The organism is Streptomyces sp. NPDC101165 (genome assembly GCF_044768135.1).
In the GTDB taxonomy this organism is placed as follows: domain Bacteria; phylum Actinomycetota; class Actinomycetes; order Streptomycetales; family Streptomycetaceae; genus Streptomyces.
In genome coordinates this window covers 112,501-225,408 of the sequence record NZ_JBIWPG010000014.1, presented here as the reverse complement: position 1 = coordinate 225,408, position 112,908 = coordinate 112,501, and the positions used below count along the sequence as shown (strand labels likewise).

General features: G+C 71.6%; 103 protein-coding genes, 1 pseudogene and 1 riboswitch (2 of these 105 cut by a window edge). Of the genes and pseudogenes, 58 read left to right on the top strand and 46 right to left on the bottom strand.

Going from position 1 to position 112,908, the window contains the following annotated elements; genetic code table 11:
* Positions 1–529, top strand: the 3' portion of a protein-coding gene (locus ACIRVH_RS29330) for a glycoside hydrolase family 13 protein (protein WP_403959096.1). The gene continues 1,079 nt to the left of window position 1, outside the view; 529 of the gene's 1,608 nt are visible here — the last part of the coding sequence; the start codon falls outside the window, past its left edge; its stop codon occupies positions 527–529.
* Positions 530–584: 55 nt separating this feature from the next.
* A complete protein-coding gene (locus ACIRVH_RS29325; RefSeq protein ID WP_403959093.1) occupies positions 585–2,762 on the top strand; it encodes a discoidin domain-containing protein in 2,178 nt (725 codons plus the stop codon).
* 13 nt (positions 2,763–2,775) lie between these two features.
* Here the strand turns inward: ACIRVH_RS29325 and ACIRVH_RS29320 are convergent.
* Positions 2,776–2,907: pseudogene (locus tag ACIRVH_RS29320) on the bottom strand (oxidoreductase); the annotation flags it as partial.
* Between the two features lie 374 nt (positions 2,908–3,281).
* On the opposite strand from ACIRVH_RS29320, the gene ACIRVH_RS29315 reads away from it, so the two are divergent.
* Entirely contained in the window at positions 3,282–6,050 is a 2,769-nt protein-coding gene (locus ACIRVH_RS29315) for a lectin (protein WP_403959090.1), read from the top strand.
* A 9-nt stretch (positions 6,051–6,059) separates the two neighbouring features.
* Here ACIRVH_RS29315 and ACIRVH_RS29310 read toward each other — a convergent pair whose 3' ends face one another.
* The 5 genes from ACIRVH_RS29310 to ACIRVH_RS29290 form a co-directional block, all read right to left on the bottom strand.
* Positions 6,060–6,779 carry a hypothetical protein gene (locus tag ACIRVH_RS29310; protein WP_403959087.1) on the bottom strand — a complete coding sequence of 240 codons (720 nt, stop codon included), beginning with the start codon at positions 6,777–6,779 and terminating at the stop codon, positions 6,060–6,062.
* Positions 6,780–6,822: 43 nt separating this feature from the next.
* On the bottom strand, positions 6,823–9,024 hold the full coding sequence (locus ACIRVH_RS29305) for a M48 family metalloprotease (RefSeq protein WP_403959084.1): 2,202 nt from the start codon (positions 9,022–9,024) through the stop codon (positions 6,823–6,825).
* A complete protein-coding gene (locus ACIRVH_RS29300; RefSeq protein WP_403959081.1) occupies positions 9,021–9,710 on the bottom strand; it encodes a hypothetical protein in 690 nt (229 codons plus the stop codon). The genes ACIRVH_RS29305 and ACIRVH_RS29300 overlap by 4 nt, the downstream gene beginning before the upstream one ends.
* Before the next feature lie 77 nt (positions 9,711–9,787).
* Positions 9,788–10,603, bottom strand: coding sequence for a hypothetical protein (locus ACIRVH_RS29295; RefSeq protein WP_403959079.1), 816 nt, complete (start codon positions 10,601–10,603; stop codon positions 9,788–9,790).
* Between the two features lie 175 nt (positions 10,604–10,778).
* Complete coding sequence (locus ACIRVH_RS29290; RefSeq protein WP_403959077.1) at positions 10,779–11,507, bottom strand: hypothetical protein; 729 nt, start codon at positions 11,505–11,507, stop codon at positions 10,779–10,781.
* Positions 11,508–11,780: 273 nt separating this feature from the next.
* On the opposite strand from ACIRVH_RS29290, the gene ACIRVH_RS29285 reads away from it, so the two are divergent.
* Together ACIRVH_RS29285 and ACIRVH_RS29280 are read left to right on the top strand one after the other, a co-directional pair.
* Positions 11,781–13,829 carry a phosphocholine-specific phospholipase C gene (locus ACIRVH_RS29285; protein WP_403959075.1) on the top strand — a complete coding sequence of 683 codons (2,049 nt, stop codon included), beginning with the start codon at positions 11,781–11,783 and terminating at the stop codon, positions 13,827–13,829.
* A 75-nt stretch (positions 13,830–13,904) separates the two neighbouring features.
* Positions 13,905–14,759: a phospholipid scramblase-related protein gene (locus ACIRVH_RS29280; RefSeq protein WP_403959072.1), complete on the top strand. Its 855-nt coding sequence runs from the start codon at positions 13,905–13,907 to the stop codon at positions 14,757–14,759.
* Positions 14,760–14,873: 114 nt separating this feature from the next.
* On the opposite strand, the gene ACIRVH_RS29275 is transcribed toward ACIRVH_RS29280, so the two are convergent.
* The gene (locus tag ACIRVH_RS29275) at positions 14,874–15,827 is read right to left on the bottom strand and encodes a hypothetical protein (RefSeq protein ID WP_403959069.1); all 954 of its coding nucleotides are present in this window, start codon (positions 15,825–15,827) and stop codon (positions 14,874–14,876) included.
* A complete protein-coding gene (locus ACIRVH_RS29270) occupies positions 15,824–16,618 on the bottom strand; it encodes a phosphatase PAP2 family protein (RefSeq protein ID WP_403959066.1) in 795 nt (264 codons plus the stop codon). Before ACIRVH_RS29270 ends, ACIRVH_RS29275 begins: the two co-directional genes overlap by 4 nt.
* Before the next feature lie 259 nt (positions 16,619–16,877).
* Here ACIRVH_RS29270 and ACIRVH_RS29265 point away from each other — a divergent pair, with 259 nt between their 5' ends.
* Positions 16,878–17,522: a TetR/AcrR family transcriptional regulator gene (locus tag ACIRVH_RS29265; protein ID WP_403959063.1), complete on the top strand. Its 645-nt coding sequence runs from the start codon at positions 16,878–16,880 to the stop codon at positions 17,520–17,522.
* Positions 17,523–17,640: 118 nt separating this feature from the next.
* Here ACIRVH_RS29265 and ACIRVH_RS29260 read toward each other — a convergent pair whose 3' ends face one another.
* The 3 genes from ACIRVH_RS29260 to ACIRVH_RS29250 form a co-directional block, all read right to left on the bottom strand.
* Positions 17,641–18,627, bottom strand: a complete 987-nt coding sequence (locus ACIRVH_RS29260) for a DUF2510 domain-containing protein (RefSeq protein ID WP_403959061.1) — start codon at positions 18,625–18,627, stop codon at positions 17,641–17,643.
* A 187-nt stretch (positions 18,628–18,814) separates the two neighbouring features.
* Positions 18,815–19,966, bottom strand: coding sequence for an anhydro-N-acetylmuramic acid kinase (locus ACIRVH_RS29255; RefSeq protein ID WP_403959058.1), 1,152 nt, complete (start codon positions 19,964–19,966; stop codon positions 18,815–18,817).
* A gap of 3 nt (positions 19,967–19,969) precedes the next feature.
* Positions 19,970–21,199 carry an MFS transporter gene (locus tag ACIRVH_RS29250; protein WP_403959056.1) on the bottom strand — a complete coding sequence of 410 codons (1,230 nt, stop codon included), beginning with the start codon at positions 21,197–21,199 and terminating at the stop codon, positions 19,970–19,972.
* Between the two features lie 313 nt (positions 21,200–21,512).
* On the opposite strand from ACIRVH_RS29250, the gene ACIRVH_RS29245 reads away from it, so the two are divergent.
* Positions 21,513–24,197, top strand: a complete 2,685-nt coding sequence (locus tag ACIRVH_RS29245; protein WP_403959053.1) for an ATP-binding protein — start codon at positions 21,513–21,515, stop codon at positions 24,195–24,197.
* 51 nt (positions 24,198–24,248) lie between these two features.
* Here ACIRVH_RS29245 and ACIRVH_RS29240 read toward each other — a convergent pair whose 3' ends face one another.
* From ACIRVH_RS29240 to ACIRVH_RS29205, 8 genes are all read right to left on the bottom strand, one after another.
* On the bottom strand, positions 24,249–25,040 hold the full coding sequence (locus ACIRVH_RS29240; protein WP_403959050.1) for an SDR family NAD(P)-dependent oxidoreductase: 792 nt from the start codon (positions 25,038–25,040) through the stop codon (positions 24,249–24,251).
* Between the two features lie 64 nt (positions 25,041–25,104).
* Positions 25,105–26,253, bottom strand: coding sequence for a 3-oxoadipate enol-lactonase (gene pcaD, locus ACIRVH_RS29235; RefSeq protein WP_403959047.1), 1,149 nt, complete (start codon positions 26,251–26,253; stop codon positions 25,105–25,107).
* Positions 26,250–27,590: a 3-carboxy-cis,cis-muconate cycloisomerase gene (pcaB, locus tag ACIRVH_RS29230; protein WP_403959045.1), complete on the bottom strand. Its 1,341-nt coding sequence runs from the start codon at positions 27,588–27,590 to the stop codon at positions 26,250–26,252. The genes pcaD and pcaB overlap by 4 nt, the downstream gene beginning before the upstream one ends.
* Complete coding sequence (gene pcaG / locus ACIRVH_RS29225) at positions 27,587–28,189, bottom strand: protocatechuate 3,4-dioxygenase subunit alpha (protein ID WP_403959042.1); 603 nt, start codon at positions 28,187–28,189, stop codon at positions 27,587–27,589. Before pcaG ends, pcaB begins: the two co-directional genes overlap by 4 nt.
* Before the next feature lie 8 nt (positions 28,190–28,197).
* The gene (gene pcaH / locus ACIRVH_RS29220; protein ID WP_403959040.1) at positions 28,198–28,971 is read right to left on the bottom strand and encodes a protocatechuate 3,4-dioxygenase subunit beta; all 774 of its coding nucleotides are present in this window, start codon (positions 28,969–28,971) and stop codon (positions 28,198–28,200) included.
* A gap of 63 nt (positions 28,972–29,034) precedes the next feature.
* Positions 29,035–30,237: a thiolase family protein gene (locus ACIRVH_RS29215; protein WP_403959038.1), complete on the bottom strand. Its 1,203-nt coding sequence runs from the start codon at positions 30,235–30,237 to the stop codon at positions 29,035–29,037.
* Positions 30,234–30,878 carry a CoA transferase subunit B gene (locus ACIRVH_RS29210; RefSeq protein ID WP_403959035.1) on the bottom strand — a complete coding sequence of 215 codons (645 nt, stop codon included), beginning with the start codon at positions 30,876–30,878 and terminating at the stop codon, positions 30,234–30,236. Before ACIRVH_RS29210 ends, ACIRVH_RS29215 begins: the two co-directional genes overlap by 4 nt.
* Positions 30,878–31,633 carry a CoA transferase subunit A gene (locus ACIRVH_RS29205; protein WP_403959032.1) on the bottom strand — a complete coding sequence of 252 codons (756 nt, stop codon included), beginning with the start codon at positions 31,631–31,633 and terminating at the stop codon, positions 30,878–30,880. The genes ACIRVH_RS29210 and ACIRVH_RS29205 overlap by 1 nt, the downstream gene beginning before the upstream one ends.
* Positions 31,634–31,813: 180 nt before the next feature.
* On the opposite strand from ACIRVH_RS29205, the gene ACIRVH_RS29200 reads away from it, so the two are divergent.
* Positions 31,814–32,281 (top strand): MarR family winged helix-turn-helix transcriptional regulator, encoded by a 468-nt coding sequence (locus ACIRVH_RS29200; RefSeq protein ID WP_403959029.1) that lies wholly within the window; start codon positions 31,814–31,816, stop codon positions 32,279–32,281.
* Between the two features lie 13 nt (positions 32,282–32,294).
* Here ACIRVH_RS29200 and ACIRVH_RS29195 read toward each other — a convergent pair whose 3' ends face one another.
* Positions 32,295–33,275: a DUF3048 domain-containing protein gene (locus ACIRVH_RS29195; RefSeq protein ID WP_403959176.1), complete on the bottom strand. Its 981-nt coding sequence runs from the start codon at positions 33,273–33,275 to the stop codon at positions 32,295–32,297.
* 249 nt (positions 33,276–33,524) lie between these two features.
* On the opposite strand from ACIRVH_RS29195, the gene ACIRVH_RS29190 reads away from it, so the two are divergent.
* Positions 33,525–34,715, top strand: a complete 1,191-nt coding sequence (locus ACIRVH_RS29190) for a zinc-dependent alcohol dehydrogenase (RefSeq protein WP_403959028.1) — start codon at positions 33,525–33,527, stop codon at positions 34,713–34,715.
* Between the two features lie 94 nt (positions 34,716–34,809).
* Here the strand turns inward: ACIRVH_RS29190 and ACIRVH_RS29185 are convergent, their stop codons facing one another.
* Positions 34,810–35,889: an ATP-dependent DNA ligase gene (locus ACIRVH_RS29185; RefSeq protein ID WP_403959025.1), complete on the bottom strand. Its 1,080-nt coding sequence runs from the start codon at positions 35,887–35,889 to the stop codon at positions 34,810–34,812.
* A gap of 74 nt (positions 35,890–35,963) precedes the next feature.
* Between ACIRVH_RS29185 and ligD the strand changes: the two genes are divergently transcribed.
* The gene (ligD, locus tag ACIRVH_RS29180; RefSeq protein ID WP_403959022.1) at positions 35,964–36,983 is read left to right on the top strand and encodes a non-homologous end-joining DNA ligase; all 1,020 of its coding nucleotides are present in this window, start codon (positions 35,964–35,966) and stop codon (positions 36,981–36,983) included.
* Between the two features lie 12 nt (positions 36,984–36,995).
* On the opposite strand, the gene ACIRVH_RS29175 is transcribed toward ligD, so the two are convergent.
* Positions 36,996–39,122, bottom strand: coding sequence for a HEAT repeat domain-containing protein (locus tag ACIRVH_RS29175; protein WP_403959019.1), 2,127 nt, complete (start codon positions 39,120–39,122; stop codon positions 36,996–36,998).
* Between the two features lie 92 nt (positions 39,123–39,214).
* Positions 39,215–40,099 carry a hypothetical protein gene (locus ACIRVH_RS29170; RefSeq protein WP_403959017.1) on the bottom strand — a complete coding sequence of 295 codons (885 nt, stop codon included), beginning with the start codon at positions 40,097–40,099 and terminating at the stop codon, positions 39,215–39,217.
* A gap of 129 nt (positions 40,100–40,228) precedes the next feature.
* On the opposite strand from ACIRVH_RS29170, the gene ACIRVH_RS29165 reads away from it, so the two are divergent.
* On the top strand, positions 40,229–41,269 hold the full coding sequence (locus ACIRVH_RS29165; protein ID WP_403959014.1) for a LacI family DNA-binding transcriptional regulator: 1,041 nt from the start codon (positions 40,229–40,231) through the stop codon (positions 41,267–41,269).
* 41 nt (positions 41,270–41,310) lie between these two features.
* Here ACIRVH_RS29165 and ACIRVH_RS29160 read toward each other — a convergent pair whose 3' ends face one another.
* Positions 41,311–42,102 (bottom strand): VOC family protein, encoded by a 792-nt coding sequence (locus tag ACIRVH_RS29160; RefSeq protein WP_403959012.1) that lies wholly within the window; start codon positions 42,100–42,102, stop codon positions 41,311–41,313.
* Between the two features lie 338 nt (positions 42,103–42,440).
* On the opposite strand from ACIRVH_RS29160, the gene ACIRVH_RS29155 reads away from it, so the two are divergent.
* Complete coding sequence (locus ACIRVH_RS29155) at positions 42,441–42,686, top strand: WhiB family transcriptional regulator (RefSeq protein ID WP_403959009.1); 246 nt, start codon at positions 42,441–42,443, stop codon at positions 42,684–42,686.
* 73 nt (positions 42,687–42,759) lie between these two features.
* Here ACIRVH_RS29155 and ACIRVH_RS29150 read toward each other — a convergent pair whose 3' ends face one another.
* The 3 genes from ACIRVH_RS29150 to ACIRVH_RS29140 form a co-directional block, all read right to left on the bottom strand.
* Positions 42,760–43,734, bottom strand: coding sequence for an acyl-ACP desaturase (locus tag ACIRVH_RS29150; protein ID WP_403959006.1), 975 nt, complete (start codon positions 43,732–43,734; stop codon positions 42,760–42,762).
* A 228-nt stretch (positions 43,735–43,962) separates the two neighbouring features.
* Entirely contained in the window at positions 43,963–44,739 is a 777-nt protein-coding gene (gene ddaH, locus ACIRVH_RS29145) for a dimethylargininase (protein ID WP_403959004.1), read from the bottom strand.
* A gap of 137 nt (positions 44,740–44,876) precedes the next feature.
* Complete coding sequence (locus ACIRVH_RS29140; RefSeq protein ID WP_403959002.1) at positions 44,877–46,502, bottom strand: ABC-F family ATP-binding cassette domain-containing protein; 1,626 nt, start codon at positions 46,500–46,502, stop codon at positions 44,877–44,879.
* Between the two features lie 362 nt (positions 46,503–46,864).
* Between ACIRVH_RS29140 and ACIRVH_RS29135 the strand changes: the two genes are divergently transcribed.
* On the top strand, positions 46,865–47,698 hold the full coding sequence (locus ACIRVH_RS29135; RefSeq protein ID WP_403958999.1) for an isocitrate lyase/phosphoenolpyruvate mutase family protein: 834 nt from the start codon (positions 46,865–46,867) through the stop codon (positions 47,696–47,698).
* 15 nt (positions 47,699–47,713) lie between these two features.
* Here ACIRVH_RS29135 and ACIRVH_RS29130 read toward each other — a convergent pair whose 3' ends face one another.
* A complete protein-coding gene (locus ACIRVH_RS29130; RefSeq protein ID WP_403958997.1) occupies positions 47,714–48,130 on the bottom strand; it encodes an SsgA family sporulation/cell division regulator in 417 nt (138 codons plus the stop codon).
* Between the two features lie 187 nt (positions 48,131–48,317).
* Between ACIRVH_RS29130 and ACIRVH_RS29125 the strand changes: the two genes are divergently transcribed.
* Together ACIRVH_RS29125 and ACIRVH_RS29120 are read left to right on the top strand one after the other, a co-directional pair.
* Entirely contained in the window at positions 48,318–49,430 is a 1,113-nt protein-coding gene (locus ACIRVH_RS29125; protein WP_403958995.1) for a WD40/YVTN/BNR-like repeat-containing protein, read from the top strand.
* Between the two features lie 57 nt (positions 49,431–49,487).
* A complete protein-coding gene (locus tag ACIRVH_RS29120; protein WP_403958993.1) occupies positions 49,488–49,820 on the top strand; it encodes a plasmid stabilization protein in 333 nt (110 codons plus the stop codon).
* A 12-nt stretch (positions 49,821–49,832) separates the two neighbouring features.
* Here ACIRVH_RS29120 and ACIRVH_RS29115 read toward each other — a convergent pair whose 3' ends face one another.
* Positions 49,833–50,129 carry a YciI family protein gene (locus ACIRVH_RS29115; RefSeq protein ID WP_403958990.1) on the bottom strand — a complete coding sequence of 99 codons (297 nt, stop codon included), beginning with the start codon at positions 50,127–50,129 and terminating at the stop codon, positions 49,833–49,835.
* Between the two features lie 61 nt (positions 50,130–50,190).
* On the opposite strand from ACIRVH_RS29115, the gene ACIRVH_RS29110 reads away from it, so the two are divergent.
* Positions 50,191–50,898 carry an endonuclease V gene (locus ACIRVH_RS29110; protein WP_403958987.1) on the top strand — a complete coding sequence of 236 codons (708 nt, stop codon included), beginning with the start codon at positions 50,191–50,193 and terminating at the stop codon, positions 50,896–50,898.
* Here the strand turns inward: ACIRVH_RS29110 and ACIRVH_RS29105 are convergent.
* Positions 50,862–51,050, bottom strand: a complete 189-nt coding sequence (locus ACIRVH_RS29105) for a hypothetical protein (protein WP_393470180.1) — start codon at positions 51,048–51,050, stop codon at positions 50,862–50,864. The two genes, ACIRVH_RS29110 and ACIRVH_RS29105, sit on opposite strands and share 37 nt — an antisense overlap.
* A 204-nt stretch (positions 51,051–51,254) precedes the next feature.
* On the opposite strand from ACIRVH_RS29105, the gene mmpA reads away from it, so the two are divergent.
* A complete protein-coding gene (mmpA, locus tag ACIRVH_RS29100) occupies positions 51,255–51,401 on the top strand; it encodes a morphogenic membrane protein MmpA (protein ID WP_403958984.1) in 147 nt (48 codons plus the stop codon).
* Between the two features lie 10 nt (positions 51,402–51,411).
* Here mmpA and ACIRVH_RS29095 read toward each other — a convergent pair whose 3' ends face one another.
* On the bottom strand, positions 51,412–52,590 hold the full coding sequence (locus ACIRVH_RS29095; RefSeq protein WP_403958981.1) for a saccharopine dehydrogenase family protein: 1,179 nt from the start codon (positions 52,588–52,590) through the stop codon (positions 51,412–51,414).
* A 200-nt stretch (positions 52,591–52,790) separates the two neighbouring features.
* Between ACIRVH_RS29095 and ACIRVH_RS29090 the strand changes: the two genes are divergently transcribed.
* The 3 genes from ACIRVH_RS29090 to ACIRVH_RS29080 all read left to right on the top strand — a co-directional run bounded on the left by ACIRVH_RS29090 (position 52,791) and on the right by ACIRVH_RS29080 (position 57,464).
* Complete coding sequence (locus ACIRVH_RS29090) at positions 52,791–53,951, top strand: CaiB/BaiF CoA transferase family protein (protein WP_403958978.1); 1,161 nt, start codon at positions 52,791–52,793, stop codon at positions 53,949–53,951.
* A gap of 73 nt (positions 53,952–54,024) precedes the next feature.
* Positions 54,025–55,239, top strand: coding sequence for an acetyl-CoA C-acetyltransferase (locus tag ACIRVH_RS29085; protein ID WP_403958976.1), 1,215 nt, complete (start codon positions 54,025–54,027; stop codon positions 55,237–55,239).
* A 41-nt stretch (positions 55,240–55,280) separates the two neighbouring features.
* Positions 55,281–57,464, top strand: a complete 2,184-nt coding sequence (locus ACIRVH_RS29080) for a 3-hydroxyacyl-CoA dehydrogenase NAD-binding domain-containing protein (RefSeq protein WP_403958973.1) — start codon at positions 55,281–55,283, stop codon at positions 57,462–57,464.
* On the opposite strand, the gene ACIRVH_RS29075 is transcribed toward ACIRVH_RS29080, so the two are convergent.
* Positions 57,450–58,166 carry a MerR family transcriptional regulator gene (locus tag ACIRVH_RS29075; protein WP_403958970.1) on the bottom strand — a complete coding sequence of 239 codons (717 nt, stop codon included), beginning with the start codon at positions 58,164–58,166 and terminating at the stop codon, positions 57,450–57,452. The genes ACIRVH_RS29080 and ACIRVH_RS29075 overlap by 15 nt on opposite strands.
* A gap of 235 nt (positions 58,167–58,401) precedes the next feature.
* Here ACIRVH_RS29075 and ACIRVH_RS29070 point away from each other — a divergent pair, with 235 nt between their 5' ends.
* From ACIRVH_RS29070 to ACIRVH_RS29060, 3 genes are read left to right on the top strand one after another with little or no spacing between them, the layout of a single operon-like run.
* Positions 58,402–59,868, top strand: a complete 1,467-nt coding sequence (locus ACIRVH_RS29070; protein ID WP_403958967.1) for an amino acid permease — start codon at positions 58,402–58,404, stop codon at positions 59,866–59,868.
* A gap of 42 nt (positions 59,869–59,910) precedes the next feature.
* Entirely contained in the window at positions 59,911–60,399 is a 489-nt protein-coding gene (locus tag ACIRVH_RS29065) for a macro domain-containing protein (protein WP_403958964.1), read from the top strand.
* The gene (locus ACIRVH_RS29060) at positions 60,396–61,313 is read left to right on the top strand and encodes an adenosine kinase (RefSeq protein ID WP_403958962.1); all 918 of its coding nucleotides are present in this window, start codon (positions 60,396–60,398) and stop codon (positions 61,311–61,313) included. The genes ACIRVH_RS29065 and ACIRVH_RS29060 overlap by 4 nt, the downstream gene beginning before the upstream one ends.
* 12 nt (positions 61,314–61,325) lie before the next feature.
* Here the strand turns inward: ACIRVH_RS29060 and ACIRVH_RS29055 are convergent, their stop codons facing one another.
* Positions 61,326–62,819, bottom strand: coding sequence for a M1 family metallopeptidase (locus tag ACIRVH_RS29055; RefSeq protein WP_403958959.1), 1,494 nt, complete (start codon positions 62,817–62,819; stop codon positions 61,326–61,328).
* 172 nt (positions 62,820–62,991) lie between these two features.
* On the opposite strand from ACIRVH_RS29055, the gene ACIRVH_RS29050 reads away from it, so the two are divergent.
* Positions 62,992–64,953: a Xaa-Pro dipeptidyl-peptidase gene (locus tag ACIRVH_RS29050; protein ID WP_403958958.1), complete on the top strand. Its 1,962-nt coding sequence runs from the start codon at positions 62,992–62,994 to the stop codon at positions 64,951–64,953.
* A gap of 289 nt (positions 64,954–65,242) precedes the next feature.
* Here the strand turns inward: ACIRVH_RS29050 and ACIRVH_RS29045 are convergent, their stop codons facing one another.
* Complete coding sequence (locus tag ACIRVH_RS29045) at positions 65,243–66,157, bottom strand: FAD-dependent oxidoreductase (protein WP_403959174.1); 915 nt, start codon at positions 66,155–66,157, stop codon at positions 65,243–65,245.
* A 90-nt stretch (positions 66,158–66,247) separates the two neighbouring features.
* On the opposite strand from ACIRVH_RS29045, the gene ACIRVH_RS29040 reads away from it, so the two are divergent.
* From ACIRVH_RS29040 to ACIRVH_RS29030, 3 genes are all read left to right on the top strand, one after another.
* On the top strand, positions 66,248–67,276 hold the full coding sequence (locus tag ACIRVH_RS29040; protein ID WP_403958956.1) for an oxidoreductase: 1,029 nt from the start codon (positions 66,248–66,250) through the stop codon (positions 67,274–67,276).
* A gap of 66 nt (positions 67,277–67,342) precedes the next feature.
* A complete protein-coding gene (locus ACIRVH_RS29035; protein ID WP_403958953.1) occupies positions 67,343–68,983 on the top strand; it encodes an ABC-F family ATP-binding cassette domain-containing protein in 1,641 nt (546 codons plus the stop codon).
* 84 nt (positions 68,984–69,067) lie between these two features.
* Positions 69,068–69,556, top strand: a complete 489-nt coding sequence (locus tag ACIRVH_RS29030; protein WP_403958950.1) for a DUF1003 domain-containing protein — start codon at positions 69,068–69,070, stop codon at positions 69,554–69,556.
* A 42-nt stretch (positions 69,557–69,598) separates the two neighbouring features.
* Here the strand turns inward: ACIRVH_RS29030 and ACIRVH_RS29025 are convergent, their stop codons facing one another.
* Together ACIRVH_RS29025 and ACIRVH_RS29020 are read right to left on the bottom strand one after the other, a co-directional pair.
* A complete protein-coding gene (locus tag ACIRVH_RS29025) occupies positions 69,599–70,036 on the bottom strand; it encodes an SRPBCC domain-containing protein (RefSeq protein ID WP_403958947.1) in 438 nt (145 codons plus the stop codon).
* A complete protein-coding gene (locus tag ACIRVH_RS29020; protein ID WP_403958945.1) occupies positions 70,033–70,356 on the bottom strand; it encodes an ArsR/SmtB family transcription factor in 324 nt (107 codons plus the stop codon). The genes ACIRVH_RS29025 and ACIRVH_RS29020 overlap by 4 nt, the downstream gene beginning before the upstream one ends.
* 112 nt (positions 70,357–70,468) lie before the next feature.
* Here ACIRVH_RS29020 and ACIRVH_RS29015 point away from each other — a divergent pair, with 112 nt between their 5' ends.
* Genes ACIRVH_RS29015 through ACIRVH_RS29005 form a run of 3 tightly spaced genes read left to right on the top strand, consistent with a single transcriptional unit; the run spans position 70,469 to position 72,019 of the window.
* Positions 70,469–70,891 carry an SRPBCC domain-containing protein gene (locus tag ACIRVH_RS29015; protein ID WP_403958942.1) on the top strand — a complete coding sequence of 141 codons (423 nt, stop codon included), beginning with the start codon at positions 70,469–70,471 and terminating at the stop codon, positions 70,889–70,891.
* 56 nt (positions 70,892–70,947) lie between these two features.
* Complete coding sequence (locus ACIRVH_RS29010; RefSeq protein WP_403958939.1) at positions 70,948–71,520, top strand: TIGR03086 family metal-binding protein; 573 nt, start codon at positions 70,948–70,950, stop codon at positions 71,518–71,520.
* 43 nt (positions 71,521–71,563) lie between these two features.
* A complete protein-coding gene (locus tag ACIRVH_RS29005; protein WP_403958937.1) occupies positions 71,564–72,019 on the top strand; it encodes an SRPBCC family protein in 456 nt (151 codons plus the stop codon).
* Between the two features lie 13 nt (positions 72,020–72,032).
* On the opposite strand, the gene ACIRVH_RS29000 is transcribed toward ACIRVH_RS29005, so the two are convergent.
* From ACIRVH_RS29000 to ACIRVH_RS28990, 3 genes are all read right to left on the bottom strand, one after another.
* Positions 72,033–72,770 carry a DUF4232 domain-containing protein gene (locus ACIRVH_RS29000; protein ID WP_403958935.1) on the bottom strand — a complete coding sequence of 246 codons (738 nt, stop codon included), beginning with the start codon at positions 72,768–72,770 and terminating at the stop codon, positions 72,033–72,035.
* A gap of 75 nt (positions 72,771–72,845) precedes the next feature.
* Positions 72,846–73,424, bottom strand: coding sequence for a DinB family protein (locus tag ACIRVH_RS28995; protein WP_403958933.1), 579 nt, complete (start codon positions 73,422–73,424; stop codon positions 72,846–72,848).
* A 222-nt stretch (positions 73,425–73,646) separates the two neighbouring features.
* On the bottom strand, positions 73,647–76,052 hold the full coding sequence (locus ACIRVH_RS28990) for a Tex family protein (protein ID WP_403958932.1): 2,406 nt from the start codon (positions 76,050–76,052) through the stop codon (positions 73,647–73,649).
* A gap of 185 nt (positions 76,053–76,237) precedes the next feature.
* On the opposite strand from ACIRVH_RS28990, the gene ACIRVH_RS28985 reads away from it, so the two are divergent.
* On the top strand, positions 76,238–77,197 hold the full coding sequence (locus ACIRVH_RS28985; protein WP_403958930.1) for a GlxA family transcriptional regulator: 960 nt from the start codon (positions 76,238–76,240) through the stop codon (positions 77,195–77,197).
* Between the two features lie 50 nt (positions 77,198–77,247).
* Entirely contained in the window at positions 77,248–77,883 is a 636-nt protein-coding gene (locus ACIRVH_RS28980) for a DJ-1/PfpI family protein (protein ID WP_403958928.1), read from the top strand.
* Here the strand turns inward: ACIRVH_RS28980 and ACIRVH_RS28975 are convergent.
* Positions 77,870–78,625: an enoyl-CoA hydratase/isomerase family protein gene (locus tag ACIRVH_RS28975; protein ID WP_403958926.1), complete on the bottom strand. Its 756-nt coding sequence runs from the start codon at positions 78,623–78,625 to the stop codon at positions 77,870–77,872. The genes ACIRVH_RS28980 and ACIRVH_RS28975 overlap by 14 nt on opposite strands.
* 236 nt (positions 78,626–78,861) lie before the next feature.
* Between ACIRVH_RS28975 and ACIRVH_RS28970 the strand changes: the two genes are divergently transcribed.
* Positions 78,862–79,356 (top strand): ATP-binding protein, encoded by a 495-nt coding sequence (locus ACIRVH_RS28970; protein WP_403959172.1) that lies wholly within the window; start codon positions 78,862–78,864, stop codon positions 79,354–79,356.
* Positions 79,357–79,363: 7 nt separating this feature from the next.
* Here the strand turns inward: ACIRVH_RS28970 and idi are convergent, their stop codons facing one another.
* The 3 genes from idi to galE all read right to left on the bottom strand — a co-directional run bounded on the left by idi (position 79,364) and on the right by galE (position 82,191).
* Positions 79,364–79,957 carry an isopentenyl-diphosphate Delta-isomerase gene (gene idi, locus ACIRVH_RS28965; RefSeq protein ID WP_403958923.1) on the bottom strand — a complete coding sequence of 198 codons (594 nt, stop codon included), beginning with the start codon at positions 79,955–79,957 and terminating at the stop codon, positions 79,364–79,366.
* A gap of 184 nt (positions 79,958–80,141) precedes the next feature.
* Positions 80,142–81,083, bottom strand: a complete 942-nt coding sequence (locus ACIRVH_RS28960; protein ID WP_403958920.1) for a cation diffusion facilitator family transporter — start codon at positions 81,081–81,083, stop codon at positions 80,142–80,144.
* Between the two features lie 136 nt (positions 81,084–81,219).
* A complete protein-coding gene (galE, locus tag ACIRVH_RS28955) occupies positions 81,220–82,191 on the bottom strand; it encodes a UDP-glucose 4-epimerase GalE (protein WP_403958917.1) in 972 nt (323 codons plus the stop codon).
* 267 nt (positions 82,192–82,458) lie between these two features.
* On the opposite strand from galE, the gene ACIRVH_RS28950 reads away from it, so the two are divergent.
* From ACIRVH_RS28950 to ACIRVH_RS28855, 20 genes are all read left to right on the top strand, one after another.
* The gene (locus tag ACIRVH_RS28950; protein ID WP_403958914.1) at positions 82,459–84,312 is read left to right on the top strand and encodes a DUF5941 domain-containing protein; all 1,854 of its coding nucleotides are present in this window, start codon (positions 82,459–82,461) and stop codon (positions 84,310–84,312) included.
* Complete coding sequence (locus ACIRVH_RS28945; protein WP_403958911.1) at positions 84,309–85,061, top strand: sugar phosphate nucleotidyltransferase; 753 nt, start codon at positions 84,309–84,311, stop codon at positions 85,059–85,061. Before ACIRVH_RS28950 ends, ACIRVH_RS28945 begins: the two co-directional genes overlap by 4 nt.
* Positions 85,049–86,110 carry an iron-containing alcohol dehydrogenase family protein gene (locus tag ACIRVH_RS28940; protein ID WP_403958909.1) on the top strand — a complete coding sequence of 354 codons (1,062 nt, stop codon included), beginning with the start codon at positions 85,049–85,051 and terminating at the stop codon, positions 86,108–86,110. Before ACIRVH_RS28945 ends, ACIRVH_RS28940 begins: the two co-directional genes overlap by 13 nt.
* Complete coding sequence (locus ACIRVH_RS28935; RefSeq protein WP_403958906.1) at positions 86,088–86,867, top strand: CDP-alcohol phosphatidyltransferase family protein; 780 nt, start codon at positions 86,088–86,090, stop codon at positions 86,865–86,867. The genes ACIRVH_RS28940 and ACIRVH_RS28935 overlap by 23 nt, the downstream gene beginning before the upstream one ends.
* A 5-nt stretch (positions 86,868–86,872) precedes the next feature.
* Positions 86,873–87,745 carry a glycosyltransferase family 2 protein gene (locus ACIRVH_RS28930; protein ID WP_403958904.1) on the top strand — a complete coding sequence of 291 codons (873 nt, stop codon included), beginning with the start codon at positions 86,873–86,875 and terminating at the stop codon, positions 87,743–87,745.
* A 141-nt stretch (positions 87,746–87,886) separates the two neighbouring features.
* Positions 87,887–88,816: an ABC transporter permease gene (locus tag ACIRVH_RS28925; RefSeq protein ID WP_403958902.1), complete on the top strand. Its 930-nt coding sequence runs from the start codon at positions 87,887–87,889 to the stop codon at positions 88,814–88,816.
* Complete coding sequence (locus tag ACIRVH_RS28920) at positions 88,809–89,597, top strand: ABC transporter ATP-binding protein (RefSeq protein ID WP_403958899.1); 789 nt, start codon at positions 88,809–88,811, stop codon at positions 89,595–89,597. The genes ACIRVH_RS28925 and ACIRVH_RS28920 overlap by 8 nt, the downstream gene beginning before the upstream one ends.
* Positions 89,598–89,964: 367 nt before the next feature.
* Complete coding sequence (gene hpnC / locus ACIRVH_RS28915) at positions 89,965–90,861, top strand: squalene synthase HpnC (RefSeq protein WP_403958897.1); 897 nt, start codon at positions 89,965–89,967, stop codon at positions 90,859–90,861.
* Positions 90,858–91,808: a presqualene diphosphate synthase HpnD gene (hpnD, locus tag ACIRVH_RS28910; RefSeq protein WP_403958896.1), complete on the top strand. Its 951-nt coding sequence runs from the start codon at positions 90,858–90,860 to the stop codon at positions 91,806–91,808. Before hpnC ends, hpnD begins: the two co-directional genes overlap by 4 nt.
* On the top strand, positions 91,808–91,960 hold the full coding sequence (locus tag ACIRVH_RS28905; RefSeq protein WP_403958893.1) for a DUF6380 family protein: 153 nt from the start codon (positions 91,808–91,810) through the stop codon (positions 91,958–91,960). Before hpnD ends, ACIRVH_RS28905 begins: the two co-directional genes overlap by 1 nt.
* Positions 91,957–93,384, top strand: coding sequence for a hydroxysqualene dehydroxylase HpnE (gene hpnE / locus ACIRVH_RS28900; protein WP_403958890.1), 1,428 nt, complete (start codon positions 91,957–91,959; stop codon positions 93,382–93,384). The genes ACIRVH_RS28905 and hpnE overlap by 4 nt, the downstream gene beginning before the upstream one ends.
* A 68-nt stretch (positions 93,385–93,452) precedes the next feature.
* On the top strand, positions 93,453–94,517 hold the full coding sequence (locus ACIRVH_RS28895) for a polyprenyl synthetase family protein (protein WP_403959169.1): 1,065 nt from the start codon (positions 93,453–93,455) through the stop codon (positions 94,515–94,517).
* Positions 94,518–94,633: 116 nt separating this feature from the next.
* Complete coding sequence (gene shc / locus ACIRVH_RS28890) at positions 94,634–96,685, top strand: squalene--hopene cyclase (protein WP_403958888.1); 2,052 nt, start codon at positions 94,634–94,636, stop codon at positions 96,683–96,685.
* On the top strand, positions 96,686–97,327 hold the full coding sequence (locus ACIRVH_RS28885) for a 1-hydroxy-2-methyl-2-butenyl 4-diphosphate reductase (RefSeq protein WP_403958885.1): 642 nt from the start codon (positions 96,686–96,688) through the stop codon (positions 97,325–97,327). It abuts the gene before it with no gap.
* Positions 97,328–97,332: 5 nt separating this feature from the next.
* Positions 97,333–98,355, top strand: a complete 1,023-nt coding sequence (hpnH, locus tag ACIRVH_RS28880; RefSeq protein WP_403958882.1) for an adenosyl-hopene transferase HpnH — start codon at positions 97,333–97,335, stop codon at positions 98,353–98,355.
* Positions 98,356–98,359: 4 nt separating this feature from the next.
* Positions 98,360–99,475 (top strand): flavodoxin-dependent (E)-4-hydroxy-3-methylbut-2-enyl-diphosphate synthase, encoded by a 1,116-nt coding sequence (gene ispG, locus ACIRVH_RS28875; RefSeq protein ID WP_403958879.1) that lies wholly within the window; start codon positions 98,360–98,362, stop codon positions 99,473–99,475.
* 41 nt (positions 99,476–99,516) lie between these two features.
* Positions 99,517–101,460, top strand: coding sequence for a 1-deoxy-D-xylulose-5-phosphate synthase (dxs, locus tag ACIRVH_RS28870; RefSeq protein WP_403958877.1), 1,944 nt, complete (start codon positions 99,517–99,519; stop codon positions 101,458–101,460).
* On the top strand, positions 101,457–102,842 hold the full coding sequence (locus ACIRVH_RS28865; protein WP_403958874.1) for an aspartate aminotransferase family protein: 1,386 nt from the start codon (positions 101,457–101,459) through the stop codon (positions 102,840–102,842). The genes dxs and ACIRVH_RS28865 overlap by 4 nt, the downstream gene beginning before the upstream one ends.
* 112 nt (positions 102,843–102,954) lie before the next feature.
* Positions 102,955–103,566 (top strand): helix-turn-helix domain-containing protein, encoded by a 612-nt coding sequence (locus ACIRVH_RS28860; RefSeq protein WP_403958872.1) that lies wholly within the window; start codon positions 102,955–102,957, stop codon positions 103,564–103,566.
* The gene (locus tag ACIRVH_RS28855) at positions 103,563–103,685 is read left to right on the top strand and encodes a DUF6126 family protein (RefSeq protein WP_403958869.1); all 123 of its coding nucleotides are present in this window, start codon (positions 103,563–103,565) and stop codon (positions 103,683–103,685) included. Before ACIRVH_RS28860 ends, ACIRVH_RS28855 begins: the two co-directional genes overlap by 4 nt.
* A 6-nt stretch (positions 103,686–103,691) precedes the next feature.
* Here ACIRVH_RS28855 and ACIRVH_RS28850 read toward each other — a convergent pair whose 3' ends face one another.
* Complete coding sequence (locus ACIRVH_RS28850; protein ID WP_403958866.1) at positions 103,692–104,489, bottom strand: tyrosine-protein phosphatase; 798 nt, start codon at positions 104,487–104,489, stop codon at positions 103,692–103,694.
* A 171-nt stretch (positions 104,490–104,660) separates the two neighbouring features.
* On the opposite strand from ACIRVH_RS28850, the gene ACIRVH_RS28845 reads away from it, so the two are divergent.
* From ACIRVH_RS28845 to ACIRVH_RS28835, 3 genes are all read left to right on the top strand, one after another.
* Entirely contained in the window at positions 104,661–106,745 is a 2,085-nt protein-coding gene (locus ACIRVH_RS28845; RefSeq protein ID WP_403959166.1) for an alpha-galactosidase, read from the top strand.
* A gap of 303 nt (positions 106,746–107,048) precedes the next feature.
* Positions 107,049–107,211, top strand: a riboswitch (cyclic di-AMP (ydaO/yuaA leader).
* 4 nt (positions 107,212–107,215) lie between these two features.
* Entirely contained in the window at positions 107,216–108,181 is a 966-nt protein-coding gene (locus tag ACIRVH_RS28840; protein ID WP_403958864.1) for a LysM peptidoglycan-binding domain-containing M23 family metallopeptidase, read from the top strand.
* 262 nt (positions 108,182–108,443) lie between these two features.
* On the top strand, positions 108,444–109,229 hold the full coding sequence (locus tag ACIRVH_RS28835; protein ID WP_403958861.1) for an SGNH/GDSL hydrolase family protein: 786 nt from the start codon (positions 108,444–108,446) through the stop codon (positions 109,227–109,229).
* Between the two features lie 73 nt (positions 109,230–109,302).
* Here the strand turns inward: ACIRVH_RS28835 and ACIRVH_RS28830 are convergent, their stop codons facing one another.
* Together ACIRVH_RS28830 and ACIRVH_RS28825 are read right to left on the bottom strand one after the other, a co-directional pair.
* Positions 109,303–109,923, bottom strand: coding sequence for a TetR/AcrR family transcriptional regulator (locus ACIRVH_RS28830; protein WP_403958858.1), 621 nt, complete (start codon positions 109,921–109,923; stop codon positions 109,303–109,305).
* Between the two features lie 94 nt (positions 109,924–110,017).
* Complete coding sequence (locus ACIRVH_RS28825; RefSeq protein ID WP_403958856.1) at positions 110,018–111,196, bottom strand: Glu/Leu/Phe/Val dehydrogenase dimerization domain-containing protein; 1,179 nt, start codon at positions 111,194–111,196, stop codon at positions 110,018–110,020.
* A 181-nt stretch (positions 111,197–111,377) separates the two neighbouring features.
* Between ACIRVH_RS28825 and ACIRVH_RS28820 the strand changes: the two genes are divergently transcribed.
* Both ACIRVH_RS28820 and ACIRVH_RS28815 read left to right on the top strand, forming a co-directional pair.
* Positions 111,378–112,559 (top strand): MBL fold metallo-hydrolase, encoded by a 1,182-nt coding sequence (locus tag ACIRVH_RS28820; protein WP_403958853.1) that lies wholly within the window; start codon positions 111,378–111,380, stop codon positions 112,557–112,559.
* Between the two features lie 126 nt (positions 112,560–112,685).
* Positions 112,686–112,908, top strand: partial view of a TetR/AcrR family transcriptional regulator gene (locus ACIRVH_RS28815; protein ID WP_403958851.1) — the 5' portion only. The gene runs 470 nt beyond the window's last position; only the first 223 of its 693 coding nucleotides appear in the window; its start codon is at positions 112,686–112,688; its stop codon lies beyond the right edge, outside the window.

The following is a 112,908-nucleotide window of genomic DNA, read 5'->3' as shown; positions in this document are numbered from 1 at the left end:
CCGGGCGGCGGCACTGCTGTCACTGGCGCTGCCCGGGGCGGTGTACCTCTACCAGGGGGAGGAGCTGGGCCTGCCGGAGGCCGAGATCCCGGTCGACCGCGTCCAGGATCCGATGTACTTCCGGTCGCACGGCGCCGCCCCGGGCCGCGACGGCTGCCGGGTGCCGCTGCCCTGGACGGCCGACGCGCCGTACGCGGGATTCGGTTCACGCGAGGAGCCATGGCTGCCGCAGCCGGTCGACTGGCCGTCGTACGCGGTCGACCGCCAGCAGCGCAGCGCGTCCTCCATGCTGACCCTCTACCGCGAGGCCATCGCCATCCGCCCGGTCTTCGGCGACGGACCCCTGACCTGGCTGCCCGCCCCCGAGGACGTACTTGCCTTCTCCCGCGCGGAGGGCGTGACGTGCGTGGTGAACCTCGCCGCCGCTCCCGCCGAGCTGCCCGCGCACTCCGAACTCCTGCTCAGCAGCGGCCCGCTGGACGACCGGGGCCGGCTCCCGCAGGACACGGCGGCCTGGCTGCGCGCCTGAGCCGCCCCCGCACTCCCTGCTATCCCACGCACCCCCACCACGAAGGGATCAGCACATGCACAGCAGCACCGCCGAACATGTCAGGCGCATGCCAGCCATCGGGGCGGTCGTCGCCCTGGCCGCCGGCATGCTCGTCGCCGTGGCCCCCACCGCTCACGCGGCTTCGGGTGCCACACTCCCCTTCACCTCCGTCGAGGCCGAGTCGGCGAGCACCACCGGCACGAAGATCGGCCCCGACCACACACAGGGCACCCTCGCCTCCGAGGCCTCCGGACGGCAGGCCGTACGGCTGACCTCCGGGCAGCGGGTGGAGTTCACCGTGCCGCGTGCGTCCAACGCCGTGAACGTCGCCTACAGCGTCCCGGACGGGCAGTCCGGTTCCCTCAACGTGTACGTCAACGGCACCAGGCTCGCCAGGACGCTCCCGGTGACGTCCAAGTACTCCTACATCGACACCGGCTGGATCCCGGGCGCGAAGACCCACCACTTCTTCGACAACGCCCGGCTGCTGCTGGGGCAGAACGTCCAGGCGGGCGACAGGATCGCCTTCGAGTCGACCGGCACCCAGGTCACGGTGGACGTCGCCGACTTCGAGCAGGTCGCGGCGGCCGCCGCCCAGCCCGCCGGTTCGGTGTCCGTCGTGTCCAAGGGCGCCGATCCCAGCGGCAACGGCGACTCCACCCAGGCCTTCCGGGACGCCATCGCGGCGGCCCAGGGCGGAGTGGTGTGGATCCCGCCGGGCGACTACCGGATCACCTCCTCCCTCAACGGGGTCCAGAACGTGACCCTGCAGGGCGCGGGCAGCTGGTACTCGGTCGTGCACACCTCCCGGTTCATCGACCAGTCCAGCTCCTCCGGAGGCGTGCACATCAAGGACTTCGCGGTGATCGGCGAGGTCACCGAGCGCGTCGACTCCAGCTCGGACAACTTCGTCAACGGCTCCCTGGGACCCGGCAGTTCGGTCTCCGGCATGTGGATCCAGCACATGAAGGTCGGCCTCTGGCTGATGGGCAACAACGACAACCTGGTGGTGGAGAACAACCGCATCCTCGACACCACCGCCGACGGCCTCAACCTCAACGGTACCGCCAAGGGCGTCCGCGTCAGCAACAACTTCCTGCGCAACCAGGGCGACGACGCGCTCGCCATGTGGTCGCTGTACTCCCCGGACACGAACTCCAGCTTCGAGAACAACACGATCTCGCAGCCCAACCTCGCCAACGGCATCGCCATCTACGGCGGCACCGACATCGCCGTCAAGAACAACCTGATCTCCGACACCAACGCCCTCGGCAGCGGCATCGCGATCTCCAACCAGAAGTTCCTCGACCCCTTCCACCCCTTGTCCGGCACCATCACGGTCGACGGCAACACCCTCGTCCGCGCCGGCGCGATGAACCCCAACTGGAACCATCCGATGGGCGCCCTGCGCGTCGACTCCTACGACAGCGCGATCAACGCCACGGTCAACATCACCGACACGACGATCACCGACAGCCCCTACAGCGCCTTCGAGTTCGTCTCCGGCGGCGGGCAGGGCTACCCGGTCAGGAACATCAACGTGACCGGGGCGACGGTGCGGAACACGGGCACGGTCGTCGTCCAGGCCGAGGCACAGGGCGCGGCCACCTTCCGCAACGTCACCGCCACCCAGGTCGGCGCCGCCGGCATCTACAACTGCCCCTACCCGGCGAACTCCGGCTCCTTCGCACTCACCGACGGCGGCGGCAACTCCGGCTGGTCCAGCACCTGGTCGGACTGCTCCACCTGGCCCCAGCCCGGCCAGGGCAACCCGGACCCGGACCCGAACCGCAACCTCGCCAAGGGCCGCCCGGCCACCGCGACCGGCTCCCAGGACGTCTACACCCCCGGCAAGGCGATCGACGGAGACGCCAACAGCTACTGGGAGTCCGCCAACAACGCGTTCCCGCAGTCCTGGACGGTCGACCTCGGCTCCTCCGACGCGGTCCGCCGACTCGTGCTGAAGCTGCCCCCGTCCTCGGCCTGGGGCGCCCGCACCCAGACCATCACGGTGCTCGGCAGCACCGACGGCTCGACCTACTCGACCGTGGTCGGCTCCCAGGGCTACCGCTTCGACCCGGCCACCGGCAACACGGCCACCGTCGCCCTGCCCGGCAGCACCGACCTGCGCTACCTCCGCCTGAGCGTCAGCGCCAACACGGGCTGGCCGGCCGGGCAGTTCAGCGAGGTGGAGGCCTACCTCACCCCCTGACCCGGCCCGAGCGTCACGGATCCAGCACCAGGCGAGCGCCCCGGCACCGGGACACGCGGACCGTCATCGTGTCGTCGGCCGCCCGCTCCTCCTCCGTGAGGACCGAGTCCCGGTGATCCGGGGCGCCGTCCAGAACGTCCGACTCGCTCCAACTGGTCGCGGGCGAAAGCGGATCCGCCCCGCCCCGCATGCTCCCGCAGCACCGAGATCCGCCACGCGGACCGGTCCGCCGGGTCCCCGCACAGCGAGTGGCTTGCCCGCTCGAGTCGTTGACATGTTCCTGCCTTATGGCTAGCTTCGCGAGGAGTTCCCCTGCGCCCCCGGGCGTTCGCGGCCCCAGGGTCCCATCGAAGCGCTCGAATTCCAGGCACCTCATCTTCACGGCTGGACAACGTTGTCAGTCTCTCGGTGATCCGGATCCAGGCATCTCGGCAAGCTCGCTCATCACCCCGGATTGCTTTCTCGGCGCAGAGACAACGTTGTCGGCCCTCGCTTCCGAGTAGAGGAGAAAACCCCGTGATGACACCACTGTCGAGACCAGGAACCGCGGCGATCGGTCTCCTCGCCGCTGCGACGCTGGCCGCGGCCGGGCTGTGCACCCCTGCGTGGGCGGCCGGGAAGTCTGCGCTCGTCACCGCGCCGGCGACTCTGGTCAACCCGTTCATCGGCACGTCGAACCAGGCCGACGACTTTCCGGGGGCCGACGTCCCGTTCGGCATGGTGCAGTGGAGCCCGGACACCCCGTCGCGTCCCGACGGCGGGGGCTACGAGTACAACGACTCGTCGATCACCGGTTTCAGTCTGACCCACATCGCCGGACCCGGTTGTGGCGCGGCCGGTGACATACCGGTGCTGCCCACGGTGGGGGCCGTGAACACCGGCGCGACGGACGCGTTCTCGCATGCCGACGAGTCGGCTTCCGCCGGGTCGTACAAGGTCGCGCTGAACAACCAGGTGACCACCGAGCTGACCACCACGACGCGCAGCGGTATGGCGCGCTTCACCTTTCCCTCGACCAGCCAGGCCAATCTGATCTTCAAGTTGACGGGCAGTCAGAACGGCGCCACGTCGACGCAGTTCACCAAGGTGTCGAGCACCGAGGTGAGCGGACAGGTGACCAGCGGCCGCTTCTGCGGCGCCGCGAACACGTACACCGTCTACTTCGACATGGTCTTCGACCGGCCGTTCGCCTCGCAGGGCAGCTCGGTCGCCAAGGCTTCCGCGCCGTCCACGGCGCCGGCCGAGGCGTCGAAGAACGCCGCCGAGAAGCCGAACAAGCCGGTGCTGCACGGCAAGATCCCCAGCGCTTCGGACTCGAAGTCCACGAAGGACGGCGCCGCCCCGGATGCCGCCGCCTCGAACGGCTACGTCACCTTCAACACCACTGCCAACCCGGTCGTGCAGGCCAAGGTCGGCATCTCCTACGTGTCGGTGGCGGGCGCGGTCGCCAACCGGACCGCGGAGAACACCGGTTGGAACTTCGACGCGACCCGCACCGCGGCGCAGAACGCGTGGAACAGCACGCTCGGCAAGGTACAGATCGCCGGCGGGACGGCCGCACAGCAGCAGACCTTCTACACCGCGCTCTACCACTCGCTGCTGCACCCGAACGTGATCAGCGACACCAACGGCCAGTACTACGGCTTCGACGGGAAGACGCACACCGTGGACGCCGGCCACAGCGCCGTGTATGCGAACTACTCCGGCTGGGACATCTACCGTTCGCAGGCCCAGCTCGAAGCCCTGGTCGCTCCTCAGGTCGCCTCCGACACCGCGCAGTCGATGGTCGACGACTATACGCAGACCGGGATCTTCCCCAAGTGGTCCGAGAACAACGGCGAGTCGTACGTCATGGTCGGTGACCCGGCGGACGCCATCCTCGCCGACTACTACGCCTTCGGCGCCCGGGACTTCGATGCCAAGACCGCCCTGGCCGACATGGTCAAGCAGGCGAGCACGGCCAACAACGACCGGCCCGGCCTCACCTACTTGAACTCACCGGGATACATGCCCCACGACGGCAGCTACGGCTGCTGCAACTTCTACGGCCCGGTCGCCACCACCCTGGAGTACGACACCGCCGACTTCGCGCTCTCCGCGATGGCCGGGGCACTCGGCGACACCGCGCACCAGAAGACGTACGCCAACCGCGCACAGGACTGGCGCAACGTGCTCAACCCCGCCTCCGGTTTCGTCGAACCCCGTAACGCCGGCGGCTCGTGGACCGGTGGCTTCGACCCCACCAGCGGCACGGACATGGTCGAGGCCGACTCGTGGATCTACACCGGAATGGTTCCTTTCAACATCGGCGGCCTGGCACACGCCAAGGGCGGCAACACCGCGATGAACCACTACCTGGACACCGTGCTCCGCAGCTACAGCGGCGCCAACGGCTACGCCTGGGTCGGCAACGAACCGAGCATCGAACTGCCGTGGGAGTACGACTACACGGGGCAGCCCTACAAGACACAGGGCACGGTGCGGGCGATCCAGGACCAGATCTGGTCGAACACCCCGGGCGGCCTGGCCGACGGCAACGACGATCTCGGCGCGATGAGTGCCTGGTACGTCTGGTCGGCGCTCGGCATGTTCCCCGAGACGCCCGGAACCTCCGATCTCGCCCTGGGATCACCGCTGTTCACGCAAGCCGTCATCACCCTCCCCTCGGGCAGGACGCTGACCGTCAACGGCAACGGAGCCGCCGACAACGCCCCCTACGTCCAGTCCGCCGCGTGGAACGGCACGGCGTGGAACAACGCCTACGTTCCCACCACGGCGATCACGGCCGGCGGCACGCTGGACTTCACGCTGGGCACGAGCGCCAACACGTCGTGGGCGACCGCTGCCACCGCGGCCCCGCCCTCGTACGCGGGCGACGCCACGGCGCCGACCTCGCCGCGGATCGGTCCGATCACCTCCGCGGTGGCCTCCAACCTGTGCGCGGACGACGCGTCTTCGGGCACCTCCGACGGCACCCACGTCCAGATCTGGGGCTGCAACAACACGTACGCCCAGGACTGGATCGTCGCCGGCGACGGAACGGTCCGGACTCTCGGCAAATGCCTGGACGCCGATCACAGCGGAACCACCAACGGCACGTTGATCCAGCTGTGGACCTGCAACGGCACCGGCGCTCAGCAGTGGACCGCCGGAGCCAACGGGTCCCTGGTCAACCCCGCGTCGCACCTGTGCCTGGACGACCCCAACTCTTCGACCACGAACGGCACCCAGCTTCAGCTGTACACCTGCAACGGTACGGCGGCCCAGAACTGGAAACTGCCGAGTTGAGGCGACTGGTCAGGGATATCGAGGGAGCCTGGACACGGCGGTGCGGGCCAGAGCCAGTGTCCGGGAGCGTTCGGGTGCCGTGGGGCTGCCCGCGTCGCTGAGCACGAGCAGGGTCCTGCCCACGGCCACCAGGACCAGGGTCTCCTGGACGGTGAACGTCCCGGTGGTCGCGGTGACCGTGGCGTGCCATGACGCGTCGCCGATCCCCGCCGAGCCGCGCGGCACCACTTGCTCCGTACCCGTGGATCCGTCGCTCCAGCCGATGGAGAACTCGGGGCACCCGGACAGGGTACGCGCGGCCGGCGTCAGCTCCTGTCGTGCTCCGGTTCCCGGCAGCCGGCGCAGCACCTGCTGGAGGAACGGTCCGCTCTGGCTCGTGGCGAAGTTGACCCTGGCCTCGACCGCGTCAGGGTGAGAACTGTGAGCCGATTCCAGGGAGTTGAGTGCGGTGAGGCATTCGGGACGGTCGGAGCGTGTCGGGGGATCGTCTCGCAGGACGGTCTTCACATAGCCGGCCGGCAACTGGGCCGTGGTGAGCAGGGCCGCGGACAGGTCCTCGGTGCCGGTGGAGGTGGGGGACGTGGGTGCCTGCGTCGGGGTCACGGTGTCCGGATCGCCTTCGCTGCCGCAGCCGGTGAGGGTCGTACCCGCCAGCAGCGCCGCCACGACCGGCAGGGTGGCGAGTATTCGTCGCCCGGTGGCGGACGTCGCGGCGGAGCTCGGGCTCACGGGTGCCTCCTCGGACGGCGGGCGGATCGTCTGACGCGGCCGGTCAGCGGCCGTAGCGGAAGTACAGGTCGCAGCGCAGGACGGAGGCGACCAGCGCGTGGCTGTCCACAGGGCCCGCCGGGTCGCGCCGGAGGACGGCGGAGGCCGCCCGCAGCACGGTGTCGTCGAGGCCACCGAGCAACTCGGTCATGTCGGCGCGGCGTCGGGCGTCGGTCCAGATGGCGGTGCCGCCCAGGGACAGTGCACGGCAGACGAGGGCGGTGTCCGTCCGCATGGCATCCGTCCGCTCCTCCTTGGGCGGCAGCACGGGGAGCTGGTCCAGGGGGACGGTTCGGTCAGCGCTGCCGGAGGCCGGTGAGGCAGTCGGGTCCGGCGAGTTCACCGAGTCCGTCGGGGCTGCGGACACCCCGGAGTCGCCGGAGGCGTGCGTGGCCGGTGCCTGCTTCGGCTCGCTGCCGAAAGCCGCCCAACCGGCCCCGGCCGTGACCAGGACCGTGGCGGCGGCCAGCAGGGCCAGGGGTCGGGGCTGCCTGGCGCCGCGCGGCCCCGCGCGCCTCGATCCGCGGGCGGCGGCCGCCGGTACCAGCGCGCCGACGACGGTCGTCAGCACCCCCGCCACCCACCAGGGTGTGTCGATCACGGCCCACCGGATGTCGGGAGCGGCGCGGGCCGCCGTCAGCCGGGCGAACAGGAACCAACTGCCCAGTGGCACGGCCAGCAGGAGCCCGGACAGTCCCACGGCCGCCGCGCAGACGGGTGCGGAACGGGGACCGTCCACCGTGGCCCCCAGGGTTCTGGCGAGGGAGGTGCTCCAGAGGGCGAACAGTGCCCCGCCGATCACGAGCACCGCCCCCAGGGCCAGCGCCTGCACGTGCGGCACCTGGGTCAGGGAGAGCGCGGTCGCCAGTCCGTCCGCCGTGCCGGTGTCCCGTACCCAGTCACCGGCCGCCCGCCCGGCGAGCTGGCTGCCGAGGAGCACGCCGAGTCCGAGCGCGGCCCCGGCCGGCGCCGCGCGCCGGCCGGACGCGTCCCGGTGTCCCACGGCGACGGCCCGCCACCACGCCACGGTCACCACCCCGGCCACGACCCAGCCCGTCAACAACCCGCCCACCATGTAGGCGAGTTGGGTGTGCTCGGGCATCAGGGCGGCCACCAGCAGGGTGAGGTCGGTGAACACCAGGCCGGCGGCGAGCCCAGTGGTGAGGCACTCCAGGGACGACAGCCCCCAGGACCGCGCCGGATCGGCCAGCACGGCCAGGCGGACCGCGGGTGCGGGATGCGTGGCCAGGCCCAGGGACCGTACGAGGCGCTCGGTGCGGCGCGGCGCGAGGGCCGAGCCGATGTGGGCGGCGGTGGCGTCCCGTGGTGCGCGTGGATCCGCCGCCGCGGCGAGGTCGGCGTCGTGCTCCCGCACGCGCAGCACGGCGCACAGGGTGAGCAGCACGACGACCAGGACGATCGCCATCCGGACCAGCAGGCCGGTGCCCAGCAGTCCGGGGTCGCGGGCCAGTGCCACCACGATCGGCAGGGTGACGCAGAGGAGCAGGAGCCACCCGGCCGCCATGGCCAGCCGTACCCGGCCCACGTCCCGCAGCCGCAGATGGGCCAGTTCATGCCGGAAGAGCGCGTCCACGCTCCGGTCGGACAGGCTGAGGACGTAGGAGTCGGCCACGATCCGGGGCCGGCGGACGGTACCCGAGGCACGCGCCCGGATCCCGACGCCCCGGCCGCGCACCCACAGCACCGGCCGGGGTCCTTCTGCTTCGGGCGCGACGGCGGCCAGGCGCCGGGCGAGCGCTGAGGAGTGGTCCGGCGTGGCCTGCCACCGCCACAGGCTCAGCCGGCGTCCGGCGGCTCGGCAGAGCACGGCGAGGGCCAGCAGGGCCAGTGGCCCGCACAGCACCACCGCCGACTGCGCCAGCCGTACGTCGTTCACGCACCCGGTGAAGCGGGCCAGCACCTCGTCGGGCGGGGCGTCGGCGCCGGGCAGGCAGGCGAGTTGGGCCCCCGGCCAGTTGTCCCGGCCCAGGACCAGCCACCACCAGGTGGCGAACGAGGCACCGGCGCCCGCGACGAGGACCAGCAGGGCCAGCCGGGTGGTGGTCGGCAGCGGCAGGGGGCTGGACACGAGTGCGCGGGCTACGTCCGACCGCTCGGCGGTGGAAGTGGAGGTGGCGGTGATGGGGGCGGTGTTGGGGGAGTGGGAGGGGTAGGGCGGGCCTTGGGGGCCCGGCACGGCGGTCACGACGACGACGGGTTCGTGGCTGCCGCTGCGTCACCAGCGCCCGCTGCGTCACCAGCGTCCGGCGTGCGACCGTTCTCCGGTGCGCCACCGGTCTCCGGCGGGAGTCCCGCCCCCGTGTCGTCGCCCGCCCCGGCGGCCGCAGCCATCGGGCCCGGAGTGAGGTGGCGATCAGGCTCCGGATCCGCCCGGTGCCCGGGGTCCACCGGCGCAACCGGTGTGACCGACGAGTTCCCGCGCACCACGGCCACGACGATGACCTCCGCGCAGGTCTCGCCCTCGGGTGCGGACAGACCGGCGGAACGGCCCACGGCCATGGCCCAGTCCGCGAGTTCCTGCCGGGTCACCCCGGAGAGTTCCGGGACGGCCGAGGTCAGCGCGGCCCGTCTGCCCTCGGTGTCGGCCTCGCGCCGCCGACGCCACCAGCGCCTGAGCCGGGTGCTGCCCGCCTGGATGCGCCCGGAGGCGAGGTCGGCGAGGACCTGGGAGACCACCGACACCAGCACCGGCAGCAGCACCGCCGACTCGAAGCCGATGCCCAGCGGGTCCCCGGCCGGCCGGTGCAGGCGCTGCGGGGGATGGGGCCGGGCCAGATACGCCCGGCAGGTCTCGTCCAGCTTCTCCAGTTCGGCCGGAGCGACGCGGCCGACCACGTCGCGCAGGACGTCCCGGCCCGTGCGGTGGTGCATGACTTCCTCCTGTGAGGACGGGCGGGCGGGCGGTGCACCCGTGCGGACGGCGGTGGCCTGCCTCGACCGCGGCGGGTTCAGTGCCCACTGCGGCGACGCCGCAGGGTCACGCCGACGGTGATGACGGCGGCGAACACGAGGCCTGCCACGCCGACGGCCACGATCGACGCGGAGGTTCCGCCGTCCGTGTGCCCGTCCCCTCCGGTGCCGTCGGACAGCGCCGACGGGGCGGAGGTGGTGGCGGACGGGGGAGCCGAGGAGGGCGCGGGCGACGGGCTGTCGGTCGGTGTCGTCGCCTCGCTCACCGGACTCTCCTGTGCGAGGCCCGCCGAGGCCGTGTCCGGCGTCGGTGCCGGGGACGTCGCCTGTTCGACCACGGAGTACGACGCCTTGCCGTCCATCAGGGGCGCCGGGTCGACCGAGGTCGTGGGCTGGGTCAGGCCCTGCGTGACGAACTGGAGCGTGGCCGGCGCCGGCACTCCGGAGGCCAGGGAGACGCGCAGGGGGATGCGCGCCGAGTCGCCCGCCGGGAGCGACCCCACGGAGGGCAGTCCGGCGTCCGTGCTGAGGTAGCCGCTCAGCGCGGTGTCCCCGGGAGTCAACTCCACCGGCCGCCACACGGACGGGCCGGCGTCGAACCATTCCACGGTGACCTGATCGGGTGTCAGCCGGTCGGCGGGCGGCGCGAGCCGGAGGCCGACGGCGACGATGAAGCTGTCCGTGATGTCGGTGTCCAGCGTGTTGTGGAACGTGGCGTCCACGGTCAGCGGATCGCCGCCGGGCACCATCTCCCCCGAATCCGGGGTCAGTTCGGCGTAGGGCGCGGTCGGGTCCGCGGCGTGCGCCGGCGCCGCGGACAGATACAGCGGTAGAAGTAACGCGACACAGCTCAAGAGGCTTGTGCACAAGGATCTGCGGCGCACGACAACCAGCTCCCCCCGACGCGCCCCCCAGCGCGCTTTCTGGCGTGATGCCGGAAAGTTTAAGGGATAATGTGCGCTAAAGAGCCGTCAATTCACATTCGGTCAATAAAGAACAGAAGTGAATTCCTGTGCCCCGTGTGGTTTCTCAGGACCCGTCCGCGTCGACGACGACGTCGTACGAAGGCGTGGACAGGGAGTGCAGCGGGGAGTCGAGTTTCTCCGTGCGGAGGATGTACGTGCCCGGAGCCAGGTCCGAGATCTCCTGGTAGCGGCCGGTGAAGTCGGGCTCCGTTCCGGTCCAGTACCCGGAGCCGAGGCTGTGCTTGAGGACCCATCCGTTCGGCTGGACGATCGCCGGGTACACCGGGCCGAGCGCGTCCTGGGTGAGGGTGAAGGACGCCCCGGCGTGGGCGTTCGTGCCCGGTGTCCCGGACAGGGTGAACGAGAAGTAGCGGACGTTGAACGGTGAGCCCGAGGTCAGCGGGGCACAGTCGCGGGCCGTCACGAGCCCGTCCACGACGCCGAGTTGCAGCGGGTCGGTGAAGGTGCCGCTGCCCGCGAGACTGCCACAGTCCTGGCTGCCGTCTCCGGCCGGCTGGTCGTCGTCGGTCGCGTCGCCGACGCTCCCGCTGTCCGGAGCGTCGGAGGTCGCGCTCTCCTCGGTGGGAGTCTCCTCGACGGCTTCCTGTGTGGTGGAGGCGGGATCCGAGGAGGAACTGCCGACGGTCGGCGTCCTCGAGGCCGTGTCGGAGGCCGATGCGGAGACGTCCGCCGACGGGGACTCCTCCGCACTCGACCGGTCGTGCGACGAGCCGCCGCCGCAGCCGCTCGCGAGCAGTAATGCCCCGAGTGTCAGCGCGCATTTTCTGATCATGGTTTTCCGCCCCCTCCCGCACCGCCGAGAACGGCTCGGCGGACGTCATGTGCGCGGGATATTACATCTCTTCACCCTTTCGATCCCCCCATATGAGGACTTCTCCGAACCGGGTGCAAAGGGCACAGTCGCCCCAACCCCCTCCGTACCGACGACTTTCACATCGCCGCCATCAGACCCTTCCCTGACGTTTGCTGCTCTTGGAACACTCGCTGCGCGCAGATTCCGTCATCTAGCGGCGTCACGTACGTCAGGACGAGAGGACCCTCACTCATGACCGAAGTCAATCGGCGGCGCTTCCTCCAACTCGCGGGCGCCACGACGGCGTTCACCGCGCTGTCCAGCAGCATCCAGCGTGCGGCCGCACTGCCCGCGCACCACCGCACGGGTTCGGTCGAGGACGTCGAGCACATCGTCGTCCTGATGCAGGAGAACCGTTCGTTCGACCACTACTTCGGCTCGCTCCGGGGTGTGCGGGGCTTCGGCGACCCGCGTCCGGTGACGCAGAACGGCAAGTCCGTCTGGAAGCAGTCCGACGGCACGAAGGACATCCTCCCGTTCCACCCGGACGCCGACGACCTGGGCCTGGCCTTCATCCAGGACCTCCCGCACGGCTGGAACGACGGACACGCGGCCTTCAACGGGGGTAAGTACGACAAGTGGGTGCCCGCCAAGTCGTCCACGACGATGGCGTACCTGACGCGTGAGGACATCCCCTTCCACTACGCGCTCGCCGACGCCTTCACCATCTGCGACGCCTACCACTGCTCCTTCATAGGCTCGACCGACCCCAACCGCTACTACATGTGGACGGGCTACACGGGCAACGACGGCAAGGGCGGGGGCCCGGTCCTCGGCAACGACGAGAAGGGCTACGGCTGGACGACGTACCCCGAGCGTCTGGAGCAGGCCGGCGTCTCCTGGAAGATCTACCAGGACGTCGGCGACGGCCTGGACGCGAACGGCTCCTGGGGCTGGATCAACGACGCCTACCGCGGCAACTACGGCGACAACTCCCTCCTCTACTTCAACCAGTACCGGAACGCCAAGCCCGGTGACCCGCTGTACGACAAGGCCCGCACCGGCACCGACGCGCGCACGGGCGAGGGCTTCTTCGACCGGCTCAAGGCGGACGTCAAGGCGGACAGGCTGCCCCAGGTCTCCTGGATCGTCGCCCCCGAGGCCTTCACCGAGCACCCCAACTGGCCCGCCAACTACGGCGCCTGGTACGTCGCCCAGGTCCTGGACGCGCTCACCTCCAACCCCGAGGTGTGGGGCAAGACCGCGCTGTTCATCACCTACGACGAGAACGACGGCTTCTTCGACCACGTGATCCCGCCCTTCCCGCCGGCCTCCGCCGCCCAGGGCCTGTCGACCGTGGACCCCTCGCTCGACCTGTACAAGGGCGACATCGGCCACCCCGCCGGCCCCTACGGGCTCGGCCAGCGGGTGCCGATGCTGGTCGTCTCGCCGTGGAGCAAGGGCGGTTACGTCTGCTCCGAGACCTTCGACCACACCTCGATCATCCGGTTCGTCGAGCGCCGCTTCGGTGTCCAGGAGCCGAACATCTCGCCCTGGCGCCGCGCGGTCTGCGGCGACCTGACCGCCGCCTTCGACTTCTCCCGCAAGGACACCAAGCCGGTCACGCTGCCGTCCACGGCCGGCTACCAGCCGCCGGACCACGACAGGCACCCCGACTACGTGCCCGTCCCGCCCGCCAACTCCGCCCTGCCCAAGCAGGAGCGCGGCTGCCGTCCCACCCGCCCGCTCAAGTACGCCCCCGTGGTGGACGGTTCCGCGGACACGGCGGCCGGTAAGTTCACGCTCTCCTTCGCCTCCGGCGCACACGCGGGCGCCGCGTTCCTGGTCACCTCGAACAACCGCACCGACGGTCCCTGGCCGTACACCACCGAGGCCGGCAAGACCCTCTCCGACACCTGGAACTCGGTCTACTCCGGCGGCTCGTACGACCTCACCGTGCACGGCCCGAACGGCTTCCTGCGCCTGTTCAAGGGCGCCAACAAGGTCGCCGGACCCGAGGTCACGGCCCGGTACGCCGGTGACGACGTCGAGCTGACCTTCACCAACAAGGGCTCCGGCACGGTGAAGCTGAAGCTCGTGAACCGCTACGGCGGCAGCCCGGTCGCCGTCACCGTGCGGCCCGGCGCTACGGTGAAGCACACCGTCGCCCTCACGGCGAGCAAGCGGTGGTACGACCTCACGGTCACCTCGGACAGCGACCCGGCCTTCCTGCGCGCCTTCGCCGGCCACGTGGAGAACGGGCACGCCGGCGTCAGCGACCCGGCCATCATCACGGCGTGAACGGGGTGAACGGGCGATGAACACCGCTCCGTGCGGACTGGTCAGGTACCGGTCACATCAGGGTAGTGTGCCCCGGTGACCACGCAATCGAACACTCCTGCAGGCTGGTACCCCGATCCGCACGGGGCTGCCCAGACGCTCCGTTACTGGGACGGCGCGCAGTGGACCGAGCACACGAACCCGGCCCAGCAGGCCGCCGGACAGGTTCCGCAGCAGCAGGCCGCGCCCCAGCAGCCCGCCGCCCACATCCCGCACCAGCAGGGCACCGACGCCAAGGTGCAGCGCCAGGTGCAGCAGCAGGCCGGGGTCGCGGCCGGCGGTCCCGGCGGCGGCACCCTCTTCACCGAGCCGGTCCTGGTGGTGAACCAGAAGGCCAAGCTGATCGAGCTCACCAACGAGTACAAGGTCATGGACCAGAACGGCCGCGAGATCGGCGCGGTCGTCCAGGTCGGCCAGAGCGCGCTGAAGAAGATCCTGCGCTTCGTCTCCAGCCTCGACCAGTTCATGACGCACAAGCTGGAGATCCGCGACGCCTACGGGCAGCCGCAGCTGGTGCTGACCCGGCCCGCGAAGTTCATCAAGTCCCGGGTCGTCGTGACCCGTCCGGACGGCTCGCCGGTCGGTGAGATCGTCCAGCAGAACATGATCGGGAAGATCAACTTCGCGATGAACGTGAACGGCCAGCAGGTCGGCGCGATCAAGGCGGAGAACTGGCGGGCGTGGAACTTCGCGATCGTCGACCACTCGGACAACGAGGTGGCCCGGATCACCAAGACCTGGGAAGGCCTCGCCAAGACGCTGTTCACGACGGCGGACAACTACGTCCTGCAGATCCACTACCAGCTGCCCGAGCCGCTGTTGAGCCTGGTCGTGGCGACGGCACTGACCGTCGACACCGCGCTCAAGCAGGACTCCCGGGGCTGGAACTGAGCAGGACCCGCACGGGGAGTACGGCAACGGCGGCCGGTGCACGCGGACTTCGCGCGCACCGGCCGCCGTCGTGTGTCCGGCCGGGCCGTGTGACCGGTCGGATCGGGTGTCCGCTCAGAGTGCGGTGAGATGCCCGGGCTGCTCCGGCTGCCGGGGCACCAGCACCGGTTCCGCCGTCGCCGTGCCCGGCTCCAGGGCCAGGACCGCGGCGACCGGGTGGTCGTCATGCTCGTCGGACCGGTCGGGTGCGGGCGCCGACCGGGTCAGCAGGACCACGCCCCAGGCCGCCAGCCCCGCCCCGGCCAGCCCCAGCAGCACACCGCCGGCTCCGCCGCGCAGGCCCTGCCCGAGCAGGGTCAGTCCGATGATCGCGGCGGCCATCGGGTTGGCCAGGGTGACGACTGCCAGCGGGCCGCCGAGACCGCCGCGGTAGGCCGTCTGCGACAGCAGCAGGCCGCCGGTGGCGAACGCGGCGACCAGGACGGCGACCACGATCACCTCGGCACTCAGCGCCGGGCCCGTGCGGTCCGTCGCCGCCACCGTCACCGTCTGGGTGAGGGCGGAGGCGACACCCGAGGCGAACCCGGAGGCGGTCGCGTGCCGCAGCCCCGGCCGGGCGCCGGGCCGGGAGAGCATGCCGATCAGGGCAGCGGTCGTACCGGCGACCGCCAGCGCCTGGGTCAGGCTCAGCACCCGCTCGGGCGCCGGACCCGACGCGGTGACCAGTAGCGCGGCCAGTCCCAGCAGCGTGAGCGCCGTACCGCGCCACTCCACCGCGCTGACCCGCCGCCCGGCCGCCCGCGCGCCGAGCGGCACGGCCGCGACGAGGGTGAGCGCGCCCAGCGGCTGGACGACGGTGAGCGGGCCGTACTTGAGGGCCACGACGTGCAGCAGCGCGGCGGCCGCGTTCAGCCCGACCGCGGACCACCAGGCGCCGGTGCCCAGCAGTCGCAGGAGGCCGGTCCCGGGGCTGCGGGAGGCGAGGCGTTCCTGGGCGACGGCGGCCGCGGCGTAGGCGACGGACGAGATCAGGGACACGCCGACGGCGAGGAGTGCGGCGAGGTTCATCGGCCCGCTCCCACCAGGACGGGCTCCTTCGGGGCGAGCCGCCGGGCACCGCGCCCCGCCGTACTGGAGGTCCGCTTCGGCGGGGGGACGACCGCGAGCGCGATGCCGAGCATGGCGGTCGCCACGATCGCGTCCAGCCAGTAGTGGTTCGCCGTGCCCACGATCACCAGCAGGGTGATCACCGGGTGCAGCAGCCAGAGCCGGCGCCATGGCGACCGGGTGGCCGCGATCAGGCCGATCGCCACCATCAGGGCCCAGCCGAAGTGCAGCGACGGCATCGCCGCGAACTGGTTGGAGAGGTGGTCGCTGGACGGCGGGCCGTAGACGGAGGGGCCGTAGATCCGGGCGGTGTCCACCAGGCCGGTGCCGGTCAGCATCCGCGGCGGGGCCAGCGGGAACGCGAACGGCAGCACCAGGGCCGCGGAGGTGACCACGGCCAGGACCCGGCGGGCCCACACGTAGTGCGCGGGCCGCCTGAGGTAGAGCCACACCAGGAAGGCCAGCGTGGCCGGGAAATGGACGGTCGCGTAGTAGGTGTTCGCCAGGTGCACGAAGCCGTCGCCGCGCAGCAGTGCGGACTGCACGGCGGTCTCGTGGGGAAGGTGCAGGGTCCGCTCGAGGTCCCACACCCGGTGGGCGTTGTGGAAGGCGTCCGCGGTATGGCCGGTGGCCAGCTGCCGCCCGAGCTTGTAGACGAGGAAGAGCCCTGCGACGAGCAGGAACTCACGGAGGAGCGGCGGCCGCGCTATCGCGTCCGGCTCCGCTTCTGCAGGCTCGGTTCGGGCATTCATCCCCCGGCCCCTTCGCTGACGGTCGTGCGTGTGGTGGTGCGGGCTGAGGCCCGGACCGGGGTCCGGAACTCATCGATACGCGTAGGTACCGATACTCCTCAGTACCGATACGAGAGTGTACCGATACGGAAGTGTACCGATACGCTTGAGTACCGGTACACTTGCGTATCGATTGATGTGCGACACACTGGAGACAGGGTCCGCAGCCGCCCTTGCGCGGATCTTCAACGGACCGGGTACGAGCGAGGGGAAGTCACGCATGACGTCGCAGGACGCGGACGGACCGGAGACGGTCGCCGCCTCGCGCCGCTCCAAGATCACGCCCGAGCGTGAGCGGGAGTTCTTCGACGCCGTGCTGGAGCAGATCCGCGAGTGCGGCTACGACTCCGTGACCATGGAGGGCGTCGCCGCCAGCACCCGGTGCAGCAAGTCCACGCTCTACCGGCAGTGGAAGACCAAGCCGCAGTTCGTCGCGGCCGCGCTGCGCGCCAACCGCAAGGTGCGCTTCGCCGGGATCGACACCGGCTCACTCGCCGAGGACCTGCGCCAGGCGGCACGCGCCGCGGGCGACTGGTCCAACAAGGACGCCCGGCTCATGCAGGCGCTCGGTCACGCGGTCACGGCCGACCACGAACTGGCGCAGGCGCTGCGCGACGCACTCGTCACGCCGGAGATCGCCGCACTGCAGGAGATGCTGAAGAGGGGTGTGCAACGGGGCGAGGTGCCCGCGGACCACCCCGCGCTGGAGTACGTCCCGGCCATGATGTTCGGCGTCCTGCGGGTGCGCCCGGTGCTGAGCGGCGAGTACGCCGACGCCGACTATCTCGACCGATTCGTGGAGTCCACCGTGCTGCCCGCACTCGGACTGACCCAGGACCCAGGCCGCCGTTCACGGGATGACTGAACGGTGACCTGCCGGCGCCGCACCGTGGGGACGGGGGCGGCGCGCACCCCCCGGCCGGGTGGGGTTCCTCTTGAGCGGAGGGGAACCCCACCCGGCCGACTTCTGTCTGCCGGTGTCCTCAGACGTTCTGGCCGCTCCCGCCGCCCGACGAGACCTTGATCCCCTTCAGGATGTCGTCGATGACGGACACCTTCTGGCCGACGTCCACGCCGAAGCGCACCACGACGATCTGCTTGGTGTCGTTGGGCGAGGGGAAGGCGACCGACTCGACGTAGCCGTCGGCGCCGTTGGCGGTGACCGCCTTCCAGCGCACCATGTAGCCCTTCTGCCCGGCCACCGTGACCGCCTTGGAGGCCAGCATCTGGTGCGAGGTGATGCTGCCGTAGGTGGTGCCGCCGTAGGACTCCTTTGCGTTGGCCGTGATGTCCGCCTTGGCGACCGCCTCGGCCGTGTCGCCTTCCGTGCCGAGCGCGACGGCCGGTGCCGAGTAGGCGCCGCCCGCGGTGCACGTCTGCTCCTTGTTGCCGGGGCACTTGTAGGAGTTGTCGGACGTGACCTGCGCGCCGACGCTGATCGTCTGGCCGGTCCAGCCCTTGGGCACCGGCATGCTGATCCCGTTCACCGGATCCGGCACCGTGCCGCCGCCCTGGATCTTGGGCGCCGCGGACTGCCCCGGGGAGGGCGACTCGCCCGAACCGCCGGACCCACCCTGCCCGCCGTTCTGCCCGCCCGGTCCCTGCTGGGAACCGGCGCGGTCGTCGCCCCCGCCGCTCCCGCCGTCCTTGCTGAGCGCGTACACACCGACCCCGATGCTCACCAGGACCGCGGCCGCCGCCGCGACGGCTATGCCCGTGCGCAGACCGCGCCGGGGCGCGGCCGGCTGGACCGGGTACGCCGGATATCCCGGGAAGGCGGCCCCGTACGCCGGGGGAGCCGGCTGCGGGCCGCCGGGAAGCTGCTGCGCCGGGGGACCCCACGTGGCGGCCGTCCCGGCGGGGCGGGTCTGGTCCGTCCAGGCCTTGCCGTCCCACCAGCGCTCGGTGGGCGGACCGTCATTCGTCTGCCCGGGGTCGGGGTACCACCCGGGAGGAGTCACCTGCGTCATGCCCCCACCGTATGAGGCATCGGTGAAAGCCGGATGAGAGGATCCGCCGCCAATTCCTCGGACCGGCACATTTCACCTCGGATTTCTCTGCCTTCACCCCGGATTTCCGTGCTTTCGCCGCGGACCCCCACGCTCCGGTCACCACGGTCGGGCCGGCGTGCGGCACGGCACGGCACGGTGGGCTTCCTCACACCGCCACCACCAGCCGCACCGGCCCCACCCGCGGGGCCGGCGGCAGACGCAGGCCCGCCCGCCCTGGTGTCAGCGAGCCCAGCACGCTCGGGTGCCGGGCGCCCGTGCTGCGCGGCTCGGTGCCGGGGAGGCCGTGGGCGGTGAGGAAGCCGAGGACCGCGAAGGCGTACGCCTCCTTCGCGGCGGCGGACAGGCCGAGCTGGTCCGAGGTGCGTACGGCGCTCTGCGGGAGCAGGTCCCGGAGGTGGGACATGAGCACCGGGTTGCGGGTGCCTCCGCCGGAGGCGATCACCTCCGTGGCGCCGACGGACCGTGCCGCGTCGGCGACCGTGCGAGCCGTCAGCAGGGTGAGCGTCGCCAGCACGTCCGGCGCGGGCAGGCCGTCCACCCCGGCCGCCCGCAGGTACCCGGCGTGGAACAGCTCCTTGCCGGTCGTCTTGGGCGGGACCAGCGCGTAGTACGGCTCGGCGAGCAGCCGGTCCAGCAGCGGCAGGTCCGGCCGGCCCCGCGCGGCCAGCGCCCCGTCGGCGTCGTAGGCCAGGCGCCCGCCGCTGAACTGCCTGGCCGCCGCGTCGAGCAGCGCGCAGCCCGGCCCGGTGTCGAAGGCGGTCCCGTCCGGCGCGGTCAGATTGGCGATGCCGCCGATGTTCAGCGCCACCGGCGTGCCGGGCCGGCCCCGCAGCCACAGCAGGTCGACCAGGCTCACCAGGGGCGCGCCCTGGCCGCCGGCGGTGACGTCCCGGGACCGGAAGTCGGCGACCACCGGCAGCCCGGTCGCCTCGGCGATCCACGCCGGCTGCCCCAGCTGGAGCGTGCCGTGCACCCGGCCCCCGTCCACCCAGTGGTAGACGGTCTGCCCGTGCGAGGCCACCAACTCGCCGCCTCCATCGCACAGTTCACGATCGGCCCGGACCGCCGCCGCGGCGAACGCCTGCCCGATCAGGGTGTCGAGGCGGCACACCTCGGCGAGCGGGACGGCGGCCGGCGGCAGCGCCGCGGCGAGCGCATCGCGCAGCCCACCGTCGTACGGCGTGCTCACCATCCCCAGCGGCTTCAGCACGAGCGTGTCCCCGTCCAGCCGCAGGTCGGCGGCCGCCGCGTCGACCGCGTCGTACGACGTCCCCGACATGAGCCCGATCACCCGCATCGCTCAACTCACCTTTCCCCTCTGCCGTTTCATCAGCGCCAGTGCGCTCACCGCGCATGCCGTCGCCGCGTAGTAGGCGGGTACGTCCACGTTTCCGGTCCGGTGCACGGCCTCCGTGATGATCAGCCCCGCGCATCCGGAGAACACCGCGTTCGACAGGGAGTAGGCCAGCCCGAGGCCCGTCCAGCGCACCCGTGCCGGGAACATCTCGGCGAGCAGCGCGGGTCCGGGCCCGGCCATCAGTCCCACCACGGCGCCCGCGGCACACGTGGCCACACCCCTGGTCACGGCCGAAGTCCCGTCGCTCTGCAACAGGTTGAACAACGGCACCGCGAGTCCGGCCACCAGCACCGCCCCGGTGAGCATCACCGGACGCCGCCCGACCCGGTCGCTGAGCAGCCCCGCCGGGAGGATCGTCGCGGCGAACCCGATGGTGGCCGGCACGGTGGCGAGCAGCGCCTCCCGGACGCCCGTGTGCAGCGAGGCCTGGAGATACGAGGGCAGGACGACGAGGAACGTGTATCCGGCCGCCGACCAGCCCATGACCCGCCCGACGCCCAGCAGCACCGTCGACGCGACCACCCCGGCGCCACCTGGGCCGACAGCCGTCCGCTCCCGCTCCCGGAACTCCGGCGTCTCCTCCAGCCCGACCCGCAGCCACAGTGCCACCAGACCCAGCGGCAACGCCAGAAGGAACGGCAACCGCCAGCCCCAGACGGCGAGTTGGTCCTCGCCTAGCACCGTGGCCGTCGCCGCCGCGACCCCGGCACCGCCCAGCAGGCCCAACGCCACCGTGAACGACTGCCACGCGCCGTACAGACCGCGCCGCCCCGGCGGGGCGAACTCGGTCATCAGCGCGACGGCACCACCGAACTCCCCGCCTGCCGACAACCCCTGAAGGACCCTCAGGAATGTCAGCAGCCACGGTGCCAGGGCGCCCGCGGTGGCGTACGTCGGCAGCACGCCGATCAGCGTCGTCGCGGCCGTCATCAGTACGATCACCGCGATCAGCACCGGACGCCGCCCGATCCGGTCGCCCAGCCTGCCGAACAGGGCCGCGCCGAGGGGCCGGAAGAAGAACGCCAGCGCGAAGGAGGCGTACGTGCGCACCAGGCCCTCGGTCGGGGTTCCGCCCGCCGAGGTGAAGAACCGTTCGGCGAGGACGGTGGCCAGATAGCCGTAGACGCCGAACTCGTACCACTCGACGAGATTGCCCACCGACCCCGCCGCCACCGCCCGCACCGTCGGTGTGCGGGCGGCTGTGTCGTCGCGGGATCCGCGATCGCCGCGGGATCCGTGATCGTCGCGGTCGTGTCGTTCCCCATGATCCCCGGGGTCTCCCGGGGGTTCGAAAATCAGCTTCATTCCAGGCCCTGTTGACGGTTCGTCGGCTCCACAGCGGCTGGTGGGACGGCGTGCACGTCGCCCACTCGCCACATCGTTCACCCGGCGGGGCAACACCTGCCCGGACCGGCCTCCACACATCCCATCGGACGGCTACGCTCGTGGTCTGTACGTCATTCGGGCGACCTGGGGAGGTAACGGGATGACGGAGGGACGGCCGTCGGCGGCCGCCGCTGCTTCCCTGTGGGAGCGGGACGCGGAGATCGCCACCGTCATGCGGACGCTCGACGCCCTGTGTGCCGATCAGTCATCCGCGGGCAGCCTGCTGGTCTTCCGGGGCGAGGCCGGACTCGGCAAGACCGCGCTGCTCACCGAGACCCGTCGTATCGCCGAGCGCCGCGGCTGCACGGTGTGGTACGCCCGCGGCGGCGAGACCCTGAAGTCCGTGCCGTTCAACGTGGTGCGGCAGCTGCTGCAGCCGGCGCTGGTCTCCCTGCTCCCGGAGGAGGCCCGCGAGTACCTCGGGGACTGGTACGACATCGCGGGCCCCGCCCTCGGGATAGTGGACCCCGGCGAGGGCAGCGTCGACCCGCAGTACGTCTGCGACGGGCTCGTCGCGGCCGTGCGCCGGCTCGCCCGGCGTGAGTGGCCGCTGGTGCTGATCATCGACGACGCCCACTGGGCCGACCAGGAGACCCTGCGCTGGCTCGCCGCGTTCGCCGAACGCCTGGACGACCTGTCGGTGCTGGTCCTGGTCGCCCGCCGCCCCGGCGATGTGAGGGGCGAGAGTGCCCGCCACCTCGAAGCGGTCGCCGCAGCGGCGGGCCGTCCCGTCAACAACCTCAGCGCCCTCACCCCGGAGGCCACCGCCGGGCTCACCCGTGCCACCGTCGGCCGGCACGCCGACGACCCGTTCTGCCGCGAGGTCTGGGCCGTCACCGGCGGCAATCCGTACGACACCGTCGAACTCCTCGCCAAGGTGCTGGACAGCGAGGTCCATCCGGTCGAGTCCCGGGCCGGCGAACTGCGCGACCTGAACCGCTCCGCCCGCGGCGGCGGCCTGGTCGACCGGCTCAAGGGACTCGGCATCGACGCCACCCAGTTCGCCTGGGCCGCCGCCATCCTGGGCACCGGCATCTCCGTCGACCTCGTCGCACGGCTCGCCTCCATGAACCCCGAGGTCGCCGAGGGCTGCGCCGACCTGCTCCGCACCGCCCGCATCCTCACCGAACCCGACCCGGCGGCCGGCGCCGAGACCGAGGAGGGCGAGCTGGAGTTCGTCCACCCGCTGATCGCCTCCGCCGTCTACAACTCCATCCCGCCGGGTGTGTGCACCGCCATGCACGGCGTCGCCGCGCAGATCCTCACCGAGACCGGGCACAGCGCCGCCGAGGCCTCCCGGCACCTGCTCAAGGTGCACCCGGACGACGACGAGGAACTCGTCGAGCAGCTGCGCGAGGCGGCCCGCGAGCACCTGGCCGTCGGCGCGCCCGACGCGGCCCGCCGCTGCCTGGAGCGCGCACTGGCAGAGCCGCCGCTCCCCGAGTCGCACGCACAGGTGCTCTTCGAACTGGGCCACGCCACCCTGCTCACCGCACCCGCGGTCACCGTCGAGCATCTGCAGTCCGCGCTCGCCATGCCCGGCCTGAGCGGAACCCAGCGGGTCGACGCCGTGGTCCGGCTCTCCCAAGCGCTGCTCCACAACGACCAGCTGGAGGAGGCCGTCCGCACGGTCGAGGCCGAGGCCGCCCGGCACGAGGCGGGCCCGGTCAAACTGCGGCTGCAGGCCGTGCAGTTCATGTGGGAGGGCATCCACGGCGAGACCGTCTCCCAGGAACGCTCGCGGCGTCTGGCCGAGCTGGCCGGCACCTGCACCGGCCGGGACAACTCCGAGCGCGCCCTGCTGATCCTGCGCGGCTTCGACGCGATGACCCACGGCGAGAACGCCGAGGAGGTCCTCCAGCTGTGCGACCGCGCCCTCGTCAACGGCCGCCTCGCACCCGGCCTCGGCTGGACCGACGGCGAGTGGGGCATCGAACTGCTGATGATGCTCGGCAGCGCGTACGCCTACGCCGACCGGCTCGACCGCGCCGAGAGCCTGTTCGCCGAGGCCCTGCGCGCCTACACCGGCGCCGGCTGGCGCGGTGGCCACCTCTCCCTGGCCAACGCCTTCCTCGGCCTCGCCTACCGCAGGCAGGGCCGGCTCCGCGACGCCGAGACCACGCTGCGCGAGGCGCTGAACCTCGCCGAGCGCGTCGGCCGCGGCCTGCCGCTGTACTGGTCGTCGACCTGCGGACTCGTCGACACCCTGCTGGCTCGCGGCCATGTCGAGGAGGCCTGGTCGATCGCCGAGCAGTACGGCTTCGGCCCGCCCTACCCGTCCACGATCGTGCTGCCCGACATCCGCTCCGTACGCGGTCGGCTGCTGCTCGCGACGGGCCGTACCGAGGAGGGCATCAACGAGCTGGAGGCCGCCGAGAAGACCGCCGCCTCGCGTGGCGGCCACAACCCCGTCCTCGCACCCTGGTCGATCGACCTCGCCAAGGCCCTCGCCACGCAGGACCCGGCCCGGGCCGCCCAGCTCGCCGCGGACGCCCGCCGGCAGGCCGAGCGGTTCGGCACGGACACCGCCATCGGTGAGGCCCTGCGCTGTGCCGCCGCTCTGGAGACCGGCCAGCGGGCGGTCCACCTGGCCGCCCAGGCCGTCGCCTATCTGGAGGCCTCGCCCTGCCAGTACGAGCACGCGGCGGCCCGGGTCGAGTACGGCATCGCGATCCGCTCGGTCGCGGAACTCAACCGGGGCCTGGCGCTGGCCCGTTCGATCGGGGCGGACGGACTGGTGGCGCAGGCGCGGGAGGTGCTGGAGACGGGGCGGGGACTGCGCTAGGTGCGGGCCAGGCGTCGCGGGGCAGAGGGTACTTCGACGACAGACCCCAGGTCAGACGGCCAGCAGCTGGTCGGTGACCGACGCCAGGTGCTTGCGCACCTCGGGGTCGTACGTCGCCTCGTGCGCCCGTGACGGACTCGTGCCGTCGAAATAGCGGCCCGTGCCCAGGTCCTGGGTGGCCAGGGCCAGGACGCCCGGCGCGCCGTCGGCGACCGTGTTCCACGGCGTCACGCCCGCGTCGCGCACCATCGTCGTGTCCATGTAGGTCGCCGGGTGCAGCACGTTGACGGACACCCCGGTGCCCGCCAGCTCCTCTGCGAGCGTGAACGTGTGGGCCGCCAGCGCGAACTTGCTGCGGCAGTACGCCGACACGCCGCTGTAGCCACGGGTCAGGCCCGGGTCGGCGAAGTCCAGCGGCTCCTGCCCGGCCGAGCCGACGTTCACGATCCGGGCCGGCGGGTCGGCGCGCAGGACCGGCAACAGGGCGCGGGTCAGGGCCACCGGCGCCAGGTAGTTCACCGCGAGCCGCAGCTCGTGGCAGTCGGCGCTCAGCTCGCGCCCGGAGCCGTGCGGACCGCCGCCGACGCCCGCGTTGTTGATCAGCACATCCAGCTCGGGATGGCCCCGGGCGACCCGGGCGCCCAGCTCGCGCACCTCGGCGAGCGAGGCCAGATCGGCGACGAACCCCTCCGCCCGGCCCTCGGTGCGCAGCTCCGCGACCAGCTGCTCGGTGCGTGCCCGGTCGCGGCCGTGGGCCAGCACGAGATGGCCGCCCCGGACCAGTTCGAAGGCGATGTACCGGCCGAGCCCGGAGGTGGCGCCCGTGATCAGAACAGTCGACATGCCCCCACCCCAGGCACGGCCCGCCCCCGGGAAGGAGGTGCTGCTGAAGCTACGACCAGCAGGGTCACCCTCGGTCGGGCGCCGCGTCCTCGTCCTTCCCGTCCTCCTCGGCGAGCACCCGCTGGGCCGTCGCGAACGCGGAGTTGGCCGCGGGCACCCCGCAGTACACCGCGGTCTGCAGCAGCACCGCGCCGATCTCCTCCGGTGTCAGCCCGCCCCGCCGCGCCGCCCGGACGTGCAGGGCCAGCTCGTCGTAGTGGCCGTGCGCGACCAGCGCGGTCAGTGTGATCATGCTGCGCTCGCGGCGCGAGAGGGTCGGGTCGGTCCAGATCTCCCCCCAGGCGTAGCGGGAGATGAAGTCCTGGAACCGCGCGGTGAACAGGGTCTGCCGGGCCTGCGCCCGGTCGACGTGCGCATCGCCCAGCACCTGCCGGCGCACCGCCATCCCGCTCGCCTGAGCCCCGGTCAGCTGGGTGCGCAGGGCGGTCAGGACGGCCTGCGGGCACTGCGCGGGGGCGAGGTGCGACGCCCTGGGCAGCTCCACGAGGGCGGCCGCGGGCACCGCGTCCGCGATCTCCCGCAGATGCGCGGGCGGCGTCGCCGGATCCTGTCGGCCCGCCACGAGCAGAGTCGGTACGGCGATGTCGGCGAGCCGGTCGCGCAGGTCGAACGCGGCCAGCGCGTCGCAGCAGGCGGCGTACGCCTCCGGGTCGGCCTCCCGGTGGTCCCGCACCAGCCGCGGCACGGTGAAGCCGGGCGTGAACCACCGCGCGTCGGCGCTCTCCACCAGCCACTCAAGCCCCTCCTGCCGCACCCGCTCGGCCCGCTCCCGCCAGGGCGCGCCGCCGCCGAAGTGCGCGGAGGAGCAGATGACGGCCAGCGAGGTCAGCCGCTCGGGGTGGTGCACGGCCAGATGCAGTCCGACCGCGCCGCCGAGCGACACGCCCGCATAGGCGAACCGCTCGATGCCGAGCGCGTCGGCGAGCGCCAGCACCAGCGTGGCGAGGTCGCCGACGGTGGCCCCCGGCCCGATCAGGTCGGGCGCCGAACCGCCGTGCCCCGGCAGGTCCCAGCGCACCACCCGGTGGGTGATCGACAGCTCGGGCGCGACCGCGTCCCACAGGGCGTACGAGGTGCCGAGCGACGGGCCGAGCAGCAGCGGGGGAGCGGAGGCCGGGCCTTCTTCCAGATGGTTGAGGAGTTTCACGGTCAACGTCGCTCCAGGGCACGGTCGGTGAGGGCACCGGCGAATCCGGTGTAGTGGGCGGGGTCCGTGAGGTCGTCCAGCTCGACGTCCCTCAACTCTGCTTCCTCGGCGAGGAGTTCACGCAGCGAGCGGCCCTCCTCGTGGACGCGGCAGGCCAGTTCGGTCAGCAGCTCCTTGGCCCGCGCCCGGCCGAGAACGGGTGCCAGCGCGGCGGACAGCCGTTCGGAGACGATCAGACCCCGGGTCGTGCCGAGGTTCCGGCGCATCGCGGCGGGATGCACACGCAGCCCTTCGGTCAGTGCGGCCGCGTGCGCGGCCGCACCGCCCACCAGCCGGAGCAGGTCGCGCAGCGGCTCCCACTCGGCGTGCCAGGCACCCGCCGGCCGCTCGTCCTCGGCGGCCAGGGAGCCGTACAGCGTGGCCGCGAGCTGCGGGGCGCGCCGGGCGGCGGCGGCGAGGAGCGTGGCGCGCACCGGGTTCGCCTTGTGCGGCATGGCGGAGGAGCCGCCACCACTGCCCTCGCTCACTTCGCCGACCTCGGTGCGCGACAGCGTCAGCACGTCCACAGCGAGCTTGCCCAGCGCCCCCGCGGTGAGGGCCAGGCAGCCGGCCAGGTCGGCGACGGGCGTGCGCAGCGTGTGCCAGGGCAACGCCGGTGCCGCGAGGCCGACTTCGCGGGCGTACGCCTGGGTCGGCGCATCCGCGTCCTGGGCGCCGTACGTCTGGAAGGCCGCCAAGGTCCCCGCCGCGCCGCCGAGTTGGGCGGGGAGCGAGTCCCGGACCCGGGTGACGCGGTCGCGTGCGTCCAGGATCAGCGAGCGCCAGCCGGCCGCCTTCAACCCGAACGTCGTGGGTACGGCGTGCTGGGTGAGCGTCCGACCGGGCATCGGCGTGTCGCGGTGCTCCGCCGCGAGCCCGGCCAGCGCCCGCTCGGTGCGGCCGAGGTCGGCGAGGATCGGCCCCAGGGTGCGTACGGCGACCAGCATCGTGGCCGTGTCCATGATGTCCTGGCTGGTCGCGCCCCGGTGGACGTAGGGGCCGTACTTCTCGCCGACCGCCGCCGTCAGGTCGGCGACCAGCGGGATGACCGGGTTGCCGCCCGCCGGGGTGCGGGCCGCCAGGGAACGGATGCCGAAGTTCGCCGGGACGGCCGCCTCGGTCACCGCCGCCGCGGCCTCGGCCGGGGCGAGCCCGAGCACGGCCTGCGCCCGGGTCAGCGCGGCCTCGGCGTCGAGCAGGGCTCGCAGATAGGCGTGGTCGCCGGTCTCGGAGGCGGCCTCGGACAGCCCCCACTCGGGGGCGAGCAGACCCGTGTCGGCGTACGGCGGGGACTCAGATGTCACTGGAACTCCAGGAAGACCGTCTCGCCTTCGCCCTGAAGGCGGATGTCGAAACGGTAGGTGCTGCCGCCCTCGTCGCCGGCGATCAGCGTGTCGCGCCGGTCGCCCACCCGGGTGAGCAGCGGGTCCGCGGCGAGCGCGGCCTCGTCGCCCGGCAGGTAGATCCGGGTGAACAGGTGCACGAGCAGGCCGCGCGCGAAGACGCACACGCTCAGGTACGGGGCGCTCCGCCCCCGCGCGCCGGGCCGCAGCGTCCGCGCGTACCAGTGGCCGTTCGCGTCGGTCTGGATGCGGCCCCAGCCGGTGAACTCCACACCGTTGCGGCCCAGATGGCCGCCGGTCGCCGGGTCCTGCCGCATGGAGCCGTCCACCTGCGGGACGGTGCCGTCCGGGCGCGGCCCCCACAGCTCGACGAGGGCGTCCGGGAGCGGATCGCCTTCGCCGTCGAGGACGTATCCGTGCACCGTGACCGTGTCGGGGTGCTCCAGGGGGGCGATGTCCTCGCCGCCGCGGAACGGCAGCGCGTACCCGTAGAAGGGGCCGACCGTGTGGGAGGGGGTGGGCAGCACGCTCTGCGGGCCGCGCGTGTCGATCTTCGTCATCGCTTCCGTCAGCGTCCTTCCTCGATCCAGGTGGCGGCCGGGCCGTCCAGCACGATGTCCCAGTGGTAGCCGAGGGAGAACTCCGGCACCGACAGGCCGTGGTCGTAGGTGGCGACCAGCCGTTGCCGGGCCGCGTCGTCCGTCACGGACTGCAGGATCGGGTCGTACGGGAACAGCGGGTCGTTCGGGAAGTACATCTGCGTCACCAGCCGCTGGGAGAACGCCGTGCCGAAGACCGAGAAGTGGATGTGCGCCGGGCGCCAGGCGCCCACGTGGTTGCGCCAGGGGTAGGGGCCGGGCTGGACGGTGGTGAAGTGGTAGCGGCCCTCGGCGTCCGTCAGGGTGCGGCCGGCACCGGTGAAGTTGGGGTCCAGCGGGGCGTCGTGCTGCTCACGCCGGTGGGCGTAGCGGCCGGCCGAGTTGGCCTGCCAGATCTCGACGAGCTGGCCGCGGACCGGGCGTCCGGCACGGTCCAGGAGCCGTCCGGACACGGTGATCCGCTCACCGACCGGCTGGCCGGTGTGCTGCCGGGTGAGGTCGTTGTCGATGTCGGTGAGGTCGCGCTCCCCGAAGGCGGGGGAGTGCAGTTCCACCAGTTCGGGGTCCCGGCGGGTGTCGATGGCGACCAGGGGCTGCTTGGGGTGGCGGAGCACGGAGGAGCGATAGGGCGCGTAGTCACGGCGCGGGTGGTGTTCGACGGGCGCTCCGTCGGCGACCCGCTTCTCGTACGCGGCGTGCTCGGCCGCGATCTCCTGGTCGATGTCCTGCTGGGTGAGGGGCATTGGGGGATACCTGACGCTTCCTTGGCGTTCGAGGAGGAGTCCTTGATGTGGGAAGGCGAGTCCTCAGCGATCGAGGACGAGGGCCAGGCCCTGGCCCACGCCGATGCAGAGGGTGGCCACGCCGGTGCCGGAGCCACGACGGGCGAGCTGGTGGGCCACGGTGCCGGCGAGCCGGGCGCCGGAGGCGCCGAGCGGGTGGCCGAGGGCGATGGCTCCGCCCTGGGGGTTGAGGATCGCCGGGTCGAACTCGGGCCATTCGGCGGCACAGCCGAGGACCTGGGCGGCGAACGCCTCGTTGAGTTCCAGCACGGACAGGTCGTCGAAATCCTTGCCCGCCTTGGCGAGGGCGCGGTTGACGGCCTCGACGGGAGCGAGCCCGAAGTACTGCGGGTCGATTCCCGACACCCCGGTCGCGGTGACCCGGGCGAGGGGTTCGCGGCCGGTGGCCTTCAGACCCTCCTCGTCGGTGAGGAGCAGGGCGGCGGCGCCGTCGTTGAGCGGGGAGGCGTTGCCCGCGGTGACGGTGCCTCCCCTGCCGCGGAACGAGGGCTTGAGCTTCGCCATGGCGGCCAGGGAGGCGTCGGGCCGTACGCACTCGTCGGCGGCGAAGTCGACCGGGTCGCTCTTGCGCTGCGGGACCGGAACGGGCGCCGACTCGGCGTCGAACAGACCCTGTTGCTGGGCCGCGGCCGCCTTCCGATGGCTGTGCAGCGCGTACTCGTCCTGCTGCTCGCGGCTGATCTTGTGCTTGTCGGCGATCAGCTCGGCGCTCTCCCCGAGCGGGACGGTCCACTGCGGGTCCATCCCCGGGTTGACCATGCGCCAGCCGAGCGTGGTCGAGTACAGCTCGGCGTGTGCGGCGGGGAAGGGCTTGTCCGACTTGGGCAGGACGTACGGCGCGCGAGTCATCGACTCCACACCGCCCGCCACGGCGATCCGTGCGTCGCCGACCGCGATGGCGCGGGCGGCCTGGATCACCGCCTCGAGGCCGGAGGCGCACAGCCGGTTGACCGTCACGCCCGGTACCGAGGTCGGCAGGCCCGCGAGCAGGGCGGCCATACGGGCGACGTTGCGGTTCTCCTCTCCGGCGCCGTTGGCGTTGCCGAAGTAGACGTCGTCGATGCGGGAGGGGTCCAGGTCGGGCGTGCGGGCGAGGAGTTCGCGGAGGGCGTGGGCGGCGAGGTCGTCGGGTCGCACGGAGGACAGCCCGCCGTTGTAGCGGCCGATCGGGGTGCGGACGGCGTCGACGATGTAAACAGGATTCACAGCACGTTCTCCCCGATGGTCAGTTCAGCGTCGGTCCTGGTGACGACGTCTTCGACGCCCACGCCCGGTGCGGTCTCGACCAGGACGAGCCCCGCGTCCGTGACGTCCAGTACCGCCAGGTCCGTGATGACTCGGTTCACACACGCCTTGCCCGTGAGCGGAAGCGTGCACTGCTCCAGGATCTTCGGGGAGCCGTCCTTGGCCGTGTGCGTCATGACGACGACGACCGTACGGGCGCCGTGCACCAGGTCCATCGCCCCGCCGATCCCGGTGACCAGCTTCCCCGGGACCGCCCAGTTGGCCAGGTCGCCGCCCGCGGACACCTGCATCGCGCCCAGCACGGCCACGTCGATGTGCCCGCCCCGGATCATCGCGAAGCTGAGGGCCGAGTCGAAGTAGGAGGCGCCCGGCAGGACCGTCACGGTCTCCTTGCCGGCGTTGATCAGATCCGGGTCGACCTCGCCCTCGGCGGGGTACGGACCGGTGCCGAGGATGCCGTTCTCCGACTCCAGGACCACCTCGACGCCCGGCGGCAGATGGTTCGGGATCAGCGTCGGCAGGCCGATGCCGAGGTTGACGTACTGGCCGTCCTTCAGTTCGCGGGCCGCGCGGGCGGCCATCTCCTCGCGTGTCCAGGCCATCAGGACCTCACCGTCCGCTGCTCGATCTTCTTGTCCGTCGCCTGCTCGGGGGTCAGCGCCACCACGCGCTGCACGAAGACGCCGGGCAGGTGCACCGTGTCCGGGTCGATCTCGCCGGGTTCCACCAGCTCCTCCACCTCGGCGACGGTCACCCGGCCGGCCATCGCGGCAAGGGGGTTGAAGTTCCGGGAGGACTTGCCGAAGACGAGGTTGCCGTGCCGGTCGCCCCTGGCGGCGCGGACCAGCGCGAAGTCGGTGCGGATGCCCCGCTCCAGGACGTACGCCACGCCGTCGAACTCCCGGACCTCCTTCGGCGGCGAGGCGAGCGCGACCCCGCCCGCACCGTCGTACCGCCACGGCAGCCCGCCCTCGGCGACCTGTGTGCCCACACCGGCCGGGGTGTAGAAGGCGGGGATCCCGGCGCCGCCCGCGCGCAGCCGCTCGGCGAGCGTGCCCTGCGGGATCAGCTCGACCTCCAGTTCGCCGGACAGGTACTGGCGGGCGAACTCCTTGTTGCCGCCGATGTAGGAGCCGGTCACCCGGGAGATCCGGCCGGCGGCCAGCAGCACCGCGAGGCCGGACTCCATCGCACCGCAGTTGTTCGACACCACGCCCAGACCGGTCGTCCCGCGCTCGTACAGCGCCTGGATCAGTACGTTCGGCACACCGCTCAGCCCGAAGCCGCCGACCGAGAGGGACGCGCCGTCCGGCACATCGGCCACCGCCTCCAGGGCAGTGGCGACCACCTTGTCCATCCGTGAAGCCTCATCTCTGCAATTAATCAGCGCACTGAGTATTTCATCGAGGTGCTCCTCACGCTGCCATCGGATACGGAAACCGTCAATACCTCGTGGTACACGCGATTCTCCCTGCAGACACGTGCGCCACCGGCGAGTATCGTTCAGTACACCAACGAATCGATCAGGGGAGCGCTCATGGCCGCGGTGGACCTCGCCACCCATCCCGGGCACCTGGCCCGGCGGCTCCAGCAGGCGCACTACCTGCTGTGGAACACCATGGTCTCCGAGGAGATCACCTCACCGCAGTTCGCGGTGCTGAACACACTCGTCGCCGAGCCGGGTCTCGACCAGCGGACCGTGGGGGAGCGGGTGGGCCTGGACCGGTCGACCATCGCCGAGGTCATCAGCAGGCTCACCCGCCGCGAGCTGCTGCACAAGGTCCGCGACCCGCAGGACGGCCGCCGCTTCTTGCTGCGCCTCACCGATGAGGGCCTGCGCGTGCACCGCAAGCTGACCGTGCGCACCGCGCGGATGAACCAGGTCTTCCTCGCCCCGCTCTCCGCCGAGGAGCAGACCGTCTTCTTCGACCTGATCCGCCGGGTCGCGGACGCCGCCGAGGACCTGCGCAACCCGGCCGAGCCGCTGGTCGCCCGGCAGGGCTGAACGGCGGGGCCGGTCAGGAGGGGGCCTCGGCGAACACCACCCACACCTGGCCGGCGGCGAAGTTCATCGGGCTGCCGTCCGCCGCCGTGAACGCCGTGCCGTCCGTGGCGGACGGCCGGGACCAGGTGGCGTCGAAGGACCGGCCGTCCCGCAGCACCTCGGCCTTTCCGGAGCCGACCGTCTCGGTGTACGGGGTGCTGTTGCCGAGTGCGTCGTGGTACTGCGACGCACGGATCTTCACGTACTGCACGACGACCGTCGCCGGCGCCGGCCGCCCGCCGTCGGTCGTCACCGTCGGCGTGCCGTCCATCGCGACCAGCCAGCCGCCCCGCCCCGCTGACCAGGTGAAGGTGAAGCGCGCCGACGGAAAGCGCACCGTCCGCGCGTGTTCGGGAGTGCCACCGGAGGGCGCCGGACCGTAGCGGAACCCGGTGGTCAGCGCGGCCTTGCCCGGCGCGGAGGGCAGCAGCCGGGCGGGGTGCAGATACAGGTTGTGCGGTGCGGCCCTGCCGGTGCCCCGGTAGTAGGCGTCTCCGGCCTCGTCGGGCGACTCGGCCCGCACCGGGGCCTGGTGGATCAGCGGCAGCAGCTTGCGCTGGGCTCCGGAGAACGCCAGCGTCGGCTCGTCGAACTGGCGCAGCAGCTCCAGATCGGACTCGCGGGCGCTGCGCACCGGGCCGACCGCTTTGGGAAGGGTGGTGGCGTACACCGCCATCAGGCGGCTCAGGCCGCCCTCGACCTGCTCCGCGTACACGACGTCCGCCGCATCGAGTCCCGTCTGCGGGCGGGCCGCCGGCACGTTGTCGATCTTCACGGCGAGCGGTGAGCCGTCCGCGGGCGCGGCCGGGCCGGTCGGCGACGCGGTCCGGTGCGGGGCGTGGCCGTCGTCGGCCGGGCCGTGCCGTGTGCAGCCCGCCGTCAGGGAGACCGTCATCGTGACGGCGACCAGGGCCGCCGTCAGTGCCGTACGTCGTGTGCGCGCGCTGCGTCCTATGGCCACCGTTGCCCCCGTTCGTATAGGTCGATTGTGTGCTCATCGGTCATCGCGGGCCATCCCTGGTCGGTTCCGGTCATGCGCGTTCCGTGGATCGATGGATCGATCGGGTCGACGGCGTGGCCCGGGCGGTCCGATCCGCCGGGGCGGCGAGGTGTCGGTCGCGGCACGCGCGGGTACCCGGGCGCCACCGCAAACCGGACGCGCCAGGGCGAACCGGCGCGCACGCGAGCAAGGGAGCGCGACCTCATGAAGGCAGTCACCTGGCAGGGCAGGCGGGACGTGCGGGTGGAGGACGTGCCCGACCCGCGGATCGAACAGCCCACCGATGCCGTCATCCGCATCACGTCCAGCGGCCTGTGCGGCTCGGATCTGCATCTGTACGAGGTGCTCACCCCGTTCATGACCCCGGGTGACATCCTCGGCCACGAACCGATGGGCATCGTCCAGGAGGTCGGTGCCGGGGTGCCGGACCTCGCCGCGGGCGACCGGGTCGTGGTCCCGTTCCAGATCGCCTGCGGAGACTGCTGGATGTGCCTGACCGGGCTGCCCACCCAGTGCGAGACGACCCAGGTCACCGGCGAGGGTATGGGCGCCGCCCTGTTCGGCTACACCCGCCTGTACGGCGCCGTGCCGGGCGGCCAGGCCGAGTACCTGCGCGTCCCGCAGGCGCAGTACGGCCCGATCAAGGTGCCCGAGGGCCCGCCGGACGACCGGTTCGTCTACCTCTCGGACGTGCTGCCCACCGCCTGGCAGGCCGTCGAGTACGCGTCCGTCCCGCCCGGCGGCAGCCTCGCCGTCCTCGGCCTCGGCCCGATCGGCGACATGGCCTGCCGGGTCGCGATCGCCCGGGGAGCCGAGCGGGTGTTCGGCGTCGACCTGGTGCCCGAGCGGCTGGCCCGGGCGAGCCGGCGAGGTGTGCGGACGTACGACCTCAGGGCCTTCGACGACGAGAAGGAACTGGTCCACGTGATCCGCGATGCGACCGACGGCCGCGGCCCGGACGCCGTGATCGACGCCGTCGGCACCGAGGCCCACGGCAGCGCCGCGGCCCGGCTCGCCCAGCAGGCGTCCGCGATGCTGCCCCGCAAGCTGGGCGCGCCACTCGCGGAACGCTTCAGTGTCGACCGGCTCGGCGCCCTCCACCTGGCCATCGAGCTGGTCCGGCGGGGCGGCACGCTCTCCCTCGTCGGCGTCTACGGCGGCACGGCCGACCCGATCCCGATGCTCACCCTGTTCGACAAGCAGATCCAGATGCGGATGGGGCAGGCCAATGTCCGCCGGTGGACCGACGCGATCATGCCCTACCTCACGGACGAGGACCCACTCGGCGTCGATGACTTCGCCACGCACCGGCTGCCGCTCGACGAGGCCCCGACCGCGTACGAGATGTTCCAGCACAAGCAGGACGGCGCGATCAAGATCCTGATGCAGCCCTAGGCGGCATCTGGGCGTCCGACCTGCAGCGGACCGGCCCCACCGGCGTCACCGTGACCGTCGACGCCTGCGACCCGAAGGGCGTTGCGGGCCGGACCTAGGAGCCGTCCTCCTTGGCCCCGAGGATCTCCGCGAGGTCGTAGCGCACCGGCTCCTCCAGCTGTGCGTAGGTGCAGCTCTCCGGTGCCCGGTCCGGGCGCCACCGGCGGAAGCGGGCCGTGTGCCGGAAGCGGGCGCCGTTCTCCATGTGGTCGTAGGCCACCTCGGCGACCCGCTCCGGCCGGATCGGCACCCAGGACAGGTCCTTCTTGCCCGACCAGCGGCTCGGCGCCCCCGGCAGCCGAGCCGTCTCGTGCGCCGCCTCGTCGCCCCATGCCGCCCACGGGTGCCCGGTCACGTCGTCCATCCGCAGCGGCTCCAGCTCCTCGACCAGCTCGGCGCGCTTCTTCATGGCGAAGGCCGCCGACACGCCCACGTGCTGCAGGGCGCCCCGGTCGTCGTACAGGCCCAGCAGCAGCGAGCCCACCACCGGTCCGCTCTTGTGGAACCGGTAGCCCGCCACGACGACATCCGCCGTCCGCTCGTGCTTGATCTTGAACATGGCCCGCTCGTCCTGCAGATAGCGCAGATCGAGCGGCTTGGCGACGACCCCGTCCAGACCGGCGCCCTCGTACTGCTCGAACCACCGCTGCGCCACCTCCACGTCGGTCGTCGCCGGCGCCAGATGCACCGGTGCGCTCACCCCGGACAGCGCCCGCTCCAGCAGGGCCCGCCGGTCGGACAACGGCACGTCGAGCAGGGCATGGTCGTCCAGCGCCAGCAGGTCGAACGCCACGAAGGAGGCCGGGGTCTTCTCGGCCAGCATCCGCACCCGCGAGTCCGCCGGATGGATCCGCTCGGTCAGCGCGTCGAAGTCCAGCCGCCCGCCCCGCGCGATCACGATCTCCCCGTCCAGCACGCACCGCTCGGGCACCCGCTCCTGCAACGCCGCAACCAGCTCCGGAAAGTACCTGGTCAGCGGCTTTCCGGTACGGCTGCCCAACTCGACCTCGGCCCCGTCCCGGAACACGATCGCGCGGAACCCGTCCCACTTCGCCTCGTAGTGCATGCCCGGCGGGATCTTCGCCACCGACTTGGCGAGCATCGGCTTCACGGGCGGCATCACCGGCAGATCCATGCGTCCGATTCTGCTCGCATACGTCAGCTGCCGCCCGGTATGCGGGGTGTGCCGGGTACGCCTACCGTGGCCGCATGGGCGAAGCGGTGGAACTGGACGTGGCCGGCCGGACCGTACGGCTGTCCAGCCCCGACAAGGTCTTCTTCCCGGAGCGCGGATTCACCAAGCTGGACGTCGCCCAGTACTACGCGGCCGTCGGCCCCGGCATCCTGCGCGCCCTGCGCGACCGCCCCACCACCCTCCAGCGCTACCCGGACGGCGTCGACGGCGAGTGGTTCTACCAGAAGCGCGCACCCAAGGGCATGCCCGACTGGATCCCCACCGCCCACATCACCTTCCCCAGCGGCCGCAGCGCCGACGAGATGTGCCCGACCGAGGAGGCCGCCGTGGTGTGGGCCGCCCAGTACGGCACGCTCACCTTCCACCCCTGGCCGGTGCGCCGCACCCACGTCGACCATCCCGACGAACTCCGCATCGACCTCGACCCGCAGCCCGGCACCGACTACGACGACGCCGTCCGTGCCGCCCACGAACTGCGTGCCGTCCTCGACGAGTTCGGCGGACTGCGCGGCTGGCCCAAGACCTCGGGCGGCCGCGGCCTGCACGTCTTCGTGCCCGTCGAACCCCGCTGGACCTTCACCCAGGTGCGGCGCGCCGCGATCGCGGTGGGCCGGGAGCTGGAGCGCCGGATGCCCGACCAGGTCACGATCAAGTGGTGGAAGGAGGAGCGCGGCGAACGCATCTTCCTCGACTACAACCAGACCGCCCGCGACCGCACCATCGCCTCCGCCTACTCCGTCCGACCCCGCCCGAACGCCCCCGTCTCCGCGCCCCTGCGCTGGGACGAGGTCGGCGTGGCCCACCCCCGCGACTTCGACCTCGCCACCATGTCGGCCCGCTTCGCCGAACTCGGCGACGTGCACGCCGACATGGACGACCACGCCTACTCCCTCGACGCCCTCCTCGAACTGGCCCGCCGCGACGAACACGATCACGGCCTGGGCGACCTGCCGTACCCGCCGGAGTACCCGAAGATGCCGGGCGAGCCCAAGCGGGTGCAGCCGAGCCGGGCCCGCCGCGAGCAGGACTCCTGACCCGACCCGGCGCTAGCGCACCGGGGTTTCCATCCGCTGGCCGAACTCGGCCAGCACGCGCCGGCAGTCCTGCTGCAGGGCCACGTCGGTGGGAACGTCGTAGCGCATGTTGCCGGTGGAGTCGTCGTTGTTGTGACGGCGGGGCGAGGCCAGCTCCGCGCGTATCAGCGGCAGCGCCGGTGCGGCCGCAGGGCCCATGCCCGCCAGGCAGCCGGCCATGGCGGGGCGTTGGGCCGGCGTGGCCGACCACTCGGTCAGGAGCACGGGGAGCGCCTCGTCCGTCTCCCCGGTGACCTGCCACAGACCGACGGCCGCCCGGGCAGGCGTGTGGCCGTCCGCGATCATCTCGCGCAACGTGGGTGCGAGGGCGGCACCGGACCGGCCCAGGGATGCGGTCAGCTGCAGGGCCGCGTACCACGGGCTCCACGACCGCGACCGCAGACCCTCGCGGACGACGGCGAGCACCGCCTCCGCTTCGCCGGTCAGGGCCCACAGGGCGTGTGCCACATGGATGCGGTGCTCGTCCGCGAGGGTGTCGTCCTCCCACAGACGCCGTACCAGCGGAGCTGCTTCGGCCGCCTGGGGGCCGTAGGCGCAGAGGGCCTCCAGGACCTCCCGTGTCGTCCGGAAGTGCTCGGCATCGGCCAGGACGCGGGTCAGCAGGGGCACCGACTCGGCGTGCCGAAGTGTGCCCAGGGCCTCGACGAGGCCGTCCAGCTCCGCGGACGGTGCGCGGTGGTCCAGTCGGGCCAGCCGGTCGTGGAGCACGGGGCCGAGCGGAGCCGCCGCCTCGGGGCCGAGCGCCTCCAGCCACCGGGACAGCTTCTCGGGCAGCTCGACCACTTCGAGCACATGGGTGAGCGCCGGCACGATCCGGCCGTCGCCCTGCAGCGCCAGTACCTCGAACGCCATGCCGAGGGCCATGTCCCGGAAGACCGTGTCGGTCTCCAGCGGGCGGCCCTCCCAGCTCTCGACGTACGCCGCCACCCCCTCCGACACGCGGTGTGCCACCGGTGCGAGATGCCGCAGTTCCGACAGCACCTCCTTCTGCAGCCGCAGATCGTCGTCGGCCAGCAGCCGGGCCAGTGCCAGCACCGGTTCGTCGTCGGGAGCCCGCCACCCGGTCAGCAGCCGTCCCGCCATGCCGACGGCGTGCCTGCGCTGGCGCGGACTGGGGCTGCCCAACTGGCCGACGAGGAGCGGGAAGCGCAGGTCGACCCGATCGCGTAGCTCCGTGTGCAGCTCTTCGAGCAGGTCCGCCGCGTCGTCCAGGTCCAGGCTGCGGCGGTGCTCCGCGTGCAGCTCGCGCACATGGGAGATCAGGGTGTCCGTGCGCGGCCGCTCGGGCGCGGCGGGCGGTGGGCCCAGCTCGTCCGCCTCCCGGGCCAGCCGCATCACGTCCAGCGCGATCTGCACGGTGTCCGGCGGTAGTTCGTCGGGCGCACTGCGCGCCAGCCGGGCCAGCGCCGTCATGCGCAGCTGGGGGTCGGGGGTGCCGGAGACGAGATCCTTCAGCATCCGGACCGCTTCGGCGCCCAGCTCGGCGGGGTGCCGTCCGGCCAGCGTGCCCAGGGCACGCGCCAGGGACCGGGCGGCCTCCGGGTCGGTCTCCGCGGGCACCCGCTCGCGCAGGGCGTGAAACACCCGCACCGGGTCCGGGTGCAGCCGCGCCAGCGCACCCGGCACGGCGGCCCGCACCCCGGGATCCGGATCGCCGAGCAGCCCGAGGAAGTCCCCGGCCCGCTCGCGGACCAGGTCACGCGCCACGAAGAAGTGCCGCAGCCATTCCTCGTGTTCGTCCTCGTCGAACTCGTCGAAGGCCTCGGCCTCCTCCTCGTCCCACTCGTCCTCGTCCTCGTCCGAGACGTGGGCGATGCTGCACAGCAGGCCGATCACCGCACCCCGGTCGGCGATCGACGGGTTCGCGACCAGCTCGAACAGGAACGGGACGCAGGCGACCGTGCTGTCGTACACATCCCCCTGGTGGTGCACCGCGCCGTACATTCCGTCCAGCGCGATCTCCCGGCGCTCCGGGTCGTCCGACGCCAACCCCCACAGCAACTCCGGCACATCGGTCGCCGATTCCGTGTACGCATGCCCCATCGACGCCCAGTCGACGTCGTCGATCCCCCTGAACATCCCAGCCCTCCCCGTGGTTGATGGCGCGTGTTCCGCCACTGATCACAGGATGCCGCACGCCACTGACAACGCGTTCGGCCTGTGGACAACCCTCACGCGAGGTCGAACACGAACCATTCGGTGAACGGTTTGACCTGTACATGGATCCGGGAGCCACGGGAGACGATCCGGGGCCGACCGAGCCGGCCGCCGTCGGGGCGGACCAGGCGGCTCTCGGCCACCGGTTCCACGGAGGTCTCCGTCAGACGGCAGTCGACGAGCCGGTTGCGGTCGTCGCCGTATCCGCTGAAGAACACGGCCCGTTCGCCCAGCACGGCGAGCCCGCTCGCACCCCGCACCGGGTTCTGTCGTACCCGCACGACCTGGGCATCGTCCACCTCGATGAGCGGGAAGCGGGAGTACGGGCACATCCAGGCGGTGCGCCCGGTCACGTTCAAGGTGTAACAGTCGTCGATCCACCCCGCGTCGGGCACCGGGCTGTAGGACCAGAGGGGTTCGCCCGTGATGCTCCAGCGGCGCAGGCCGGGCGCGCTCAACGCGTCGTCGCCGTAGACACCCTCGTCGAAGTAGCCGACCCAGAGGTCTCCCGCCCGGTCGGCCAGGAGGTGTTGGAAGCCGTCCCCCACGCGGAACGTGCCGGTCGCCCGGCCCAGCGCGTCGAAGACCTGGACCTGCTGCCCGTCGTCCTTGTCCGCCCGGGGTGTCGCCAGCACGAACCCGCCGTCGGGCAGGGCCTCGATGTGGGGGCACCAGGGCAACACCGCATGCAGGTACGTCTCGTGGCACACGCGGTCCTCGACGGTCACCACCAGCGCGTCGTACGGATCGGAGCCCAGATCCTTGGGCGGGTGCTCGGTGAGCAGCCAGTGTCCCCGGCCGAACGCGTCGACCGAGCTGTGGACGATGTGCCGGTCGCGGTACTTGCGCGGCAGTCGTGCGTAGGGCACGAGCCGCGTCTCGGGGCGCTCAGCCGGCATGAGCCTTTCTCGTCTTCATCCGGTGATCTTCACCTGGCGAGATGCTGGAGAGCAACCCCTTTTCCCGCCCCGACGGCCCCGGCGCACCGCGGTTATCCTGATCGTCAGCCGCCGATGAGGAGTCCCGAAGTGACCGAGGCAGTGTCGCGTCCCACGCTGGAGGCCGTGGCCGCGCGGGCCGGGGTGTCCCGGGCCACCGTGTCACGGGTCGTCAACGGCGGCGACGGGGTCAGGGAGCCCCTGGTCGAACGGGTCCGGCAGGCGGTCGAGGAACTCGGGTACGTGCCCAACCAGGCCGCACGCAGCCTGGTCACCAAACGGCACGACGCCGTCGCCGTCGTCATCGCCGAACCCGAGGCCCGGGTCTTCGCCGACCCCTTCTTCGCGCTGCAACTGCGCGGCATCAGCAAGGAGCTGACGGCCCACGACAACCAGCTCGTGCTGCTGCTGACCGAGGGCCGAGCCGACCACGCCCGTGTGGCCCGCTATCTCGCCGGAGGGCATGTCGACGGCGCGCTCGTCTTCTCCCTCCACCTCGACGACCCGCTGCCCGGCCTGATCCGCAACGCGGGCGTGCCCACCGTGTTCGGCGGGCGCCCCGACTGGAGCGACGGCACTCCCGGTCCGGTGTACGTCGACAGCGACAACCGGGGCGGCGCCCGCGAGGCCGTACGCCACCTCGTGGACCTCGGCCGCAGCCGGATAGCGCACATCACCGGCGCGCTGGACCAGACCTCGGCGGTGGACCGGCTCGACGGCTACCGGGACGTGGTGGGCGACGCCGACCCCCGGCTCGTCGTGGAGAGCGACTTCACCCCCGGCGGTGGCGAGCGCGCCATGCGGGAACTGCTCGACCGCTGCCCGGACGTGGACGCCGTGTTCGCCGCCAACGACCTCACCGCGCTCGGCGCCCTGCGCGTGCTGCGCGAGCGGGGCCGGCGCGTGCCGGACGACGTGGCCGTGATCGGCTTCGACGATGTGCTGCCCATCGCCGAAGAGGCCGATCCGCCGCTCACGACGGTCCGTCAGGACATCGAGGAGATGGGCCGGCTGATGGCCCGTCTCCTGCTGCGCGGCCTGGCCGGCCGCACGCGCGACGCGACCCCGGCGGACGCGGCCGTCCCCAGTGTCGTCCTGCCGACGACCCTGATACGACGCGCGTCCGCCTAGGCACTCCGCGTCCGCCTGGGCGCAGGGTGCCCGCCGGCGCCTCAGCCCTGCGGCGGCTCGCTCTTGATCACCGCGAAGCGGACGCCGTACGGGTCGGCGAGCTTGGCCATCCGGCCGACACCCTCCATGGTCGTCGCCGGCATACGCACCGTGCCGCCCAGCTGCTGCGCCTTCTCGACCACGGCGTCGGTGTCCTCGACCTCGAAGTACGGCAGCCAGTACGCGCCCGCCTCGGTCTCCGTCGGGTCGTCGGCCAGCGGGACCATCCCGCCGAACATCGCGTCCTCACCGGCACCGCCCGGGTTCACACAGGTGTACGTGCCGCCCGGGAACGGCACGGCCGAGGTCTCCAGGCCCAGGACCCGCTGGTAGAACGCGGCGGCCGCCGCGATGTCCGGGGTGTACAGCTCGACCCAGCACAGCGCGCCCGGTTCGTTCGCCGCGTCCACGCCCTTGGTCTGCCCGGGCTGCCAGATCCCGAACGGCACGCCCGCCTGGTCGGCGAGGACCGCCATGTGTCCCTGGCCCATCACGTCCAGGGGCTGGAACAGCACGCTGCCGTGCGCCTGTTCGGCCGCCTTGGCCGTGGCCTGCGCGTCCTCGCTCTGGAAGTACACCGTCCAGGCCGGAGGCCCCTGCTCGGGTCCGGTCTGCATGCCGCCGGCGACGGTCCTGCCGCCCAGCTGGAAGAAGCCGTAGCCGCCGGCGTCCGGCCCCGCCGACTGGAACTGCCAGCCGAACAGCCCGCCGTAGAAGGCGAGGGCGCCGTCGAGGTCGGGGGTGCCGACGTCGATCCAGTTCGGAGCGCCGTCGACGAAACGGGTGGTGAGCATCTTCGCCCTCCTTGAAAGGGGGTCCGGAAACCCTTGAAGGGGGCGTCCGGAATCGGGTCCCGTCCTCTGCACTGCCGAGTCTGGCACCGCCCACTGACAACCGCTGCCGGAGCGCCGCCGCGCGCCGGACCGATGCCCCCGGTCACCCTGGGGGCCGCGCCCGGTTCTCCGGGTTTTCACACTGCTTCCGCGCGCCGCCGTGCGCGGGCGTCTGCGCGCGGAGCATCATCGGGGCGGCCCAGGGCTCCGGCGGAGCATCAACGGGCGGCCCGGGGCGCGGCCGCGCCGTTGACCCGGCGTTGATCGAACGTTTTTCGCCGCCCGGCAGGATCCTGGACATGCACATCGACACGATCACCCCGGCCGACACCGCCTGGCAGGCACAGGCTCTGTGCGCGCAGACCGGGGCGGACTTCTTCTTCCCCGAGCCCGGCAGCTCGGTGCGCGAGGCGAAGCGCATCTGCGCCATGTGCGAGATGCGCTCCGCCTGTCTCGACTACGCGCTCACCAACGACGAGCGTTTCGGCGTCTGGGGCGGCCTCTCCGAGAAGGAGCGCCTCGCCCTGCGCCGCACGTCGAACTGAACGGGACGCACGTCGCACCGACCGCGCCGCACGTCCCGCCTACATCCATCTCGGGCGACGGCCCGAGCGCCGCTCAGCCCGCGGCCCGCGCCGCCATCCGCGCCTTGCGGGCCGCCAGCTTCTCGTCGAACTTGGTGGCCTCCGTGTCCAGGCCGCCCATGAAGAGGCCGAGTTCCTCCTGCGCCTGGGCGCCCTCCGGGCCGAGGCCGTCGATCTCCATGATCTTCAGGAAGCGCAGCACGGGCTGGAGGACGTCGTCGTGGTGGATGCGCAGGTTGTAGACCTCGCCGATCGCCATCTGCGCGGCGGCCCGCTCGAAGCCGGGGATGCCGTGGCCGGGCATGCGGAAGTTGACCACGACGTCCCGGACCGCCTGCATGGTCAGGTCGGGAGCGAGTTCGAAGGCGGCCTTCAGCAGGTTGCGGTAGAAGACCATGTGCAGGTTCTCGTCGGTCGCGATGCGCGCCAGCATGCGGTCGCAGACCGGGTCGCCGGACTGGTGGCCGGTGTTGCGGTGCGAGATGCGGGTCGCCAGCTCCTGGAAGGCGACGTAGGCGATCGAGTGCAGCATCGAGTGCCGGTTGTCGGACTCGAAGCCCTCGCTCATGTGCGACATGCGGAACTGCTCCAGCTTGTCCGGGTCCACCGCGCGCGAGGTGAGCAGGTAGTCACGCATCACGATGCCGTGCCGGCCCTCCTCGGCCGTCCAGCGGTGCACCCAGGTGCCCCAGGCGCCGTCGCGGCCGAAGAGCGAGGCGATCTCGTGGTGGTAGCTGGGCAGGTTGTCCTCGGTCAGGAGGTTGACGACGAGGGCGATGCGGCCGATCTCCGTCACCTTGGAGTGTTCCTTGTCCCAGGCCTCGCCGTCCTCGAACAGGCCGGGGAAGTTACGGCCGTCGGTCCAGGGCACGTACTCGTGCGGCATCCAGTCCTTGGCGACCTGCAGATGCCGGTTCAGCTCCTTCTCGACCACTTCCTCCAGCGCGTACAGCAGCCGCGCGTCGGTCCACACGGACGGGCTGCCGAGGTGAGGGGAGGTGATCGTCACAGGAACTCCTGGGGGACGCCGTACGAAGGGGGAGAGACGGGGGACGGTCCGGCGAGCGGAGCCGGAAACCTACGAGATCGTAGGCTACGAATCCGTAGGTTACGAAGCCGTAGGTTAAGTTCGTTGTAAAGATCGCTGATCAGCGCCCACGGCCCGGCTTTTCGAGGGCATGCCAAACGGCCCCGGGACCCGCAGGTCCCGGGGCTGCCGGAGTGACGGATCACCCGATCAGGCGTACAGCTCCCGCATACGCACCGAGAGGCACGTCACACAGCCCTCGAGCTTCTCGAACTCGCTGATGTCCACCGTGACCACCTCGTGGCCGAGATCGGTGAGCAGTTCCGCCGTCTTCGGGGCGCTCGCCGCCATGAGCAGCTTGTGGCCGCCGAGCAGCACCACGTGCGCGCCGGACTCCTCCGGCACCGACAGGAAGCCCGGGAACAGCGACGGCCGGTCCACCATCGGGATGTGCCCGATGACCGTCCCGTCCGGCAGCGCGGTGACCGCCGACTTGAGGTGCAGCACCTTGCTCACCGGTACGGCGACCACGCGCGCGCCCAGCGGTTCGAAGGCGGCGCGCAACTGCTGCACGCCGGCCGCGTTGGTACGCCCGCCCCGGCCGACGTAGACCGTGTCACCGACCTTCAGGACGTCGCCGCCGTCCAGAGTGCCCGGCTCCCATATCCAGTTCACCGAGCAGCCGAGCCGGGCCACGGCCTCCTCGACGCCCGCGGTCTCCGCGCGCCGGGACTCGGCGCCGGGCCGGGTGATCAACGCCACGTTCTTGTACATGACGACGGTGTCCTCGACGAACACCGAGTCCGGGCAGTCGTCGGCCGGATCGACCTCGATCGTCTTCCAGCCGTGCTCGCCCAGCGCCTCGACGTACGCCTCCCACTGCTCGACGGCGAGGTCCACGTCGACCTTCTCCCGCTCGATGTGCGTCACCAGGCCTTCGACGAGGCGCGGGCTGGGGCGGCGGACGAGGGCCTTCTTGCTGGGCACGAGGGACCTTTCGTTATCGGCGGTGCGGCTCCGGCGCCCGTGATACGGCGCCGGTCCGCCATCATGCAGGGCACGGCGGCCCGGACAAAACCCCTCGTTGTCAGGCTGTGCCCCACCTGAGACCCCTGCCGGTCCGGCTAGGCCGGATCGCCGAGCGTCCCGGGTGTCGTCTCCTTCAATTCTCCGTCCTCCATCAGCAGCCACCGGGTGATGCCGATCGACTCCAGGAACGGCAGGTCGTGGCTGGCGACGAGCAGGGCACCCTCGTACGACTCCAGGGCCGTGGTCAGCTGCCGGACGCTCGCCATGTCGAGGTTGTTGGTGGGTTCGTCCAGCAGGAGCAGCTGGGGTGCGGGCTCGGCGAGCATCAGCGCGGCCAGGGCCGCCCGGAAGCGCTCGCCGCCGGACAGCGTCCCGGCCTTCTGGTCGGCCCGTGCGCCCCGGAACAGGAAGCGGGCCAGGCGCGCCCGGATCCGGTTGTTCGTGGCGCCCGGCGCGAACCGGGCCACGTTCTCGGCGACCGTCCGCATGTCGTCCAGCACGTCCAGCCGCTGCGGCAGGAACCGCAGCGGGACGTGCGCCCGCGCCTCGCCGGCCTCCGCCGCCAGCTCCCCGGCGACGGTCCGCAGCAGTGTCGTCTTGCCCGCACCGTTGCGGCCGACGAGGGCGATCCGCTCCGGGCCGCGCAGATCGAGGATCCCCTTGACACGCCCCCCGTAGGCCAGTTCCAGGTTCTCCAGGGTGAGCACCTGCCGGCCGGGCGGTACGGCCGTGTACGGCAGGTCGACGCGGATCTCGTCGTCGTCCCGTACGGCCTCCACCGCGTCGTCCAGCCGCTCCCTGGCCTCGGCGAGCCTCTCCTCGTGCATGATGCGGTGCTTGCCCGCGGACTCCTGGGCGGCGCGCTTGCGCGCGCCCATGACGATCTTCGGCTCGCGCTTCTGCTCGTACATCTTCTGCCCGTACCGCTTGCGGCGGGCCAGCTTGACCTGCGCGTCGGCGAGTTCGCGCTTCTGCTTGCGCACGTCCGCCTCGGCCACCCGCACCATCCGCTCGGCCGCCTCCTGTTCCGCGGCGAGGGCCTCCTCGTAGGCCGAGAAGTTGCCGCCGTACCAGGTGACCTCCCCGGAGTGCAGCTCGGCGATCTGGTCGACCAGCTGCAGGAGCTCACGGTCGTGACTGACGACCACCAGCACGCCCGGCCAGGAGGCGACCGCCGCGTACAGCCGACGGCGTGCGTACAGGTCGAGATTGTTGGTGGGTTCGTCGAGGAGCAGGACGTCCGGGCGGCGCAGCAGCAGTGCGGCCAGGCGCAGCAGCACCGACTCGCCGCCGGACACCTCGCCGACGGTGCGGTCCAGGCCGATGTGGCCGAGGCCGAGTTCGCCGAGCGTGACCAGGGCACGCTCCTCGACGTCCCAGTCGTCGCCGACGGTCTCGAAGTGTTCCTCGGACACGTCGCCCGCCTCGATGGCGTGCAGGGCGGCTCGCCGGCCGGCGATGCCGAGGGCCTCGTCGACGCGGAGCGTGGTGTCGAGCGTGACGTTCTGCGGCAGACAGCCGACCTCGCCGGTCACCTTGACGGTTCCGTCGGCCGGACAGAGTTCACCGGCCAGCAGCTTCAACAGGGTCGACTTCCCTGATCCGTTGACGCCGACCAGCCCGGTCCTGCCGGGACCGAAGGCGACGTCGAGGCCGTCGAAGACGGGGCTGCCGTCGGGCCAGGCGAAGGACAGGGACGTGCAGGTGAGGGAAGTAGACATACAGGCCTCGCGGTTGCTTGATGCGGTGTGGGCGGACGCATGTCGAGACACCGCGAGGCGGAAACCGAGGAACCTGGGGCACGGAGAGAAGGCCTGTGCCTGAGGACGGCTCGTACGCCGAGGTCGAACGCCACGCACACCTCACCGGTGTGAGCGCGGTGTCTCAGGACCTCAGACGAGCAACGTCCTTCTCCAATCGGCGGCAACAGGAACGCTGTACACCGTAGGAGGGCGCCGGAAAGGCCGCAACCGGATTAATGCGCGTGCTTCCGAGTGGCCGAATTCCCTACCCCTGGCCCGGCCCACGCTGGTGTCGGATTTCTGCCAGCGTCCACCCCGCCGGGGCTGTTTGACTTCCCCGCATGACGCTTCAGCACCCGCTTGCCGACTCCGCCCTCGCCTTCCGCGCACTGCACGTGCCCGGCCGCCCTCTGGTCCTGCCGAACGCCTGGGACCCGGTCAGCGCGGCCGTCGTCGTGGAGGCGGGCGCCGCCGCCGTCGCGACCACCAGCGCGGGGCTCGCCTGGGCGCTGGGCACCGCCGACGGCGACCGGCTCGACCGTGACCGCGCACTCGCGGCCGTCGCCCGCATCGTCGACGCCGTACCGGTCCCGGTCACCGCCGACATCGAGGGCGGTTACGCCGAGGACGCCGCCGGGGTCGCCGACACCGTCCGTGCGGTGATCGCCGCCGGCGCGGTCGGCGTCAACATCGAGGACGCCCGCCATGCGGCGGGCAGTGAGCCGCTGCGGCCGGTCGCCGAGCAGGCGGAACGCATCGCCGCGGCTCGTGCGGCGGCCGACACGGCGGGCCTGCCGCTGTTCGTCAACGCGCGGATCGACACCTTCCTGCAGGGCGCCGGGGGAGTCGACCTCACCCTGGAACGCGCGGCCGCCTTCCTGGCCGCGGGCGCCGACGGGATCTTCGTCCCCGGGGCCGTCGGACCGGAGACGGTCGAGGAGCTCGTCGCGGGCGTCGACGGGCCGCTCAACGTGTTGGTCGGCCCCGGCGCGCCGACGGTCGCCGAACTGGCCTCGCTCGGCGTTGCCCGGATCAGCGCCGGCTCGAGTCTCGCCGAGGCCGCCCACGCCCTGGTCCGCCGCGCCGCGCGGGAGCTGCTGCGGGAGGGGACGTACGGGGCGCTGGCCGACGGGTTCGACTACGGCGGGCTGAACGCGTTGCTCACGCGCGCGTAGCGCGTTTCGCGCAGGTCAGCAGGCGTCCCGGATCAGCTCGGCCAGGTCGTGGTCGAGGTCCAGCTGCAGGTGCTCCAGCCCGACCGGCACCAGGTCGCCGGTCGCCTGGAGGAACCGCCGTATCTCGCCGGAGCGCACGTGCACGATCGCCGTGCCCTCGGGGGCGTGGAACTCCAGTACCGTGCGGTCGTAGCCGTACGGCCGTACGCGCACGTCACCGAAGCCCTCCGGGCCGTGCAGCCCGGCCGCGAGCAATTCGCGGGAGAAGGTCCAGCAGACCTCGACACCCTCCAGGGTGGCCGGGGCGGGGAAGGTCATGCGGACGGCGAACGGGTCGCTCCGGTCGTAGCGCAGCTTGGCGGGAATGCTCGGCATGCGCGGTGCGGCGGCGACGAGGCGGGCCTCTACGGGCTGCTCGATGACGGTGGACAACGCCTTGCTCCCTTGTGACGGCTGGACGTACTTGCGGGCGGGTGAGGCCTGGTACTGGAAGAGACGATGGAATCGGCCATTGCGTGCACGTCGGGAACGAGTGACCTCGGTCACCGCATTCATGCACGGGAGTGTGGTCGTGAGGCGCTCTGGACGGCGGCTGGCCGGTGGGCTAGCTTCGCCCGCCATGAGGCGCTTGGGGAGCACGCGACGCAGGGGACGGACGGGCCGGCTGGTGGCGGCGGGGGTGGCGTGCGGAGCGGCGCTGGCCGCGCTGACGGTGCCGGCCGCCGAGGCGGGGCAGCTCGGTCAGGGAGGCCGGGGAACCGTGCACTGGGAGGCGAAGGACAGCGGCACCCCGCAGGTGCGCTTCCGCGGCCTGGCCGCCGTCGACCGTGACACCGCCTGGCTGGCCGGTACGGCAGGCACCGTGCTGCGCACCACCGACGGCGGGGCGAGCTGGCGGAACGTCTCTCCGCCGGGCGCGGCCGACCTGCAGTTCCGGGACGTCGAGGCGTTCGACGCGCGGCGCGCGGTGGTGCTGGCCATCGGTGAGGGAGAGGCCTCCCGCGTCTACCGCACCGACGACGGCGGTGCGACCTGGACGGAGTCCTTCCGTAACACCGACCCGAAGGCCTTCTACGACTGCCTCGCCTTCTTCGACCGCCGTCACGGCCTCGCCATGAGCGATCCCGTGGACGGCCGGTTCCGCATCCTGTCGACCAGCGACGGCGGCCGTTCCTGGCGGGTGCTGCCCGCCGAGGGCATGCCGGCCGCCCTGGACGGTGAGGCCGGCTTCGCCGCGAGCGGCCAGTGCCTGGTCACCTCAGGGCCGCGGGACGTCTGGCTGGCGACCGGCGGCGGCGCCCACGCGCGCGTGCTGCACTCGGCCGACCGCGGGCTGACCTGGACGGCCGCCGACACACCGGTTCCGGCGGGCGATCCGGCCAAGGGCGTCTTCGCGCTCGCCTTCCGCGACCGCACCCACGGACTCGCGGTCGGCGGCGACTACCGCCCCGACCAGACCTCGCCACAGGCGGCCGCGGTCACCGACGACGGCGGCCGTACCTGGCGCCCCGCCGCGACCCCGCCGCCCGCCTACCGCTCCGGCGCCGCCTGGCTCCCGCACAGCCGCCGGGCCGCCCTCGCCGTCGGCCCCACCGGCACCGACCTGACCACCGACGGCGGCCGCACCTGGCGGACCATCGACACCGGCTCGTACGACACCGTGTCCTGCACCCCCGACCTCGGCTGCTGGGCCGCCGGGGAGAAGGGGCGCGTGGCGCGGCTGGAGCGCTGATGCGGTTGGCCTGATCGCGGGTACCCGGTCACCGCGCACGAGAGGAAGTGAGCGGTCATGCCACGCGGTTCCAGCCCCAAGCGGGAACGTCAGTACGAACACATCAAGCAGAGCGCGCTGGACCGGGGCGAGAGCACACAGCGCGCCGAGGAGATCGCCGCGCGGACGGTGAACAAGGAACGCGCCCGGTCCGGCGAGTCGAGGACGGCCAGCCGCACCTCCATCCAGGACATGTCGTCCGGCGAGCGGGGCGGCCGGCGGTCCGGCAAGGGCTCGCAAGGGCCCACCTACGACCAGCTGTACAACGAGGCCAGGCAGCGGGGTGTCGAGGGCCGTTCGCACATGAACAAGGCGGAGCTGCAGCGCGCGCTGGACGCCAGGAAGGGCTGAGCCCCCGCGGGCTCAGCCCAGCGTCTGCCGGTGCTGGGCCAGTTCGGGGGCCGTCTTCGTGGCGACGAATTCCGTGATGCGGTACTCGCACACCCCGGCGGCGATGAACGGGTCGCCCGCGGCGACCTCCTCGATGCGGGCGCGGTTCTCCGCGACGGCCAGGATCACGCCCCCGTCGCGGGGGTTCTTGCGTCCGGAGGCGAGGAAGAAGCCCTTCTCGTACTGCTCGTCGAGCCAGGCCACATGCGCCGGGATGACGGCGTCGACGGCGTCGAGCGGGGCGGTGTAGGACAGCTCCAGTACGAACATGATCGCGAGCCTACCCCCGGACCCCGGACGGGTGTCGGCGGGCCGTACAGTCTTGGCCATCATGACGACCGTAGGCGTACCCGCGGGCTGGCCCGCGACCGAGGAAGAGGCTCGCGCCGTACAGGACGAGCTGCGCGGGCGGGTGGTGCTCGGCGAGCCGGGGCCGCCGCCCGGGAGGGGGCACGTCACGGGCGTGGACGTCGCCTACGACGACGACCGCGACCTCGTCGCCGCGGCGGCCGTCGTCCTGGACGCGGCCACCCTGGACGTCGTCGCGGAGACGACGGCCGTCGGCAGGATCTCCTTCCCGTACGTTCCCGGCCTGCTCGCCTTCCGTGAGATCCCGACCGTGCGTGCCGCCCTGGACGCGCTGCCCTGCGCGCCGGGCCTGGTGGTCTGCGACGGCTACGGCCTCGCCCACCCGCGCCGCTTCGGCCTCGCCAGCCACCTCGGCGTGCTCACCGGCCTGCCGACCATCGGCGTCGCCAAGAACCCGTTCACCTTCACGTACGACGAACCCGGTTCCGCGCGGGGGAGTTCCGCACCGCTCCTCGCGGGCACCGACGAGGTCGGCCGCGCCCTGCGCACGCGGGACGGCGTCAAGCCGGTGTTCGTCTCCGTCGGCCACCGCGTGAGCCTCGACAACGCCCTGGCGCACACCCTGGCCCTGACCCCGGAGTTCCGCCTGCCGGAGACCACGCGCAGGGCCGACGCGCTGTGCCGGCGGGCGCTTCAGGAGGCGTCGATGCGCCAGGCGCCCACCTCCTGATAGCGCGAGTCGTGGACGGCGGAGCCGTCGCCGGGTTCGAGGGCGTAGTGGTGGAGGTTCCCGCCCCAGTAGCGCAGGATCCGCCCCAGCTCTCCGGCCCGGTCCGCCGCCGACGCGCCCTCGTCCACGGTCACTTCGAGTACGAACTTCACTTCCGTTCCCCCTCCTTCGGCCTGGGCTTCCAGCGTCTCATTGAAGTACCCGGTGAGACTTCGAGCGCGTGGCCGCAGGTCGCCGGGCACTCCTGGCACGGAAAGTCTCAAATGCTGAAGAAGGGGTGGCCGGGGCCGGGTGAGTACGTCGCCTGAGTACGCGTACGGATGTGCCCGCACCGGCCCGACGGCAGGCTGACGCCCATGACGACGCACCGTTCCGCCAAGACCGTGACCCGTCCCGCCCAGCCTGTCGAGCGCGCCGTGACGGCCGCTCTGGTCCTCGCCGTGGTGGCGGGTCTCGCCTGGATCGGCGGGATGTTCTGGACCCTGCTGGGATGGCAGATGTAGCGCCGGCGGGCTACTGCCTGGCGGCCACCCGGAAGGTGATCCCCGCAGCGCGCAGCCGCTCGGTCAGCGCGTCACCCATCGCGGCGGCAGTGGTGACCTGACCGGCGGTCGGCGGCAGCTCGTCGAAGGCCAGGCACAGGGCCGACTCGGCGAACATCTTGGCCGTCTCGTCGTAGCCCGGGTCGCCGCCCGCGACCTCGGTGAAGACGCGCCGACCGCCGCCCACGCCGACGAAGCGCACCCGGAACCAGCTCTTCGCCCGCTTCTCCGGACTCGGCCCGTCCCCGGGCCGCAGCCGGTCCGACAACCAGCGCCGGGCGGGCGCCAGCTGGGCGGCGGCCGCGACCGCGCCCACGGCGGCGACGCCGCCGGCGGCGACCGGCAGGTGCCGGACCGCCGCATAGTGCCGGTAGCGGAAGTCGGGGCCGTACCGGTCCAGGGCCTTCGCCGAGCGGCGCACGATCTGCGGGTCGATGGTCGGCAGCGGCACCGCCCAGGCGCCGACCTCCCTGGCGAACCGCGGCGCGCCCGTCGGTGCCGCCACCCGGCGCCCCATCAGGCGCGGCTCGTGCCGGCCGCGTTCCCGGGCCGCGGCCACCATCTGCCGCCCGCGCGCGACCTGGTTCAACGCCGAGGACAGTGTGCCGCCGGAGAAGGCCGCGTCGGCGGTCACGAACCCGTCCACGGTCAGCGGCACCCCTTCCGGCAGCTGCCGGACCGTGAAGTACACGCCCAGGTCGTGCGGCACGGAATCGAAACCGCAGGCGTGCACGAGGCGGGCGCCGGTCTCACGCGCGCGTGCGTCGTGCCGGACGTACATCAGGTCCACGAACTCGGGCTCGCCGGTGAGGTCGAGGTAGTCGGCCCCGGTGTCCGCGCAGGCGGCGACGAGCTCCTCGCCGTAGGTGACGTACGGCCCGACGGTCGTGGCCACCACGCGCGCGTGGTCGGCGAGTGCGCGCAGGGTGGCCGGTTCGCTCACGTCGGCGCGCAGCACCCCGATGTCGGAGCCGCCGGGCAGTCGGTCGCGCAGCCGCTCCAGCCGGCCCTCGTCGCGGCCGGCGATCGCCCAGCGGAGGCCTTCGGGGGCATGCGCGGCGAGGTATTCCGCGGTGAGCGTGCCGACGAAGCCGGTGGCCCCGAAGAGCACGATGTCGTAGGGACGGTCCGTCCTTTTCAGCCTGCTCATGACACCCCTTGGTCGTGCAGCCGCGCCGCTGTCGGTGGCTGAGGCTAGCGTGAAGCGTACGGACTTCCGACACGGCCTCGGCGGGTCCGGCCGGGCACTTGTCTAAGCGCTTGCTCGTTCAGGTCTTGTGTCCGGTGGAACGTGTTCTTAGCATCACTGGTGTTACATCAGTTGTGTCACAAGGCTGGGGGCAGGACGGCATGACGACGGCAGGGACGCCGACGACATCGGGGCACGGCCCGCTCGCAGGCGTGCGCGTGGTGGAGCTGGCAGGCATCGGACCGGGTCCGTTCGCCGCCATGCTCCTCGCCGACCTGGGCGCCGACGTGGTCCGGGTCGACCGCCCGGGCGGTCCTGGCCTCGGGATCGACCCCGCGTACGACGTGACCAACCGCAACAAGCGCTCGGTGGTCGTCGACCTGAAGGCGCCGGACGGCCCCGCGCGCGTCCTGGACCTCGCCGCCCGGGCCGACATCCTCATCGAGGGCTACCGCCCCGGCGTGGCCGAACGGCTCGGCGTCGGCCCCGAGGACTGCCACGCCCGCAACCCCCGCCTGGTCTACGGCCGCATGACCGGCTGGGGACAGGACGGCCCGCTGGCCGACCGCGCGGGCCACGACGTGGCGTACATCGCCCTCACCGGCACCCTGGGCATGATCGGCCGCCCGGACGAGCCCCCGGCCGTCCCCGCCAACCTGCTCGGCGACTACGCGGGCGGCTCCCTCTACCTGGTCGTCGGCGTCCTCGCCGCCCTGCACCACGCCCGTGCGACCGGCACCGGCCAGGTCGTGGACGCGGCCATCGTCGACGGCACCGCGCACCTGTCCGCGATGATCCACGGCATGCTCGCCGCCGGCGGCTGGCAGGACCGGCGCGGCGCCAACCTCCTGGACGGCGGCTGCCCGTACTACGGCACCTACGAGACCGCCGACGGCGGCCACATGGCGGTCGGCGCCCTGGAGACGCAGTTCTACGAGGAGTTCCTGCACCTGCTCGGCCTCGACGAACTGGTCCCGGCCCGCAAGGACTGGACCCGCTGGGGCGAGCTGCGCGAACGCGTCGCCGCCCGCTTCAAGTCCCGCACGCGGGACGAGTGGACGGCCCTCTTCGAGGGCTCCGACGCCTGCGTGGCCCCCGTCCTCTCCCTCGGCGAGGCCCCGCACCACCCGCACCTGGCGGCCCGCGGCACCTTCACCGACCACGGCGGCATCACGCAGCCCGCTCCCGCCCCCCGGTTCTCCGCGACCCCCACCACGGTCCGTACCGGCCCGGCCCTGCCGGGCGCGGACACCGGGACGGTGGCGCACGACTGGGGCATACCTGACCTCGTGAACGACGACCTCGTCACCGAAGGCGACTGACCCCGCCCACCTGACGACCACCCGCCCTCGGCGACCGACTTCCGCTCGGCCCACCCTCCCGAAAGGCACATCAGTGAGCACCGAAGCGTACGTGTACGACGCGATCCGCACCCCGCGCGGCCGCGGCAAGGCGAACGGCGCCCTGCACGGCACGAAGCCCATCGACCTGGTCGTCGGCCTGATCCACGAGATCCGGGACCGCTTCCCGGGCCTCGACCCGGCCGCGATCGACGACATCGTGCTCGGCGTCGTCGGCCCGGTCGGCGACCAGGGCTCCGACATCGCCCGGATCGCCGCGATCGCCGCAGGGCTGCCGGACACGGTCGCGGGTGTCCAGGAGAACCGCTTCTGTGCCTCAGGCCTGGAGGCCGTCAACCTGGCCGCCATGAAGGTCCGCTCGGGCTGGGAGGACCTGGTGCTGGCCGGCGGCGTGGAGTCCATGTCGCGCGTGCCGATGGCCTCGGACGGCGGCGCCTGGTTCAACGACCCGATGACCAACCTGGCCGTCAACTTCGTGCCGCAGGGCATCGGCGCGGACCTGATCGCCACCATCGAGGGCTTCTCCCGCCGGGACGTGGACGAGTACGCGGCCCTGTCGCAGGAGCGCGCCGCCGAGGCGTGGAAGGACGGCCGTTTCGCGCGCTCGGTCGTCCCCGTCAAGGACCGCGCGGGCCTCACGGTCCTCGACCACGACGAGCACATGCGCCCGGGCACCACCGCGGACTCGCTCGCGAAGCTGAAGCCGTCCTTCGCGGACATCGGTGAGCTGGGCGGTTTCGACGCGGTGGCGCTGCAGAAGTACCACTGGGTGGAGAAGATCGACCACGTCCACCACGCGGGCAACTCCTCCGGCATCGTGGACGGCGCCTCGCTGGTCGCGATCGGCTCCAAGGAGGTCGGTGACCGTTACGGCCTCTCCCCGCGCGCGCGGATCGTCTCCGCGGCCGTCTCCGGCTCCGAGCCCACCATCATGCTCACCGGACCCGCGCCCGCCACCCGCAAGGCCCTCGCCAAGGCCGGCCTGACCATCGACGACATCGACCTGGTCGAGATCAACGAGGCGTTCGCGGCGGTCGTGCTGCGCTTCGTGAAGGACATGGGCCTGTCCCTGGACAAGGTCAACGTCAACGGCGGCGCGATCGCCCTCGGCCACCCGCTCGGCGCCACCGGCGCGATGATCCTCGGCTCGCTCATCGACGAACTGGAACGCCAGGACAAGCGCTACGGCCTCGCCACCCTCTGCGTCGGCGGCGGCATGGGCATCGCCACCATCGTCGAGCGCATCTGAACTCCCCGCGGAATCACGAGACTTCAACGGAGACGACTGTCATGACCGAGAGCACCACCATCCGCTGGGAACAGGACGACACCGGTGTCGTCACCCTCGTCCTCGACGACCCCAACCAGTCCGCGAACACCATGAACCAGGCGTTCCGCGACTCCCTCGCCGCGATCACCGACCGCCTGGAGGCCGAGCAGGACTCCATCCGCGGCATCATCTTCACCTCCGCGAAGAAGACCTTCTTCGCGGGCGGCGACCTGCGCGACCTGATCCGGGTCACGCCGGAGACCGCGCAGGACCTGTTCGACGGCGGCCTCGCCATCAAGCGCAACCTCCGCCGCATCGAGACCCTCGGCAAGCCGGTCGTCGCGGCGATCAACGGCGCCGCCCTGGGCGGCGGTTTCGAACTGGCCCTCGCCTGCCACCACCGGGTCGCCCTCGACACCTCCGGTACCAAGATCGGCTGCCCCGAGGTCACCCTCGGCCTGCTCCCCGGAGGCGGCGGAGTCGTCCGCACCGTACGGCTGCTGGGCATCGCGGACGCCCTCCTGAAGGTGCTCCTCCAGGGCCAGCAGTACAACGCCGGGCGCGCTCAGGAGAACGGTCTCGTCCACGAGGTCGCCGCCACGCCGGAGGAACTGCTCGCCAAGGCCCGCGCCTTCATCGACGCCAACCCCGAGTCCCAGCAGCCCTGGGACAAGCCGGGCTACAAGATCCCAGGCGGCACGCCGGCCAACCCCAAGTTCGCCGCCAACCTGCCCGCCTTCCCGGCCAGCCTGCGCAAGCAGACCAACGGCGCCCCCTACCCGGCCCCGCGCAACATCCTCGCCGCGGCCGTCGAGGGCTCCCAGGTCGACTTCGAGACCGCCCAGGTCATCGAGGCCCGCTACTTCGTCGAGCTGGCCGCCGGACAGACCTCGAAGAACATGATCCAGGCGTTCTTCTTCGACCTGCAGGCGGTCAACTCCGGTGCCAACCGCCCCCAGGGCATCGAGCGGCGCCAGGTCCGCAAGGTCGCCGTCCTCGGCGCGGGCATGATGGGCGCCGGCATCGCGTACTCGTGCGCCCGCGCGGGCATCGAGGTCGTCCTCAAGGACGTCTCCCTCGAAGCGGCCATCAAGGGCAAGGACTACTCCGAGAAGCTGTGCGCCAAGGCCGTCGCCAGGGGCCGCACCAGCCAGGAGAAGGCCGACGCCCTCCTCGCCCGCATCACCCCCACCGCCGACCCGCAGGTCCTGGCCGACTGTGACGCCGTCATCGAAGCCGTCTTCGAGGACACGACCCTCAAGCACAAGGTGTTCCAGGAGATCGAGTCCGTCGTCGCCCCCGACGCGCTGCTGTGCTCCAACACCTCCACCCTGCCCATCACCGCCCTCGCCGAGGGCGTGGAGCGCCAGGGCGACTTCATCGGACTGCACTTCTTCTCACCCGTCGACAAGATGCCCCTGGTCGAGATCATCAAGGGCGAACGGACCGGCGACGAAGCCCTGTCCCGCGCCTTCGACCTGGTCCGGCAGATCAACAAGACGCCGATCGTCGTCAACGACTCACGCGGCTTCTTCACCTCCCGGGTGATCGGCCACTTCATCAACGAGGGCGTCGCCATGGTCGGCGAAGGCGCCGAGCCCGCCTCCGTCGAGCAGGCCGCAGCCCAGGCCGGCTACCCGGCCAAGGTGCTCTCCCTCATGGACGAACTGACCCTCACCCTGCCGCGCAAGATCCGCAACGAGTCGAAGAAGGCCGTCGAGGAGACGGGAGGCACCTGGGCCGCGCACCCGGCGGAGGCGGTCATCGACCGCATGGTCGACGAGTTCGGCCGCCCCGGCCGCAGCGGCGGTGCCGGCTTCTACGACTACGGCGAGGACGGCAAGCGGGCCGGGCTGTGGCCCGGCCTGCGCGAGCACTTCACCAAACCCGGACACGAGATCCCGTTCCGCGACATGCAGGAGCGGATGCTCTTCTCCGAAGCCCTCGACACCGTACGGCTCCTCGAAGAGGGCGTCCTGACCTCGGTCGCCGACGCCAACATCGGCTCCATCTTCGGCATCGGCTTCCCAGGCTGGACCGGCGGTGTGCTCCAGTACATCAACGGCTACGAAGGCGGCCTGCCCGGATTCGTGGCCCGCGCGCGTGAACTCGCCGAGCGCTACGGCGAGCGCTTCACCCCGCCCGCGCTGCTGGTGGAGAAGGCGGAGAAGGGGGAGCGGTTCAGCGACTCAGCCGGTTCGTGATCCGCTGAGCCACTCGCTCAGCTCTTCCCGCAGAGACCGCTGGAACGTCGTCAGCAGCGCCTGCACCACCAGTGGGTGCATGTGCGCCGACAGGGACTTCACGTCCCGGGCGTCACGCTCCGCCACCTCGCCACGGAAGAGCTGAGCCAGCTCGTGGGCCGCGGCGCGCGAGTGCTCGATGAGCACCTTGCGCGCCGCGAGGATCGTGTCCTGCGACAGCGGTACGTCCAGGAGCTGGACGCCGAGCCGGAGCAGCCCGGAGTCGACCCGGAACGTCTCCCCGTCGTCCCCGTCCTCGGGCGCGACGACGCTCATCGCCGCCAGCCGCTCGATGTCCTCGGGGGCGAGCGGCCGTCCCGCGCGCCGCTCCAGTTCCCGCCGCGGCACCGTCTCCACCAGGTCCGGCGCCCACGACGCGACCACCGCGCGGTGGATGGCCAGATCGTGCGGGGTGAGGTCGGGCGGCAGCTGCCCCAGGTACCGCTCGATCGCCGCGAGCGTCATGCCCTGCTGCTGCAACTCCTCGATGAGGGCCAGCCGAGCCACGTGCCCGGGCCCGTAGTGACCCACCCGGCGCGGACCGATCACCGGTGGCGGGAGCAGCCCCTTGCTGCTGTAGAAGCGCACGGTGCGGACCGTGAGGCCCGCCCGGGCGGCCAGCTCGTCGATGGTGAGGGTCGGCTCCTCGGCCTCGCTTGTCATGCGCAGCAGTATCGCTGTCTCACCAATGCTGTGACACCCCGAATGAACACCACTGTGTGTACTCCGTGTGGATCAGGTGAGAAGTGACGCTCTGTGACGTAGGCCACCGCATACCTGTGATCTCTCTGGGAAGCTGCTGCCTTGGTCTGTACCGCGACACACCAGGGTGGTGCGGGCCGAACTGTACGGACACCCGGCCCACGAGGTTCGGGCGCACCAGGAAGTAGAACCACCCGTGAGCAACGAAGCCGTGGAATCGGCCCAGGCGGCTGCCCGTCCCGAGGCGGCCCAGACGCCCGCGGACGCGGGCGACGCCGGATACAGCAAGGACCTCAAGGCCCGCCACGTCAACATGATCGCCATCGGCGGCGCCATCGGCACCGGACTCCTCCTGGGCGCCGGCGGCCGCCTGCACAACGCGGGCCCGGCGCTCGCCGTGGCCTACCTGGTCTGCGGCGTCTTCGCCTTCTTCGTCGTCCGGGCGCTGGGCGAGCTGGTCCTGTACCGCCCGTCCTCGGGCTCCTTCGTGTCGTACGCGCGCGAGTTCCTCGGCGAGAAGGGCGCCTACGTCGCCGGCTGGATGTACTTCCTCAACTGGTCGACCACCGGTATCGCCGACATCACCGCGATCGCGCTCTACACGCACTACTGGAGCATGTTCACGAGCATTCCCCAGTGGGTGCTCGCCCTGATCGCCCTCGCGGTGGTCCTGGCCGTGAACCTGATCTCGGTGAAGATCTTCGGCGAGATGGAGTTCTGGTTCGCGATCGTCAAGGTCGCCACCATCGTCGGCTTCATGCTGATCGGCATCTTCCTGCTCGCCACCCAGCACAAGGTCGGCGGCCACACCCCCGGCCTGAGCATGATCACCGACCACGGCGGGATCTTCCCGCACGGTGTGATGCCGGTCGTCCTGGTCATGCAGGGCGTGATCTTCGCGTACGCCGCGCTGGAGCTGGTCGGCGTCGCCGCCGGCGAGACCGCCGAGCCGGAGAAGGTCGTCCCGCGCGCGGTGAACTCGATCATGTGGCGTGTGGGCCTGTTCTACGTCGGCTCGGTCGTGCTGCTCGCCCTGCTGCTGCCGGGCTCCGTGTACTCCGCCGACCAGAGCCCGTTCGTCACGGTCCTGTCGAAGATCGGCGTCCCGGCGGCCGGCGACGTGATGAACCTGGTCGTCCTGACCGCCGCCATGTCCTCGCTGAACTCCGGCCTGTACTCGACCGGCCGCATCCTGCGCTCGATGGCCATGGCGGGCTCCGCGCCCAAGTTCACCGCCCGGATGAACCGCAGTCAGGTCCCCTACGGCGGCATCCTGCTGACCTGTGCGGTCTGCGTGCTCGGCGTCGGCCTGAACTACCTGATGCCCAGCCAGGCCTTCGAGATCGTGCTGAACGTCGCCTCCCTCGGCATCATCAGCACCTGGGTGATCATCATGCTCTGCCACATGATCTTCGTCCGCCGTGCCCGCGCGGGCCTGGCGACCCGGCCGCACTTCCGTCTGAAGGGCAGCCCGGTCACGGAGATCGCCACGATCACCTTCCTGCTGGTCTGCCTCGGCATGATGTGGAACGACCCCGAGGTCGGCCGCAGGACCCTGCTGCTCATTCCGGTGATCGCCGTGTTGCTGGTCGCCGGCTGGTTCGGGGTGCGCCGCCGGGTGTCCAAGAACACCGACCAGGAGCTGTCGCAGCTGACGAAGTAGCAGCTCACCGCCACTGTCAGTGGCATCGCCTACGGTGGCGTCATGTCGGAGATCACGTATGTCCGGGGTGACGCCACCGTTCCGTCGGTCAAGGGCGTCAAGGTGATCGCCCATGTCTGCAACGACATCGGGGGCTGGGGGAAGGGCTTCGTCCTCGCGCTCTCGCGGCGCTGGCCTGAGCCCGAGGCGGCCTACCGGGCGTGGCACCGCGACCGCGCCAGGAACGACTTCGGGCTGGGCGCCGTCCAGCTCGTCAAGGTCGGCCCGCACGTGTGGGTGGCCAACATGGTCGGCCAGCGAGGCACCCGCACGGGCAGCAAGGGCGTCCCCGTCCGCTACGAGGCGATCGACACCGCCCTCGGCCGCCTCGCCGACGAAGTGATCGAACTCGGCGCGTCCGTGCACATGCCCCGCATAGGCTGCGGCCTGGCGGGCGGCAAGTGGTCCCGCATAGAACCGCTCGTCACCGAGCGGTTGGTGAGCCGCGGTATCGCGGTGACGGTCTACGACCACGGGGAGGGCGGGGGATGACCGCACAGGCAGGTGCCCACGACGTTCTGGTGCTGGGCGGAGCCGGCGTCGACACGATCGTGTACGTCCCGGAGCTGCCGCTCCCGTACGCCGACAGCTACATGATCGACTCCGGCATCCGGACGCGCGCCGGGCAGACCGGGGACTTCGTCGCCGTGGGCCTGGCCGCGCTGGGGCTGCGCACGCACCACCTCGACCTGCTCGGCGACGACCCCGAGGGCGACCTCGTCCGTACCCTGCACGAGGAGCGGGGCATCGGGCTCACCGCGCTCCCGCAACCCGCCGGGACCAAGCGCGCGGTGAACCTCGTCGGCCCGGACGGGCGCCGCCTGTCGCTGTACGACACCAGCCGCGCCCACCCCGACGACCGCTTCCCCGAGGAGATCCTGCGCAAGCTGGCCGCGGCGAGCCGGCACGTCCACGTGACCATCACCCAGCCCTGCGCCCACGCCCTGCCGGTACTGGCCGAGGCGGGCGTGCCCCTCTCCACCGACCTGCACGACTGGGACGGCGAGAACCCGTACCACGAGTCGTTCGCGCTCGCGGCGGACGTCGTCTTCCTCTCCGCGGCCGCACTGACCGACCCCGAGCGGACCATGCGGCGCATCGCCGAGCGCGGCCGGGCCGAGACCGTCGTCGCCACGGCGGGCGCCGAGGGCGCGTATCTGCTGGCCGACGGCGAGCTGACCCGGATACCGGTGGCGGACCCGCCCGCGCCGGTGGTCGACTCCAACGGCGCGGGCGACGCCTTCGCCGCCGCGTTCCTCTACGGCCGCCTCACCGGCGAGCCGCCCCTGCGGTGCGCCTGGTACGGGGCGGTCGCCGGTGCGTACGCCTGCACGGTCCCGGCCACCCGCGCGGGGGCGCTGGGCCGGGACGAACTGCTCGAGCAGGCGGCCGAGCCGAGACCCTGAGGCGGCCGGGCGTCAGTGCCCGTGCACGTAGTTCGTCGCCTCGATCCTCTTCCACGACTTCGGCTGGGTGACCGTCGTACCCGCCTTCGCGAGGGACGCCGTGCGTGCCGCGGGCGCGGCCGGCTTCGACGGCTGGAAGAGCCAGGTGTGGAACAGCGCGGCCAGCGACTTGCCGGACACCTGCTCGGCGTACCTCTGGAAGTCGGCCACGGACGCGTTGCCGTAGGCGTGCTCCTTCGGCCAGCCCTTCAGGACGGCGAAGAAGGCGTCGTCACCGATCTCGTTGCGCAGCGCCTGGATGGCGAGCGCACCCCGGTCGTACACGGCGATGTCGAACTGGTCGTCCGGGCCCGGGTCGCCGGGCTTGACCGTCCAGAACGCGTCGTCGGCCGGGTGGGAGGCGTACACGTAGTCGGCGAGCTCCTGGGTGGTGCCCTCGCCCTCGTGCTCGGACCACAGCCACTGCGCGTAGCGCGCGAAGCCCTCGTTGATCCAGATGTCCTTCCAGTCCTTCAGTGACACGTCGTCGCCGTACCACTGATGGGCCAGCTCGTGCACGACGACCGAGGTGTTGGAGCCGTTCGCGAACTGCTTGGGGCTGTAGTAGACGCGGGTCTGCGTCTCGAGCGCGTAGCCGGTGGTGGTGTTCGGCACGTACCCGCCGGCCGTGCTGAACGGATACGGCCCGAAGTAGCCGCTCAGCCAGTCCACCAGCTCCCCGGTGCGCTCCACGCTGGCCCGCGCGGCGCCGTCGTTGTCACCGAGGTCCTTGCTGTAGGCGTTGATGACGGGCACCCCGCCGTCGGAGGTGCTGGTGGTGACGTCGAACCTGCCGAGGGCGAGCGTGGCCAGATAGGTCGCCTGCGGCTTGTTCTGCCGCCAGTTGTAGCGGGTCCAGCCCAGCTTCGAACTGGTGGACTGGAGCGTGCCGTTGGAGAGGGCCTGTGTGCCGTCCGGGACGGCCACCGACACGTCGTAGGTCGCCTTGTCGCTCGGGTGGTCGTTGCTCGGGAACCACCACCAGGCGGCCTCGGGCTCGTCCGCGGCCACAGCGCCGTCCGGTGTGCGGTGCCAGGTGGTGAAACCGTAGGCGCTCTTCGCCGACGGCACGCCGCTGTAGCGGACGACGACGGTGACCGCCGTGCCCTTGGCCAGTGGTGTCTTCGGGGTGACGACCAGTTCGTGCTGGCCGGACGTCGCGAAGGACGCCTTGGCGCCGTTGACCCGCACCTCGCTCACGTTCAGCAGGAAGTCCAGGTCGAAGCTGGACAGGTCCTGCGTGGTCTTCGCCAGGATGGTCGCCGTGCCCTGCAGCTCGTCCGTCTTCGGCTGGTACTGCAGCCTCAGGTCGTAGTGCGAGACGTCGTAGCCGCCGTTGCCGTAGTCGGGGTAGTAGGGGTCGCCGATGCCCGGCGCGCCGGCGGAGTGGCTCGCGGCCGATGCCGGGATCGCCAGCAGGAGGGAGGCCGCCGCGAGTGCTCCCGGCGCGATGATTCTGCGGTGCACGTCAGCTCCAAGTCGTCGGGACAGGAAGTCTGTTCGGAGCCTATTCAGTAGCTGTGGCCCCTGACCTGTCCACAGCCCCCGCCGTCACACGATCGCCATTCAGCCGACACAGCCACGCGCGTCGCCGTAAAGCCCTCTTCTGTACGGGAGTTGTCCGGAGTACCGTCCGCGCATGCCGATTCGTTCGACCATGCGCACGCGCTTCACGATCTGGAGACCGCTCGCGACTGCGGCCGTCACAGCCCTGCTGGCCGCATTCCTCGCCCCCGCCGCCGCGCACGCGGCGCCCCGCGAGAGCCGCCCCGTCTACTCGTACGCACACGCCATCCGCGAGGCCGTCTGGGTGGACACCGGCCTCGACGAGGACGGCGACGGGAAGAAGGACCGCGTCGCCGCCGACATCGTCCGACCCGCCGAACCCGCCCGCCAGGGCCGCAAGGTGCCGGTCATCATGGACGCCAGCCCCTACTACTCCTGCTGCGGACGCGGCAACGAGAGCCAGAAGAAGACGTACGACACGCACGGCCATGTCGTCCGGATGCCGCTGTTCTACGACAACTACTTCGTGCCTCGCGGCTACGCCTTCGTCGGCGTGGACCTCGCCGGCACCAACCGCTCCGACGGCTGCGTCGACGTCGGTGGCCGCTCCGACATCCGGTCCGCCAAGGCCGTCATCGACTGGCTGAACGGACGCGCCAAGGCGTACACGACCCGGACCGGCACCCGAACCGTCAGGGCCGGCTGGACCAACGGCCGCACCGGCATGATCGGCAAGAGCTGGGACGGCACGATCGCCAACGGCGTCGCGGCCACCGGCGTCAAGGGCCTGAAGACGATCGTCCCGATCAGCGGGATCTCCTCCTGGTACGACTACTACTTCGCCCAGGGCGCCCCGCTGTACGACGGCGGCCCCGACGAGCTGGCCGGCTACGTCGAGAGCGCCGGCGCGACGGCCCACTGCACGGCGGTGCAGAAGAAGCTCGCCGACGGCAGCCCGCGCAGCGGGGACTGGACCCCGCTGTGGACCGAGCGGAACTACGTCAAGGACGCGGCCAAGGTCAGGGCCAGCGTGTTCCTCGTGCACGGCATGCAGGACCTCAACGTGCGCACCAAGCACTTCGGCCAGTGGTGGAACGCCCTGGCCGCGCAGGGTGTCGAGCGCAAGATCTGGCTCTCCCAGACCGGGCACGTGGACCCCTTCGACTACCGGCGCGGCGCCTGGGTCGACACCCTGCACCGCTGGTTCGACCACGAGCTCCTCGGCTACGACAACGGCATCGACCGCGAGCCGATGGCCGACATCGAACGCCACCCCGACCAGTGGGTCACCTCCAAGGTCTGGCCGCCGCACGGCACCCGGGCCACCACGCTCCACCCGGCCCACGGCACCCAGCCCGGCGTCGGCACCCTCGGCCTCGGCCCGGCCACCGGCACCGAGACGTTCACCGACGACCCGAAGCTGAGCGAGACCGACTGGGCCGCCCACCTCACCACGTCCACACCCGAGAAGGCCGGCTTCATCACGGCGCCGCTCACCCGCGACCTGCGCCTGTCCGGCTCCTCCAAGGTGACCGTGACCGCCACCCCGACCACCTCCTCGGCCCACCTCTCCGCCGTCCTGGTGGACCTCGGCCCGGACACCATCCGCGACTACGCCGACAGCGCCGAGGGCATCACCACGCTCACCAACCGCACCTGCTGGGGCCAGAGCACGGCCGGGGACAGCGCCTGCTTCAAGGCGACCGCGGCGAAGACGGCCAAGGTCGACTCCACGGTGTTCAGCCGCGGCTGGGCCGACCTCGGTCACTACGCCTCCCTCGACCAGGGCGTTCCGCTCACCCCGGGCAAGGCGTACACGATCACCCTGTCCCTTGCGGCGACCGACCACGTCATCCCGAAGGGGCACCGCCTGGCACTGATCGTCGCAGGCACCGACAAGGACCTCATCGACCCTCCGTCCACCAAGCCGACCCTCACCCTGGATCTGTCCCGTACGACGGCCCGGCTCCCGCTGGTCGGCGGCACGGCGGCGTTCGAACGGGCCACTTCCGGCAGTGTGACCGCCGCGCCCGCGGCGCGCACCCTGGACGGCGTCCGCGCCCCGCGCGCCTCCCGGCACGTCCCGGCGAGCTGATCACCCAGGCACTACTCGGTCCCCTCCGGGGGAATCAGCCGGTGCCGGGCGGCCGACCGTTCGCGCGGTCGCCCGCTCGGCACCGGCACGAGGAGGCCCGGCACGAGGAGGCCCGGCACGAGGAGGCCCGGCGGGCCCTCCGGTTCCGGTTCCGGCTCTCGCTCCCCGGTCCGGTTCCGGATCCCGCTCCCGCTCCGGCTCTGACTCTCGCTCCGGCTCCGGCTCTCGCCCGGGCTCAGGCGCCGGCTCCCGCTCTCGCTCCCGCTCAGGTTCTCGCTCTCGCCCCGGCTCAGGCTCCCGCTCCGGTCAGTCCGGCCGCCTCCCGGGCGCACCCCCAGGCCACCGTGATCCCGGCTCCGCCGTGCCCGTAGTTGTGCACCAGCACCCGCCCGTCCGGCAGCGCCTGCCGTTCCAGCCGTACGGAGTCCCGGGCGGGCCGGAGCCCCACACGGTGCGCCAGCACCCGTGCCCCGGCGATCTCCGGCCGGACGGTCGCGCACCGCGTGACGATCGCAGCGGCGGTCGCCGGGTCCGGCTCCAGCGACCAGGCGTCCTCCTCCGCCGTACCGCCCAGAAGCAGCCCGCCGGGCTGCGGGAAGAAGTAGGTCGAGGTGTCGGAGGAGTGGTCGACAGAGGTGAACCAGGTCGTGATCCCGGGGTTCTCCACCACGACCAGCTGTCCGCGCACCGGGCGCACCGCCGGATCGGGCACCAGCGATCGCGCCCCGAGCCCCGCGCAGTTGACCACCACCCCGGCGGGCACGGAGGCCAGATCGGTCACCTCCCGCTCCTCCACCAGGCCGCCCGCCTCGACGAACCGCTTCCGCAGCCACGCCAGATGGACCGGCATGTCGATCAACGGAAGCCGCGCCGCCAGCCCGTCGGCCACCGCCCGCAGCCCCGGCACCCGGCCCGCCCAGGCACCCAGCTCGTCCAGCCGGGTCCCCCGGTGTACACCCTCGACCAGGCGTACGCCCGTCTCCTCCGGCCGGTCGGCCAGCTCCTCGTACACGCCGAGGGAGTCCAGCGCCCACGCGCCGACGAGCGGCTCGGGCTCGATCCGGTACGGCCACCACAGCGCGCCGGCGACCGCCGAGGTCGTGCGCTCGGCGGGCTCCCGGGCCCACACCCGTACCCGGCGGCCGGACTCGGCCAGCGCCACGGCCGTCGTCAGCCCGGCGACCCCGCTGCCGACCACGATCACTTCGTCACTCGACTCGCGTTTCACGCCAGGACGCTAACGGAATATGTCATGCCGCGCTCACATCCGTCCCGGTGTGGGGATACTCACAGCATGTCTGCCGCATACGCGACCTTCGGCCTGGCACCGGCGATGCGCGCCGGCGGCGTCCTCGCCGACGGCGGCTACCAGGTCCACCGCGACTTCGTGGACTTCATCGTGGACGGGCGTCCGCTGCTGTTCCAGCTCTCCGACCTGGACGCGGTCTCCCCACTCGCCTCCGACATCCCGCCCGCCATCTTCACCGCGCAGGTGCGCAGCCTGCTGCTGGAGACCGAACCACCGCTCCCGGACGGTCGGTTCGTGATCTACGGCTGTCCCGAGTGCGCGGACCTTGCCTGTGGTGCCGTCACCGCCGTGATCGAGCGGGACGGCGACGACTTCATCTGGCGGGACTTCGCCTGGCAGACGGAGGAGCACGCCGACCTGAACCTCAACGGCTACCACGGCATAGGGCCGTTCCGCTTCGCCGGACCCGAGTACCGGGCCGCCCTCGCCGCCCTGATCGAGGACGCCGACGGCCCGCCCGCGCCCCGCCGCCGGGTGCTCCTGATCGGCGCCCGCGTGGCCGTCCTCGCCAAGCTCGCCGCCGCGCTGCGCACCATCGGCATAGGCGCGGACATCACCCAGGACGCCCGTGGCGTCCACGCCGAGGAGCTGCGCGGCTACGGCGCGGTCGCCTTCGGCCGTGCGGTCGGCGAGGCGGAACGGGCCGCCGTACGAGAGGCGTTCGAGCGTGCCGGGGTCGAGGTCGCCTACGTCAGCGGCCTGGCCCCGATCATCCCCCTGCTCGTCGCGCAGATCGAACACGCCCTGGACCGCAGCCCGCTCCCACAGCGCCGGCTGACCGGCCTGGTCGCCGCCGACGGCGAGGCGGCCGTCGACGTCACCTCGCCCTGCCGGGTCCGGGTCACGGTCTACCGCCTGGACCGCCTCTACCGCACCCACACCCAGGAGGTCTTCGACGGCGTCCTGGAGCCCGGCCGCCACCGCATTCCGCTGGACCCGAAGGCGGCGAAGGGGGAGGCGTTCGTGGTGGCCAGAACGTCCGGGAGCGTGCTGGTGGAGCCGATGCGGAAGTGACGGCCGGGCAGTCCACGGGAAACCCCGCGGATGGCCACGTGCCCGGGACACTAGGATCGCCTCCTGATGACTGCCACCCTCGTCGCCAAGAACCTCACCGCCGGGCACGGCGACCGCTCCCTCTTCTCCGGGCTCGACCTCGTCGTCGCGCCCGGCGACGTGATCGGGCTGGTCGGTGCCAACGGCGCGGGCAAGTCCACCCTGCTGCGGCTGCTCGCCGGGCTGACCGCGCCCGAGCAGGGCGAGCTGCGGCTGTCCCCGCCGGCCGCGACCGTCGGCCATCTGCCGCAGGAGCCGGAGCGCAGGCCGGGGGAGACCGTCCGGGAGTTCCTGGCCCGCCGCACCGGCGTCGCCGAGGCGCAGCGCGTGATGGACGAGGCCACGCAGGCGCTGGTCGACGGTGCGCCCGGCGCCGACGACGCGTACGCGACCAGCCTGGAGCGCTGGCTGGACCTCGGCGGCGCCGACCTGGAGGAGCGCGCCGAGGAGGTCACCGACTCCCTCGGTCTGGCCGTGGACCTGGACCAGCCGATGACCTCGCTCTCCGGCGGCCAGGCGGCCCGCGCAGGTCTCGCCTCCCTCCTCCTCTCCCGCTACGACGTCTTCCTGCTCGACGAGCCGACCAACGACCTCGACCTGGACGGCCTGGAGCGCCTCGAACGCTTCGTGACCGGCCTGCGCGCGGGCACGGTGGTCGTCAGCCACGACCGCGAGTTCCTCACCCGCACGGTCACCAAGGTCCTCGAACTCGACCTGGCCCAGGGACAGATCAACCTCTACGGCGGCGGCTACGAGGCCTACCTGGAGGAACGGGACGTCGCCCGTCGGCACGCCCGCGAGGACTACGAGGAGTTCGCCGACAAGAAGTCCGCCCTCCAGGACCGCGCGCAGATGCAGCGCTCCTGGATGGACAAGGGCGTCAAGAACGCCCGGCGCAAGTCGGGCAACGACAACGACAAGATCGGCCGCAAGTTCCGCAGCGAGGCCAGCGAGAAGCAGGCCGCCAAGGCCCGCCAGACCCAGCGCATGATCGAACGCCTGGAGGTCGTCGAGGAGCCGCGCAAGGAGTGGGAGCTGCGCATGGAGATCGCGGCCGCCCCGCGTTCCGGCGCGGTGGTGGCGACCCTGCGGGACGCCGAGGTCCGGCGCGGCGACTTCACCTTCGGCCCGGTGTCGCTGCAGATCGACTGGGCGGACCGGATCGCGGTCACCGGAGCCAACGGCGCGGGCAAGTCGACCCTGCTCGGGGCACTGCTGGGCCGGGTCCCGCTCGACTCCGGACATGCCGCCCTCGGCTCCGGCGTCCTGGTCGGCGAGGTCGACCAGGCCCGCAAGCTGTTCCACGGCCCGGAGGCGCTGCTGGAGGCCTTCTGCGCGGCCGTCCCGGACACCGAGCCGGTCGAGGTCCGCACCCTGCTCGCCAAGTTCGGCCTGAAGTCGGACCATGTGCTGCGCCCGGCGGCCACCCTCTCCCCGGGCGAGCGCACCCGTGCCGCCCTGGCGCTGCTCCAGGGCCGGGGCGTCAACCTGCTCGTCCTCGACGAGCCGACCAACCATCTCGACCTGCCCGCCATCGAGCAGCTGGAGTCGGCTCTGGACTCCTACGAGGGCACGCTGCTCCTGGTGACGCACGACCGGCGGATGCTGGACGCGGTCCGGGTGACCCGCCTGCTGGAGGTCGCGGCGGGCAAGGTCACGGAACGCTGACCGACCTAGTGCCGCACCGAGGATCGGGTCCGCCCGCCGCGTAGGCTCACGGCTGTTCCGGAGACGGTCGGTCGGGGAGTGGGCATGAGTGGTGCGGTGAGCGGTCCGGGTCGGCCGGGCGGTCCGGCTCTGCGGCTGCTGCGCGAGCAGGACGTGCTCGCGCGGATACGGGGCACCGAGGACAAGATCGCGGACGTGATCACCGCCTTCGCGGGGACCATGCTGTTCGTCTATCTGCACGCCCTGTGGTTCACGGTCTGGATCGTGTTCAACGAGGGCGCGTTCGGCCAGAAGGCGGTCTGGGATCCCTTCCCCTTCGGGCTTCTCACCATGATCGTCAGCCTGGAGGCGATCTTCCTGTCCACCTTCGTGATGGTGAGCCAGAACCGCCAGGCCGCCCGTGAGAACGTGCGCGCCGACCTGGACTTCGAGACCAACGTGCGCTCGGAGGTGTGGTCGATCCACATGGGCCGCGCCCTGGGCGTGGACCCCGAGGAGGTCGAGCGCAAGGTGCAGGAACTCCTCGCGGAGAACCGCGCCCGGATGAGCGGATCCGCCCACTCCTCTCAGTGATGCTCGCCGTGCCCGTGTGACGCCGACTCACATCCGGCCGGCTCACATCCAGGCGTCGGGACCGGGATCGCCGCCCGCCGCCACGACGGCGAGCCGGTCGGTGTAGTGCTTCCAGCCCTCCTCGTGCGCGGCACACGCCTCGGGGGAGGGCAGGTCCCGGTGGACCAGGCGCAGCAGGGTGCCTTCGGGCACCGGCTCCAGGGTGATCTCGACCGTGGACGAGCCGGGCGGCACGGGCATCTCGTCCTCGACCCAGCCCCAGGTGAACACGATCCGCCTCGGCGGGTCGATCTCGACGAAGCGGCCCTCGGCGATGTGCTCGCCGTTGACCCGCGTCCGGTAGGCGCCGCCGGGCTCGAAGCTGAACTCGCCGTCCTGACCCATCCAGGACAGCCACTTGTCCCGGTCGGTGAAGAAGGGGAACACCGTCTCGGGGCGCGCCGCGATGCGCCGTTCCACGGTGACCGCGTTGTCCCTCACGAGTCCGTCCCTTCGGGGCGCTCCGCCCGTTCCGCCGCCTCCGCCAGTTCGGCGAGCGTGTCCAGCTTGGTGGCCCACATGGACTGCAGATACGCGGCCAGCGGACCGAGAGCCTCGCGGTCGGCCTGGTAGAAGCGCTTCTTGCCGTCCTGGCGCAGCGTAACGAGGCCGGACTCCCTGAGCACCTTGAGGTGCTGGGAGACCGCCCCGAACGTGACGTCGAACCGCTCCGCGATCTCGCCCGCGGACAGCTCCGCGTCCCACACCAGCCGCAGGATCTCGCGCCGCCGGGGCTCGGCGACCGCTCGTACCGCATCCATGGAGGTCATTTTAGTCGCCACTTGAATTTGCCAGAACCCGTGAGTCATTTTAGTGTGGACTAAAACGAGGCGCAGGGGGCAGCGCTCAACACTCGAGGGAGGAGCACCCGACATGCCCGACATCGCGATGCAGCCGGCCGTCGAGGCCGATGCGGACACCGTGTACACGGCGATCTCCACGGCCGAGGGGATCCACGGCTGGTTCACCACGACGGCCACCGCGGGCGACGGCGTCGGCGGCCTGCACGAGCTGGCGTTCCCCGGCGTCCCGGAGCCGTGGCGGCTACGGGTCACCGAGGCGGAGCCGGGCAAGCGGCTCGTCCTCGCGGGCCTGAACGGACCGTGGACCGGCACGGAGCAGACCTACGAGATCCTGACCCGCCCCGAGGGCGGCGTCACCCTGCGCTTCACGCACAGCGGTTTCCCGGCCGTCGACGACGCCTACCGCGACTTCACGTACGGCTGGGCGACCAAGTTCGTCCAGCTCAAGAGCTACGCCGAGACCGGCGAGCCCGCGCCCTTCTTCACCGGCTGACCGCCACCGGGCCGCACGGACCTCACCGACCCGTTGATCCCCCAGGGAGAGAACCCATGAGCACCCAGCACAGCACGTTCCAGCCCGCCATCCGGGAGTGCGCCGACGCCGTCGCCGCGATCGCCTCCGGCATCCGGGACGAACAGCTTCAGGACCGCACTCCGTGCGAGAAGTTCACCGTCGCCGAACTCGTCGACCACCTCGGCTCGACCCTGCAGTCCGCGGCGCGGGCCGCCCGCAAGGAGGCACAGCCCGGTGCCGGCCCCGTCCCGGCCGTCTCTCCTCGGGCGCTGGCCGACTCCGCGGGGCTCGCCGCGGTGGCCTGGTCCGACCCCGCCGCCTACGAAGGGACGACGGAGTTCGGCCCGGGGGAGATGCCTGCCACCGTCGCCGTCTCCATCACGCTGCAGGAACTCGCCCTGCACGGCTGGGACCTGGCACGCGCCACCGGTCAGCCGTTCGGCGTCAGCGACGAGACCGGGCGGATCACGCTCGGTGTGGTCGAGCAGATCGCCGAGCAGGTCCGGGGCAACGGCGGATACGCCCAGGCCGTGCCGGTACCGGGGGACGCCCCGGCCTTCCAGCGGGCGCTCGGCGCCAGTGGACGCAATCCTGGGTGGAACGGCTGACCGCCGGGAGGGCGGAGTCCCGCGGGGAGGTCGAGAGAGCGGTATGACGATCGACGAGACGGCGGAACGTGTCATCGCGCTGCCGCCCGAGCGGGTGGCCGCGTACGCCATGGACTGGCGCCACGATCCGGAGTGGACCCAGGGAATCCGCACCGCGGAGCTGACCAGGGCGGCGGCCGCAGGCGGCTTCGGCGTCGGCGCCGAGGTCACCCGCACCGCCCACTTCCTCGGCCGGCGCATCGACTACGTCCTGCGGGTCGCCGCGCACGAGCCGCCCGGGCTGCTGGACATGGTGTCGGTCGCGGGGCCCCTGCCCATGCACGTCACCTACGCCTTCGACGAGCACCCGCGGGGCACCCTGGCCCGCATCCGGGTCCGCGGCGACGCGGGCTCCCTCTACCGCCTGGCCGCCCCGGTGATGGCCAGAAAGGTCCGCTCGTCCATCGGCAAGGACCTGCGGGACCTGGAACGGCGGCTGACGGAGCCCACACCGAGGTGACCGCCCGGACCGGTCAGCCGACCACTCCGAACGGGGTGACCTCGATGCGGCCCTCACAGGGGGAGAGCTGCGCAGCGGGAAGCAGGGTCAGCGCACCGGAGCCGCCCGGTATCCGAATGTCGACTCCGTAAGGTGCGTCCACCAGGGTGCCGCACAAGTAGGACCCCTGCCAGACCAGCGTGAACGAGGTCGAGTGCCCCGGGGCCAGCACGATGTCGGGAACGCCGTGAGTGGAAGACCGGGTGATCGCGAAGGGGCGGGTTCCCGACCTGCTCGCCGGCTTGCCGCAGGACGGTGACGGGTCGCCCTTGGCGCAGACACGTAGGGTCTGGTCACCGAAGAAGGTGAGACCGGGCCAGCCGCGCAGGCGGCACGCCGAGCCGGAGCGGTTGCGCAGCTGGATCGGGGTGCCGAACCAGCCGGATCCGCGGCCGGCCGGCAGGCCGGTGCGTCCCTCCGATGCCGTGAGGTCCCTCGCGGCACAGGCGGATACGCGGGGCGCAGCGGCCGCCGTCGCGCGGGCCGGTCCGTTCGCGGGAGCCGCTGTGCGGCCGGGCGTCGTACGGCTCGGCGTCGGTTTCCCGGCCGGGACGGGTGAACCGCCAGGGCGCCCGACGGGATCGCCCTCTGGGGAGGCCGACGTCGCCACGGCGGCGGGCGGTGGTGTCGCCGAGCCGACGCCACCGCCGCACGCCGTGGTCGCGGCCAACAGGACTCCGACCGCGAGAAGTTGTGTCCCCCGCACTCTCACGACGCGAACGGTATCCGCGTGTGCGGAGGCTGCGGAGACGCGGCGGCGAACGTACTTGATCCCGCCGTCCGCCGTTCACCTGTCCTGCTGCCCGGCCTCCTTCGCCGCCCGCTCGACCCGCTCGACGTGCTCGGGATCGAACGGCGCCGTGTTGAGGCCGTTCCGCCGCTGCCCCACGGACCCGTCGATCAACTCCCGCACGACGTCGGCGTGCCCGGCGTGCCGCTGGGACTCGGCGATCATGTGCGTGAGGATCCGGTGCAGCGTCAGCTCGGTGCCCGCATCCCCCGGCAGCCGGCCGACCGCGTCCAGCGGCAGCGAGACGATCGTCTCGTCGGAGTGCGCCCACGCCTTCCGGTACCGCCCGACGATCTCCTCGCGGCTCTCGTCCGGCCGCGCCCACAGATCGGCGTCCGGCTCGGCGTCCCCGGTGATCCACAGGGGTGCACCGGCGAAGGGCCGCCCGAAACAGGCCCCGAAGTACAGCGCCTCGGCGCCGGTGAGGTGCTTGACCAGGCCCAGCAGATTGGTCCCGGTCGGGGTCAGCGGACGCCGGACGTCGTACTCCGACAGGCCCTCCAGCTTCCACAGCAACACGTCACGGGCGTCCTGCAGATACACCTGGAGGTCGGCCTTGGGATCTGATCCAGTCATGGGATCAGTCTGGTGATCGGGTGATTCCGGTGCACGGAATTCTTCGTGCGGGGAGGGGAGGCCAACTCGCGGCGCGGAGCGACGAAGCTGCCCCGACGCGGACCCGGCGAGGACGCACGAACGCGTCCCCGCCGGGGTCCGGGGCGAAGCCCCGTGAGGGTGCTTCTCAGCCCACCCGGACGGGCGGGCGGCCGGCAGACGGGCCAGCGGCGGAGCCCCGGCTCAGCGGCGTCCGTCCTTCGGGTTCAGCAGTCCCGCCCGCCGCAGCGCGTCCGCCATGGCGCTGTTGGCCGGCGCCGGCGCCTGACGCCCGCCCCGGTCACCGCCGCGGCCCTGCCGCTGGCCCTGGCCCTGACCGCCCTGCCGCTGGCCCTGGCCGCCCTGCCGCTGCTGAGGCGGCCGGGAACCGCCGCCCCGCTGCTGCTTGCCGCCCTGCCCCTGCGGCGCGGCCTCGTCGTCCAGCCGCAGCGTCAGCGCGATCCGCTTGCGCGGGATGTCCACGTCGAGGACCTTCACCTTGACGATGTCACCGGGCTTGGCCACGTCCCGCGGGTCCTTCACGAACGTCTTCGACATCGCCGAGACGTGCACCAGACCGTCCTGGTGCACACCGATGTCCACGAACGCGCCGAAGGCCGCCACATTGGTGACCACGCCCTCCAGGACCATCCCGGCGGACAGGTCGGAGATCTTCTCCACGCCCTCCTTGAAGGTGGCCGTCTTGAAGGCGGGCCGCGGGTCGCGCCCCGGCTTCTCCAGCTCCTTGAGGATGTCGGAGACGGTCGGCAGACCGAAGGTGTCGTCCACGAAGTCCGCAGGGCGCAGCGAGCGCAGCACACCGGTGTTGCCGATGAGGGAGGCGACCTCCTGGCCCGAGGTCTTCACCATGCGCCGCACCACCGGGTACGCCTCCGGGTGCACGCTGGAGGCGTCCAGCGGGTCGGCGCCGTCGCGGATGCGCAGGAAGCCCGCGCACTGCTCGTACGCCTTCGGGCCGAGCCGCGCCACCTTCTTCAGCTCGGAGCGCGACGAGAACGGCCCGTTCGTGTCCCGGTGCGCGACGATGTTCTCGGCCAGGCCCGAGGAGATGCCGGACACCCGCGAGAGCAGCGGCACGGACGCGGTGTTGACGTCCACACCGACGCCGTTCACACAGTCCTCGACGACCGCGTCCAGCGAGCGGGACAGCTTCACCTCGGACAGGTCGTGCTGGTACTGGCCGACACCGATGGACTTCGGGTCGATCTTCACCAGCTCGGCCAGCGGGTCCTGCAGCCGGCGCGCGATGGAGACCGCGCCGCGCAGCGAGACGTCCATGTCGGGCAGTTCCTGCGAGGCGTACTGCGACGCCGAGTACACGGACGCGCCCGCCTCGGACACCATGACCTTGGTGAGCTTCAACTCCGGGTGCTTGGAGATCAGTTCACCGGCGAGTTTGTCGGTCTCCCGGGACGCCGTGCCGTTGCCGATGGCGACCAGGTCGACCGCGTGCTCCTTCGCCAGCCGGGCCAGCTTGGCGATCGCCTCGTCCCACTTGTTGGCCGGGACGTGCGGGTAGATCACGTCCGTGGCGACGACCTTGCCGGTGGCGTCGACCACGGCGACCTTCACGCCCGTACGGAAGCCGGGGTCCAGGCCGAGCGTCGAGCGCGTGCCGGCCGGGGCGGCCAGCAGCAGGTCGCGCAGGTTCGCCGCGAACACGTTCACCGCCTCGTCCTCGGCCGCCGTACGCAGCCTCAGGCGCAGGTCGATGCCGAGGTGCACCAGGATGCGGGTGCGCCAGGCCCAGCGGACCGTGTCCGTCAGCCACTTGTCGGCGGGGCGGCCCCGGTCGGCGATCCCGAATCGGTGGGCGATGATCCCCTCGTACGAGGACGGGCCCTCCGTGGCCTCCTCCGGCTCCAGGACGAGATCGAGGACGTCCTCCTTCTCGCCGCGCAGCAGCGCCAGGACGCGGTGCGAGGGCAGCTCGGTGAACGGCTCGGCGAAGTCGAAGTAGTCGGCGAACTTGGCGCCCGCCTCCTCCTTGCCGTCCCGCACCTTGGCGGCCAGCCGCCCGCGCACCCACATGCGCTCGCGCACCTCGCCGATCAGGTCGGCGTCCTCCGAGAACCGCTCGGTCAGGATCGCCCGCGCGCCCTCCAGTGCGGCCTGCGGATCGGCGACGCCCTTGTCGGCGTTCACGAACGCGGCAGCAGCGGCCAGCGGCTCGACCGCCGGGTCGCCCAGCAGTCCCTCGGCGAGCGGCTCCAGCCCCGCCTCCCGCGCGATCTGTGCCTTGGTGCGCCGCTTGGGCTTGTAGGGCAGGTAGATGTCCTCGAGCCGCGCCTTGGTCTCGGCGCCGCGGATCTGGGCCTCCAGCTCCTCGGTGAGCTTGCCCTGCTCGCGCACCGACTCCAGGATCGCGGTCCGCCGCTCCTCCAGCTCCCGCAGATAGCGCAGCCGCTCCTCGAGCGTGCGCAGCTGCGCGTCGTCGAGCATCTCGGTCGCTTCCTTGCGGTAGCGGGCGATGAAGGGCACCGTCGAGCCGCCGTCGAGCAGCTCCACCGCGGCCTTCACCTGCCGCTCCCGTACGCCGAGCTCCTCGGCGATCCTGCCTTCGATGGACCCTACGAGGGGTGTCGTCACGATCCCGTACCGCCTTCTCCACTGAGGTTGCGCGGCAATTGTGGCAGGTGACACCGACAACTGGGGATCAGGGCGGCACGTGGCGGGCCGCCGCACCCGGAAGCCGGGCCCGGTTCCTGCCGCGTGGCAGAAAAGGTGGGGAACCCGTCATTGCGGCCATGTGCCGGTTCTCGAAGAATCGAGACATGCCGCAGCGCACCCTCCTCTTCGTCCTGTTCGACGGCGTGCAGAGCCTCGACGTCACCGGCCCCGTCGAGGTGTTCGCCGGCGCCGAGCACCACACGCCGGGGACGTACCGCCTGCGCACGGCCTCCCTGGACGGCGGCCCGGTGCGCACCTCCAGCGGCCTCACCCTCGTACCGGACGAGGCGCTCACAGAGGTCTCCGCCCCGCACACCCTGCTGGTCCCCGGCGGTGCGGGCACCCGCAGCCCCGATCCGCGGCTGGTCGAGTGGCTGCGCACGCACGGCCCGCGCGCGCGGCGCCTCGTCTCCGTCTGCACCGGGTCGATCCTGCTCGCCGCCGCGGGCCTGCTCGACGGCCGCCGCGCGACGACCCACTGGGCCCACTGCGACAAGCTCGCCCGCGACCACCCGGCCGTGGTGGTGGAGCCCGAGCCGATCTACGTACGCGACGGACACGTCTCCACCTCGGCGGGCGTGACCTCCGGCATCGACCTCGCCCTGGCCCTCGTCGAGGAGGACCTGGACCGGGACGTCGCGCTCTTCGTCGCCCGGCACCTGGTGGTCTTCCTGCGCCGGCCCGGCAACCAGGCGCAGTTCAGCGCCCAGCTCGCCGCCCAGACCGCGCAGCGCGAACCCCTCCGGGAGGTCCAGCGATGGATCACCGAACACCCCGCCGACGACCTGACCGTCGAGTCCCTCGCCGCCCGCGCCCGGCTCTCGCCCCGCCACTTCGCCCGCGCCTTCCGCGAGGAGACCGGTACGACACCCGGCCGCTACGTCGACCGCGTCCGCCTCGAACACGCCCGCCGGCTCCTGGAGGACACGTCCGACGGCGTGGAGGAGATCTCCCGCGCCAGCGGCTACGGCACCCCCGAAGCCATGCGACGCGCCTTCGTCAGGTCCTTCGGCACCCCGCCCGCGGAGTACCGCAGACGCTTCCATCCGGCATCCGCCCACTGAAACCGCAGTACGCCACCGAGTCCGGAACGCGCCCAGTGAAGGGAATCCCCATGCACATCGCCCTGCTCGTCCACGACCGCTTCACCGCCCTGGACATCGTGGGACCCTACGAGGTCCTCAGTCATCTCCCGGACGCGCGGGTCGACTTCGTCGCCGAGCAGCCCGGCCCCGTACGCACCGACACCGGCTTTCTCGCCGTCACCGCGGACAAGGCCCTGCACGAGGTGCCCAACCCCGACATCGTGGTGGTCCCCGGCGGCCCCGGCACCTTCGACCAGCTGAAGAACCAGGCCCTGCTGGACTGGCTGCGCGCCGTCGACGCGACGAGCACCTGGACGACCTCGGTGTGCTCGGGCTCGCTGCTGCTCGGCGCCGCGGGCCTGCTGAGGGGCCGGCGCGCCACCAGTCACTGGCTCGCGCTGGACCTTCTGAAGGAGTTCGGCGCCGAACCGACGGGGGAGCGGGTCGTCACCGACGGCAAGTACGTCACCGCCGCCGGCGTCTCCTCGGGCATCGACATGGGCCTCACCCTGGTCGGCAGGATCGCCGGCGACGAACACGCCCAGGCCGTCCAGCTGCTGATCGAGTACGACCCGCAGCCGCCGTACGACGCCGGCTCCCCGGACAAGGCGCCCGCGCACCTCGTGGAGGAGTTCCGCACCCACAGCCGCTTCACTCTGGTGTAGACACGCTCCAGGTGAAGCGCGGCTGCCTGCGCTCCAGGAACGCGGCGACCCCCTCCGCGGTGTCGCCGCTGCCGCGTGCCTGCTCCGCCCAGTGGGCGTCCCGGTCGGTGCGGCCGTTCGCGAACTCCTTCGCGGCGGCCTGGGTGAGCTGGGAGCGCGACACCAGGATCCGGGCCAACTCGGCCACCCGCTTGTCCAGTTCGCCCTCGGGCAGCACCTCGTCCACGAGCCCGGTGCGCAGCGCCCGCTGGGTGTCGATCAATTCGGCCGAGAACAGCAGGTACTTGGCGGTGGCCGGTCCCACCAGCGAGACCAGCCGCCGGGTGGACGAGGCCGGGTACACGATCCCGAGCTTCGCCGGCGTCACCCCGAACAGTGCGCCCTCCTCGGCCAGCCGAAGATCGCAGGCCGCGGCGAGCTGGGCTCCGCCGCCCACGCAGTGGCCGCGGATCGCGGCGAGCGTCGGCTTGGGAAACGCGGCGAGGGCCTCCTCGGCCGCCACGGCCAGCCCCTGCGCCTCGGCGGGCGAGCCCTGGAGCGTGGAGATGTCCGCGCCCGCGCAGAAGGTCGCGCCCTCCCCGGTGAGCACCAGCGCCCGTACGTCCGGGTCTCCCGCCAGCCGGGCCAGCAGCGGCGGCATGGCTCGCCACATCGCGGCCGTCATGGCGTTGCGCTTGGCCGGGTGACGGATGACGACCGTGGCGACGGCGTCGACGACCTGGTGCGACAGCTGGGGATCCATGCGGTGGATGCTATCCGGACGGCTCCGCCGGGCTCTTTGGGAGTTTTCCCACAACACGAATAGTTCGTGAACCGGCGTCAGGGGGACAGGAGTGGTCCCACAACTGCCGTTGTCATACGCACGCGATCAGAACCGTTCGATAAGCGCTGACTTGTGTTCAGTCCTTCGGTGCGGAGCGGATCGTTACCAACACTCGACGTGTGGTGACAATCGAGCGCGAGGGTGGCGACCGGACGATGGACAACCACGGGCGCGGGGACGACCCGCGCCCAGCGGGGGGCGCCGAGCGGCCGCCTGATCCACTGCCGTACGAGGGAGTGTGGCGGTTCACTGCGGCCGCCGTGGACGCGTCGGTCCCGCAGGCGCGACACGCCGTACGGGACCTGCTGCTGCGCCAGGGCGTACCGGTCTCCGACGACCTGGTCCACGGGCTGCTGCTGATCGTCTCCGAACTGGTCACGAACGCGGTCCGGCATGCGGCGCTGCTGTCGCCGGTGCTCGCCGTTGAGGTGGCCGTCGGGGCCGAGTGGGTACGGGTCTCGGTGGAGGACAACCATCCCTACCGCCCCACCGCCCTGGAGGCCGACCATGGTCGGACCGGTGGCCGCGGGCTGCTCCTGGTCCGCGAGGTGGCCCGGGAGGCGGGCGGAGTGGTCGACGTGGAGCACACGGCGAGCGGCGGCAAGGTGATCTGGGCCGCCCTGCCGCTCAAGCCCGTGACCCTCGCCTGACGGGGGACTACCAGCCCGCGGACTCGCCCGTCAGCTCCCTGATCGCCGGACGGGCCGCGTCCAGCACGGTCATGAACCACGCCGAGAACGGGTCCTGGGCGTGCCGCTCCGCCAGCTCGGCCGCCGTCACGAAGGCGGTCTGACCGACCTCCTCCGAGTCCGGCGCGGGCGGTGTCTGCACCAGGCCGACGAACAGGTGGTTGAACTCCTGCTCGACCAGGCCCGAGGCCGGGTCCGGGTGGTTGTAGCGGACCGTGCCCGCCTCCGCCAGCAGCGACGGCGACACGCCCAGCTCCTCGTACGTCCGCCGGGCCGCGGCCGCGAAGGGCGCCTCGCCGGGGTAGGGGTGGCCGCAGCAGGTGTTGGACCACACACCGGGGGAGTGGTACTTGCCGAGCGCCCGCTGCTGGAGCAGCAGTCTGCCCTGCTCGTCGAAGAGGAACACCGAGAACGCCCGGTGCAGCTGTCCCGGTGGCTGATGGGCGGCGAGCTTCTCCGCGGTGCCGATCGTCACGCCCTTCTCGTCGACCAGTTCCAGCAAAATCGCCTCTGCGGTGCCGTTCGACGAGCTGTGCGTCTCGGTGGCAGGTGTGATCGGCATACCCATCCTTCGCCTCGGTCTTCGCGCCCCAAGTCTGCCGTACGAATCCGGCACTCCCGGCACTTCCCGGCACGTCCGCATGTCCCGCGCGGGGGGCGGCACCGAGGTGGGGCCCGGTAGGTCATCGTGCCCGGCGGGCCCAGCCGGGAACCGTTCCGGGAATATCGAACGAATGTGTGTGCGGTCAGTGGCACAGACGTGCTTCGTGCTCCGCGTGCCCGCCCGGCTCCAGCTGGAAGGTGCAGTGCTCCACGTCGAAGTGGCCGCCCAGGCAACCCTGCAGCTCGTGCAGCATCTTCTCGTTCCCGATGGCGTTCAGCACCTCCGAGCTGACCACCACGTGCGCGGACAGCACGGGCAGGCCCGAGGTGATCGTCCAGGCGTGCAGATCGTGCACGTCCTCCACCCCGTCCAGGGCCAGGATGTGCGCCCGCACCTCCGCCATGTCGACGTCCTTGGGGGCCGCCTCCAGCAGCACGTCCAGCGTCTCGCGCAGCAGCTTCAGCGTCCTCGGCACGATCATCAGTCCGATGACGAGCGAGGCGATCGGGTCGGCCGCCTGCCAGCCCGTGGTGAGGATCACGGTCGCGGAGATCAGCACCGCCAGCGAGCCCAGCGCGTCCGCGGCCACCTCCAGGAAGGCGCCACGCACGTTCAGGCTCTCCTTCTGCCCGCGCATCAGCAGGGTGAGCGACACGGTGTTCGCGATCAGGCCGATGAAGCCGAACACGATCATCAGGCCGCCCCGGGTCTCCGCGGGCGTGACGAACCGCTGGATCGCCTCGTACAGGACGTAGCCGCCGACGCAGAGCAGCAGCAGACAGTTGGCCAGGGCGGCGAGGATCTCGGCACGGGCGTAGCCGAAGGTGCGGTTGGTGCTCGGCGGGCGGTTCGCGAAGTGGATGGCGAGCAGCGCCATGCCCAGACCCACCGCGTCGGTCGCCATGTGGGCCGCGTCCGCGATCAGGGCGAGCGAGTCCGCGAGAAGACCGCCGGCGATCTCGACCACCATGACCATGAGCGTGATGCCCAACGCCACGCGCAGCCGGCCACGGTACGCGGCCGCGGCCGTACCTGTGGGCGGCACATGGCTGTGCGTATGCCCGTGGTCGTGCCCTGCCCCCATGAGATGTCCGCCCTTCCGTGTTGCTTCCGAGCTGACAGTGAACTACGGGCGGGGGGTATCGGGCAACGCGGCACTGAACACCGTTGTCATGTGCCCTGACCTGCGTAAACGAACCGCTGGTCAGGGCGTTGCCGACTCACTTGCCGTGGTGCAGCTGCCAGCCCTGCCAGGCCGACTCCACCATCTCGCGTACCCCGCGCCGGGCCCGCCACCCCAGTGTCTCGGCGGCCCGCTCGGCCGAGGCGACCGCGCGCGGCGCGTCCCCCGGGCGACGCGCCTCCACCAGCGGCGCCCGCCGGTCGCCGGTGACCTCACCGATGACCGTGATCAGCTCGCGCACCGAGACGCCCTCGCCGCGGCCGATGTTCAGCGTCAGATCGCCGGTCAGGTCGCCGTCGGAGAGCCGCCGGGCCGCCGCGAGATGCGCCTCGGCGAGGTCGGCCACGTGAATGTAGTCACGGATGCAGGTGCCGTCCGGCGTCGGATAGTCGGCACCGAAGATCCGCGGGGCGTCGTCGCGGGTGAGCCGGTCGAAGACCATCGGCACGATGTTGAACACACCCGTGTCCGACAGTTCCGGCGCGGCCGCGCCCGCCACGTTGAAGTAGCGCAGGCACACCGTGGAGATTCCGTGCGCGGCTCCCGCCGCCCGCACCAGCCACTCCCCGGTGAGCTTGGTCTCGCCGTACGGGTTCACCGGCGCGCACGGGGTGTCCTCGGTGATCAGGTCCACGTCCGGGTTGCCGTACACGGCCGCCGACGAGGAGAACAGCAGCCGGCCGACGCCGGCCTCGGCCGTCGCGTCCAGCAGAGTGGCCAGGCCGCCCACGTTCTCCCGGTAGTAGCGGGTGGGCTGGGCCACGGACTCGGCGACCTGCTTGCGCGCCGCGAGATGGACGACACCCGTCACGCCGTAGTCCGCGAAGACCCGCTTCAGCAGGTCGCCGTCCATCGTCGAACCCTCGACGAGCGGGACGTCCGCGGGGAGGCGCGAGGGCACGGCGGCCGACAGGTCGTCGAGCGCCACGACGCTCTCTCCGGCGCCCGTCATGGCACGTGCCACATGCGACCCGATGTATCCGGCTCCGCCGGTGATCAGCCACGTCATGGTCGCCCACCCTATGCCGCCCCGTCCGCATGTCCCTGATGCCCGGGTCTGGGGCCACGGTTTGTGGGGCGGGCCCCGGATCACCGATGATGATCGCGGCAAAGGCCTGGGCAGCCCCCGTGGGCCGGACCGTGAACGGCCGGTGAACAAGGGATCGAGTCCATCGGATACCCTTCGCCGACATGCCGCCCGGGAGCCGCAGGCAGGGGCGCCCCAACCACGCAGAAGACCGGCGCCGCCACGCCGGCACCCAGGGAGTGAGTTCGGTTGTCGACCGCCATCGTCACCGGTCAGCCGGTGCCCGGATCGTCGCTCGAGAACGATCTGCGGTCTCTCGGCTTCGACGTGCGCGCGGCCACCGACGCCTCCGAGGCGGAGAGTCTGCTCGCGGCCGTCCCGGCCGACCGGCGCGTGGCCCTGGTCGACGCCCGCTTCGTCGGCCACCTGCACGCCCTGCGCCTCGGCCTCACCGACCCGCGCTTCCCGCTCGCCGCCGTCCCCGGCGCCGTCACCGCACAGCCCGCCGCCCGGCAGGCGCTGACCCGGGCCCTGGCCCGCGAGACCTCCGCCGACGGCGGTACGGCCCATGGGGGCGCCCCCGCGCGAGCGAAGTCGAGCGTGGGGGGAGTCGACAGCGTCGCCGACCGCATGGTCACCGCCCTCGACGCCGACGGCAGCGCGGTCCACCGTCCCGAGCTGGGCAGCCTGGTGGCTGCCGTGCCGGAGGACCCGCAGGCCCGCAACGAGGTCCGGCAGGCCGTCGCCGCCGTCGACGACGAGGCCATACGCCTGAAGTCGGCCGTGAAGTCGCGCGACGGCTTCTTCACCACGTTCTTCATCAGCCCGTACTCGCGCTACATCGCCCGCTGGTGCGCCCGCCGGGGCCTGACCCCCAACCAGGTCACCACCGCCTCGCTGCTCACCGCGCTGATAGCGGCGGGCTGCGCGGCGACCGGCACCCGCGCCGGGTTCGTCGCGGCCGGCGTGCTGCTGATCGCCTCGTTCGTCCTTGACTGCACCGACGGCCAGCTCGCCCGCTACGCCCTGAAGTACTCCACGCTCGGCGCCTGGCTGGACGCCACCTTCGACCGGGCCAAGGAGTACGCCTACTACGCGGGACTCGCCCTCGGCGCGGCCCGCGGCGGCGACGACGTGTGGGCCCTCGCCCTCGGCGCGATGATCCTGCAGACCTGCCGGCACGTCGTGGACTTCTCCTTCAACGAGGCCAACCACGACGCCACCGCCAACACCAGCCCCACCGCCGCCCTCTCCGACAAGCTGGACAGCGTCGGCTGGACGGTCTGGCTGCGGCGGATGATCGTCCTGCCGATCGGCGAACGCTGGGCCATGATCGCCGTCCTCACCGCGTTCACCACCCCCCGCATCACCTTCTACGTGCTCCTCGCCGGGTGCGCCTTCGCCGCGACCTACACCACGGCCGGCCGCGTGCTGCGCTCGGTGACCCGCAGGGCGGTGGGGGTCCCCCCAGGCGTTAAGCACTGGGGGAGCACCGACCGGGCCGCGCAGGCGCTGGCGGACCTCGCCGACAACGGACCGCTCGCCTCGTACGTGTCGCGTGTCACGCGTGGCCTCCTCGGTGGCCCGCTGCTGGTGGCCCTGGGCGGCACGGCCGTCCTCGCCGTCTCTCTCTTCTCCGGGCTGACCTGGGCACCTGTCGCCGGTGCCGTGGTCTACGCCGTCGCCTCCGGCCGGGCGCTGTACAGCCCCCTCAAGGGCGCCCTGGACTGGCTGATCCCCCCGCTGTTCCGGGCCGCCGAGTACGGTACGGTGCTCGTCCTCGCAAGCAAAGCAGGGGTAAACGGAGCCCTTCCTGCGGCTTTCGGCCTGGTGGCCGCCGTCGCCTACCATCACTACGACACGGTGTACCGCATCCGCGGCAACGCCGGAGCGCCCCCGGCCTGGCTGGTACGTGCCATCGGGGGCCAGGAGGGGCGGACGGTGCTCGTCACCGTCCTCGCGGCGGTGCTCACCGCCTCGCAGTTCAAGGTCGCGCTCACGGTCCTCGCCGTGGTCGTCGCCCTGGTGGTGCTCATCGAGAGCATCCGCTTCTGGGTGTCCGCAGGGGCACCCGCCGTACACGATGAAGGAGAACCCGCATGATCGGCCTCGTGCTGGCGGCCGGCGCCGGACGGCGTCTGCGCCCCTACACCGACAGCCTTCCCAAGGCACTCGTGCCGGTGGGCCCCGCGGGCATAGAGGACTCGATCACGGTGCTCGACCTCACTCTCGGCAACTTCGCCGAGATCGGCCTGACCGAGGTGGCGATCATCGTCGGCTACCGCAAGGAGGCCGTGTACGAGCGCAAGGAGGCGCTGGAGGCGAAGTACGGCCTCAAGCTGACCCTCATCGACAACGACAAGGCCGAGGAGTGGAACAACGCCTACTCCCTGTGGTGCGGCCGTGACGCCCTCAAGGACGGTGTGATCCTCGCCAACGGCGACACGGTGCACCCGGTCTCCGTCGAGAAGACGCTGCTCGCCGCCCGCGGCGACGGCAAGAAGATCATCCTCGCGCTGGACACCGTGAAGTCCCTCGCCGACGAGGAGATGAAGGTCGTCGTCGACCCCGCCAAGGGCGTCCAGAAGATCACCAAGCTGATGGACCCGGCCGAGGCGACCGGCGAGTACATCGGTGTCACCCTGATCGAGGGCGACGCCGCTCCCGACCTGGCCGACGCGCTGAAGACGGTCTGGGAGACCGACCCGCAGCAGTTCTACGAGCACGGGTACCAGGAGCTGGTGAACCGCGGCTTCAAGATCGACGTCGCGCCGATCGGTGACGTCCAGTGGGTCGAGATCGACAACCACGACGACCTCGCCCGCGGACGGGAGATCGCGTGCCAGTACTGACGCGGCTCATTCCGTCGCCGGTCGTCGTGGACATCCGCCCGGGTGCCCTCGACGACCTGGCCGGAGTGCTCGCCGACGAGCGGATCTCGCAGTCGGGCCGGCTCGCCGTCGCCGTCAGCGGCGGCTCCGGCGCCAAGCTGCGCGAGCGCATCGCCCCCTCGCTGCCCGGCGCCACCTGGTACGAGGTCGGCGGCGGCACCCTCGACGACGCGATCCGGCTGGCCGGCGACATGAAGGCCGGCCACTTCGACGCCGTCGTGGGTCTCGGTGGCGGCAAGATCATCGACTGCGCCAAGTTCGCCGCGGCGCGTGTCGGCCTGCCCCTGGTCGCCGTGCCGACGAATCTCGCGCACGACGGCCTGTGCTCGCCGGTCGCCACGCTCGACAACGACGCCGGCCGCGGCTCCTACGGTGTGCCGAACCCGATCGCCGTCCTCATCGACCTGGACGTGATCCGCGAGGCACCGGCGCGCTTCGTGCGCTCCGGCATCGGCGACGCGATCTCCAACATCAACTCGGTCGCGGACTGGGAGCTGTCCAACCGCGTCAACGGCGAGAAGATCGACGGTCTGGCCGCGGCCATGGCCCGCCAGGCCGGCGAGGCGGTGCTCCGGCACCCCGGCGGCATCGGCGACAACGACTTCCTCCAGGTGCTCGCCGAGGCGCTGGTCCTCACCGGTATCTCCATGTCGATCTCGGGTGACTCCCGGCCCGCCTCGGGCTCCTGCCACGAGATCAACCACGCCTTCGACCTGCTCTTCCCCAAGCGCGCCGCGAGCCACGGCGAGCAGTGCGGGCTCGGTGCCGCCTTCGCGATGTACCTGCGCGGAGCGCACGAGGAGTCGGTGTACATGGCCGAGGTGCTGCGTCGGCACGGGCTTCCGGTGCTGCCGGAGGAGATCGGCTTCACGCTGGACGAGTTCGTCCGCGCCGTGGAGTTCGCTCCGGAGACCAGACCCGGCCGCTACACGATCCTCGAGCACCTCGACCTCAAGACGAACCAGATCAAGGACATCTACGCCGACTATGTCAAGGCCATCGGTAGCTGAACTCCGACCGGTCGTCCACCCCGCCGGGGTGAAGGACCGGCGCAGCGGTGAGCACTGGGCGGGACGCCTCTACATGCGCGAGGTGTCCCTGCGCGTCGACCGCTACCTGGTGAACACCAGGGTCACGCCCAACCAGCTCACGTACCTGATGACCGTCTGCGGTGTGCTCGCGGCCCCGGCCCTGCTGGTGCCGGGGATCGCGGGCGCCGTGCTCGGCGTGGTCGCCACCCAGCTGTACCTGCTGCTGGACTGCGTCGACGGCGAGATCGCCCGCTGGAAGAAGCAGTACTCGCTCGGCGGGGTCTACCTGGACCGCGTCGGTGCGTACCTGACCGACGCTGCCGTCCTGGTCGGCCTCGGCCTGCGCGCCGCCGACCTGTGGGGCACGGGCCGTATCGACTGGCTGTGGGCCTTCCTCGGCACCCTCGCCGCGCTCGGCGCGATCCTGATCAAGGCCGAGACCGACCTCGTCGGTGTCGCCCGGCACCAGGCCGGCATGGCGCCGGTCAAGGAGGCGGCGTCCGAGCCGCGCTCCTCCGGCATGGCGCTGGCCCGCCGGGCCGCCTCGGCGCTCAAGTTCCACCGGCTGATCCTCGGCATCGAGGCCTCGCTCCTGATCCTGGTCCTAGCGGTCCTGGACCAGATCCACGGCGACCTGTTCTTCACCCGGCTCGGCACCGCCGTGCTCGCCGGCATCGCCGTGCTGCAGACCGTGCTGCACCTGGTGTCCATCCTCGCCTCCAGCAGGCTGAGGTGAGCGGCATGAAGGTCGGCGCGGTCATCATCACCATGGGCAACCGGCCCGAGGAACTGCGTGCGCTGCTCGACTCGGTCGCCAAGCAGGACGGTGACCGGGTCGAGGTGGTCGTCGTCGGCAACGGCTCGCCCGTCCCGGACGTCCCCGAGGGCGTACGGACCATAGAGCTGCCCGAGAACCTGGGCATCCCCGGCGGCCGCAACGTCGGCATAGAGGCCTTCGGCCCGAGCGGCCGCGACGTCGACATACTCCTCTTCCTCGACGACGACGGCCTGCTCGCCCGCCACGACACCGCCGAGCTGTGCCGCCAGGCGTTCGACGCCGACCCGAAGCTCGGCATCGTCAGCTTCCGCATCGCCGACCCGGACACGGGCGAGACCCAGCGCCGGCACGTCCCGCGGCTGCGCGCCTCCGACCCGATGCGCTCCTCCCGGGTCACCACCTTCCTCGGCGGTGCCAACGCGGTCCGCACCCGGGTCTTCGCCGAGGCCGGCGTGCTCCCGGACGAGTTCTTCTACGCCCACGAGGAGACCGACCTCGCCTGGCGGGCCCTCGACGCGGGCTGGATGATCGACTACCGGTCCGACATGGTGCTGTACCACCCGACGACCGCGCCCTCGCGGCACGCGGTGTACCACCGCATGGTCGCCCGCAACCGGGTCTGGCTGGCCCGGCGCAACCTCCCGGCGCTCCTGGTCCCCGTCTACCTCGGGGTCTGGCTGCTGCTCACCCTGCTGCGCCGCCCCTCGGGACCGGCCCTGAAGGCCTGGTTCGGCGGCTTCAAGGAGGGCTGGACCTCCCCGTGCGGCCCCCGCCGCCCGATGCGGTGGCGCACGGTGTGGCGGCTCACACGACTGGGCCGGCCCCCCGTCATCTGACAAGCTCGACGGTGCGGGCCGCGCCCCGAGGGCGCGCCCGAAGCCGGATCCGACGCAGCCGGACGGCGCAGACACGACGAACCACGCCGACCACTACGTTCCCGACGAACCCGACGCACTAGAAGACGAAAGCTTCCACCTGTGAGTGAGACAACGCACGACGGCGGTGTCGCGGTGACCGCGGCCCCGTCGCCCGACGAGGGACTGACGGCGGCCCAGCTCGCCGCCAAGTACGGGCTCGCCGTGAGCGGTGCCCGGCCCTCGCTCACCGAGTACGTCCGGCAGCTGTGGGGGCGGCGCCACTTCATCCTCGCCTTCTCGCAGGCGAAGCTGACCGCGCAGTACAGCCAGGCCAAGCTCGGTCAGCTGTGGCAGGTGGCGACCCCGCTGCTGAACGCGGCGGTCTACTACTTCATCTTCGGCGTCATCCTGCACGCGAGCCGGGGCATGTCCAAGGACGTGTACATCCCGTTCCTGGTCACGGGCGTGTTCGTCTTCACCTTCACGCAGAGCTCGATCATGTCGGGCGTCCGCGCCATCTCCGGCAACCTGGGCCTGGTGCGCGCCCTGCACTTCCCGCGCGCCTCGCTGCCCGTCTCCTTCTCGCTGCAGCAGCTGCAGCAGCTGCTCTTCTCGATGATCGTGATGTTCATCGTGGCGATCGGCTTCGGCAGCTACCCGAGCCTGTCCTGGCTGCTGATCGTGCCGGTCCTGGTGCTGCAGTTCCTGTTCAACACCGGGCTGGCACTGATCGTGGCGCGTCTGGGCGCCAAGACGCCGGACCTCGCCCAGCTGATGCCGTTCATCCTGCGGACCTGGATGTACGCCTCCGGTGTCATGTTCTCCATCACCACGATGATGGAGGGCCGTTCCGAGTGGGTGGTCCGCCTGCTGCAGGTGAACCCGGCCGCCATCTACATGGACCTGATGCGCTTCGCGCTGATCGACGGGTACGGCGCCTCGAACCTGCCGCCGCACGTGTGGGGCATCGCCCTGTTCTGGGCCGTGGTCGCCATCGCCGGCGGGTTCGTGTACTTCTGGAAGGCGGAGGAGAGGTACGGCCGTGGCTGAGCAGAACCCCCAGGACAGTGCCGAGCGGCGCCCGACGGTCATCGCCGACGACCTGCACATCGTCTACCGCGTCAACGGCGCGAAGACGGGCAAGGGCAGTGCGACGGCCGCCCTGAGCCGCATACTCAAGCGTGGCGAGGAGCGGGGCGTGCGCAAGGTGCACGCCGTGCGCGGAGTCTCCTTCGTCGCCTACCGCGGTGAGGCCATCGGCCTGATCGGCTCCAACGGCTCGGGCAAGTCCACCCTGCTGCGAGCCATCGCCGGTCTGCTGCCCGCCGAGAAGGGCAAGGTCTACACCGACGGCCAGCCCTCGCTGCTCGGTGTGAACGCGGCCCTGATGAACGACCTCACCGGCGAGCGCAACGTGATCCTCGGCGGTCTCGCCATGGGAATGTCCCGCGAGCAGGTCAAGGAGCGCTACGAGGAGATCGTCGACTTCTCCGGCATCAATGAGAAGGGCGACTTCATCACCCTGCCGATGCGCACCTACTCCTCCGGCATGGCGGCCCGGCTGCGCTTCTCCATCGCCGCCGCCAAGGACCACGACGTCCTCATGATCGACGAGGCGCTGGCCACCGGTGACCGCAAGTTCCAGAAGCGCTCCGAGGAGCGCATCCGGGAACTGCGCAAGGAGGCCGGCACGGTGTTTCTGGTCAGTCACAACAACAAGTCCATTCGCGACACCTGCAACCGTGTCCTGTGGCTGGAGCGCGGCGAACTGCGCATGGACGGGCCGACCGAAGAGGTCCTCAAGGAGTACGAGAAGTTCACGGGCAAGTGACCCGTTGAGCCGTTTCGGCCAGGGCCCCGTCGGCAACCGTCCGGTGGGGCCCTGCGTCTGCAAAGGAAACGTCAACTCCCGGCGCCCTTAGGAATCTTGACGCCAATCGGTGTGTTGTTGTGATGTGCAGGACACCCCGACGGACCTTGCCGCGTTGTACAACGTAAGCTGTACGGGTGCCGGAAAGCGGCAAGTAGGGCCATAATGCGCGACACCCTCCCGGCGACAGCCCCCCGGAGGGCCGGGCGGCGTGTCCGAAATAGTGTGTATTGGATCGGCAGTGTAGAACGGGAGATGTGACGGCAATGGCTACGGAAACTCCCCAGCTCAACGCAGCATGTGCCGTCCCCGCCCCGGGCAGCGCGCGATGACGGGAACCGACACGGCGCCCGAACTGGAGCGCGCCACACTGGACAAGGCTGCGAGCGAGAACTTTCCCGTGGCCCCCTTTTTCCTGCCCCGGGCCTGGCGTGCCGACCTCATGGCGGTGTATGGCTTCGCCCGCCTGGTGGACGACATCGGCGACGGTGACCTGGCCCCCGGTGGAGCCGACGCGCGCGCCCTGGGTGTGACGGCCGCCGAGGCGGAGGACCGACTGGCCCTCCTCGACGCCTTCGAGGCCGACCTACGGCGTGTCTTCGACGGCACGCCCCGCCACCCCCTGCTCCGCCGCCTGCAGCCCACCGTCCGCCGCCGCGCCCTCACCCCCGAGCCCTTCCTCGGCCTGATCGCCGCCAACCGCCAGGACCAGCTGGTCGCCCGGTACGAGACCTACGACGACCTCCTCGCCTACTGCGAGCTGTCCGCCAACCCCGTCGGCCGCCTCGTCCTCGCCGTCACCGGTACCTCGACCCCCGAGCGGATCCACCTCTCCGACGCGATCTGCACCGCACTGCAGATCGTGGAACACCTCCAGGACGTCGCCGAGGACTTCGGCCATGACCGGATCTATCTGCCCGCCGAGGACATGAAGCGCTTCCACGTCCAGGAAACGGATCTCGCCACGAAAACCACGGGCGCATCGTTGCGCGCTCTGGTTGCATACGAAGCGCAACGCGCCCGCGATCTGCTGAATGAAGGCGCCCCCTTGGTGGGTAGCGTCCACGGCAGGTTGAAGCTGCTGCTCGCGGGGTTCGTGGCAGGGGGGAGGGCGGCGATCCGGGCGATCGCCGCCGCCGAATACGACGTACTTCCCGGCCCGCCCAGACCCGGCAAGGTCCAGTTGCTGCGTGAGGTGGGCTCGACCCTGCGAGGAGAGGGGTGATCCGGACCGTGGAGTCTGTGCCACACGTGTCCGCACCGGTACTCGCCGCCTACAGCTACTGCGAGGCCGTCACCGGGCAGCAGGCCCGCAACTTCGCGTACGGCATCCGCTTGCTGCCGACGCCCAAGCGCCGCGCCATGTCCGCGCTGTACGCCTTCTCCCGGCGTGTCGACGACATCGGCGACGGCGACCTGCCCGGCGACGTCAAGGTCGTGCGCCTCGAGGACACCCGGGCGCTGCTCGACCGCGTCCGCGCGGGCCGGGTCGAGGAGGACGACACCGACCCGGTGGCCGTCGCCCTCACCCATGCCGCCGACGCCTTCCCGATCCCGCTCGGCGGCCTGGACGAGCTGATCGACGGCGTCCAGATGGACTTGCGCGGGGAGAGCTACGAGACCTGGGACGACCTGAAGGTCTACTGCCGCTGTGTGGCCGGCGCCATCGGCCGCCTCTCGCTCGGTGTGTTCGGCACGGAACCGGGGGCGCGCGGCGCCGAGCGCGCGTCCGAGTACGCCGACACGCTCGGTCTCGCGCTGCAGCTCACCAACATCCTCAGAGACGTCCGCGAGGACGCCGAGGGCGGCCGTACCTATCTGCCCGCCGACGACCTCGCGAAATTCGGGTGCTCGGCCGGTTTCAACGGCCCGACCCCACCGGAGGGCTCCGACTTCGCGGGCCTCGTGCACTTCGAAGTACGACGGGCCCGCGCCCTTTTCGCCGAGGGCTACCGGCTCCTCCCCATGCTCGACCGGCGCAGCGGCGCCTGCGTCGCCGCCATGGCCGGCATCTACCGCCGTCTGCTCGACCGCATCGAGCGCGACCCGGAGGCCGTGCTGCGCGGCCGTGTCTCGCTGCCCGGACGCGAGAAGGCGTACGTCGCCGTACGCGGACTGTCGGGCCTCGACACCCGGCACGTGTCCCGGCGGACCGTCAGGAGGCGCGCCTGATGGACTCCGACGGCCCGATGCGGCGGGCAACCCTCCGCTGCGGCGTGGCGTCCCTGACTGCGACGGCCGAGCGTGCACCGTTCATCCAGCACGCCAAGCAGGCCGGCTCGTTCAGTGGAGCGCTTGGGCACGCACGGAAGGACGCACGATGAGCGACGGCGCACACGACTCGGCGGCGCACGCCGACACCCCGGCACCGGCGGGGCGCAGTGCCGTCGTGGTCGGCGGCGGTCTCGCCGGGATCACCGCTGCGCTCGCACTCGCCGACGCGGGCGTCCGGGTCACCCTGCTCGAAGGCAGGCCGAGACTGGGCGGCCTCGCCTTCTCCTTCCGGCGCGGCGACCTGACCGTCGACAACGGCCAGCACGTGTACCTGCGCTGCTGCACCGCCTACCGCTGGTTCCTCGACCGCATCGAGGGCGCGGCGCTGGCACCGCTGCAGGATCGTCTCGACGTGCCCGTACTCGACGTGAACCGGCCCGAGGGACGGCGGCTCGGCAGGCTGCGGCGCGACGCCCTGCCCGTACCCCTGCATCTGGGCCGGAGCCTGGCGACCTATCCGCACCTGTCGCTCGCCGAGCGTGCCGCGGTCGGGCGTGCCGCGCTCGCGCTCAAGGGGCTCGACCTCGCCGATCCGACCCTGGACACCCAGGACTTCGGCAGCTGGCTGGCCGCCCACGGCCAGTCGGCGCGTGCCGTCGAGGCCCTGTGGGACCTGGTCGGGGTCGCCACCCTCAACGCGGTCGCGGGCGACGCCTCGCTGGGGCTCGCCGCGATGGTGTTCAAGACCGGTCTGCTGTCCGACCCGGGCGCGGCCGACATCGGCTGGGCCCATGTCCCGCTGGGCGAACTGCACGACCGGCTGGCCCGCAAGGCGCTCGACTCCGCGGGCGTCCGTACCGAAGTCCGTACACGCGTCACCTCCGTCTCCATCAACGAAAACGGGACCTGGAGCGTTCAGGTTCCCGGCGAGACGCTCCGGACCGACGCGGTCGTCCTCGCCGTACCCCAGCGCGAGACGCACGACCTGCTGCCGCCCGGCGCCCTCGACGCCCCCGAACAGCTGCTGAGGATCGGCACCGCGCCGATCCTCAACGTGCATGTCGTCTACGACCGCAAGGTGCTCGCCCGGCCCTTCTTCGCCGCCCTCGGCACCCCGGTGCAGTGGGTCTTCGACCGGACGGACGCGTCCGGGCTCGCCGAGGGGCAGTACCTGGCACTGTCCCAGTCCGCCGCGCAGGACGAGATCGACGCACCGGTCGCCGAGCTCCGCGAGCGCTACCTGCCCGAGTTGGAGCGCCTCATCCCGGGCACGCGCGGCGCGGCCGTGCAGGACTTCTTCGTGACCCGGGAGCGCACGGCGACGTTCGCTCCCACCCCCGGCGTCGGGCGGCTGCGGCCCGGCGCCCGCACCAAGGCCCCCGGCCTGTACCTGGCCGGAGCGTGGACCGCCACCGGGTGGCCCGCGACCATGGAAAGTGCGGTCCGCAGTGGAGTGAGCGCGGCCGATGCCGCGCTGAGCGCCCTGGGCCGGCCCCGCCCCCGCCGCCTCTTCGAGTTCGAGGAGGCGGCGTGACGCTCGATCAGCACGCGGCAGGCCCCCGCACCCCCGGTACCGCAACAAGAGGAGAGACTGTGCCCACTGTGCCCCCGGCCTCGACGCCCGCTCGGAGGACCGCGGTGGACGTGACCGCGCTTCTGGAGCGCGGCCGGACCCTGGCCACACCGGTCCTGCGTGCGGCCGTCGACCGCCTGGCGCCTCCGATGGACACCGTCGCCGCCTACCACTTCGGCTGGATCGACGCGGCCGGCAACCCGGCCGACGGCGACGGCGGCAAGGCCGTGCGCCCCGCCCTGGCCGTTCTCTCCGCCGAGGTCACCGGCGCCGCACCCGAGGTGGGCATCCCCGGGGCCGTCGCCGTCGAACTCGTTCACAACTTCTCGCTGTTGCACGACGACCTGATGGACGGCGACGAGCAGCGCCGGCACCGCGACACGGTCTGGAAGGTGCACGGCCCCGCCCAGGCCATCCTGGTCGGCGACGCCCTGTTCGCTCTCGCCAACGAGATCCTGCTGGAGCTCGGCACGGTCGAGGCCGGCCGCGCCACCCGCCGCCTGACCGCCGCCAGCCGCGCCCTGATCGACGGTCAGGCGCAGGACATCTCCTACGAGCACCGCGACCGCGTCAGCGTCGAGGAGTGCCTGGAGATGGAGGGCAACAAGACCGGCGCCCTGCTCGCCGCCTCCAGCTCCATCGGCGCGGTGCTCGGCGGCGCCGACGACCGCACCGCCGACACCCTGGAGAAGTACGGCTACCACCTGGGCCTCGCCTTCCAGGCCGTCGACGACCTGCTCGGCATCTGGGGCGACCCGGAGTCCACCGGCAAGCAGACCTGGAGCGATCTGCGCCAGCGCAAGAAGTCCCTGCCGGTCGTGGCCGCGCTCGCCGCGGGCGGCTCCGCCTCCGAGCGGCTCGGCGAGATCCTCGCCGCCGACGCCAAGAGCAGCGACTTCGAGAACTTCTCCGAGGAGGAGTTCGCGGCCCGCGCCGCCCTGATCGATGAGGCCGGCGGCCGCGAGTGGACGGCCGAGGAAGCGCGCCGTCAGCACACCATCGCCATCGACGCCCTCGACACCGTCGACATGCCCGAACAGGTGCGGGACGCCTTCACGGCACTCGCCGACTTCGTCGTCGTACGAAAGAGATGATCGTTATCGGTCGAATAGCCCTCGCGTAGTCGCCGGCCGGTGTCGAGGGACGACGGACACCGGCCGACGGCGGACCCACAGCAGCACGACTCGCACGACTGCACTAAGGGGAAGCCATGACAGCGACGACCGACGGAAGCACCGGGGCGACCATCCCGCCCCGCGCTGCCGCGGCCAGCGAAACCGACATCACGACCCCCGCGGCGGCCGGGGTGCAAGAAGCCGCCGAACGCGCCGCACGGCGCGCCACCGACTTCCTGCTGGCACGGCAGGACGCCCAGGGCTGGTGGAAGGGCGACCTCGAGACGAACGTCACCATGGACGCCGAGGACCTGCTGCTCCGTCAGTTCATGGGGATTCGCGACGAGGCGACGACACAGGCCGCCGCCCTGTTCATCCGCGGCGAGCAGCGCGAGGACGGCACCTGGGCCACCTTCTACGGCGGGCCCGGCGAACTGTCCACCACCGTCGAGGCGTACGTAGCCCTCCGCCTGGCCGGCGACGCGCCCGACGCCCCGCACATGGCGAAGGCCTCCGCCTGGATCCGCGAGCGAGGCGGGATCGCCGCCGCCCGGGTGTTCACCCGGATCTGGCTGGCCCTGTTCGGCTGGTGGAAGTGGGAGGACCTGCCCGAACTCCCGCCGGAGCTGATCTACTTCCCCAGCTGGATGCCGCTCAACATCTACGACTTCGGCTGCTGGGCGCGGCAGACCATCGTGCCGCTGACCATCGTCTCGGCCAAGCGCCCGGTCCGCCCGGCACCCTTCCCGCTGGACGAGCTGCACACCGACCCGGCGGACCCCAACCCGGCCAAGCCACTTGCACCGGTGGCCAGTTGGGACGGAGCCTTCCAGCGCCTGGACAAGGCGCTGCACCAGCTGCGCAAGGTCGCCCCGCGCCGCCTGCGCAGGGCCGCCATGAACTCCGCCGCCCGCTGGATCATCGAGCGCCAGGAGAACGACGGCTGCTGGGGCGGCATCCAGCCACCGGCCGTGTACTCGGTCATCGCCCTGCACCTGCTCGGCTACGACCTCCAGCACCCGGTGATGCGCGAGGGCCTCGCCTCGCTGGACCGTTTCGCCGTATGGCGCGAGGACGGCGCCCGGATGATCGAGGCCTGCCAGTCCCCGGTGTGGGACACCTGCCTCGCCACCATCGCCCTGGCCGACGCCGGACTGCCCGTCGACCACCCCCAACTGGTCAAGGCCGCCGACTGGATGCTCGGTGAGGAGATCGTCCGGCCCGGCGACTGGGCCGTGAAGCGGCCCGGGCTGCCGCCCGGCGGCTGGGCGTTCGAGTTCCACAACGACAACTACCCGGACATCGACGACACCGCCGAGGTCGCCCTCGCGCTGCGCCGGGTCAGGCATCACGACCCCGACCGGGTGGACGGGGCGATCGGGCGCGCGGTGCGCTGGAACCTCGGGATGCAGTCGAAGAACGGCGCGTGGGGCGCCTTCGACGTCGACAACACCAGCCCGTTCCCGAACCGGCTGCCGTTCTGCGACTTCGGCGAGGTCATCGACCCGCCCTCCGCGGACGTCACCGCGCACGTGGTCGAGATGCTCGCCGCCGAGGGCCTCGCCCACGACCCGCGCACCCGGCGCGGCATCGAGTGGCTGCTCGCCGAACAGGAGCCGGACGGCTCGTGGTTCGGGCGCTGGGGCGTGAACTACGTCTACGGCACCGGCTCGGTGGTGCCCGCGCTGACCGCGGCCGGACTGCCCGGCTCCCACCCGGCGATCCGGCGGGCCGTGACCTGGCTGGAGAGCGTCCAGAACGACGACGGCGGCTGGGGCGAGGACCTGCGCTCCTACAAGCACGTCAAGGAGTGGAGCGGCCGCGGAGCCTCCACCGCCTCGCAGACCGCGTGGGCGCTGATGGCCCTGCTCGCGGCGGGGGAGCAGGACTCCAAGGCCGTCGAGCGCGGTGTCAGGTGGCTGGCCGAGACCCAGCGGGAGGACGGCTCCTGGGACGAGCCGTACTTCACCGGCACCGGCTTCCCCTGGGACTTCTCCATCAACTACCACCTCTACCGGCAGGTCTTCCCGCTCACCGCGCTCGGCCGGTACCTGCACGGCGACCCCTTCGAGCGGCAGCTGCTCGCCAGGGCCAGGAAGCCGCTCTCCGAGATCAAGAAGCCGCTCTCCGAGGTCAAGGGGGGCTGAATGAGCGCCCAGCCCGCCCCGGCCCCGCTGCTGATCGCCTGCGCGCTCGGCATCGAGCACCTCGCCCTGCGCACCGGCGACCGGGGCAGTGCCGGCGGGCCGTTCAGCATCGTCCGCACGGGCATGGGCCCCAAGGCGGCGGAACGCTCCTTCACCCGGCTCCTCGCGGACCCGGCGCTGGCCGACGCGGCCGTCCTGGCCACCGGTTTCTGCGCCGGGCTCGCGCCCGGGATGCACCCCGGCGACCTGGTCGTCGCCGAGGAGACCCGGGACCCGCACGGGACCGTCCCGTGCGTGGGCACCGACCTGCTCGTCAAGGAACTCGTGCGCATCCTGCCCGGGCGCACCGTCCACACCGGGCCCGTCACCGGTTCCGACCATGTCGTCCGCGGCCATGAGCGGTCCGACCTGCTCGCGACCGGCGCGATCGCGGTCGACATGGAGTCCGCGGCCACGCTCCTGAGCGCCGTCCGCGCGGGCGAGCGCCCGGTTGCGGCCGTACGGGTGGTCGTGGACGCTCCAGAACATGAACTCGTCCGAATCGGCACGGTGCGCGGTGGAATATCAGCCTTCCGCGTTCTTCGCACCGTCCTTCCTGCTTTTTTCGAATGGCACCGTTCTTTGTTGCTCCCCCGGAGGTGAGCCAGATGGCCATGCCGCTGCGTCAGTCCATCAAGGTCGCTACTTACCTGGCTGAACAGAAGATCCGCAGGCGGGACAAGTTTCCGCTCATCGTCGAGCTGGAACCGCTGTTCGCCTGCAACCTCAAGTGCGAGGGCTGCGGCAAGATCCAGCACCCGGCGGGTGTGCTCAAGCAGCGCATGCCGGTGGCCCAGGCCGTGGGCGCGGTGCTGGAGTCCGGTGCGCCGATGGTGTCCATCGCCGGTGGCGAGCCGCTGATGCATCCTCAGATCGACGAGATCGTGCGCCAGTTGGTGGCCAGGCGGAAATACGTCTTCCTGTGCACCAACGCCATGTTGCTGCGCAAGAAGATGGACAAGTTCACGCCCTCGCCCTACTTCGCCTTCGCGGTGCACATCGACGGGCTGCGCGAGCGGCACGACGAGTCCGTGGCGAAGGAGGGCGTGTTCGACGAGGCGGTGGAAGCCATCAAGGAGGCCAAGCGGCGCGGCTTCCGGGTGACCACCAACTCCACCTTCTTCAACACCGACACCCCGCAGACCATCATCGAGGTGCTCAACTTCCTCAATGACGACCTGCAGGTGGACGAGATGATGATCTCGCCCGCCTACGCCTACGAGAAGGCGCCCGATCAGGAGCACTTCCTCGGCGTCGAGCAGACCCGGGAGCTGTTCAAGAAGGCCTTCGCGGGCGGCAACCGCAGGCGTTGGCGGCTCAACCACTCCCCGCTCTTCCTGGACTTCCTGGAGGGCAGGGTCGACTTCCCGTGCACCGCGTGGGCGATCCCGAACTACTCGCTCTTCGGCTGGCAGCGCCCCTGCTACCTGATGAGCGACGGGTACGTGCCGACGTACCGCGAACTCGTCGAGGAGACCGACTGGGACAAGTACGGCCGCGGCAAGGACCCGCGCTGCGCCAACTGCATGGCGCACTGCGGCTACGAGCCCACCGCCGTCCTCGCCACCATGGGCTCCCTGAAGGAGTCGCTGCGGGCCATGCGCGAGACCGTCGCCGGAAACCGGGAGTGACGCCATGACCGCCGTCCCCTTGGGCGTTCCCGAGGTACCGGCCCGGCCGGTCGCACCGCGGCGCGTGTCGCGGCAGATCCACGTCGGTCCGGTGGCGGTCGGGGGCGGAGCCCCGGTGTCGGTGCAGTCGATGACGACGACCCGTACGTCGGACATCGGTGCCACCCTGCAGCAGATAGCCGAACTCACCGCGTCCGGCTGCCAGATCGTCCGCGTCGCCTGCCCCACGCAGGACGACGCGGACGCTCTCGCGACCATCGCCCGCAAGTCGCAGATCCCGGTGATCGCGGACATCCACTTCCAGCCGAAGTACGTGTTCGCGGCCATCGAGGCGGGCTGCGCAGCGGTCCGGGTGAACCCGGGCAACATCAAGAAGTTCGACGACCAGGTGAAGGAGATCGCGCGGGCGGCGAAGGACCACGGCACGCCGATCCGGATCGGCGTCAACGCCGGCTCCCTGGACCGGCGCCTGCTCCAGAAGTACGGCAGGGCGACGCCCGAGGCACTGGTCGAGAGCGCGCTGTGGGAGGCGTCGCTCTTCGAAGAGCACGACTTCAGGGACATCAAGATCTCGGTCAAGCACAACGACCCGGTCGTGATGATCGAGGCCTACCGGCTGCTCGCCGAGAGCTGCGACTACCCGCTGCACCTGGGGGTCACCGAGGCCGGTCCGGCCTTCCAGGGCACGATCAAGTCGGCGGTGGCCTTCGGGGCGCTGCTGTCGCGGGGGATCGGCGACACCATCCGTGTGTCCCTGTCGGCCCCGCCCGCCGAGGAGGTCAAGGTCGGCATCCAGATCCTGGAGTCCCTGGGGCTGCGGCAGCGGCGCCTGGAGATCGTCTCGTGCCCGTCCTGCGGGCGGGCCCAGGTCGATGTGTACAAGTTGGCCGACGAGGTCACGGCGGGGCTGGACGGCATGGACGTGCCGCTGCGGGTCGCGGTGATGGGCTGCGTCGTCAACGGTCCGGGCGAGGCCCGCGAGGCAGACCTCGGGGTTGCCTCGGGCAACGGTAAGGGCCAGATCTTCGTCAAGGGCGAGGTCGTCAAGACCGTCCCCGAGTCCAAGATCGTGGAGACCCTCATCGAGGAGGCCATGAAGCTCGCGGAACAGATGAAGTGAGTTGGGGTCAAAGCACGGCACGGACCGAGAGGGGGCCCAGCGTGACGATTCTGGAGAGCATCAGGGGACCACGCGACCTGAAGGCGCTGTCCGAGGCGGAACTCGGTGAACTGTCCGAAGAAATCCGTGAGTTCCTGGTGCACGCGGTGGCGAGAACCGGCGGTCACCTCGGGCCCAACCTGGGGGTGGTGGAACTCTCCGTCGCGCTCCACCGGGTCTTCGAGTCGCCGGTGGACCGCATCCTGTGGGACACCGGCCACCAGAGCTATGTCCACAAGCTGCTGACCGGGCGTCAGGACTTCTCCAAGCTGCGCGGCAAGGGCGGCCTGTCCGGCTATCCCTCGCGTGAGGAGTCCGAGCACGACGTCATCGAGAACAGTCACGCCTCGACGGTGCTCGGCTGGGCCGACGGCCTCGCCAAGGCCAATCAGGTGCAGGGGGAGAAGGGCCATGTGGTCGCGGTCATCGGCGACGGCGCGCTGACCGGCGGCATGGCCTGGGAGGCGCTGAACAACATCGCGGCCGCCAAGGACCGGCCGCTGATCATCGTCGTGAACGACAACGAGCGGTCGTACGCCCCGACCATCGGGGGCCTGGCCAACCACCTGGCCACCCTGCGCACCACCGACGGCTACGAGAAGGTCCTCGCCTGGGGCAAGGACGTGCTGCTGCGGACCCCGGTCGTCGGCCACACCGTCTACGAGTCCCTGCACGGCGCGAAGAAGGGCTTCAAGGACGCCTTCGCCCCGCAGGGCATGTTCGAGGACCTGGGACTGAAGTACGTCGGTCCCATCGACGGGCACGACATCAAGGCCGTCGAGTCGGCGCTGCGGCGGGCCAAACGTTTCCACGGGCCCGTTCTGGTCCACTGCCTCACGGAGAAGGGCCGCGGCTACGAACCCGCCCTCGCCCACGAGGAGGACCACTTCCACACCGTCGGCGTGATGGACCCGCTCACCTGCGCACCGCTCACGCCGTCCAACGGGCCGTCCTGGACTTCGGTGTTCGGCGACGAGATCGTCAGGATCGGGGAGGAACGTGAGGACGTCGTGGCGATCACGGCGGCCATGCTGCACCCGGTGGGTCTCGGCAATTTCGCCGAGCGCTTCCCGGACCGGGTGTGGGACGTGGGCATCGCCGAGCAGCACGCGGCCGTCTCCGCCGCCGGCCTCGCCACCGGCGGACTGCACCCGGTCGTCGCCGTCTACGCCACCTTCCTCAACCGCGCCTTCGACCAGTTGCTGATGGACGTCGCCCTGCACCGGTGCGGGGTGACCTTCGTGCTGGACCGGGCCGGCGTCACCGGCGTGGACGGGGCGTCGCACAACGGCATGTGGGACATGTCCGTCCTGCAGGTCGTCCCCGGCCTCAGGATCGCCGCGCCGCGCGACGCCGACCAGTTGCGCGCCCAGCTGCGCGAGGCCGTCGCCGTGGACGACGCGCCCACTCTGGTCCGCTTCCCGAAGGAGTCCGTCGGCCCGCGGATCCCGGCGATCGACCACGTCGGCGGGATGGACGTCCTGCACCGCGGCGAAGACCCCGAGGTGCTGCTGGTGGCCGTCGGCGTGATGGCGCCGGTCTGCCTGCAGGCCGCCGAGCTGCTGGCGGCGCGGGGCATCGGCTGCACGGTGGTCGACCCCCGTTGGGTCAAGCCCGTCGACCCGGAGCTGCCGGGGCTGGCCGCCGCACACCGGCTGGTGGCCGTCGTGGAGGACAACAGCCGGGCCGCCGGGGTCGGTTCGGCCGTGGCGCTCGCCCTCGGCGACGCCGACGTGGACGTGCCGGTACGGCGGTTCGGCATCCCGGAGCAGTTCCTCGCGCACGCCAAGCGCAGCGAGGTGCTGGCCGACATCGGTCTCACGCCCGTCGAGATCGCCGGCCGGATCGGCGCGAGCCTGGCCGTCAAGGACCCGGGTCTCGCCGTCAAGGAGACGGGCTTCGCCGCCAGGAACGCGGGGGGCACAGTCAAGGAGAAAGCTGAATGACCAAGGAGTTCGACCTCGGCGCCCTCCTCGCCGACCGCGGAACCGAGCGCTACGAGTTGCACACGAAGTACCTGAACCCGCAGCTCCCGCGCATGCTGCACACCATCGGCTTCGACAAGGTCTACGAGCGCGCCGAGGGCGCGCACTTCTACGACGCGGACGGCAACGACTACCTGGACATGCTCGCCGGGTTCGGGGTGATGGGCCTCGGCCGTCACCACCCGGTCGTCCGCCGGGCACTGCACGACGTCCTGGACCTGAACCTCGCCGACCTCACCCGCTTCGACTGCCAGCCGCTGCCCGGCCTGCTCGCGGAGCGGCTGCTCACCCACAGCCCGCACCTGGACCGGGTGTTCTTCGGCAACAGCGGCACCGAAGCGGTCGAGACCGCCCTGAAGTTCGCCCGGTACGCCACCGGCAGACCGCGCGTCCTCTACTGCGACCACGCCTTCCACGGCCTGACCACCGGCTCCCTGTCGGTCAACGGCGAGGACGGCTTCCGCGACGGCTTCGCCCCGCTGCTGCCCGACACCGCCGTACCCCTCGGCGATCTCGACGCGCTCGCGCGGGAGCTGAAGAAGGGTGACGTGGCCGCCCTGATCGTGGAGCCGATCCAGGGCAAGGGCGTCCACGAGGCCCCGCCCGGCTATCTGCGCGCCGCGCAGGACCTGCTGCACCGGCACAAGGCGCTGCTCATCGCCGACGAGGTGCAGACCGGCCTCGGCCGCACCGGCGACTTCTACGCCTACCAGCACGAGGACGGCGTCGAACCGGATCTGGTGTGCGTGGCCAAGGCGCTGTCCGGCGGCTACGTCCCGGTCGGCGCGACCCTGGGCAAGGACTGGATCTTCAAGAAGGTCTACTCGTCCATGGACCGCGTCCTGGTCCACTCGGCGAGCTTCGGGTCCAACGCGCAGGCGATGGCGGCCGGCCTCGCCGTGCTGTCGGTGATGGAGGACGAGCAGATCGTCGCCGGGGTGCGTACCACGGGCGGTCTGCTGAAGTCCCGGCTCACCGCGCTGATCGACGAGTACGAGCTGCTCGCCGACGTCCGCGGCCGGGGCCTGATGATCGGCATCGAGTTCGGGAAGCCCAGCTCGCTGAAGCTGCGCAGCCGCTGGACCATGCTCCAGGCCGCGCGCAAGGGCCTGTTCGCGCAGATGGTGGTCGTACCGCTGCTGCAACGCCACCAGATCCTCACCCAGGTCTCCGGCGACCACCTGGAGGTCATCAAGCTCATCCCGCCGCTCGTCGTGAACGAGGCCGACGTGGACCGTTTCGTGGACGCCTTCACGGCGGTGATGGACGACGCGCACAGCGGCGGCGGCCTGATGTGGGACTTCGGCAAGACCCTGATCAAGCAGGCGGTGGCAAACCGCTAGCGCCCTCGTGAGCCGGGGCCCCGCCGCGGGCCCCGGGAGGCAGCGGGCAGTGAACTTTTGCCTCTGGGGCAAGAAATTTGCCGCGGAGGCAAAGCTCCGGCTCAATAGAGACATGAACGAATCCGAGCCGGTGCCCGGCGGCGACCTGCCCGCCGTCGCTCCCCAGCTGCGTGCCCTGCGTCGGCGCACCGGCCTGACCCTGGAGGCCGCGGCCCGGTCCGCCGGTCTCTCGCCGGCCCATCTGTCCCGGCTGGAGACCGGGCAGCGCCAGCCCTCGCTGCCGATGCTGCTCGCGCTCGCCCGTATCTACGGTACGACCGTCGCGGAACTGCTCGGCGAGACCGTCGCCGACCGGGACGCCGTCGTGCGCGCCGCCGACATGGAGCCGACCCGGGCGGGCGGCTGGACGTACTTCCAGGCCGGCGCCTCCGGGCGGGGCATGCAGGCGCTGCGCGTCCGGGTGCCGTACGGCACCCAGGGCGACATCGTGCGCGTGCACCCCGGCGAGGAGTGGCTCTACGTCCTCACCGGGCGGCTCAGGCTGCGCCTCGGCGACACCACGCACCTGCTCGCACCCGGCGACAGCGCGCACTTCGACTCGCTCACCCCGCACCGCCTCGCCGCCGAGGACCCCGACGGCGTGGAGCTGCTGTTCGTCCACACCCTGCTGCAGAGTCCCACGGCCACACTGTGCCTGGGCCCACTGACTGGAGAGCTGCCATGAGCAACATCGAGGAGAGGTTCCCCCGTTCGCTGTGGATCCGGCTGATCATCTACATCGCCGTCGGCCACCTGTTCGCCGCGTTCCTCTACCTGCTGTTCGCCCTGGGCGCCAAGGGCTGACCACCGTCAGTCCAGCAGGCGCTCCCGCAGTCGCTCCCGGGTCTCCGGGGTGACACCCAGCCCCTGCGCGAAGTAGGCGTCGGTGCCGCCCCACGTCTCCTCGATGCCCGCGAAGGCCGCCTGCAGATACTCGGCGCGCGCGTCGAAGAGCGGGCTGAGCAGCTCCATCACCTCGGGCGTGTACGCGGTGTCCGCGCTGCCGTTGCGACGGACCTTGTAGCGCCGGTGCTTGGCGTTGGACTCCAGGTAGTCGGCGATGACGGCATCGCGCTCCACGCCCACGGCCAGGAGCGTGACGGCTATGGAGATGCCCGCGCGGTCCTTGCCCGCGGCGCAATGCATCAGCGCGGGCACGCTGTCCTCGGCGATCGCGTGCAGCACCCGGGAGTGCTCGGCGGTGCGCTCCTTGACGATCGTCCGGTACGAGGCGACCATCCGGGCCGCCGCCTTGCCGTCCGCGAGGATGCCGCGCAGCTGCTCGATGTCGCCGTCGCGGACCATCTTCCAGAACTCGGCGCCGTCCGCCGGGTCGCTCAGCGGCAGGTTCACGTTCCGCACGCCGGGCAGCTCGACGTCCGGGCCCTCCAGCTTCTGGTCGGCGGCGTTACGGAAGTCGAAGATCGTGTGCAGGCCCAGGGACGAGAGGAAGGCCGCGTCCTCCTCGGTGGCGTGCGCGAGGTGGCCGCTGCGGAACAGCGCTCCGGGGCGCACCCGCCGTCCGTCCACGGTCGGCAGTCCGCCCACATCGCGGAAATTGCGCACTCCGGCCAGCTCGGGCTCGGTCGAGGGGACCTGCTGCGTCACGGGGGCTCCTCCCGGTCGGCCCCGCCGGCGCGGCTCGTCGACGGGCACTCCGTCGACGATACGACATCGATTTCCTCGGGCAATGAGTTGTCCACAGGCGTTGCCACCAGGGGCTGCGGGGCCTAATGATGTTCGCACTTGAGCGGATCTGTTGGCACCTGTGAGGTCTCGATGGTGGACATCGCCGAAGACGGTCGTACGTGGCTCCTGTCGGGCCCCGGCAGCAGCTATGCGCTGCATCTCACCGGGGCGGACGAACTGCTGCACCTGCACTGGGGGCCACGGATCGAGCTCGCCGACGCCGAGGCCCTGGCGGTGAGCCCGCTGCCCGCCTACTGGCCCTTCGAGTCCCCGCTCGACGGCCGCGAGGAGTACCCCGTCGAGGGCGGCCCCCGCTTCGTCCGTCCGGCCCTGTCCGTGCGCACCGAGGAGCGGCGCGGCACCGAGTGGCGCTTCGTGTCGTTCGACACCGAGGGCGGCGCCGACGGTGACGAGCTGCGGCTGTGCTTCGACGACGACGGGCTCGCCGTCACCCTGCACTACCGGATGCGCGGGGACGTCGTGGAGCGCCGGGTGACCGTGGAGAACGGCTCGCACGCGCGCGCGGAGCTGCTGCGCGCCGACGCCGCGACCTGGACCCTGCCCGACCGCGAGGGCTGGCGGCTGTCCCAGCTGCACGGCCGCTGGGCCGCCGAGTCGCTGCTGACCACCGCGCCGCTCACCTACGGCGAGAAGATCATCGGCAGTCGCCGCGGCCACACCGGCCACCAGCACCTGCCCTGGGTCGCGCTGGACACCGACGCGACCGAGGAGCGCGGCGAGGTCTACGGCTGCGCGCTCGGCTGGTCCGGGTCCTGGCGGATCGCCGTCGCCCAACTCCCGGACGCGCGCGTGCAGATCACCGGCGGCGCCGGATACGACGACTCCGGCCTGCTGCTGCTCCAGCCGGGGGAGTCGTACACCACCCCCGTCTTCGCCGGCCTGTGGAGCGACGGCGGCTTCGGCGGGGCCAGCCGCACCTGGCACGCCTACCAGCGGGCGTACGTCATCCCGGACGCGGAGCAGGACCGGCCGGTGCTGTTCAACTCCTGGGAGGCGACCAACTTCGACATCTCCGAGGAACAGCAGACCGCCCTCGCCCGGCGGGCCGCCGAGATCGGCGTCGAGCTGTTCGTCGTGGACGACGGCTGGTTCGGTGCCCGGACCAGCGACCGGGCGGGCCTCGGTGACTGGACGCCCAACCCCGACCGCTTTCCGCACGGCCTCAAGCCCCTCGCCGACCAGGTGCACGGCCTGGGCATGCAGTTCGGCATCTGGGTCGAGCCGGAGATGGTCAACCCCGACAGCGACCTCTACCGCGCCCACCCCGACTGGGTGCAGTACGAACCGGGACGTAAGCGGACGGAACTACGCAACCAGCTCGTCCTCAACCTCGCCCGCGAGGATGTTCAGGAGTACCTCTGGGAGCAGCTGGACACCCTCCTGTCGAGCGCCCCGATCGACTACGTGAAGTGGGACTTCAACCGCTGCTTCACCGACGCCGGCTGGCCGGGTGAGCCGTACCCGCAGCGACTGTGGGTCGACCATGTCCGCGCCCTGTACGCCCTGCTGGACCGGTTGCGCGCCGCCCATCCCTCGGTCGCCTTCGAGTCCTGCTCGGGCGGCGGCGGGCGGATCGACCTCGGTGTGATGAGCCGCACCGACCAGGTGTGGACCTCCGACAACACCGACCCGCTCGACCGGCTCGCCATCCAGCACGGCTTCAGTCAGATCCATCCGGCGCGGGTCATGGCCGCCTGGGTCACCGACAGTCCGAACACCCAGCTCAACGGGCGGGAGAGCTCGCTGCGGTTCCGCTTCGTCAGCTCGATGGCCGGGGTGCTCGGCGTCGGCGGCGACCTGACCGAGTGGACCGGGGAGGAGCTGGCCGAGGCCCGTCGCTGGGTGGACCTCTACAAGGAGATCCGGCCGGTGGTCCAACGCGGCGACCAGTACCGGCTGCGGCCCCCGGCGGGCGGTCTCAGCGCCGTCCAGTACGTCCTCGGGGACGAGACCGTGGTCCTCGCTTGCCTCCAGGCGCAGCACTACGGCGAGCCGGTGCCGGCGCTGCGGCTGCGCGGACTCGACCCGAGGGCGTCGTACGAATGCCGCGAAACGGGCGAAGTGCACCGAGGGGCGGTACTGCTGCACCACGGGCTGCGCACCGGGCTGAAGAGCGACCTGGATGCGACGGTTCTCCGGCTACGCCGCATCTGAGCTGTCTGTCCCAATTGGAGCCTTCGTTCAAAGTCGACCTGAAATAAGGGAGTGTGGGGGATCGGCGCGTGAGGAGCGTCATATTCGTGACCGTGTGTCGCGCGTCATGTCCATGTAATCCCCATAAAGGCGAAGGAAATTGAAAAGGGGGGAGATTCAAGAATTCACGGAGAGTGACCGTGAATTCCCGAATTCGATCATTTGGAACCCCGACGCCTGGAACAAGGTGCTTGTCCGGGTGCGTCTTGCTCGCTTACGTTCGCCACCAATCCGGACGGAACGCCGAATCCTGCCGCCGCCCGGAGTCCCCACACACTTCACCCGTGTTCGGCAGGAGCGGGGGACCCACCAGGTATGACTGCCTGTCCCGGTCTCCGGGACAGGCTGGGGTGCAGCCGCGCACTGCGCGGCCGGGCAGCTCCAGCCCGAACCCGTCAGCTCACCTCGCAGGCGCCGGAGAGGAATGCGCCATGCCCGCGAAGGGTAAGCACCGCCGTCCCAAGCCCCCGCGTTTCACCCGCTCGATAGCGGTCGCCGGAACCGGCGGTGCCGCGCTGGCCCTGCCGCTCCTCGGGGCCACCGGAGCGCACGCCGCCACCACGCAGTCCGTTTCCGGAAAGGCCGTGCAGTCCCTTCCGGCCGTGGAAAAGGCGGCCGTGAAGAAGGCGGCCGCGCAGCGGAATTCGGGTGTGCGCACCTACCTGGTGAAGTCCGGCGACTGGCTCGCGAAGATCGCCGACGCGCAGCACGTCAGCGGCGGCTGGCAGCGGCTCTACGACGACAACCGGCAGGCCGTCGGCCAGAACCCCTCGCTGATCCACCCGGGTCTGAAGCTGTCGCTCGGCGCGAAGGCCGCCCGGCCGCACACCGAGCCCGCAGCCCCGGCGCCGGCATCCCCGTCCCGGTCCCAGTCCGGCCAGGCCTCCGGTGCCGTCACCGCACCCTCCGCGCCCTCCGCACCCTCCGCGCCCTCCGTGCCCGCCGCGCCCTCCGCACCCGCCGCGCCCTCCGCACCCGCCGTGCCCTCCACCGGCTACACCCTCCCGGTCGCGGGTGCCACCATCGGCACCAGCTACCACGTGGCCGGCAGCATGTGGTCCAGCGGCTACCACACCGGCGTCGACTTCGTCGTGCCGACCGGTACCCCGCTCAAGGCCGTCGCCGCCGGCACCGTCGTCTCCGCCGGGTGGGGCGGCGCGTACGGCAACCAGGTCGTCATCAAGCTGAACGACGGCTACTACGCCCAGTACGGCCACCTCTCGCAGCTCTCCGTCTCGGCCGGCCAGACCGTGACCGCGGGCCAGCAGATCGGCCTGTCCGGCGCGACCGGCAACGTGACCGGCCCGCACCTGCACTTCGAGATCCGCACCACGCCGAACTACGGCTCGGACATCGACCCGGTCGGCTACCTCCGCTCGCACGGCGTCGCCGTGTGAGGATCCCGCTCCGCGGGATCCCCTCTTTGAGAAACACCTGCCCTGACAAGCCGCCGAAGGCCGGACCCCGATCCCGGGGTCCGGCCTTCGGCGTGTGCGCACCGTGAACGCGCCTGACCGTGGCGTTATTCCTGGATTGGCCCATCATTTAAGGGTGTCTCATCTCACCGTTCGTCAACCCCTGCCTACGGTCGCGTAGGTCACATCCGAAGGTGAATCATGGTCCGACGTGGCAGACGATTCGAAGAATGACAACAGATCAGTGATCGGGTCGTACGTGGCGGTGGGGGACAGCTTCACCGAAGGCGTGGGCGACCCCGGCCCCGACGGGGCGTTCGTGGGCTGGGCCGACCGGTTCGCGGTACTGCTCGCGGACCGGCGTCCCGAGGGCGACTTCGCGTACACCAACCTGGCCGTGCGCGGAAAGCTGCTCGACCAGATCATGGCGGACCAACTCCCGAAGGCCGTCGAACTCGCCCCGGACCTCGTGTCCTTCTGCGCGGGCGGCAACGACATCATCCGGCCCGGCACCGACCCGGACGAGGTGGCCGAGCGCTTCGAGCGGGCCGTGTCCCAGCTCACCGAGGTCGCGGGCGCCGTGCTCGTGACGACCGGATTCGACACCCGTGGCGTCCCGCTGCTCAAGCATCTGCGTGGCAAGATCGCCACCTACAACGGGCACGTCCGCGCCATCGCCGACCGGTACGGGTGCCCCGTGCTCGACCTGTGGTCCCTGAAGTCCGTGCAGGACCGCAGGGCGTGGGACGACGACCGGCTCCACCTCTCACCCGAGGGGCACACGCGCGTGGCGCTGCGCGCCGGCCAGGCCCTCGGCCTGCAGATCCCGGCCGACCCGGAGCAGCCCTGGCCGCCGCTCCCGCCCCGGGGCACCCTGGACGTCCGCCGCGACGACGTCCACTGGGCCCGTGAGTACCTCGTCCCGTGGATCGGCCGCCGGCTGCGCGGCGAGTCCTCCGGGGACCACGTGACGGCGAAGGGCACCCTGTCGCCGGACGACATCAAGATGCGGATCGCGTCGGTGGCGTGACGGCCGACATCCGTGCCCCGCACCGCGATTCCGGCGGTGCGGGGCACATCCGTACCACCGCACGGACCGGAGCTCACCGCTCCCGCTCGGTCAACGCCTCCCGGCCCAGCCCGAGTTCCCGGGCCAGGGCCTCGTCCGCCCACTGCCGCGCCCGGGACCGCGGCACCGAGCCCGGGTACGACGTCAGCTGCACCGCGAGACCGTCGAGGAGCGCGGTGAGCCGCAGCGCCGCTCCCGCCGGGTCGGCGCACGCGAACTCGCCCGCCGCCACACCCTCCGCGATGACCTCGGTGATCGCCGCCTTCCACTGCAGGTCCAGGTCGAGGGTGACCTGCCGGAGGGCGGGCTCGCGCAGCGCCACCGCCCAGCCCTCGATCCACAGCCGCCAGCCCTTGGCCTGGCCTGTGGGCGCGTACCAGCGCACGGCGGACCGCAGCCGGCGCAGCGCGGAGGTACGCCGGTCCAGCAGCCCCCGCAGATGCGCGAGGTCGTCCGCGGCCGCGTAGGTGAAGGCCTCGGCGACCAGCTTCTCCTTGGTCGAGAAGTGGTACAGCACCAGCGCGTTGCTCACGCCCAGCGCGGAGGCCACGTCGGCGATCCGCACCGCCGCCACGCCCCGCGCCTCGATCTGCTCGATGGCGGCCCGCAGCAACTCCTCCCGCCGCTCGGCCACACTCAACCGCACTCTCGCCACGCGGTCACCCTAATCCGTCGCTCGGGGCCGCGCCGCAAGGGGCTGGCTCCCTCGGCCACTTCGGGTGCCGCGGGCCAGGGGCGCACGGCCTGTGTCAGCGGTACCAACCGAAGCGCTCCGCGATCACCGGCAGGCGGTCGGTGACCAGGGCGTGGGCGGCGGCGCGCGGGGTCGTACCGTCGGCCTCCGCGCGCGTGAGCATCATGTCGACCAGGGCGCGCATCGCACGGCGGATGTGCGCGAACGCCTCGTCGGCGTCCGGGCCGATGTCGCCGAACAGGGTCCACCACCACCAGGCGTTCGTGGCGGAGTTGACCACCACGTCCGGCAGTACGGTCACCCCGCGCGCGGTCAGCAGCGCCTCCGCCTCGGGCAGAACGGGCATGTTGGCCGCCTCGACGATCCAGCGGGCGGTGATCCGCTCCTGCTCGGCGGTGCCGATCGCGTACGACACCGCGGCCGGCACCAGCACCTTCGCCTCAGCGGACAGCCACGCGTCACCGGGCAGTTCACGGTCGCCGGGGCGCAGCACGGAGCGGTCGACCGTGCCGTAGGAGTCCCGCGCGGCCAGCAGCGCCTCCACGTCGAGCCCCTCCGGGTTGGCGACGGTCCCCTTGACGTCGGCCACGGCCACCACGGTGAGGCCCGCGCGCGCGAGGAAGCGGGCCGTGGCCCCGCCCATCGTGCCCAGGCCCTGCACGGCCACCCGGGTGCCCCGGTACGGCACCGACGCCCGGTCCAGGGCGGCCAGCACCGACTCGGCGACCCCGCAGCCGCCCGCCAGCTCGTCCAGGCCGATGCCGTCCACCTCGACCGCGAAGGCGTGCGCGAGCCGCTCGCGGGCCGCCGCCTCGTCGTCCAGCAGCGGGTACACGGCCTGCACGGAGGAGACCAGGCCTGCCTCCGCCGCCGCACGGTCCACCAGGTCCTGGGTGAGGCCCAGATCCTCGCCGGTGGTCCAGAAGCTCTCGATGTACGGGCGCATGGCCCGCAGATAGCGCACGAGCAGCCGGTACGCCCCGGGGTCCTGCGGATCGCAGTCGATGCCGCCCTTGGCGCCGCCGAGAGGGACGTAACGGCCTTCGGGGTTGTAGTGCAGGGCCTCCTTCATCGTCATGCCCCGGGCGAGTCCGGCGACCTCCTCCAGGGTGCAGCCGGGCCGCATCCGCAGCCCGCCGCTGGCCACGCCCCGCACCAGCCGGTCCACCACCAGGAAACCCCGGCGGCCGGTGATGTGGTCGGTCCAGACGAGCGACATCAGAGGGGCGGTCATGGGGTCTCCCGGTGAGTGTTACTGAATCGCGAGTCAGTATTCGGAGCCGGTGCACGGCCTGTCAACGTGCGACGGATGCTCAGCGGCGCACGCAGGACGCCGGCCTGTGACCCCGGCCACCCCGGCCTGTCGGAGGTGCCGACCATAATGGAGGACCTCAGCGACTCCACCAGGAGGTACCGTGACCGGTTTGCGTTCCCAGAGCTTCGGGCTCGGCATGCTTCAGCCCGAGGCCTTCGGCGCGGAACCGAGCGGTGAGCGCATGGCCCGCATCCGCCGCTCCCCCCACTTCAAGGACGGCGTCTTCCAGAACCCCGGCGGCACCGCCCGCACCCGGCCCTCCGGTTCCATGCTCGACTTCGCCAAGGTGTTCCTGGACAAGGACACCCGGCCGCTGCGCGCCCCCCGTGGCACCGTCCCGGTGCACGCCACCACCCTGGCGGACCTCGCCAAGCCGCCGGCCACGGGGCTGCGGGTGACCTGGATGGGGCACTCCAGCGTGCTCGTGGAGATCGACGGCCACCGTGTCCTGTTCGACCCCGTCTGGGGCGAGCGCTGTTCCCCGTTCCCCTTCGCCGGGCCCAAGCGACTGCACCCGGTGCCGCTGCCGCTGGCCGCGCTCGGCCCGGTCGACGTGGTGGTCGTCTCGCACGACCACTACGACCACCTGGACATGCCCACGATCAAGGCGCTGGCCGGCACGGACACCGTGTTCGCCGTGCCGCTCGGCGTCGGTGCCCATCTCGAGCACTGGGGCGTGTCCGCGGACCGGCTGCGCGAGCTCGACTGGCACGAGGCCACCAAGATCGGCGGACTCGCCCTGACCGCCACCCCGGCCCGCCACTTCTGCGGCCGCGGCCTGCGCAACACCCAGCACACCCTGTGGGCGTCCTGGGTCGTGGCGGGCGAGGAGCACCGGGTCTACCACAGCGGTGACACCGGCTACTTCGAGGGCTTCAAGGAAATCGGCGCGGCTCACGGCCCGTTCGACGCCACGATGATCCAGATCGGCGCGTACAGCGAGTTCTGGCCCGACATCCACATGACCCCCGGGGAGGGCCTGCGCGCCCACCTCGATCTCCAGGGCGGCGCCCCGCACGGAGTGCTGATGCCGATCCACTGGGGCACCTTCAACCTGGCCCCGCATTCGTGGGCCGAACCCGGCGAGTGGACCAAGGAGGCCGCCGAGGAGGCCGGTCAGGCGGTGGCGCTGCCCCGGCCCGGCGAGCCCTTCGAGCCCGCCGGCAAACTCCCCGCCGAGGCCTGGTGGCGAGGCGTCTCCGGAACCGTCCGCCGCACCTGGCGTGCGCTCGGGGCGCTGGCCGCCGAGCCCGGCGTGCGCAAGGGGCTCGACCACGGGTGATCGACGGCTCTGCGCATTTCTCCGGATAAAACGTACAATTATTGATGAAGTGTACGTCGTATCCGGAGTGCGGCCATGGCGCGGCGAGACAACCCAGAAAGACGGGGGCGCCTCAGCCGCCCACGCGTGCTCGCCGCGGCCGTCGCCCTGGTCGACCGTGAGGGGCTCGCGGCCCTGACCATGCGCCGCCTCGCCGCCGACCTGGGCGTGGAGCCGATGGCTCTCTACCGGTACACCGCCGGCAAGGAAGCCCTCCTCGACGGCCTCGTGGAGACATTCTTCGACGAGGTCAACGAGCGGCTGCGGACCTCGGCGCAGCAGGCCCGCGCAGACTCGGGCGCCGTACCGG

Excerpts from the sequence above, each read along its gene's own strand:
- ACIRVH_RS28980 (WP_403958928.1), top strand. The coding sequence starts at position 77,248 with ATGCACATCGCCCTGCTCGTCCACGACCGCTTCACCGCCCTGGACATC.
- ACIRVH_RS29325 (WP_403959093.1), top strand. The coding sequence starts at position 585 with ATGCACAGCAGCACCGCCGAACATGTCAGGCGCATGCCAGCCATCGGG.
- ACIRVH_RS28945 (WP_403958911.1), top strand. The coding sequence starts at position 84,309 with ATGATCGGCCTCGTGCTGGCGGCCGGCGCCGGACGGCGTCTGCGCCCC.
- ACIRVH_RS29110 (WP_403958987.1), top strand. The coding sequence starts at position 50,191 with ATGACGACCGTAGGCGTACCCGCGGGCTGGCCCGCGACCGAGGAAGAG.
- ACIRVH_RS29240 (WP_403959050.1), bottom strand. The coding sequence starts at position 25,040 with ATGTCGACTGTTCTGATCACGGGCGCCACCTCCGGGCTCGGCCGGTAC.
- ACIRVH_RS29285 (WP_403959075.1), top strand. The coding sequence starts at position 11,781 with ATGACCGAAGTCAATCGGCGGCGCTTCCTCCAACTCGCGGGCGCCACG.
- pcaG (WP_403959042.1), bottom strand. The coding sequence starts at position 28,189 with ATGACGAAGATCGACACGCGCGGCCCGCAGAGCGTGCTGCCCACCCCC.
- ACIRVH_RS29135 (WP_403958999.1), top strand. The coding sequence starts at position 46,865 with ATGACGCTTCAGCACCCGCTTGCCGACTCCGCCCTCGCCTTCCGCGCA.
- ACIRVH_RS29245 (WP_403959053.1), top strand. The coding sequence starts at position 21,513 with ATGACGGAGGGACGGCCGTCGGCGGCCGCCGCTGCTTCCCTGTGGGAG.
- ACIRVH_RS29155 (WP_403959009.1), top strand. The coding sequence starts at position 42,441 with ATGCACATCGACACGATCACCCCGGCCGACACCGCCTGGCAGGCACAG.
- ACIRVH_RS29120 (WP_403958993.1), top strand. The coding sequence starts at position 49,488 with ATGCCACGCGGTTCCAGCCCCAAGCGGGAACGTCAGTACGAACACATC.
- mmpA (WP_403958984.1), top strand. The coding sequence starts at position 51,255 with ATGACGACGCACCGTTCCGCCAAGACCGTGACCCGTCCCGCCCAGCCT.
- ACIRVH_RS28930 (WP_403958904.1), top strand. The coding sequence starts at position 86,873 with ATGAAGGTCGGCGCGGTCATCATCACCATGGGCAACCGGCCCGAGGAA.
- ligD (WP_403959022.1), top strand. The coding sequence starts at position 35,964 with ATGGGCGAAGCGGTGGAACTGGACGTGGCCGGCCGGACCGTACGGCTG.
- ACIRVH_RS29115 (WP_403958990.1), bottom strand. The coding sequence starts at position 50,129 with ATGTTCGTACTGGAGCTGTCCTACACCGCCCCGCTCGACGCCGTCGAC.
- ACIRVH_RS29170 (WP_403959017.1), bottom strand. The coding sequence starts at position 40,099 with ATGCCGGCTGAGCGCCCCGAGACGCGGCTCGTGCCCTACGCACGACTG.
- ACIRVH_RS28970 (WP_403959172.1), top strand. The coding sequence starts at position 78,862 with ATGGACAACCACGGGCGCGGGGACGACCCGCGCCCAGCGGGGGGCGCC.
- ACIRVH_RS28855 (WP_403958869.1), top strand. The coding sequence starts at position 103,563 with ATGAGCAACATCGAGGAGAGGTTCCCCCGTTCGCTGTGGATCCGGCTG.
- ACIRVH_RS29080 (WP_403958973.1), top strand. The coding sequence starts at position 55,281 with ATGACCGAGAGCACCACCATCCGCTGGGAACAGGACGACACCGGTGTC.
- ACIRVH_RS28995 (WP_403958933.1), bottom strand. The coding sequence starts at position 73,424 with ATGACTGGATCAGATCCCAAGGCCGACCTCCAGGTGTATCTGCAGGAC.
- ispG (WP_403958879.1), top strand. The coding sequence starts at position 98,360 with ATGACCGCCGTCCCCTTGGGCGTTCCCGAGGTACCGGCCCGGCCGGTC.
- ACIRVH_RS28960 (WP_403958920.1), bottom strand. The coding sequence starts at position 81,083 with ATGGGGGCAGGGCACGACCACGGGCATACGCACAGCCATGTGCCGCCC.
- ACIRVH_RS29160 (WP_403959012.1), bottom strand. The coding sequence starts at position 42,102 with ATGCTCACCACCCGTTTCGTCGACGGCGCTCCGAACTGGATCGACGTC.
- ACIRVH_RS29030 (WP_403958950.1), top strand. The coding sequence starts at position 69,068 with ATGAGTGGTGCGGTGAGCGGTCCGGGTCGGCCGGGCGGTCCGGCTCTG.
- shc (WP_403958888.1), top strand. The coding sequence starts at position 94,634 with ATGACAGCGACGACCGACGGAAGCACCGGGGCGACCATCCCGCCCCGC.
- ACIRVH_RS29290 (WP_403959077.1), bottom strand. The coding sequence starts at position 11,507 with ATGATCAGAAAATGCGCGCTGACACTCGGGGCATTACTGCTCGCGAGC.
- hpnH (WP_403958882.1), top strand. The coding sequence starts at position 97,333 with ATGGCCATGCCGCTGCGTCAGTCCATCAAGGTCGCTACTTACCTGGCT.
- ACIRVH_RS29315 (WP_403959090.1), top strand. The coding sequence starts at position 3,282 with ATGACACCACTGTCGAGACCAGGAACCGCGGCGATCGGTCTCCTCGCC.
- ACIRVH_RS28845 (WP_403959166.1), top strand. The coding sequence starts at position 104,661 with ATGGTGGACATCGCCGAAGACGGTCGTACGTGGCTCCTGTCGGGCCCC.
- idi (WP_403958923.1), bottom strand. The coding sequence starts at position 79,957 with ATGCCGATCACACCTGCCACCGAGACGCACAGCTCGTCGAACGGCACC.
- ACIRVH_RS29125 (WP_403958995.1), top strand. The coding sequence starts at position 48,318 with ATGAGGCGCTTGGGGAGCACGCGACGCAGGGGACGGACGGGCCGGCTG.
- ACIRVH_RS28860 (WP_403958872.1), top strand. The coding sequence starts at position 102,955 with ATGAACGAATCCGAGCCGGTGCCCGGCGGCGACCTGCCCGCCGTCGCT.
- ACIRVH_RS29200 (WP_403959029.1), top strand. The coding sequence starts at position 31,814 with ATGGCCGCGGTGGACCTCGCCACCCATCCCGGGCACCTGGCCCGGCGG.
- ACIRVH_RS29185 (WP_403959025.1), bottom strand. The coding sequence starts at position 35,889 with ATGGATCTGCCGGTGATGCCGCCCGTGAAGCCGATGCTCGCCAAGTCG.
- ACIRVH_RS29210 (WP_403959035.1), bottom strand. The coding sequence starts at position 30,878 with ATGGCCTGGACACGCGAGGAGATGGCCGCCCGCGCGGCCCGCGAACTG.
- ACIRVH_RS29010 (WP_403958939.1), top strand. The coding sequence starts at position 70,948 with ATGAGCACCCAGCACAGCACGTTCCAGCCCGCCATCCGGGAGTGCGCC.
- hpnC (WP_403958897.1), top strand. The coding sequence starts at position 89,965 with ATGACGGGAACCGACACGGCGCCCGAACTGGAGCGCGCCACACTGGAC.
- ACIRVH_RS28825 (WP_403958856.1), bottom strand. The coding sequence starts at position 111,196 with ATGACCGCCCCTCTGATGTCGCTCGTCTGGACCGACCACATCACCGGC.
- ACIRVH_RS29050 (WP_403958958.1), top strand. The coding sequence starts at position 62,992 with ATGCCGATTCGTTCGACCATGCGCACGCGCTTCACGATCTGGAGACCG.
- ACIRVH_RS28975 (WP_403958926.1), bottom strand. The coding sequence starts at position 78,625 with ATGGATCCCCAGCTGTCGCACCAGGTCGTCGACGCCGTCGCCACGGTC.
- ACIRVH_RS29205 (WP_403959032.1), bottom strand. The coding sequence starts at position 31,633 with ATGGACAAGGTGGTCGCCACTGCCCTGGAGGCGGTGGCCGATGTGCCG.
- ACIRVH_RS29275 (WP_403959069.1), bottom strand. The coding sequence starts at position 15,827 with ATGAACCTCGCCGCACTCCTCGCCGTCGGCGTGTCCCTGATCTCGTCC.
- ACIRVH_RS29270 (WP_403959066.1), bottom strand. The coding sequence starts at position 16,618 with ATGAATGCCCGAACCGAGCCTGCAGAAGCGGAGCCGGACGCGATAGCG.
- ACIRVH_RS29260 (WP_403959061.1), bottom strand. The coding sequence starts at position 18,627 with ATGACGCAGGTGACTCCTCCCGGGTGGTACCCCGACCCCGGGCAGACG.
- ACIRVH_RS29265 (WP_403959063.1), top strand. The coding sequence starts at position 16,878 with ATGACGTCGCAGGACGCGGACGGACCGGAGACGGTCGCCGCCTCGCGC.
- ACIRVH_RS28885 (WP_403958885.1), top strand. The coding sequence starts at position 96,686 with ATGAGCGCCCAGCCCGCCCCGGCCCCGCTGCTGATCGCCTGCGCGCTC.
- ACIRVH_RS29140 (WP_403959002.1), bottom strand. The coding sequence starts at position 46,502 with ATGTCTACTTCCCTCACCTGCACGTCCCTGTCCTTCGCCTGGCCCGAC.
- ACIRVH_RS29095 (WP_403958981.1), bottom strand. The coding sequence starts at position 52,590 with ATGAGCAGGCTGAAAAGGACGGACCGTCCCTACGACATCGTGCTCTTC.
- ACIRVH_RS29065 (WP_403958964.1), top strand. The coding sequence starts at position 59,911 with ATGTCGGAGATCACGTATGTCCGGGGTGACGCCACCGTTCCGTCGGTC.
- ACIRVH_RS28985 (WP_403958930.1), top strand. The coding sequence starts at position 76,238 with ATGCCGCAGCGCACCCTCCTCTTCGTCCTGTTCGACGGCGTGCAGAGC.
- ACIRVH_RS29075 (WP_403958970.1), bottom strand. The coding sequence starts at position 58,166 with ATGACAAGCGAGGCCGAGGAGCCGACCCTCACCATCGACGAGCTGGCC.
- pcaH (WP_403959040.1), bottom strand. The coding sequence starts at position 28,971 with ATGCCCCTCACCCAGCAGGACATCGACCAGGAGATCGCGGCCGAGCAC.
- ACIRVH_RS29300 (WP_403959081.1), bottom strand. The coding sequence starts at position 9,710 with ATGCACCACCGCACGGGCCGGGACGTCCTGCGCGACGTGGTCGGCCGC.
- ACIRVH_RS29015 (WP_403958942.1), top strand. The coding sequence starts at position 70,469 with ATGCCCGACATCGCGATGCAGCCGGCCGTCGAGGCCGATGCGGACACC.
- ACIRVH_RS29040 (WP_403958956.1), top strand. The coding sequence starts at position 66,248 with ATGTCTGCCGCATACGCGACCTTCGGCCTGGCACCGGCGATGCGCGCC.
- ACIRVH_RS29175 (WP_403959019.1), bottom strand. The coding sequence starts at position 39,122 with ATGTTCAGGGGGATCGACGACGTCGACTGGGCGTCGATGGGGCATGCG.
- ACIRVH_RS29190 (WP_403959028.1), top strand. The coding sequence starts at position 33,525 with ATGAAGGCAGTCACCTGGCAGGGCAGGCGGGACGTGCGGGTGGAGGAC.
- ACIRVH_RS28840 (WP_403958864.1), top strand. The coding sequence starts at position 107,216 with ATGCCCGCGAAGGGTAAGCACCGCCGTCCCAAGCCCCCGCGTTTCACC.
- hpnE (WP_403958890.1), top strand. The coding sequence starts at position 91,957 with ATGAGCGACGGCGCACACGACTCGGCGGCGCACGCCGACACCCCGGCA.
- ACIRVH_RS29060 (WP_403958962.1), top strand. The coding sequence starts at position 60,396 with ATGACCGCACAGGCAGGTGCCCACGACGTTCTGGTGCTGGGCGGAGCC.
- ACIRVH_RS28935 (WP_403958906.1), top strand. The coding sequence starts at position 86,088 with ATGTCAAGGCCATCGGTAGCTGAACTCCGACCGGTCGTCCACCCCGCC.
- ACIRVH_RS29035 (WP_403958953.1), top strand. The coding sequence starts at position 67,343 with ATGACTGCCACCCTCGTCGCCAAGAACCTCACCGCCGGGCACGGCGAC.
- ACIRVH_RS29090 (WP_403958978.1), top strand. The coding sequence starts at position 52,791 with ATGACGACGGCAGGGACGCCGACGACATCGGGGCACGGCCCGCTCGCA.
- ACIRVH_RS29255 (WP_403959058.1), bottom strand. The coding sequence starts at position 19,966 with ATGCGGGTGATCGGGCTCATGTCGGGGACGTCGTACGACGCGGTCGAC.
- ACIRVH_RS29020 (WP_403958945.1), bottom strand. The coding sequence starts at position 70,356 with ATGGATGCGGTACGAGCGGTCGCCGAGCCCCGGCGGCGCGAGATCCTG.
- galE (WP_403958917.1), bottom strand. The coding sequence starts at position 82,191 with ATGACGTGGCTGATCACCGGCGGAGCCGGATACATCGGGTCGCATGTG.
- ACIRVH_RS28905 (WP_403958893.1), top strand. The coding sequence starts at position 91,808 with ATGGACTCCGACGGCCCGATGCGGCGGGCAACCCTCCGCTGCGGCGTG.
- ACIRVH_RS28865 (WP_403958874.1), top strand. The coding sequence starts at position 101,457 with ATGACCAAGGAGTTCGACCTCGGCGCCCTCCTCGCCGACCGCGGAACC.
- ACIRVH_RS29005 (WP_403958937.1), top strand. The coding sequence starts at position 71,564 with ATGACGATCGACGAGACGGCGGAACGTGTCATCGCGCTGCCGCCCGAG.